At 71.6% G+C, this 115343-nt stretch carries 90 protein-coding genes and 1 riboswitch (2 of these 91 cut by a window edge); of the genes, 45 read left to right on the top strand and 45 right to left on the bottom strand.

What is annotated here, in order from left to right:
- Both ACZ60Q_RS14510 and ACZ60Q_RS14505 read right to left on the bottom strand, forming a co-directional pair.
- On the bottom strand, window positions 1-2319 hold the 5' portion of the coding sequence (locus tag ACZ60Q_RS14510; RefSeq protein WP_469633272.1) for a type I restriction endonuclease subunit R. It extends 1374 nt beyond the left edge of the window; only the first 2319 of its 3693 coding nucleotides appear in the window; it begins with the start codon at window positions 2317-2319; its stop codon lies beyond the left edge, outside the window.
- Between the two features lie 241 nt (window positions 2320-2560).
- Window positions 2561-2875: a hypothetical protein gene (locus ACZ60Q_RS14505; protein WP_469633269.1), complete on the bottom strand. Its 315-nt coding sequence runs from the start codon at window positions 2873-2875 to the stop codon at window positions 2561-2563.
- A 185-nt stretch (window positions 2876-3060) separates the two neighbouring features.
- On the opposite strand from ACZ60Q_RS14505, the gene ACZ60Q_RS14500 reads away from it, so the two are divergent.
- The 4 genes from ACZ60Q_RS14500 to ACZ60Q_RS14485 all read left to right on the top strand — a co-directional run bounded on the left by ACZ60Q_RS14500 (window position 3061) and on the right by ACZ60Q_RS14485 (window position 4955).
- A complete protein-coding gene (locus ACZ60Q_RS14500) occupies window positions 3061-3930 on the top strand; it encodes a helix-turn-helix domain-containing protein (RefSeq protein ID WP_469633266.1) in 870 nt (289 codons plus the stop codon).
- Window positions 3927-4169 carry a DUF397 domain-containing protein gene (locus ACZ60Q_RS14495; protein ID WP_469633263.1) on the top strand — a complete coding sequence of 81 codons (243 nt, stop codon included), beginning with the start codon at window positions 3927-3929 and terminating at the stop codon, window positions 4167-4169. The genes ACZ60Q_RS14500 and ACZ60Q_RS14495 overlap by 4 nt, the downstream gene beginning before the upstream one ends.
- A gap of 59 nt (window positions 4170-4228) precedes the next feature.
- Window positions 4229-4609 carry a DUF397 domain-containing protein gene (locus ACZ60Q_RS14490; RefSeq protein ID WP_469633831.1) on the top strand — a complete coding sequence of 127 codons (381 nt, stop codon included), beginning with the start codon at window positions 4229-4231 and terminating at the stop codon, window positions 4607-4609.
- Between the two features lie 124 nt (window positions 4610-4733).
- Window positions 4734-4955: a DUF397 domain-containing protein gene (locus ACZ60Q_RS14485; protein ID WP_469633261.1), complete on the top strand. Its 222-nt coding sequence runs from the start codon at window positions 4734-4736 to the stop codon at window positions 4953-4955.
- Window positions 4956-5134: 179 nt separating this feature from the next.
- Here the strand turns inward: ACZ60Q_RS14485 and ACZ60Q_RS14480 are convergent, their stop codons facing one another.
- The 5 genes from ACZ60Q_RS14480 to mnmA all read right to left on the bottom strand — a co-directional run bounded on the left by ACZ60Q_RS14480 (window position 5135) and on the right by mnmA (window position 12523).
- Window positions 5135-6367 carry a restriction endonuclease subunit S domain-containing protein gene (locus ACZ60Q_RS14480; protein WP_469633259.1) on the bottom strand — a complete coding sequence of 411 codons (1233 nt, stop codon included), beginning with the start codon at window positions 6365-6367 and terminating at the stop codon, window positions 5135-5137.
- Window positions 6357-8972: a type I restriction-modification system subunit M gene (locus tag ACZ60Q_RS14475; RefSeq protein WP_469633256.1), complete on the bottom strand. Its 2616-nt coding sequence runs from the start codon at window positions 8970-8972 to the stop codon at window positions 6357-6359. The genes ACZ60Q_RS14480 and ACZ60Q_RS14475 overlap by 11 nt, the downstream gene beginning before the upstream one ends.
- 73 nt (window positions 8973-9045) lie before the next feature.
- Window positions 9046-9795 carry an RloB family protein gene (locus ACZ60Q_RS14470; RefSeq protein ID WP_469633253.1) on the bottom strand — a complete coding sequence of 250 codons (750 nt, stop codon included), beginning with the start codon at window positions 9793-9795 and terminating at the stop codon, window positions 9046-9048.
- A gap of 158 nt (window positions 9796-9953) precedes the next feature.
- Complete coding sequence (locus tag ACZ60Q_RS14465; RefSeq protein WP_469633250.1) at window positions 9954-11225, bottom strand: AAA family ATPase; 1272 nt, start codon at window positions 11223-11225, stop codon at window positions 9954-9956.
- Window positions 11226-11386: 161 nt separating this feature from the next.
- The gene (gene mnmA, locus ACZ60Q_RS14460) at window positions 11387-12523 is read right to left on the bottom strand and encodes a tRNA 2-thiouridine(34) synthase MnmA (RefSeq protein ID WP_469633247.1); all 1137 of its coding nucleotides are present in this window, start codon (window positions 12521-12523) and stop codon (window positions 11387-11389) included.
- 61 nt (window positions 12524-12584) lie between these two features.
- Between mnmA and ACZ60Q_RS14455 the strand changes: the two genes are divergently transcribed.
- Window positions 12585-13373 carry an N-acetylmuramoyl-L-alanine amidase gene (locus tag ACZ60Q_RS14455; protein ID WP_469633244.1) on the top strand — a complete coding sequence of 263 codons (789 nt, stop codon included), beginning with the start codon at window positions 12585-12587 and terminating at the stop codon, window positions 13371-13373.
- A gap of 110 nt (window positions 13374-13483) precedes the next feature.
- Here ACZ60Q_RS14455 and ACZ60Q_RS14450 read toward each other — a convergent pair whose 3' ends face one another.
- Window positions 13484-14653 carry a cysteine desulfurase family protein gene (locus ACZ60Q_RS14450; protein ID WP_469633242.1) on the bottom strand — a complete coding sequence of 390 codons (1170 nt, stop codon included), beginning with the start codon at window positions 14651-14653 and terminating at the stop codon, window positions 13484-13486.
- Window positions 14654-15053: 400 nt separating this feature from the next.
- On the opposite strand from ACZ60Q_RS14450, the gene ACZ60Q_RS14445 reads away from it, so the two are divergent.
- A complete protein-coding gene (locus tag ACZ60Q_RS14445) occupies window positions 15054-15938 on the top strand; it encodes a DUF2268 domain-containing putative Zn-dependent protease (RefSeq protein ID WP_469633240.1) in 885 nt (294 codons plus the stop codon).
- Window positions 15939-15982: 44 nt separating this feature from the next.
- Complete coding sequence (locus ACZ60Q_RS14440; RefSeq protein ID WP_469633237.1) at window positions 15983-16804, top strand: MerR family transcriptional regulator; 822 nt, start codon at window positions 15983-15985, stop codon at window positions 16802-16804.
- 17 nt (window positions 16805-16821) lie between these two features.
- On the opposite strand, the gene ACZ60Q_RS14435 is transcribed toward ACZ60Q_RS14440, so the two are convergent.
- From ACZ60Q_RS14435 to ACZ60Q_RS14390, 10 genes are all read right to left on the bottom strand, one after another.
- Window positions 16822-17691 carry a thioesterase family protein gene (locus ACZ60Q_RS14435; RefSeq protein ID WP_469633234.1) on the bottom strand — a complete coding sequence of 290 codons (870 nt, stop codon included), beginning with the start codon at window positions 17689-17691 and terminating at the stop codon, window positions 16822-16824.
- Window positions 17692-17762: 71 nt separating this feature from the next.
- Window positions 17763-18434 carry a trimeric intracellular cation channel family protein gene (locus tag ACZ60Q_RS14430; RefSeq protein ID WP_469633232.1) on the bottom strand — a complete coding sequence of 224 codons (672 nt, stop codon included), beginning with the start codon at window positions 18432-18434 and terminating at the stop codon, window positions 17763-17765.
- Between the two features lie 29 nt (window positions 18435-18463).
- Window positions 18464-19627 carry an ABC transporter ATP-binding protein gene (locus ACZ60Q_RS14425; RefSeq protein WP_469633228.1) on the bottom strand — a complete coding sequence of 388 codons (1164 nt, stop codon included), beginning with the start codon at window positions 19625-19627 and terminating at the stop codon, window positions 18464-18466.
- Window positions 19624-20616, bottom strand: a complete 993-nt coding sequence (locus ACZ60Q_RS14420) for an ABC transporter ATP-binding protein (RefSeq protein ID WP_469633225.1) — start codon at window positions 20614-20616, stop codon at window positions 19624-19626. The genes ACZ60Q_RS14425 and ACZ60Q_RS14420 overlap by 4 nt, the downstream gene beginning before the upstream one ends.
- Window positions 20617-20622: 6 nt before the next feature.
- Entirely contained in the window at window positions 20623-21585 is a 963-nt protein-coding gene (locus ACZ60Q_RS14415) for an ABC transporter permease (protein WP_469633222.1), read from the bottom strand.
- Window position 21586: 1 nt separating this feature from the next.
- A complete protein-coding gene (locus ACZ60Q_RS14410; RefSeq protein ID WP_469633219.1) occupies window positions 21587-22591 on the bottom strand; it encodes an ABC transporter permease in 1005 nt (334 codons plus the stop codon).
- A gap of 85 nt (window positions 22592-22676) precedes the next feature.
- The gene (locus ACZ60Q_RS14405; protein ID WP_469633216.1) at window positions 22677-24347 is read right to left on the bottom strand and encodes an ABC transporter substrate-binding protein; all 1671 of its coding nucleotides are present in this window, start codon (window positions 24345-24347) and stop codon (window positions 22677-22679) included.
- 217 nt (window positions 24348-24564) lie between these two features.
- On the bottom strand, window positions 24565-25392 hold the full coding sequence (locus tag ACZ60Q_RS14400) for an enhanced serine sensitivity protein SseB C-terminal domain-containing protein (RefSeq protein ID WP_469633214.1): 828 nt from the start codon (window positions 25390-25392) through the stop codon (window positions 24565-24567).
- A 167-nt stretch (window positions 25393-25559) separates the two neighbouring features.
- Window positions 25560-26330: an enhanced serine sensitivity protein SseB gene (locus tag ACZ60Q_RS14395; RefSeq protein WP_469633212.1), complete on the bottom strand. Its 771-nt coding sequence runs from the start codon at window positions 26328-26330 to the stop codon at window positions 25560-25562.
- A 72-nt stretch (window positions 26331-26402) separates the two neighbouring features.
- Window positions 26403-27095: an AAA family ATPase gene (locus ACZ60Q_RS14390; RefSeq protein ID WP_469633209.1), complete on the bottom strand. Its 693-nt coding sequence runs from the start codon at window positions 27093-27095 to the stop codon at window positions 26403-26405.
- Window positions 27096-27270: 175 nt separating this feature from the next.
- Window positions 27271-27368, top strand: a riboswitch (glycine riboswitch).
- 173 nt (window positions 27369-27541) lie between these two features.
- Here ACZ60Q_RS14390 and gcvT point away from each other — a divergent pair.
- From gcvT to ACZ60Q_RS14370, 4 genes are all read left to right on the top strand, one after another.
- Complete coding sequence (gcvT, locus tag ACZ60Q_RS14385) at window positions 27542-28657, top strand: glycine cleavage system aminomethyltransferase GcvT (protein ID WP_469633206.1); 1116 nt, start codon at window positions 27542-27544, stop codon at window positions 28655-28657.
- Window positions 28658-28778: 121 nt separating this feature from the next.
- Window positions 28779-29156, top strand: coding sequence for a glycine cleavage system protein GcvH (gene gcvH / locus ACZ60Q_RS14380; protein ID WP_469633204.1), 378 nt, complete (start codon window positions 28779-28781; stop codon window positions 29154-29156).
- Between the two features lie 19 nt (window positions 29157-29175).
- Window positions 29176-30435 (top strand): serine hydroxymethyltransferase, encoded by a 1260-nt coding sequence (gene glyA, locus ACZ60Q_RS14375; protein WP_469633200.1) that lies wholly within the window; start codon window positions 29176-29178, stop codon window positions 30433-30435.
- 212 nt (window positions 30436-30647) lie between these two features.
- On the top strand, window positions 30648-32033 hold the full coding sequence (locus tag ACZ60Q_RS14370) for an L-serine ammonia-lyase (protein ID WP_469633199.1): 1386 nt from the start codon (window positions 30648-30650) through the stop codon (window positions 32031-32033).
- A gap of 318 nt (window positions 32034-32351) precedes the next feature.
- On the opposite strand, the gene ACZ60Q_RS14365 is transcribed toward ACZ60Q_RS14370, so the two are convergent.
- The 8 genes from ACZ60Q_RS14365 to ACZ60Q_RS14330 form a co-directional block, all read right to left on the bottom strand.
- Window positions 32352-32945, bottom strand: a complete 594-nt coding sequence (locus ACZ60Q_RS14365) for an isochorismatase family protein (RefSeq protein ID WP_469633197.1) — start codon at window positions 32943-32945, stop codon at window positions 32352-32354.
- Window positions 32946-33234: 289 nt separating this feature from the next.
- On the bottom strand, window positions 33235-35358 hold the full coding sequence (locus ACZ60Q_RS14360) for an ATP-binding protein (protein WP_469633194.1): 2124 nt from the start codon (window positions 35356-35358) through the stop codon (window positions 33235-33237).
- Window positions 35355-36059 carry a Pvc16 family protein gene (locus tag ACZ60Q_RS14355; protein ID WP_469633191.1) on the bottom strand — a complete coding sequence of 235 codons (705 nt, stop codon included), beginning with the start codon at window positions 36057-36059 and terminating at the stop codon, window positions 35355-35357. The genes ACZ60Q_RS14360 and ACZ60Q_RS14355 overlap by 4 nt, the downstream gene beginning before the upstream one ends.
- The gene (locus ACZ60Q_RS14350; RefSeq protein WP_469633188.1) at window positions 36056-39403 is read right to left on the bottom strand and encodes a hypothetical protein; all 3348 of its coding nucleotides are present in this window, start codon (window positions 39401-39403) and stop codon (window positions 36056-36058) included. The genes ACZ60Q_RS14355 and ACZ60Q_RS14350 overlap by 4 nt, the downstream gene beginning before the upstream one ends.
- A 263-nt stretch (window positions 39404-39666) precedes the next feature.
- Window positions 39667-40050, bottom strand: a complete 384-nt coding sequence (locus ACZ60Q_RS14345) for an XRE family transcriptional regulator (RefSeq protein ID WP_469633186.1) — start codon at window positions 40048-40050, stop codon at window positions 39667-39669.
- A 503-nt stretch (window positions 40051-40553) separates the two neighbouring features.
- Window positions 40554-41255: an RES domain-containing protein gene (locus ACZ60Q_RS14340; RefSeq protein ID WP_469633183.1), complete on the bottom strand. Its 702-nt coding sequence runs from the start codon at window positions 41253-41255 to the stop codon at window positions 40554-40556.
- Window positions 41256-41519: 264 nt separating this feature from the next.
- Window positions 41520-43841 carry a WD40 repeat domain-containing protein gene (locus tag ACZ60Q_RS14335; RefSeq protein WP_469633180.1) on the bottom strand — a complete coding sequence of 774 codons (2322 nt, stop codon included), beginning with the start codon at window positions 43839-43841 and terminating at the stop codon, window positions 41520-41522.
- Complete coding sequence (locus tag ACZ60Q_RS14330; RefSeq protein WP_469633177.1) at window positions 43838-45946, bottom strand: AAA family ATPase; 2109 nt, start codon at window positions 45944-45946, stop codon at window positions 43838-43840. The genes ACZ60Q_RS14335 and ACZ60Q_RS14330 overlap by 4 nt, the downstream gene beginning before the upstream one ends.
- An 18-nt stretch (window positions 45947-45964) precedes the next feature.
- On the opposite strand from ACZ60Q_RS14330, the gene ACZ60Q_RS14325 reads away from it, so the two are divergent.
- Window positions 45965-47464, top strand: a complete 1500-nt coding sequence (locus tag ACZ60Q_RS14325) for an esterase/lipase family protein (protein ID WP_469633174.1) — start codon at window positions 45965-45967, stop codon at window positions 47462-47464.
- Window positions 47465-47546: 82 nt separating this feature from the next.
- Here the strand turns inward: ACZ60Q_RS14325 and ACZ60Q_RS14320 are convergent, their stop codons facing one another.
- A complete protein-coding gene (locus ACZ60Q_RS14320) occupies window positions 47547-48284 on the bottom strand; it encodes a helix-turn-helix transcriptional regulator (protein ID WP_469633171.1) in 738 nt (245 codons plus the stop codon).
- A gap of 237 nt (window positions 48285-48521) precedes the next feature.
- On the opposite strand from ACZ60Q_RS14320, the gene ACZ60Q_RS14315 reads away from it, so the two are divergent.
- The 5 genes from ACZ60Q_RS14315 (at window position 48522) to ACZ60Q_RS14295 (ending at window position 53267) form a co-directional block, all read left to right on the top strand.
- Window positions 48522-49817 (top strand): COG1470 family protein, encoded by a 1296-nt coding sequence (locus ACZ60Q_RS14315; RefSeq protein ID WP_469633828.1) that lies wholly within the window; start codon window positions 48522-48524, stop codon window positions 49815-49817.
- 762 nt (window positions 49818-50579) lie between these two features.
- Window positions 50580-52112: a phage tail sheath family protein gene (locus ACZ60Q_RS14310; RefSeq protein ID WP_469633169.1), complete on the top strand. Its 1533-nt coding sequence runs from the start codon at window positions 50580-50582 to the stop codon at window positions 52110-52112.
- 62 nt (window positions 52113-52174) lie between these two features.
- The gene (locus ACZ60Q_RS14305) at window positions 52175-52615 is read left to right on the top strand and encodes a phage tail protein (RefSeq protein WP_366387576.1); all 441 of its coding nucleotides are present in this window, start codon (window positions 52175-52177) and stop codon (window positions 52613-52615) included.
- Window positions 52612-53112 (top strand): hypothetical protein, encoded by a 501-nt coding sequence (locus ACZ60Q_RS14300; protein ID WP_469633166.1) that lies wholly within the window; start codon window positions 52612-52614, stop codon window positions 53110-53112. Before ACZ60Q_RS14305 ends, ACZ60Q_RS14300 begins: the two co-directional genes overlap by 4 nt.
- Entirely contained in the window at window positions 53109-53267 is a 159-nt protein-coding gene (locus ACZ60Q_RS14295; protein WP_003966147.1) for a DUF6760 family protein, read from the top strand. The genes ACZ60Q_RS14300 and ACZ60Q_RS14295 overlap by 4 nt, the downstream gene beginning before the upstream one ends.
- 1218 nt (window positions 53268-54485) lie before the next feature.
- Here ACZ60Q_RS14295 and ACZ60Q_RS14290 read toward each other — a convergent pair.
- Window positions 54486-54662 carry a hypothetical protein gene (locus ACZ60Q_RS14290; protein ID WP_469633163.1) on the bottom strand — a complete coding sequence of 59 codons (177 nt, stop codon included), beginning with the start codon at window positions 54660-54662 and terminating at the stop codon, window positions 54486-54488.
- 1231 nt (window positions 54663-55893) lie between these two features.
- On the opposite strand from ACZ60Q_RS14290, the gene ACZ60Q_RS14285 reads away from it, so the two are divergent.
- The 13 genes from ACZ60Q_RS14285 (at window position 55894) to ACZ60Q_RS14225 (ending at window position 69804) form a co-directional block, all read left to right on the top strand.
- On the top strand, window positions 55894-56307 hold the full coding sequence (locus ACZ60Q_RS14285; RefSeq protein WP_469633160.1) for a hypothetical protein: 414 nt from the start codon (window positions 55894-55896) through the stop codon (window positions 56305-56307).
- A 68-nt stretch (window positions 56308-56375) separates the two neighbouring features.
- A complete protein-coding gene (locus ACZ60Q_RS14280; protein WP_469633158.1) occupies window positions 56376-56801 on the top strand; it encodes a phage tail protein in 426 nt (141 codons plus the stop codon).
- 49 nt (window positions 56802-56850) lie between these two features.
- Window positions 56851-57573 (top strand): CIS tube protein, encoded by a 723-nt coding sequence (locus ACZ60Q_RS14275; RefSeq protein ID WP_469633155.1) that lies wholly within the window; start codon window positions 56851-56853, stop codon window positions 57571-57573.
- A complete protein-coding gene (locus ACZ60Q_RS14270; protein WP_469633152.1) occupies window positions 57570-59351 on the top strand; it encodes a VgrG-related protein in 1782 nt (593 codons plus the stop codon). The genes ACZ60Q_RS14275 and ACZ60Q_RS14270 overlap by 4 nt, the downstream gene beginning before the upstream one ends.
- Window positions 59352-59456: 105 nt before the next feature.
- On the top strand, window positions 59457-59774 hold the full coding sequence (locus ACZ60Q_RS14265) for a PAAR domain-containing protein (protein ID WP_469633150.1): 318 nt from the start codon (window positions 59457-59459) through the stop codon (window positions 59772-59774).
- The gene (locus ACZ60Q_RS14260; protein ID WP_215107181.1) at window positions 59771-60220 is read left to right on the top strand and encodes a GPW/gp25 family protein; all 450 of its coding nucleotides are present in this window, start codon (window positions 59771-59773) and stop codon (window positions 60218-60220) included. The genes ACZ60Q_RS14265 and ACZ60Q_RS14260 overlap by 4 nt, the downstream gene beginning before the upstream one ends.
- Window positions 60220-62181 (top strand): putative baseplate assembly protein, encoded by a 1962-nt coding sequence (locus ACZ60Q_RS14255; protein WP_469633148.1) that lies wholly within the window; start codon window positions 60220-60222, stop codon window positions 62179-62181. The genes ACZ60Q_RS14260 and ACZ60Q_RS14255 overlap by 1 nt, the downstream gene beginning before the upstream one ends.
- A complete protein-coding gene (locus tag ACZ60Q_RS14250; RefSeq protein ID WP_469633145.1) occupies window positions 62178-62753 on the top strand; it encodes a phage tail protein I in 576 nt (191 codons plus the stop codon). The genes ACZ60Q_RS14255 and ACZ60Q_RS14250 overlap by 4 nt, the downstream gene beginning before the upstream one ends.
- Before the next feature lie 547 nt (window positions 62754-63300).
- Complete coding sequence (locus tag ACZ60Q_RS14245; protein ID WP_469633143.1) at window positions 63301-64167, top strand: NADase-type glycan-binding domain-containing protein; 867 nt, start codon at window positions 63301-63303, stop codon at window positions 64165-64167.
- A 400-nt stretch (window positions 64168-64567) separates the two neighbouring features.
- On the top strand, window positions 64568-64717 hold the full coding sequence (locus ACZ60Q_RS14240; protein WP_469633141.1) for a hypothetical protein: 150 nt from the start codon (window positions 64568-64570) through the stop codon (window positions 64715-64717).
- Window positions 64718-64743: 26 nt separating this feature from the next.
- Window positions 64744-65721 (top strand): terpene synthase family protein, encoded by a 978-nt coding sequence (locus tag ACZ60Q_RS14235; protein ID WP_469633139.1) that lies wholly within the window; start codon window positions 64744-64746, stop codon window positions 65719-65721.
- A 289-nt stretch (window positions 65722-66010) separates the two neighbouring features.
- Window positions 66011-68290, top strand: a complete 2280-nt coding sequence (locus tag ACZ60Q_RS14230) for a peptidoglycan recognition protein family protein (protein ID WP_469633136.1) — start codon at window positions 66011-66013, stop codon at window positions 68288-68290.
- Between the two features lie 41 nt (window positions 68291-68331).
- Window positions 68332-69804: a carboxylesterase/lipase family protein gene (locus tag ACZ60Q_RS14225; RefSeq protein ID WP_469633133.1), complete on the top strand. Its 1473-nt coding sequence runs from the start codon at window positions 68332-68334 to the stop codon at window positions 69802-69804.
- On the opposite strand, the gene ACZ60Q_RS14220 is transcribed toward ACZ60Q_RS14225, so the two are convergent.
- The 7 genes from ACZ60Q_RS14220 to ACZ60Q_RS14190 form a co-directional block, all read right to left on the bottom strand.
- A complete protein-coding gene (locus ACZ60Q_RS14220) occupies window positions 69801-70877 on the bottom strand; it encodes a CopD family protein (RefSeq protein ID WP_469633131.1) in 1077 nt (358 codons plus the stop codon). The genes ACZ60Q_RS14225 and ACZ60Q_RS14220 overlap by 4 nt on opposite strands.
- A 196-nt stretch (window positions 70878-71073) precedes the next feature.
- Window positions 71074-71289 carry an EF-hand domain-containing protein gene (locus ACZ60Q_RS14215; protein ID WP_469633128.1) on the bottom strand — a complete coding sequence of 72 codons (216 nt, stop codon included), beginning with the start codon at window positions 71287-71289 and terminating at the stop codon, window positions 71074-71076.
- 39 nt (window positions 71290-71328) lie between these two features.
- Window positions 71329-72186 (bottom strand): polysaccharide deacetylase family protein, encoded by an 858-nt coding sequence (locus ACZ60Q_RS14210; protein WP_469633125.1) that lies wholly within the window; start codon window positions 72184-72186, stop codon window positions 71329-71331.
- A gap of 406 nt (window positions 72187-72592) precedes the next feature.
- On the bottom strand, window positions 72593-73108 hold the full coding sequence (locus tag ACZ60Q_RS14205; protein WP_469633825.1) for an ATP-binding protein: 516 nt from the start codon (window positions 73106-73108) through the stop codon (window positions 72593-72595).
- A gap of 274 nt (window positions 73109-73382) precedes the next feature.
- Window positions 73383-74150 (bottom strand): enoyl-CoA hydratase/isomerase family protein, encoded by a 768-nt coding sequence (locus ACZ60Q_RS14200; RefSeq protein ID WP_469633122.1) that lies wholly within the window; start codon window positions 74148-74150, stop codon window positions 73383-73385.
- Window positions 74151-74243: 93 nt separating this feature from the next.
- Window positions 74244-75491: a L,D-transpeptidase gene (locus ACZ60Q_RS14195; protein ID WP_469633119.1), complete on the bottom strand. Its 1248-nt coding sequence runs from the start codon at window positions 75489-75491 to the stop codon at window positions 74244-74246.
- A gap of 219 nt (window positions 75492-75710) precedes the next feature.
- Window positions 75711-76952, bottom strand: coding sequence for a L,D-transpeptidase (locus tag ACZ60Q_RS14190; protein ID WP_469633116.1), 1242 nt, complete (start codon window positions 76950-76952; stop codon window positions 75711-75713).
- Between the two features lie 192 nt (window positions 76953-77144).
- On the opposite strand from ACZ60Q_RS14190, the gene glgX reads away from it, so the two are divergent.
- Entirely contained in the window at window positions 77145-79403 is a 2259-nt protein-coding gene (gene glgX / locus ACZ60Q_RS14185) for a glycogen debranching protein GlgX (RefSeq protein WP_469633113.1), read from the top strand.
- A 42-nt stretch (window positions 79404-79445) separates the two neighbouring features.
- On the opposite strand, the gene ACZ60Q_RS14180 is transcribed toward glgX, so the two are convergent.
- Window positions 79446-80099, bottom strand: a complete 654-nt coding sequence (locus ACZ60Q_RS14180) for a response regulator (RefSeq protein WP_469633110.1) — start codon at window positions 80097-80099, stop codon at window positions 79446-79448.
- Between the two features lie 233 nt (window positions 80100-80332).
- Here ACZ60Q_RS14180 and ACZ60Q_RS14175 point away from each other — a divergent pair, with 233 nt between their 5' ends.
- Together ACZ60Q_RS14175 and ACZ60Q_RS14170 are read left to right on the top strand one after the other, a co-directional pair.
- Entirely contained in the window at window positions 80333-82234 is a 1902-nt protein-coding gene (locus tag ACZ60Q_RS14175) for an ABC transporter ATP-binding protein (RefSeq protein ID WP_469633108.1), read from the top strand.
- On the top strand, window positions 82231-84111 hold the full coding sequence (locus ACZ60Q_RS14170) for an ABC transporter ATP-binding protein (RefSeq protein ID WP_469633105.1): 1881 nt from the start codon (window positions 82231-82233) through the stop codon (window positions 84109-84111). The genes ACZ60Q_RS14175 and ACZ60Q_RS14170 overlap by 4 nt, the downstream gene beginning before the upstream one ends.
- Before the next feature lie 61 nt (window positions 84112-84172).
- Here the strand turns inward: ACZ60Q_RS14170 and ACZ60Q_RS14165 are convergent, their stop codons facing one another.
- Entirely contained in the window at window positions 84173-85246 is a 1074-nt protein-coding gene (locus ACZ60Q_RS14165) for an FAD-dependent oxidoreductase (protein ID WP_469633102.1), read from the bottom strand.
- 123 nt (window positions 85247-85369) lie between these two features.
- Between ACZ60Q_RS14165 and ACZ60Q_RS14160 the strand changes: the two genes are divergently transcribed.
- Together ACZ60Q_RS14160 and ACZ60Q_RS14155 are read left to right on the top strand one after the other, a co-directional pair.
- Entirely contained in the window at window positions 85370-85960 is a 591-nt protein-coding gene (locus tag ACZ60Q_RS14160) for a TetR/AcrR family transcriptional regulator (protein WP_469633099.1), read from the top strand.
- A gap of 386 nt (window positions 85961-86346) precedes the next feature.
- Entirely contained in the window at window positions 86347-88392 is a 2046-nt protein-coding gene (locus ACZ60Q_RS14155) for a M4 family metallopeptidase (protein ID WP_469633096.1), read from the top strand.
- Window positions 88393-88458: 66 nt separating this feature from the next.
- On the opposite strand, the gene glgP is transcribed toward ACZ60Q_RS14155, so the two are convergent.
- On the bottom strand, window positions 88459-91128 hold the full coding sequence (glgP, locus tag ACZ60Q_RS14150; protein ID WP_469633094.1) for an alpha-glucan family phosphorylase: 2670 nt from the start codon (window positions 91126-91128) through the stop codon (window positions 88459-88461).
- Between the two features lie 685 nt (window positions 91129-91813).
- On the opposite strand from glgP, the gene ACZ60Q_RS14145 reads away from it, so the two are divergent.
- The 4 genes from ACZ60Q_RS14145 to glgB all read left to right on the top strand — a co-directional run bounded on the left by ACZ60Q_RS14145 (window position 91814) and on the right by glgB (window position 99738).
- Window positions 91814-93844 carry an alpha-1,4-glucan--maltose-1-phosphate maltosyltransferase gene (locus ACZ60Q_RS14145; protein ID WP_469633091.1) on the top strand — a complete coding sequence of 677 codons (2031 nt, stop codon included), beginning with the start codon at window positions 91814-91816 and terminating at the stop codon, window positions 93842-93844.
- On the top strand, window positions 93841-95547 hold the full coding sequence (gene treS, locus ACZ60Q_RS14140; RefSeq protein ID WP_469633089.1) for a maltose alpha-D-glucosyltransferase: 1707 nt from the start codon (window positions 93841-93843) through the stop codon (window positions 95545-95547). The genes ACZ60Q_RS14145 and treS overlap by 4 nt, the downstream gene beginning before the upstream one ends.
- 231 nt (window positions 95548-95778) lie before the next feature.
- Window positions 95779-97200 (top strand): maltokinase N-terminal cap-like domain-containing protein, encoded by a 1422-nt coding sequence (locus tag ACZ60Q_RS14135; RefSeq protein WP_469633086.1) that lies wholly within the window; start codon window positions 95779-95781, stop codon window positions 97198-97200.
- Window positions 97201-97323: 123 nt separating this feature from the next.
- A complete protein-coding gene (gene glgB / locus ACZ60Q_RS14130) occupies window positions 97324-99738 on the top strand; it encodes a 1,4-alpha-glucan branching enzyme (protein ID WP_469633084.1) in 2415 nt (804 codons plus the stop codon).
- A 145-nt stretch (window positions 99739-99883) separates the two neighbouring features.
- Here glgB and trxA read toward each other — a convergent pair whose 3' ends face one another.
- From trxA to ACZ60Q_RS14110, 4 genes are all read right to left on the bottom strand, one after another.
- Entirely contained in the window at window positions 99884-100273 is a 390-nt protein-coding gene (gene trxA, locus ACZ60Q_RS14125) for a thioredoxin (protein ID WP_469633082.1), read from the bottom strand.
- Window positions 100270-100680 carry a MerR family transcriptional regulator gene (locus ACZ60Q_RS14120; protein WP_469633080.1) on the bottom strand — a complete coding sequence of 137 codons (411 nt, stop codon included), beginning with the start codon at window positions 100678-100680 and terminating at the stop codon, window positions 100270-100272. Before ACZ60Q_RS14120 ends, trxA begins: the two co-directional genes overlap by 4 nt.
- An 85-nt stretch (window positions 100681-100765) precedes the next feature.
- Complete coding sequence (locus ACZ60Q_RS14115; RefSeq protein WP_469633078.1) at window positions 100766-102052, bottom strand: LAETG motif-containing sortase-dependent surface protein; 1287 nt, start codon at window positions 102050-102052, stop codon at window positions 100766-100768.
- Window positions 102053-102267: 215 nt separating this feature from the next.
- On the bottom strand, window positions 102268-103632 hold the full coding sequence (locus tag ACZ60Q_RS14110) for a cation:dicarboxylate symporter family transporter (protein ID WP_469633076.1): 1365 nt from the start codon (window positions 103630-103632) through the stop codon (window positions 102268-102270).
- Between the two features lie 158 nt (window positions 103633-103790).
- Here ACZ60Q_RS14110 and ACZ60Q_RS14105 point away from each other — a divergent pair, with 158 nt between their 5' ends.
- The 3 genes from ACZ60Q_RS14105 to ACZ60Q_RS14095 all read left to right on the top strand — a co-directional run bounded on the left by ACZ60Q_RS14105 (window position 103791) and on the right by ACZ60Q_RS14095 (window position 107078).
- Window positions 103791-105521: a sensor histidine kinase gene (locus ACZ60Q_RS14105; protein WP_469633073.1), complete on the top strand. Its 1731-nt coding sequence runs from the start codon at window positions 103791-103793 to the stop codon at window positions 105519-105521.
- The gene (locus tag ACZ60Q_RS14100; RefSeq protein WP_469633070.1) at window positions 105518-106192 is read left to right on the top strand and encodes a response regulator; all 675 of its coding nucleotides are present in this window, start codon (window positions 105518-105520) and stop codon (window positions 106190-106192) included. Before ACZ60Q_RS14105 ends, ACZ60Q_RS14100 begins: the two co-directional genes overlap by 4 nt.
- A gap of 181 nt (window positions 106193-106373) precedes the next feature.
- Complete coding sequence (locus tag ACZ60Q_RS14095; RefSeq protein ID WP_469633068.1) at window positions 106374-107078, top strand: XRE family transcriptional regulator; 705 nt, start codon at window positions 106374-106376, stop codon at window positions 107076-107078.
- Window positions 107079-107160: 82 nt separating this feature from the next.
- Here ACZ60Q_RS14095 and ACZ60Q_RS14090 read toward each other — a convergent pair whose 3' ends face one another.
- Window positions 107161-108186, bottom strand: a complete 1026-nt coding sequence (locus tag ACZ60Q_RS14090) for an ATP-dependent 6-phosphofructokinase (protein ID WP_469633065.1) — start codon at window positions 108184-108186, stop codon at window positions 107161-107163.
- A gap of 317 nt (window positions 108187-108503) precedes the next feature.
- Here ACZ60Q_RS14090 and pta point away from each other — a divergent pair, with 317 nt between their 5' ends.
- The 3 genes from pta to pyk all read left to right on the top strand — a co-directional run bounded on the left by pta (window position 108504) and on the right by pyk (window position 113403).
- Complete coding sequence (gene pta / locus ACZ60Q_RS14085; RefSeq protein ID WP_469633062.1) at window positions 108504-110585, top strand: phosphate acetyltransferase; 2082 nt, start codon at window positions 108504-108506, stop codon at window positions 110583-110585.
- 38 nt (window positions 110586-110623) lie between these two features.
- Window positions 110624-111844, top strand: coding sequence for an acetate kinase (locus ACZ60Q_RS14080; protein WP_469633822.1), 1221 nt, complete (start codon window positions 110624-110626; stop codon window positions 111842-111844).
- A gap of 128 nt (window positions 111845-111972) precedes the next feature.
- Window positions 111973-113403 carry a pyruvate kinase gene (pyk, locus tag ACZ60Q_RS14075; protein ID WP_469633059.1) on the top strand — a complete coding sequence of 477 codons (1431 nt, stop codon included), beginning with the start codon at window positions 111973-111975 and terminating at the stop codon, window positions 113401-113403.
- A gap of 116 nt (window positions 113404-113519) precedes the next feature.
- Here pyk and ACZ60Q_RS14070 read toward each other — a convergent pair whose 3' ends face one another.
- On the bottom strand, window positions 113520-114851 hold the full coding sequence (locus ACZ60Q_RS14070) for a hypothetical protein (RefSeq protein ID WP_469633056.1): 1332 nt from the start codon (window positions 114849-114851) through the stop codon (window positions 113520-113522).
- Window positions 114841-115343: the 3' portion of a DUF6114 domain-containing protein gene (locus ACZ60Q_RS14065; RefSeq protein WP_469633054.1), read on the bottom strand. It continues 43 nt past the right edge of the window; the window shows 503 of its 546 coding nt (coding positions 44-546); the start codon falls outside the window, past its right edge; its stop codon occupies window positions 114841-114843. The genes ACZ60Q_RS14070 and ACZ60Q_RS14065 overlap by 11 nt, the downstream gene beginning before the upstream one ends.

Raw genomic sequence — 115343 nt, 5'->3', positions numbered from 1 at the left:
GTCCTCCTCCTGGGGCGTTTCGTGCCAGACCTCGCCGTCCGCTGCCGCGGTCCCCCACCCCGGCGAGACCGTGCCGTGCGGATCGACGTCCCAGGACGGATCATCGGCAGCCGCCAGCGGATCCCCGATGCCCTCCTTGAACTGCGCGATGTGCGCGTCCTGGTGGGACTTCGTGGTCCAGCACTTCCAGTCCTCAGGATCCTCTGGTTTCCCCGGCTGGGACTTGGAGATCACCACGGCCGCATCGAGGGAGGCGAGGATGTGCCGGTGCGGCAGCAGGTTGAGCAGCTCGCGCTCCTCGTCCGTGGCATGCAGCGCGGCGAGCGGATCGTGTGCAAGGTCGGGGTCCAGCGCGTCCAGACGTTCCAGCAGCCGGTTCCGCGCCACGATCAGGGCCGTTCGGTAGCGGACGGCCGCGAGTCTGGAGACCGCGACCACTTGAGCGCCGAACCGGTCCGGGAGGGCCGACGTAGCCCAGTGGTGAAGGATGTGATCGGCCTTCGCCGCGATCACGGAAGGTGCTTCCAGGATTTCCTTCCGCCGCGCGAACTTGTCCAGCACCCGGACCCTCTGCTGCGGATCACCAGGAATCTTCTCGTCGAACTCGGCGTCCAGCGCCGCCTTCTCGATCACTTCGAGCGGCACCGCGTACGCCTCGTAGCGCACAGGTACCACGGACCCGTCCCGCTCGGCGTCACGGAGGGTGTAGGTGTCAGCGAACGCGCCGAAGATCTTCTCGGTCGTCTTCCGGCGCCTGTCGATGATCGGGGTACCGGTGAAGCCGACCAGTACAGCGTTGGGCAGCATGGCGCGCAGCCTGGCGTGCTGCCAGTGGGAGTTCCCCCGGTGTGCCTCGTCGATCAGGACGACGACGGTGTGGTGGGGGTTGGCGACCAGGTTGTGGATCCGGGCTTCGTTGCCCTTGCCGTCGGGCTCGTCCTCGTCGGTGTCCTCGGTCTCCTCGCTCTCCTCACCGAGGGACTCGGCGCTGCCGTCGTCCGCCGAGTCGTCCTTGCGCGCCTTCTGGAGCGTGATCAGCACCAGATCGGGCACATCGACGGCCAGGTACTTGCGCGCGCTCTTCACGCTCGACGCACGGTGCACCTTCTCGTCGCTGGCGATGAGGCTCCGCCGGATCTGCTTCTCCAGGTCGATCCGGTCGGTGACGACCACCACCTTGTGGCCGGCGAGGTCCGGGTTGCTTCGCAGATGCCGAACGAGAAACGCCATGGTCAGGCTCTTGCCGGAGCCCTGGGTGTGCCAGATCACCCCACCCCGCTGAGAGACGTCGCGCTCGGCCGCGACCGCCTCGCTCCGGTCCCGAAGCCGTGCCGACAGGGTCAGAACGGCCCGGAACTGCTGGTATCGGCCGATGATCTTCCCCGCACGGTTACCGTGCCCGGTCCAGGTGGTGAAGTCGCGAACGAGGGTGAACAGGTGGGCGGGGTACAGAACACCCGCCACGAGTACGTCCTGAGCGGTCAGCGGCGTGCTCTCGCTCTTGCCGACATCGGCGCGCACGTCGGCTTCCGAACGGGGCCGAACCGTTCGCCAGGGCGCGAAGTGCTCCGGGCCGGCGGTCACGGTCCCCAGCTCGGCGTGGTCACGGTCCGTACCGATGAGCACCTGCGCGTACCGTACGAACTCGGCGACGGGAGCCGCCGAACCGGCACCCGCGTAGCCGATGACCTGATCGACGGCGGCGTCCAGCGCGGCCCTGCTGTCTCTTTCGGTCAGCAGGGGGGCCTTGCCCTCGATCACCACCCAGGGCAGACCGTTGACGAACAGGACGAGGTCGGGGGTGACGGGCTCGGCGTCCTTGCGTTCCACCCGGAACTGGGAAACGGCGAGAAGATCGTTTCCTCTGGCGGCGCCTTCCGCCTGGCCCCTGCCTACGGGACCGAACTCGCCGTCCCAGTCGACCAGACGGATGTGTTCGGGATCCTCGGGAGTCCGGCCGGGGACGGTACGGGCGTTGATGCCGATCCGGAGCATGTCGGTCGCTTCGCGGTTCCCCGCCGCGCCCCGTCCGGGGAGACCCTGGCCGGGCGCGATTCCCTTGACACGCGCCAGAAGGTGATCCAACTGCGCCGGAGAGAGCCAGGTCCGGCCGTCGTCGGCGCGGGGGTCGGGGTTGAGCCGAGCCACGGCGTCACGGAACCGATCCTCGTACACGACCTGCGTGAAAGAGGTGCGCCCGGAAGCACTCGCCAGGGTCGCGGGCTCGCCGGGCGGCCCTCCCCGCACATGCTTCCACCCCATCGCGACCAGCTGGTCGATCAGGGGCTTCTCGGTCTTGTCGTACTCCGGCTGCCCCATCGCTGGTCTCCCCGCCCGCCCGTCACCGTACGTCCCACGCACTCCCCGAAAGGATGTGCGCGGAACTCTACCCGTGGGTGAGCGGGGGATAGGAATGCGGGCCAGGCGGCTTGCTCGTACGCTGACCGGCGCGGGAGGGGCGGCACGGTTGCCGAGGCCGGCGCACTTTCCGCCGAGGCCGGCCACGGCCCGTACGCGGGTCGGAAGTTACTGGCACGAGCCGATATCGCGACCCGGCGGCTCAGGAGCCGATCCAGTGCAGACTCGCCCTGACGCCGCCACCCCGCCCGAAGTACCGGAGGGCCTTCTCGGCCGACGGCAGACTCATACGAACACCCCTCCCGTACGGAACCACCTCGGCCCGATCTTCGAACGCCAGCCCCCAGGCGGCCACCCAACCGTCTTCCCTGTCACCCACTTCCTGAACGACGGCGAAGAGCCGGGGCCTGGACTCGGCCACGACCTCCGCCAGCAGGGCCGCGTACTCGTCGCGCCCCAGCGGAGGCAGCAGATCTGGCTCTGAACGGACTTCCATCGTCGGTGACACCTCGGTCATGGGTCTCTCCTCACCCGTCGCCGCATTTTTGTTAAGTCTAAATTTTCACTCAACGAAGCGCTATGCCACGTTCGGGTGACATGCGGCTGACCTCGGTCAGTCGAGTTTCGGCGTGATCACGCACCGGAGGGACGCAGGCGCTACCGTCGTTCCCGATTCATGAGCAGAGCACAGGAGGCAGAGCAGTGACCGATACGTCCAGCCCCACTGTCTGGCGGCGCTGGCTCGCCTTCGAACTCACCCGGCTGCGTCGGGAAGCCGGCCTTGAGCAGAAGGACGTTGCCAAGGCGCTGCGATGCACGGTCGCCAAGGTCTCGTACTACGAGACCGCCGACCGGCCTGTCGTGGTCAGAGATCTCGATGAAGTGCTGCTCCCCCTCTACAACGTCCGGGAGGACCGCTGGTCGGCCTACCTTCGTGCAGCCAAAGACGCACGGAAGAAGGGCTGGTGGGAGAGCCACGGCGGGCCACCCATTCCCAGTTGGTTCTCGCTCTTCGTCGGGCTGGAGCAGGGCGCTTCACAGATCCGCGCGTATGAGAGCGAAGCCGTCCCCGGCCTTCTCCAGACCCGCGCCTACACCGACGCCATCACCCGCCGCGGAACAGCAGAACGCGCAGAAGACGAGATCGAGCGTCAGATCAACCTGCGTCTGACACGGCAGAACGCCCTCAACCGCACCTCCAACCCGCTTCGCCTGTGGGCAGTGCTCAATGAAGCAGTACTCCGCCGGGTCGTCGGCAGCCCAGCTGTCATGAGGGACCAGCTCCTACACCTGGCCGAGATGGCGCGCCATCCGAAGATCACCGTCCAAGTCATCCCCTTCCTTCACGGCGCACACCCTGGCATGGCCGCAGGACCGTTCCAGATCCTTGGCTTCCCGTGGCCCACAGATCCTGGCGTGGCCTACGTTGAACACCGCGCGGGAGCCTTCTACCTCGAAGCTCCCCACGAGATCGAGGCGCATACGGTGGCCTTCGAGCTTCTGGTGGCACTCGCCCTGAGTCCGGATGAGTCAGTCAAGATGGTGCGTGACATCGCAGAGGAGTACGCATGACCACCCCCGAACTTGCTGTCCCCCAAGCTGAACTCGAATCCGCCCTGTGGCGCAAGTCCAGTTTCAGCGGAGACCAGGGTGCCTGCGTAGAGGCCGCCCCTCTGGAAGACGGCCGTGTGGCAGTACGCAACAGCAACCACCCCGGAGCGGGAACCGTGTTCTTCACTCGCACCGAGATAGAAGCCTGGCTCAAGGGCGTCAAGGCAGGCGAGTTCGACGACCTCGGGCCTCAGCAGTAGTCAAGACTCCTTCGCCTGCGGTGCGCTGAGGCCTCTACCCTCAGTAGGCCACAGTGCTGATGTCACCGTTGGGGCGACATAGGTGGACTCGCTTATCGGTGTCGGCCGCTTCGGCACAGCTACGCAGTCGGCCAACTTCCTTACATAAATGGAACTCTGCCGAACAAGCGGCGTTGAATCCGGGTGAGGCGAGAGACGTCATACGTGACATCTCCAGAGCTCTGCGAGAGGAACGAGTCTTGCCTAACCTGAAGCGGTTGAAGTCGTCCCGCTCCGAGGCATCGGCGAGCAACTGCGTGGAGGTGGCTGTGGGCGGGCAGGGCCTCGTGGCTCTGCGGGACAGCGCACGACCGTCCCTGGCCATCCCTGTGAGCGGCAGCACGTTTCATGCGCTCGTGCAGGGAGTGAAGACCGGCGGGTTCACCTCCGCTCGGGGCTGACGCCACGACAGAAGCAGGCGCAGTGTGCCGCCCTCGTTGTTTTCCTCCGTAGCGGCTGGGCCGTTCCAACCCTCGGCTCGTCTTGGCCTACGGGTCCCAGTGAGGCCACTTGAACAGCCTTCGCATGTCCGGCAACACTCGTGCCGCCGCTTGGCGCAAGCCCAGTTCCAGCGCAGACCAGGGCGCCTGCGTAGATGTTGCCTCAACACGGGACGGCCGCACAGCCGTACGCAACACCGACCACCCGGAGCCGAAACAGTCTTATTCACTCGTACCGAGATGGACACCTGGCTCCAGCAAGAGGTCAAGTCAGCCCTATCCGAATAGGGCGGAAACCGCACGCTGAGGCCTCGACTTACGATTGCGCGAAGGTGACGTAGAGAGAACGGGGCCCCTCCTGGCCACAGTAGCAAAGACCAGGTCGACTGATCTTTGCAGGTGAAGCATCAACCGCACGCTCGTCGACAGAGTCGCAATCACCAAAGAGCAGGCCACGGTTAGACGGGGGGGGTATCTTTGGGTACGTTACTCCGTTAGACGCGCACGCCCACTCAAGAGGTCCTCGACCATACCCTGCCGCACTGTTCGAAGCTTTGCGACCTGGTCACGCATCTTACTACTACGCTTTCTACTAGCCGCCATGGCGGCAACAATCTGACGCTGAGTTCCCACAGGAACATCCGGCACAAGCAGTTCCTTAACTGCGGCCTGTGCAATGTTCTTCATACTGCCACTTGTTCCAGTTGCGGCGCCTCTGATCTGCCTGCGGACATCGGGGCTCAGAAGAGCCAACTCAATGAACCCAGCCTCTGCTCGCGCGGTTACCGGGACAATACGAAGCGTCTTGTCACTAAGCATGAGTCTGGGCGCAGGGTCCAGCGCAACGCAAGCCAGACCAACCAATTGCTCGGTGTTAGCTCGCGTCATGAGCAGGTCACCCGACCGAACCTCGTAATGCGGATTGATCAGTTCAGGAGCACGTACAACCTTATTCTCTGCCCCGTGGAACCAACCAGCCTGTACCGCACTCACTTTGAGTACGCCCCACTCTGCATCTCCGGCCGGCACGTCCTCCGCCAACGGACTCCTGCCAGCGTCGATGCGATCGAGCCACTCGCCAAGCGGAACACGTCTTTTCGCTTCAGCCATCGCCCGGAACGTCACGGACTTCTCAATAATGCGCAGCTTGCGCCAAGATTGCTCCAGTGCGGCGATCCGCTGGTCGAACGCTGCGTGCGCAGCCACGATCCTCCGCTGATCGGGCAAACGAAGGTCAGGAATCTCCAACCCCCGCACGTCCGCCTGCGAAATCTTGTATTGGCCGCTTGTGCCCCGCATTACCGAATCAATCTGACGGCGGGCATCGACTGAAGTTAGCGCGATGGAGAGAAATTCGGCATCCAGCACACCCGGGTCTGGCGCCAGCCGGAAGACAAGGTCGGGCAGGAGAAGTTTGGGCCGCACATCGCCCACCGAGCATGTAACCCCTACCAACGCCTTTACGCCATTCGCGCGAGACATCAAAACGTCGCCGGACTTCACCTCATGGGCAGGCCGGGGCGTCAGCTGGTCGGGAAATCTCTTCGCCTCTGACTCAATGAAGGTGCCAGATGTGACGGCACTCAGCCGGAGAACCCCCCACTCGTCCGCAGCCGGGGGTTTCGGTTCGCAGACTGGGCTCCATCCGGTCTCGATCTTCTTGAGCAAGCTCTTCAGCGGGACCATGGAATGACCGACCTGGTCAAACTCACCGGGCATAACCAAGCTCCTTAAGCCACCCCGCCAGCTCCCCCGCCGCCCCGTCGCTCTCCGCCCCAAGCTCTTCCAGCGACACCGCGTACTTCTCGGCCCAGCGCCGGAACGCCGCCACAAGCTCGCGGCGGCCCGAGGCGACCGACGCGCCCAGGCGGCGGGTCAAGTCGCCGTCCAGTACCTCAAGGACCACCCGCTCCGCGTCGCCCTCTGTCGCCACGGCGACCTCGGCCGCCGCCCGCAGGTCCTTCAGGAAACGGTCGTCCAGCGCCTTCCGCTTCTTCTTCGCCGCCGCCAGCTCCCGCTTTCGCGCGGCCAGTACCTTTTCCAGGCGGGCGATCTCCTCCGGAGAGACCGGGGCCGTAGCCTCCGCATCACCGTCGGACGGCTCGTCGGCATCGGTATCGACGTCGTCCTCAGCGTCGGCCACCGGGGCCGGCTTCGCTTCCACCACGGCTTCCAGCGTCGCCCGGTACGCCGCGTCCGCCTCCGTCACCGCCGTATCGGCCGAGGACACCGCGTCAAGGAACTCGGGAATCAGCGCCCGAACCACCGGGTGGTCCATCGCTCGGCGGCGGTCGGCTCCGGACACTGTCGGCTTCTTCGCCGAGGTGTCGCCCTCCTCCGTGGGCGGCAGTGCTGGGTCGACGATCGCCTCGACCGAGTCGACCCAGCCCGCCAGCACCCGTTCGAAGCCGCCGGCCGCGAGCGCCTTGAGGTCGTACCTGTTCGCCGTCCACCAGTCGGCCATGATCCCGGCCGTCGTGTACTCGTCCAGAACGCCGGCCTCTCCCACCGACTTGGTGAATCCGGTCACCAGGCGGCCTCGGAGGTCCATCAGCTTCTGGTCCGCCGCAAGTTGGGCGAAGCCAGGGGCGTGCGCCGTCCACCAGGTGCCGTACGCCTCCCACAGCTTCTTCTCGCGGTCCGCCGCCAGACCCGGGATACGTCGGGCTGTCGCCTCCGGACCCTCGTCCAGGAAGTCGTAGTACTCCGGATCATCGTCCCGCTGGGCGAAGAGTTTCGTCGCGTCGACCCCGTACGCCGTGAAGAGTTGTTCCTTGCCGACGACCTCGCTCACCGGCACTCCGCCGTAGAGGTGCGCCCGTACGTCCTGAGGTTCGGCCGGTGGTGAATTGTCCACCCAGCGGCGGATGTTGAGGTTCGCCTCCGCTGCCAGCAGGTCCTTGACCTCCACGGCGCGCGAGTAGCCGGGGAGCGGCCGCCATGTCTGGAAGACGGTGACGATCTTCTCCACGTGCTCGGGGCCCAGCTCGTTCTGGTTTCGTCCCGCTGTGAAGTCGCGGTCCGCGTTGATGAACAGGACCTTCCTCTCACGCTGCCCGCGCTTGCGGCGCGGGGGCCGCAGGACCAGTACGCACGCCGGGATGCCGGTGCCGTAGAAGAGGTTCGGGCCGAGGCCGATCACCGCCTCGATGCAGTCGTCCCTCAGCAGCCCTTCGCGGATTTCCCGTTCCTTGCCGCCACGGAACAGCACGCCGTGCGGCATGACGATCGCCGCCGTGCCCCGCTGCTCCAGCACCGAGACCATGTGCTGGACGAACATCAGGTCGGCCTTCTTGGCCCCCTCCGGCGCCCAGCCCCACTTCATCCGGGTGCCGTACAGCTCATCGGCCTTGGCGACGAGATCCGCGTCGTAGTTGAGCGAGAAGGGCGGGTTCGAAAGGACCTTGGTGAAGGTGCGCAGCCTGCCGTCCGGCGTCAGGTGCAGCGGCTCGGTCAGGGTGTCACCGTGCTCCAGCTCGAACTCACGGATGCCGTGAAGCACCATGTTCATGCTGGCCATGGACCAGGAAGGGCCGTTCTTGTCCTGCCCGTTGACCCCCAACTCGTTGGGGTCGCCCCCGTGTTCCTCCACATGCTCCCGTGCCGCGATGAGCATGCCGCCGGAGCCCGCGCACGGGTCGTAGACGGTTTCCGTAGGCTTCGGATCGATCAGCCGGACCAGCATCCGGACCACCGAGCGCGGAGTGTAGAACTCACCGCCGCGCTGCCCCGCCGAGTCGGCGAACCGGCCGAGCAGATACTCGTACGCCGCTCCCAGCATGTCGGGGAACTCGAAGTCCTCGTTCCGCAGCTGGTAGAGGCTGAAGTGGCGGATGAGGGAGCGCAGTTCGGAGTTGGTGAAGCGAGGCTTCGTCCCGATGACCTCGTTGAAGGTGATGTGGGAGGTGACGCCGGCCAGCCTCCGGTTGCCTTCGGTGAGGGCGATCAGCGCCTGGTCGAGCCCCTGGCCCACCTTGTCGGTGAGGTAGCGGATTCCCGGCACGGTCGCGATCTCACCGTCCGGCGTGACCGGGTCGATCACATGCGGGCCGCTCCACCAGCGTGCCTGCGGCGGAACGTAGAAGACGCGGGTGTAGCGCTCGGGATTGTCGGCCCTCCTCCGCGCCTTCACCGGGTCGCCCGTCGAATCCAGCGCCGTCGCGTACTCACGCTTCCACTCGGGCTCGAACTCGTCCGAGGCCCGCTTGAGGAACAGCATGCCGAAGATGTAGTCGCGGTACTCCGAGGCGTCCATTCGCCCACGAAGGATGTCCGCGGCCGAGAAGAGGTGCCTTTCGAGCTCGGGCAGGGTGATTCTGGCCACGCGCCATTCCTTCGTACGACTGGGAGACCGATGGGCCCGGGCAGGCCCGAGGGAGCGGAAGTGCTACGGCAGCCTAGACGCCCCAGGCCCCTGCTGAGTAACCGTGGCTCCGGTTCGTCGCTGTCCGTGAGGGGTCCTCGACAATGCCCAGGCTCACGATCAAACGCCAGATATCGGTCGACGGATCGCGGCGCAGCGTCTCGCAGTCGTGTGCGTGCCCCGAGCGCGCCGCCCACGCGGGCGTGGACTTCGGCGGGTTGTCGCGGCTGAACCGGTTCGTCTTGGCGTTGCTCGCCTTGCACGAACCGTGCTCGCACTGACTGACCAGACGCTTCGCCCGGGACACCGCCTCTTTCAGGAGTCCTTCTTCGTCCAGAGCCGCTCGCCGGTCATCCTTGACGCTCTTGTCGTTCCTGCCGTCGAATTTCTTGAAGGCGGGATGCGCCTGCCGCAGCTTCTTCAAGATCTCCTTGTTCATACCGCTCTGACGCCCGCCGAACTCCTGGAAGTGGAGCAGCAGCCACAGCTCGAAGGACGGATGCGAGAAGCAGACCTCGGTCGAGCTCTCCGCCGCCTCCCTCAAGGCTCGCGGAATGTCATGGTGCTCGTCACGGTCGAACATGGCCCACGCGTCGTCCTCCTGAGCCTTCTCGCGCACGGCGGCCACGGCCTCCGCCGGGGTGTAGCCGTTCTTCTTGTAGACGGGCTGGATACGGAACTTCTGCCCCTCGTGCCCGCGGCCGTCCCCGAATCTGGCACTGAGGTGGTTGAGGTAGTCCGGCTCGGTGGACTCCCCCTCACAGCCCACGTACACCACACGCACCGCACGGGAATCGTCCGGCGGCGGAGTCGGAGCCGGAATCAGGGGCTGCCCTTCGCCTTTGCCACTACGGCGCTTGTTCGGCTTCCGGGTACCAGCCTCCGGCGAGTCTCCGCTCCCGTCCTGCGCCGACCGGGTCTGCTGCCCGTTGTCCCTCGTACTCACGCTGACGCCTTCGCCTCCTGCCACGACACCTCACGGGCGATCTCGCCCGCGCTGACCCGCGGGGTACCGCCGTACCGGCCCCGCAGATAGCCGCGTTCCAGGTTCTCGTCGTCCGCCGGACGGGCTGCGGTGAGTGGGTAGATCTCGGTGGCTCCCGTGCGGTCCTTCGCCGTGAGCCAGACCTGATCACGGCCCAGCGGCCGGTCCAGGACCTCGCTGCCGAGCAAAGTGGCGTCGTGCGTGGTGAAGATCAGCTGAGCGTCACGGGGATTCGCCTTCGGGTCCTGGAAGATCCGGACGACCTCGGCGGCCAGCGTGGGGTGGAGGCTCGAATCCAGCTCATCGACCAGCAGCACAGCGCCCTTGTCGAGCACGGTGAGCATCGGGCCGAGGAAGGCGAACCACGCGTGCGTGCCGAAGGACTCCTCCGTGAGGAAGTCCAGTGAGACGTCCTGGCCCTCCGTGGTGCGGTGCCGCAGCCGGATCTCCTGTGTCTCCCGGTCGATCTCGATGCCGGTGACTCCTAGGTCGGCGACCGAGAGCAGCTGCCGGATGCGCTCGGCGTAGTCACCCTTGCGACCGGGTTCGCCGAGGAGTTCCTGAGTCCACTTCGTTCGATGGACGACGTCCGCGCCCGGTGTCATCAGCCACAGGTTGTCGAGGAACCATCGGTACAGAGCCGAGAGCTGCCTATCGTTCGCCGTGGCCGCCGTAGAGAGGAACAGAGCGTCGGGCCGGGTGAAAGAGACCAGCGCGTCCCGTTGGCCGCCGAAACTGTCGCTCTCGAAGACGAACTCACCGCCTTCCGACTCAGGCCGGTCGGCCTCCCGGTCGAACCAGATCTCCCGCTGCCCGTTGGGGTAGGCATGCAGCCACTCGGCCTCCACCCGGTCGTCCGAGAGCTCGAAACCGTAGGTGAACCGGACCGGCCTTCGGCCGAGCGTGAGATCTACTTCGTAGAGGCTCGTCTCCTCGGAGCTCTCACGATCCAGTTTGAACGGCTTGCGGGGCACCCCGGGCGACTTCTGCCAGTCGGCGAACGAAGTGCGCACAGCGGCCCTCATATCTCGCAGCGCGCTGATCAGGTTGGTCTTCCCTGAGGCGTTGGCTCCGAAGACGGCGACCACGGGGAGTGCCGTCACCTGCTGGTCGTCGTGGCGCAGACCGGTGTCGCGGGCGGTGCCCTCGTTCAGGGCCGTCCCGATCAGCGACAACTCACACTCGTCACGGATCGAGCGGTGATTGGCCACCCGAAAGCGCAGGAGCACCTGTACCTCCTGACAGGACGGGGAGGAGACTGCCCCGCCGTGTGCGTCTTCGTGCGGACGGTCCGCACGGGGCAGCCTATGACGGTCGAGCGGGCTGAGCCAGCCCGGCTTGGTCATACGAGATGGCCGGGATACAGCCACCGATTGGCGGGGCCCCGGCCTCAGCCGCCCGCCGGCACCCGCTCGCGGCGGGACGTCGTGGCGATGGTGGCCGAGCCGACGACCCTGCTGCCGTCGTACAGGACGACCGCCTGGCCGGGGGCCACTCCCCGGACCGGCTCGGCGAAGGTGACGTTCAGCTCGGAGCCGCCCACCAGCTCGGCGGTGACCTCACTCTCGCCGCCGTGGGCGCGGAGCTGGGCGGTATAGGTGCCCGGGCCGGACGGGGGCGTTCCGCACCAGCGGGGCTTGATGGCGGTCAGCGAGGTCACGTCGAGGGCTTCGACGGGGCCGACGGTGACGGTGTTGTTCACCGGGGAGATGTCGAGGACGTAACGCGGCTTGCCGTCGGGGGCCGGGTGGCCGATCTTCAGGCCCTTGCGCTGGCCGATGGTGAAGCCGAACGCGCCCTCGTGGGTGCCCAGCTTCGTACCGGACTCGTCGAGGATGTCGCCCTCGGCCGGGCCGCCGAGGCGGTTCGCCAGGAAGCCCTGGGTGTCGCCGTCGGCGATGAAGCAGATGTCGTGGCTGTCGGGCTTCTTGGCGACGGCCAGGCCCCGGCGCTCGGCCTCGGCGCGGATCTCGTCCTTGGTGGTGAGGGTGTCGCCGAGCGGGAACATGGCGTGGGCGAGCTGCTTCTCGTCCAGGACGCCGAGCACATAGCTCTGGTCCTTGGCCATGTCGGAGGCGCGGTGCAGCTCCCGGCTGCCGTCCTCGGTGAGCACGACGGTGGCGTAGTGGCCGGTGCACACGGCGTCGAAGCCGAGGGCGAGGGCCTTGTCGAGCAGCGCGGCGAACTTGATCTTCTCGTTGCAGCGCAGGCAGGGGTTGGGGGTGCGCCCGGCCTCGTACTCCGCGACGAAGTCCTCGACGACGTCCTCGCGGAAGCGTTCCGCCAGGTCCCAGACGTAGAACGGGATACCGATGACGTCGGCCGCGCGGCGGGCGTCCCGGGAGTCCTCGATGGTGCAACAGCCGCGCGCCCCGGTCCGGAAGGACTGGGGATTCGCGGACAGGGCGAGGTGGACACCGGTCACGTCGTGGCCCGCCTCGGCGGCGCGGGCCGCGGCGACGGCGGAGTCCACGCCGCCCGACATCGCGGCGAGAACACGCAGGGGGCGCTGGGAAGTCTGAGTCATAGCTCCTCCAGGGTACGGGTCGCCGGGAACCGAACGCTCGCGGATATGCGTTGACGGTCACATGGGGAACAACGGGAGCACCCGGGGTGCGCGAAAGCCTTCGGAAAAGTCTTCGGGAAAGCGTGCGGGCTCGTCTTCGGGAAGGCGTGCGGGCTCGTCTTCGCGGAGGAAGCCGGCGAGCGGTGTCAGCCGCCGCGCGCTGCTGATCGGCGGCGGTGCGGTGGCGGCCGTCGGCACCGCCGCCGTGTTCGCGCGCGACGAGGTCAAGCGGCTGTGGTGGCAGGTGCCCGGGGTCGAGAAGCCCCGCAGGGCGGGCGAGCTGGACTACGCGGGGGCGAGCTGGGTGGCCGCGTCGGAGGCGAACTGGCGACGTGCGGACCGCCCCGACGACTTCCCCGTCGACCGGGTGATCATCCATGTCACCCAGGGCAGTTTCGCCAGCGCGGTGAAGGTGTTCCAGGACCCCGCCCATCAGGCGGCGACGCACTACATCGTGGGGCAGGACGGGCGGGTGGTGCAGATGATCCGCGAGCTGGACGTGGCGTACCAGGCGGGCAACCGCCCGTACAACGAGCGCGGCGTCGGCATCGAGCACGAGGGGTTCGTGGACCGGCCCAAGGACCTCACGAAGGCGATGTACGAGTCCTCGGCGCGGCTCACGGCGTCGATCTGCGCGCGGCACGGGATACCCGTCGACCGGGAGCACATCATCGGGCACGTGGAGGTGCCGGGCACCGACCACACGGACCCGGGCCCGCACTGGGACTGGGACCGGTACATGGAACTGGTCCGCCGGGCCTCCACGGCGCCCACGTCCACGCCCACACCGTCGGCGAAGGCGTCCGGGTGACGGCCGGCGCCTGACGGCTCACGAGCGTCCGGCCGGGCCCCACCGCCGGCCCGGGCCCCGCCGCACGCCGCAGATCCGGCCGCGCCCGCGCCACAGGGCCGGCCCCGCCGTCAGCTGAGCCCGGCCGTCCTCGCTCGCTCCACCGCCGGGCCGATCGCCTCGGCCAGCGCCTTCACGTCGTCGTCGGTCGAGGTGTGGCCGAGCGAGAAGCGCAGGGTGCCCCGGGCCAGGTCCGGATCGGTGCCGGTGGCGAGCAGGACGTGGCTGGGCTGGGCGATCCCGGCGGTACAGGCGGAGCCGGTGGAGCATTCGATGCCCTGGGCGTCCAGCAGCAGCAGGAGGGAATCGCCCTCGCAGCCGGGGAAGCTGAAGTGGGCGTTGGCCGGGAGGCGTCCGGACGGATCCGGGTCACCGCCGAGCACGGCGTCCGGCACGGCACGGCGCACGGCGGCCACGAGGTCGTCGCGCAGGGAGCCCACGCGCCGGGCGAACCGCTCACGCCGCTCGGCCGCCAGCCGTCCGGCGACCGCGAAGGAGGCGACTGCGGGCACGTCCAGGGTGCCGGAGCGCACGTGCCGCTCCTGGCCGCCGCCGTGCAGGACGGGTACGGGGGTGTGGTCGCGGCCCAGCAGCAGTGCGCCGATGCCGAACGGGCCGCCGATCTTGTGCCCGCTGACCGTCATCGCGGCCAGTCCGGAGCGGGCGAAGTCGACCTCCAGCTGACCGAAGGCCTGGACCGCGTCGGCGTGCATGGGGATGGAGAACTCGGCCGCCACCGCCGCCAGTTCACGGACCGGCATGATCGTGCCGATCTCGTTGTTGGCCCACATGACGGTGATCATCGCCACGTCGTCGGGGTCGCGGAGGATCGCCTCGCGCAGGTCCTCGGGGTGAACCCGGCCGAAGCGGTCGACCGGGAGATAGTCCACGGTCGCGCCCTCGTGCTCCGCGAGCCAGTCGACGGCGTCCAGGACGGCGTGGTGTTCGACGGGGCCGGCGAGGACCCGGGTACGGCGGGGGTCGGCGTCGCGGCGGGACCAGTAGAGGCCCTTCACGGCAAGATTGTCGGCCTCCGTGCCTCCGGAGGTGAACACCACCTCGCTGGGGCGTGCGCCGAGGGCGTCGGCGAGGGCTTCTCTGGACTCCTCGACGGTACGGCGGGCCCGGCGTCCGGCGGCGTGCAGTGAGGACGCGTTGCCGGTGGCGGAGAGCTGGGCGGTCATCGCCTCGATCGCTTCGGGAAGCATCGGGGTGGTCGCGGCGTGGTCGAGGTAAGCCATGGTGGGGCCGATTCTACGAGCCCGGGTGGGGCGCATGCCGGGCGCGTCACGGCCCAGCCCCGCGCACGCCCGCGCGAAGTGGGGTGGACCGGGTCGGAGGCCTGCCGGAAGCCCCGTGGAACCCGGTCCCGAATCCGGTCCGGAGCCAGTCCCGAATCCGGTCCGAATCCGGTCCGGAGCCAGGTCCGGAGCCAGTCCGGAGCCGGTCCGGAGCCAGGTCCGGAGCCGGTCCGGAGCCAGTCCGGAACGGGGAGAGCGGGAGAGCGGCTCGCGGGGCCCGTGGGGGGTGCGTCAGCCGCCGAAGTCCCAGGCGACCGCGCCGTTGCTGGTGACGAGGACGGCGGGCCCGCACCGGGAGCCGCTTGACCCTCCCGTAACAGGAGGCTCTACCGTCCCCGAGATGAAGATCATCGTCCATGACACCGCCTCCGCCCAGCTGGACCTCCTGCGCCTTCCTCGGGCCCAACGACCCGACGCCCTGGCTGAGATGCTCGCCCCGTTGCAGGAGGTGATGTCCCGGGTGGGGGTCGGGGACCTCGTCGAGACGCACCGCGCGGGCAGCGGCTTCCCGCTGGACCGGGAGGACCCACGGCTTCCGGAGGCCCTGGAGCGGATGCGAAAGGCCCGGGTGTGGCAGCGGGTCGAGGACTCCCTCGGCGCGGCACGGGAGCGGCTGAGCGCGGCGGCGCCCGGGGTGCGGACCGCCGGCACCGTGCACGTGGTCCTGGTGCTCGGCGATCCGGACGACCCGCTGATGGACCTCAACCGGGGCTACTTCGGTCTCGGCGGCATCCCGGGAGCGATCATGCTGATGATGTGGCCCACCGCGACCAGCCTCGCCAAGATCGGGCACGCCGCCGCCCACGAGCTGCACCACAACGTCCGCTACGCCAACGTGGACTGGGACCCGATGGCGGTCACGGTCGGCGAGCAGGTGGTGGCCGAAGGGCTGGCCGAGGCCTTCGTACGGGAGCTGGCGGGCGATGACGCCATGGGGCCCTGGGCGACGTCGCTGTCCGGCGCGGAGCTGGACGACGCCTGCGCGAAGGTGGCGGCCGGGATCGACGTCGCCGGAATGCCGAACCTCGCCCCCTACCTCTACGGCGACCGCACCGCGATCCGACTGGGGCAGCGGCCGGTCGGGCTGCCGGACTTCGCCGGGTACGCGGCCGGGCTGCGCTTCGCCGACGCCCACATAGCGGCCTCCGGGATGACCGCCGCCGCGAGCGTCGTCCTGCCCGCCCGCGAGGTTCTCGCGAACGCGGGTGTGCCGAGCACCGCGTGACCCGGCCCGGGGGAACCGCTCCCCGGCCGGGGGAGACTGGGCCGATGAGGAACGAGGACCGACGCCCCGGGGAGCCGCCCGCCGACGGCCTGACCGTCGGGCGGACAGCCGAGCTCGTCGGGGTCAGTGTGAAGACGCTGCACCACTGGGACACGATCGGCCTGGTGCGGCCGGGCGGGCGCACCGGGGCCGGGTACCGGGTGTACGGGGACGAGGACGTCGCCCGGCTCCACCGGGTCCTGGTCTACCGGGAGATCGGCATCCCGCTCGCCGCGATCGGGCGGCTCCTGGACGACCCGGAGGTCGACGCGCGCGAGCATCTGCACCGGCAGCGGGGGCAGCTCGTGGAGCGGATCTCCCGGCTGGAGCGGATGGTGGGTGCGGTGGACCGCATGCTGCTGGAGTCGAAGCCCGGGATCCGGCTGACGCCCGAGGAACAGGTGGAGATCTTCGGGGACGACTGGGAGCCCGCCCGGACCGAGGAGGCCGAGGAGCGCTGGGGCGGCACGGACCAGTGGGCGCAGTACGCGCGGCGGGCGGCCCGGATGAGCCACGAGGACTGGAAGGGCGTGGCGGCGGCCGCCCGGGCCCTGACCGCCGGCCTCACCACCGCGTACCGTACGGGCGTCGCTCCGGGGTCGGAGGTCGCGGACGCGCTCGCGGAGCGGCACCGCGCGCAGATCTCGACGTACTTCGACTGCACGTACGCCATGCAGGTCTGCATCGGCCGGACGTATGTCACCGATCCCGGCTACGTCGCGCACTACGACGCGATCGCGCCGGGACTCGGCGGCTGGCTGTACGAGGTCATCGCGGCCAACGCCGGGGCTCACGGCGTCGATCCGGAGTCCGCGGTCTGGGAGTGAAGGGCCGGCGAGGGGTCCTACGCGCCGCGCGGGGCCTTGGCCAGCTGGCGGGACTGGGCGACGAGACGGTCGGCGCTGTCCCAGACCTCCGCGTCCTCCTCCAGGAAGCCGCCCGCGAGGTTGCGGGTGGTGATGGAGACGCGCAGCGGGCCCGGGGCGGGGCGGCAGCGGATGTGGGTGGTCAGCTCGACGGTGGGGGTCCAGCCGGGCAGGCCCAGCTCGAACGAGGTCGGCGGCAGGGCGTCCACGGTGAGCAGCAGCGACAGCGGGTCCGGGTCACGGCCGTCGGCCAGGCCGAACCAGCCGCGCATCTCGCCCTTGCCGGACGGGGCTCCGACGGCCCAGCCGACGGTCGCCGGGTCGAGCTTGATGTCCAGACGGTCGGTGATGGCGGAGCTTCCGGGGATCTCGGGAGCGCCGTCGCTCGGGCCGAGGCAGTGGTCCCGGTCGGGCATGGCGGGCGGCCGGGCCGTCGTGCGGACGTCGTCGGGGAGCGCGTCCAGGTCGCCGTAGGTGGCCAGGACCCGGATGCGCTCGACCTCGCTGCCGTCCTCGGCGTACTGGAAGAGGGAGGCCTGGCCCGTGGAGAGGGTGCGGCCGGTGCGGACGGTCTGGGTGCGTACGACGGCGGGTCCGGGCACGGAGGCGGTGAGGTAGTGCGCCGAGACGGAGAACGGGTCGGAGTGCGGCAGGGCGTCGCCCAGCGCCCGGCCGAGCAGAGCCAGCAGATAGCCGCCGTTGACGGCGTGGATGATGGTCCAGCCCGCGGAGAGCTCGGCGTCGTAGACGCCCTCCTCGCGCAGGATGACCGCGGTGTCCCGGTCGAACTCGCTGTCGCCGATGGTTGCCCGTGCGGTCTGCGCCGCCCCAGTCGCTGCCTGTGCCATGGCACGCACGGTACAGGGACCTCGCTACTGAGCGGTAGCTTTTGGGGAGCCGGATCGCCGCGACCCGGGGCTCAGGTCGTCGCCGAGCCCTCCTCGGCGCGCGCGGAGGAGCGGTTGTACGCGCGGGGCGCGCGCCAGTGGAAGCGCAGCGCCAGCAGCCGCAGGACGAACGCGGCGATCACCGCGAGCCCGCTGGTCAGGGCGTTGAGGGTGTCGAAGCGGATACACAGGACGACCATGGTCGCCCCGACGATCGCGGGCACCGCGTACAGGTCGCGGTCCCAGCGCAGCAGGGACGGCACCTCGTTGGCCAGCACGTCGCGCAGCACACCACCGCCGACCGCGGTGGCCAGGCCCATCACCGCCGACGCGGTGAGTCCGAGGCCGTACTCGTACGCCTTGACCGTGCCGGTCACGCAGAAGAGGCCGAGCCCCGCCGCGTCGAAGACGTTGACGCCGACCTGGATGCGCTCCACGTGCGGGTGGAGGAAGTAGACCAGGCCGGCGGCGAACAGCGGGGTGATGAAGTAGCCGAGGTCGGTGAAGGCGGCGGGCGGGATCGCGCCGATCATCACATCGCGGAACAGCCCTCCGCCCAGCGCTGTCACCTCCGCGAGAACCGCGATGCCGAAGACATCGAAGTTCTTGCGGACGGCGAGCAGGGCGCCCGAGATCGCGAAGACGAAGATCCCGGCGAGATCGAGCGCATGCTGGACGGAGGGCGGGAACAGTTCGGTGAGCACCGGGCAATTGTGCCGGTGCCGGGCGCCTTCTAGGCCTTGGGGCCTTCCTCCACCTGTTGCGTGGCGTCCGCGGCGGCCTGGGCCGGTACGGTCGCGGGTTCCTTCGCGGGAGCCTCGGTTTCCGCGGTCTCCACGGCTTCGGCCGCCACCGTTTCCGTGCCGGTGACCGCCTCGATGCCCGTGGCCAGGGTCTGCTTGACCGTCCCTGCCTCGATCCCGGCCGTGAAGTGGCAGGCCACCTTGTGCCCGTCGCCGGTGTCCAGCAGCGGCGGGCGCTCCGTGGCGCACTTGGTCTCCTGCACCCACGGGCAGCGGGTGTGGAACCGGCAGCCGGTCGGCGGGTTCGCCGGGGAGGGCAGGTCGCCGTGGAGCAGGATGCGCTCGCGACGGTCCTCCACCTCGGGGTCGGGCACCGGGACGGCCGACATCAGCGCCTTGGTGTACGGGTGCCGGGGCCCCGCGTACAGCGCGTCGCTCGGGGCCTCCTCGACGAGCCCGCCGAGATACATCACCCCGATGACGTCCGAGATGTGCCGGACCACGGCGAGGTCGTGCGCGATGACCAGGTAGGTCAGGCCCAGCGACTCCTGGAGCTCCTCCAGCAGGTTGATCACCTGCGCCTGGACCGAGACGTCCAGCGCGGACACCGGCTCGTCGCAGATGATCACGTCCGGCTCCAGCACCAGCGCGCGGGCGATGCCGATGCGCTGGCGCTGGCCGCCGGAGAACTCGTGCGGGTAGCGGGACATCGCGTTGGACGGCAGGCCGACCTTGGCGAGGATGGACTCGATCTTCTTCCGGCGCTCCGCCGCGTCCTTCCCGATGCCGTGGGCGGCCATGCCCTCGGCGAGGATGGACTCGATGTTCTGCCGGGGGTTGAGGCTGCCCAGCGGGTCCTGGAAGACCATCTGGAGCCGGCGGCGGAAGGCCCGCATCTCCTCGGAGGGCAGCTTCGCCAGGTCGGTGCCGTCGAAGACGACCCCGCCCTCGGTGATGTCGTTCAGCCGCAGGACCGCGCGGCCGAGCGTCGTCTTGCCGCAGCCCGACTCACCCACCAGACCGTACGTCTGACCGGCCTCGACGCTCAGCGAGACGCCGTCGACCGCGTAGACGTGGCCCACCGTACGGTCGAAGAAGAGGCCCTTCTTCACCGGGAAGTGGACTTTGACGCCGTCCAGTTCGAGAAGGCTCATGCCGGGACCTCCGCCTTGGGCAGGACCGGGTTGACGCAGCGCACCTGGTGTCCGGCCGTGCGTGGTTCGGTCAGTTCGGGAGTGCCGGTGAGGCACTCCATCGTGTAGTGGTCGCACCGGGGTGCGAACGCGCAGCCGTCGGCCCAGGCGATCTTGTCGTTGATGGACCCGCGGATCGGGCGCAACGGCTCGCCGCGCGGCGCGTCCAGCCGCGGGATGGAGCCGAGCAGTCCGTGCGCGTACGGGTGGGTGGGGTGGGCGAACAGCTCGCGGCGGCCCGCCGATTCCACCGCCCGTCCCGCGTAGAGGACGTTGACCTCGTCGCAGAGGCCGGCGACGACGCCGAGGTCGTGCGTGATCATCAGCAGGGCGGTGCCCTCCTGATCGACCAGCTCCTTCAGGAGCTCCAGGATCTGCGCCTGGATGGTCACGTCCAGGGCGGTCGTCGGCTCGTCGGCGATCAGCAGCCGGGGGGCGCAGGCGACCGCCATGGCGATCAGCGCCCGCTGGCGCATGCCGCCGGAGAGCTGGTGCGGATACTCCTTGAGCCGCCGGTCCGGGTCGGGGATGCCGACCCGGTCGAGCAGGGACGCGGCTTCCTTGCGGGCCTTCTCGCCCCTCAGACCGCGGTGGCGCTGGAGGATCTCGGTGACCTGGATCCCGATGGGGACGACCGGGTTCAGCGAGGAGAGCGGGTCCTGGAAGATCATCGCGAGCTGACTGCCGCGCAGGTCGCGGAGCTTGCGCTCGTTCATGGTCAGCAGGTTCTGACCGTCGAACTCGGCACGGCCGCCGACGCGCACGCCCTTGCGGGGCAGCAGGCCCATCAGGGCGAGCGAGGTGACGGACTTGCCGCAGCCCGACTCGCCGACCAGGCCCACGACCTGGCCCTGGTCGACCTCGAAGGAGACACCGTCCACGGCCGTGGCGTCCTTGCGGCCGCGGGCGGTGAAGGTGACGCTGAGTTCCTCAACGGAGAGCAGTGACATGGGACTTCAGCCTCGCAACTTCGGGTCGAGGGCTTCGCGCATGGCCTCGCCGAGCAGGGTGAAGCCGAGGGCGGTGATGATGATCCCGACGGCCGGGTAGGCGGCCATCATCGGCTCGTTGTCGAAGAAGCGCTGTGCCTGGGAGAGCATCACACCCCACTCGGGAACGGCCGGGTCGGGGTTGCCGAGGCCCAGGTAGGACAGGGCCGCGGCCTCGATGATCGCGGTGGCCAGGCTCAGCGTGGCCTGGACGATCACCGGGCTCAGCGAGTTCGGCAGGATCTGCGTGAGCACGATCCGCTTGCGCCGGATGCCGACCGCCTTGGCGGCGAGCACATAGTCCGCGCCGCCCTGGACCAGCATCGAACCGCGCAGCAGGCGGGCGAATACGGGGATCTGGACGACACCCACGGCGATCATCACGGTGGTCAGCGACTGGCCGAGGACCGCCGCGATGGAGACCGCGAGGAGCAGCGAGGGAAGCGACAGCATGATGTCGGTGAACCGCATGATCACGGTGTCGACACGCTGGCCGACCTTGCCACCGAGGGTGGCGGCGGCTCCGGAGAGCACACCGACCAGCGCGCCGACGATCAGGCCGATGAGCATGGAGACGACACCGACGAGCAGCGTCTGCCGGGCCCCGACGAGCCAGCGGGAGAACATGTCGCGGCCCAGGTGGTCCAGGCCGAACCAGTTCTCGCCGCGCATGCCGACGAACTTGCCCTGGTTGGGGAAGACCTCGCTGCGCCAGATCTGCGCGGTGGGCCCGTGCGGGGCCAGCATCGGCCCGACGATGGCGACCAGGATGAACGCGCCGATGATCGCCGCGCCGATGATCGCCATCTTGCTGGACCGCATCCGGCGGAACGCCTCGCGCCACAGGCTGCTGCCGGTGACGGTCTCGGAGCTCTGTGTCAGCTCGGCGAGACGGTCGATCTTGTCGGCCTTGTTGGTCAGGATCGTCACGTCAGTGCACCCGCACTCTCGGGTCGATGATGCTGTACGCGAGGTCGACCAGCAGGTTGATCAGCACGTACACCATCGCGATGAAGAGAATGAACCCGACGAGGACCGGGTAGTCGCGGCCGTCGATCGCGGTACGGATGAAGGAGCCGATGCCGCCGAAGTCGAAGACGGACTCGGTGAGCACCGCACCGGAGAGCAGACTGCCGGTCAGCAGGCCGACCGCGGTGATCACGGGCAGCAGGGCGTTGCGCAGCACATGGCGCCCGCGCACGGTCTTCTTGTCGAGGCCCTTGGACTCGGCGGTGCGGATGTAGTCCTCGCCGAGTACCTCCAGGACGCTGGCGCGGGTCATCCGGACGATGACGGCCAGCGGGATCGAGGCCAGTGCGACGGCGGGCAGGATCAAGTGCATGATCGCGTCCCAGCTCGCGTCGAGCTCGCCGGTCAACAAGCCGTCCAGGACGGCGAATCCGGTGACGTCGGTGGCGTTGAGCCCGGTGGTGAGCCGGCCCTGGCTCGGGAACCAGCCCAGCTCCACGGAGAAGATCCCGCGCAGCAGCATGGCCAGGAAGAAGACCGGGATGCAGATGCCGAGCAGTGATCCGGAGACGGAGGCGACGTCCAGCCAGCCACCGCGGTGCCTGGCCGCCAGGTAGCCCATCGGAATGCCCACGACCACGGCGATCAGGATCGCGGCGACGCTGAGCTCCACGGTGGCCGGGAAGCGCAGGGTGAATTCGTCCCACACCGGCTGGCCGGTCTGGGTGGAGGTTCCGAGGTCGAGCTCGAAGATGCGCTTGAGGAACCGCCAGTACTGGACGTGGACCGGCTCGTCGAGCCCGAGTGCCCTGTTGATTCTCGCTACTTCGGCTTCGGTGGCCCGCTCGCCCAGGATCGCTGAGGCGGGTCCGCCGGGCAGTCGGTTCAGCCAGAGGAACAGCAGGACCGACAGGCCGAGCAGGGTGGGAATGAGCTGGAGAAGTCTTCTGACGACGAGTCGCAGCACCCCGCATGCCCCTTTCTCACGTGCGTCGATGCGGGTCCGCCCGGCCACCTGGTTGCTGTGGCCGGGCGGACCCGCTGATGTGCGATTACTTGAAGGAGACCTCGGCGAAGTTCTCCTGCGTCAGCGGAGAGACCTTCGGCGGGTTGACGTTCTTGGCGAACGCGATGGCCGGCGGCGACGACGAGATCGGCACGCCCGGGACGTACTCCGCGATCGCCTCGTTGGCCTTCTTGTAGGCCTCGGTGCGGGCGGCCGGGTCGGTGACCTTGGAAGCGGCGTTCACGGCGTCGAAGACCTGTCGGTCCTTGAAGCCCCACTGCTTGTCCGGACCGGCGAACCAGGTGCCGATGAAGTTGTAGCCGTCGTTGAAGTCACCGGTCCAGCCGAGCATGTGCAGGGCGCAGGAGCCCGCCTCGGTGGCGTCCAGGTAGTCCGGGGCCCACTTCATGGCCTTCGGCTTGACGGTGATGCCGGCCTTCTCCAGGTCGGCCTTCATCAGCTCGAACATGTCCTGCGGGGCGGGCATGTACGGGCGGGTGACCTCGGTCGGGTAGCAGAAGTCGATGGTCAGCTTCTCCGCACCGGCCTGCTTGAGGAGGTTCTTCGCCTTGGCGGTGTCGAACGGGTACGTCTTCACCTTGTCCGAGTAGCCGGCGACCGTGTCGGGCATGAACTGGGTCGCGACCTTGCCGCCCTCGGGCAGCTGGGTGTTGACGAGGTTCTCGCGGTCGATGGCGTGGGTGATCGCCTGACGGACCTCGGGCTTCTTCAGCGCCGGGTTCGCCGACTGGCTCATGCCGAGGTAGAAGATGTTGAAGACGTCACGGGTCGGGACCTCGTAACCCTCCTTCTCCAGCGTCGTCACATCGGCCGGCGCGACCAGGTCGTAGCCGTCGATGTCACCCGCCTGGAGCGCCTGGCGGCGGGTCTCCTCGGTGGAGATGGTGCGGAAGACCAGGTTCTTCACCTTGGCCTTGTCGCCCCAGTAGCCGTCGAAGCGCTCGAGGGAGACTTCCTTGTTGCCCTTGTTCCACTTCGTGATCTTGTACGGGCCGGTGCCGGCGACCGTGCCGGCCTCCTGGCTGTACTTGGGGTACGTGATCGCGTCGCCCTTGGCGGTCGCGTCCTGCTTCTCGTACTCCTTGATGGCCTTCGGCGAGTGGATCGCCAGCGCCTGGAGGGAGAATCCGCCCGGCAGGTTCGCCGAGGGCTCGTTCACCTCGATGACGGCCGTGTTGTCGTCCTTGGCGGTGCAGGACTTGTAGTTGGGCTTGGGCGCCTCGGCGTCCTCGTTCTTCGCGAACCCGCCCATGATGGTCTGCCAGTAGTAGGAGACCGCGCTGGACTGGTACGTGCCCTTCCAGTTGAACCAGTTGTCGTAGTTCGCGCAGACCGCGGCGGCGTTGAACGCCTCGCCGTCGTGGAACTTCACGCCCTGGCGCAGGTTGAACGTCCAGACCTTGCCGGCCGGGTCGCTCGACCACTTCTCGGCGAGGCCGCCGACGAGCTTGCTGCCACCGGGCTCGTGCTCCAGGAGCGCCTCGAAGGCCTGACGGGTGACGCGGAACGTCTCGCCGTCGCTCGCGAGGGCCGGGTCGAGGGAACCGGGGTCACCGGCTCCGGCGAAGACGAAGGTGTCCTTGTCGCCCCCCTTGGGGCTGTCCTCGTCCCGCTCGCTGGAACAGCCCGTGGCGATCAGAGCGACAGCGACCGCTGTCGTGATCGCCCGGACGGTCCGGGACTTGAATATGCGCATGGGTCCACCCCTGGTTCGCCATGTGGTGAGGTTTGATGGCCGCACACTACAGACGGTGCCCACCGCAAGAGAACAGTCCGGATAGCGGTGAGACCTAGTCGAGACCCGGACAGCTAACAAACCGCCCAGTTCCGGGACATCCTCACGTGGGCGGTCAACAAGCCGGACATGAAGGGGTGTTCGACGGAGGGTGACCGGACGCCCCGCTCGGCGCAGTTCAGCGGGGCTGGGGCGGGTAACCGTATCCGGGGGCCGTGAGAGGTGGCGGACCGGCGGGCGCGTGCGCCTCGCGGTCGTAGAAGGGACGGGCGTTCGCGCGCAGCCACATGCCGACCGGGTCGTACTCGTCGGACAGGGCGACGGTGGAGACGGGCAGCCCCTCGGGGACCGCGCCGACCGACTGCCGCATCATCTCGCGCACCGATTCGACGGAGGCGCGGCCGGTGTCGTAGAGGTCGAGGCCGATCGCGAGATACGGGACGCCGACCGCGGGGTGCACCCAGGCGCGGCGCAGGGAGCGGATCGCGGGGGTGCGGTGGGCGTTCCGCGTGAGCAGGGCGTAGAACTGCGGGAGTTCGATGGCGGGGTCGGAGAGCCGGAGCGGTCCGGCGGGCAGCCGGTCCAGGCCGGTGGCGATGCGCCGCAGGTCGAGCCAGGGGATGCCGACGCCGCCGCCGGGGGCGTGCGGATTGAGCCAGACGCCCCAGCGGTCGGGGAACAGGGAGCGGGCGATATCGCGTCCGGTGACCAGCTCGTGGGCCCGGTTCCAGCCGCTGGCGGAGAGCTCCTGGGCGGAGGTGACGCAGGGGGCGTAACCCAGGCCGTCGATCTCCATGTTCCCGTACTGGGCGTCCGGTGAGCCGGCCGTGCCGTGCCAGAGCAGCATCCAGACCCGGCCTTCGGCGACCGCGGCGAGCAGCGCCTCGTAGGCGTCGTAGCGCCCGGGGGTCACCTGGCGCAGCGTGTGCTCGACCTTCCCCGAGGCACTCGCCGCCGCTCGATCAGGGGAGGCTCCACCGGCCGCCGCGGTGCCTGACGCACTCACCCTGGGTTCCGCCCCTCGTCGATCCGTCGCGTTCGCGCCACCGCTCCCGGGCACACGGGAGCGACCACGCCATCAAACCAGCTTATGCGCCGATCCTGACACCGACTTGACGCCCTGGTCCGGCGGTGCCCGGTCCTGTTGCCGTCAGTGGTCCTCGCGATGGTGGATCAGTGGCCCTCGCGCCGGTAGAACGGGCGCACCTTCTCCCGCATCCACCCGCCGACGAGGTCCTCCGCCATATCCAGCAGGACCAGGTTGACCGGCCAGGGCACCTGGACCCGGCCGAGCGCGCGCCCGATGGCGTCCATGGGCGCGCTCTGTCCCGCGCCGTCCCAGGTGGCGAACTCGACGCCGACGAAGAGGACCGGTTCGCCGCCCTCGATGCTGGCCAGCGCCCGGCGTGCGGTGCTCACCACTCCGGTGGCCTCGAACTCCTCGGACACGGCGGTGAGGAAGTCGACCGGGTCGTGCTGCCAGTCCGGCTCGAACAGCCGGACCCGGCCGCCGGTGGCGGCCCCGTCCAGGGCGGTGCGGCCGGCCCGGCAGAGCTCGGCGACGGCGGGCGGCGGAAGCGGTATGCCGACCGCGCCGCCCGGATTCACGGCGATGCCCACCTGCGGGGGCAGGCCCCGGGCGAAGTCGCGGGCGGGCGCGACGGTGAAGGACATATGGCTGCCGACGCAGCTGAGGAACTGGGCCTCGGAGCTGAAGACGGGGACAAAGGCCGCACCGTCGATCTCCATCATGGGCAGGTCGAGGTCCGCGCTCGCGGGGGAGCCGCCGTTCGGCAGCGGCACCCAGACGGAGCTGCGGCCCAGCACCTCGACGAGGCGGCCGCCCGCGTCGGGGACGCCGAGCGAGGCCGTCAGCACCTCTTCGAGCTCGTTGGCGGGCCACCCCTGCTGGGGGTGTGCCGGTGCGGGTGCCGGAATGTCCACTGTCTCTGTGCCCTCTCTCCACCGCCTCGGCCGCGCCCCGGCGGCCCTCTGCTCCGGCCAGCACCTTAACCGTCAGGGGGCGGTGGAAGCCCCGGGGGCCGTGAAGGAGATCCGGCCGAGCGCTCCCGCGGCCTCGCGGTCCAGCAGCACCGCGGAGGTGCAGCCGGCCGGCAGCAGCCCCTGTTCGGTGTCGCGGAGCAGCCGGGCGACCGCGTGCCGGTGGCGGGCGAAGGCGTAGCCGGAGACCCCGCGCCCACGCTCGCGCTGCCCCTGCCGCGCCACCTCGGGCGTCACGTCGAGCAGGATCAGATGGAGGGTGCGACCCCGGCTCGCCGCGTGCCGGGCGAGCCAGCGGCGTACCCAGGTCTGGGTGCCGCAGTCGTGCACGACGACGGATTCACCGGAGCGCAGGGCGTTCCAGAGGCCGAGGTAGTGCGCCGCGCGGACCAGGGGGCGGTAGAGGGCGTAGGGCAGTAAACGGGGCAGGGCGGCGGCCCAGCTGTCGCGGGTGTTCTGGGAGTCGATGGCGCGGCCCCGCGCGGCCCGCCGGATGAGGGTCGACTTCCCGCTGCCGGGGAGTCCGGAGACCACGACGACGTCACCGGCGGCGAGATCGAGGCTGTACGGGCTCCCGCCGGTGCGCCCGCGCAGGTCGCGTACCACCGGCGCACCCTCCGTCAGCAGCTCCCGCACGGGAGCGCCGGGCTGTGCGGGCATCGCGCCGTGCGCGACCCCCGCGGTCGGTGCCGACCGGTGCAACGTCATCGCCCATCCCCCTGCCGTCGGGTCCCCACGTCTGCCTCTGAAGTGTAAAGAAAAGGCAATGCGGCACAACCGGCTTATGGGCCTGTCGTCCGCCGTCTTCACCCGGGTGGGGACCGGGCCCCCACTCTCCCCCAATGCGTGCGATGATGACCCCGCCAACTGCATACCGGCCGTTCGAATCCGCGCGGGAGAGTTCCGGCCACAGTGTGAGCCGGGCGCCGAAGGAGCAAGATCCTCCCTTGAATCTCTCAGGCCCCGTACCGCGTGGATGAGGCAGATCTGAAAAGCGAGCCGTTCCGCGGCTCCACCCAAGGTGCAAGCCGAACCCCCTGATCCGGGGCGCCTCCAGGGGCATACCCCGTCAGGGGCTATCGGCGAACCTCTCAGGTTCCGATGACAGATGGGGAGGATTCGTCCTGACGTCGTCATGCCCTGGAGCCGTATCCATGAGCACTGCCCCCCGTCTCACCGCCCTCGACGCTTCGCACCGCGCGCTCGGCGCCACCATGACCGACTTCGCGGGCTGGGACATGCCCCTGCGGTACGCCAGTGAGCGCGACGAGCACAACGCCGTCCGCACCCGGGCCGGCCTCTTCGACCTGTCGCACATGGGCGAGATCACCGTCACCGGGCCCGAGGCCGCCGCCTTCCTGAGCTACGCGCTGGTGGGCAACATCGCTACCGTCGGCAACGGCCGGGCCCGCTACACGATGATCGTCCAGGAGGACGGCGGCATCGTGGACGACCTGATCGTCTACCGCCTCGGTGGGACGGAGTACATGGTCGTCGCCAACGCGGGCAACGCCCAGATCGTGCTGGACGCGCTGACCGCCCGCGTCGGGGGCTTCGACGCCGAGGTACGTGACGACCGGGACGCCTACGCGCTGCTCGCGGTCCAGGGCCCCGAGTCGCCCGCCATCATGAAGGCCGTCACCGACGCCGACCTGGACGGGCTGAAGTACTACGCGGGCCTGCCGGGCACGGTCGCCGGGGTCCCGGCGCTCATCGCCCGCACCGGCTACACCGGCGAGGACGGCTTCGAGCTGTTCGTCGCCCCCGAGCACGCCGAGCGGCTGTGGCGGGCGCTGACCGAGGCCGGCTCCCCGTACGGCCTGATCCCCTGCGGGCTCTCCTGCCGGGACACGCTGCGTCTGGAGGCGGGCATGCCGCTGTACGGGCACGAGCTGACGACCGCGCTCACCCCGTTCGACGCGGGCCTGGGCCGGGTCGTGAAGTTCGAGAAGGAGGGCGACTTCGTCGGGCGCGCGGCCCTGACCGCCGCCGCCGAGCGCGCCGGGACCGCCCCGCCGCGCAAGCTCGTGGGCCTGATCGCCGAGGGCCGCCGGGTCCCGCGCGCGGGCTTCCCCGTCGTCGCCGACGGCAAGGTGATCGGCGAGGTCACCTCCGGCGCCCCGTCCCCGACCCTGGGCAAGCCGATCGCCATGGCCTACGTGGACGCGGCCTTCGCCGCGCCGGGCACCGAGGGCGTGGGCGTGGACATCCGCGGCACGCACGAGCCGTACGAGGTCGTCGCGCTGCCGTTCTACAAGCGCCAGAAGTGATACCCCCGGGGAACCCGGGCCTTCTCACCACGCGCAGGCGTCACGGAAGTGACGTACCTCCGTCTCACACCGTAAGACCACCGTTCATCAGCACTCCCCCGCGTACAGGAGAATTCAGGTCATGAGCAACCCCCAGCAGCTGCGGTACAGCAAGGAGCACGAGTGGCTGTCGGCCCTCGAGGACGGCGTCGCCACCATCGGCATCACGGAGTACGCGGCCAACGCGCTCGGTGACGTCGTCTTCGCGCAGCTCCCGGAGGTCGGCGACGCGGTGACCGCGGGCGAGACCTGCGGCGAACTGGAGTCGACCAAGTCCGTCAGCGATCTGTACTCGCCGGTGACCGGTGAGGTGACGGCGGCCAACCAGGACGTCGTGGACGACCCCTCGCTGGTGAACTCCGCTCCCTTCGAGGGCGGCTGGCTGTTCAAGGTGCGCGTCGCGGAGGAGCCGGCCGACCTGCTCTCCGCCGACGAGTACACCGCGTTCTCCGGCAACTGAGACCTTAAGGGACCCCCTGATGTCGCTTCTGAACTCCTCCCTCCACGAGCTGGACCCGGACGTCGCCGCCGCCGTCGACGCCGAGCTCCACCGTCAGCAGTCCACCCTCGAAATGATCGCCTCGGAGAACTTCGCTCCGGTCGCCGTCATGGAGGCGCAGGGCTCCGTCCTCACCAACAAGTACGCCGAGGGCTACCCGGGCCGCCGCTACTACGGTGGCTGTGAGCACGTCGACGTCGTCGAGCAGATCGCGATCGACCGGGTCAAGGCCCTGTTCGGGGCCGAGGCCGCGAACGTGCAGCCGCACTCCGGCGCCCAGGCGAACGCCGCCGCGATGTTCGCGCTGCTGAAGCCGGGCGACACGATCATGGGCCTGAACCTGGCCCACGGCGGTCACCTGACCCACGGCATGAAGATCAACTTCTCCGGCAAGCTCTACAACGTGGTCCCGTACCACGTCGACGAGAGCGGCACCGTGGACATGGAGGAGGTCGAGCGCCTCGCCAAGGAGTCCCAGCCGAAGCTGATCGTGGCCGGCTGGTCCGCCTACCCGCGCCAGCTGGACTTCGCCGCCTTCCGCCGCATCGCGGACGAGGTCGGCGCCTACCTGATGGTCGACATGGCGCACTTCGCGGGCCTGGTCGCGGCCGGTCTGCACCCCAACCCGGTGCCGCACGCCCACGTCGTCACCACCACCACGCACAAGACCCTCGGCGGTCCGCGCGGCGGCGTGATCCTCTCCACCCAGGAACTCGCCAAGAAGATCAACTCGGCGGTCTTCCCGGGTCAGCAGGGCGGCCCGCTGGAGCATGTGATCGCGGCCAAGGCGGTCTCGTTCAAGATCGCGGCGGGCGAGGAGTTCAAGGAGCGCCAGCAGCGCACCCTGGACGGCGCGCGGATCCTGGCCGAGCGCCTCATCCAGCCGGACGTCACCGAGGTGGGCGTCTCCGTCCTCTCCGGCGGCACCGATGTGCACCTGGTCCTGGTCGACCTGCGCAACTCGGAGCTGGACGGCCAACAGGCCGAGGACCGGCTCCACGAGCTGGGCATCACGGTCAACCGGAACGCCATCCCGAACGACCCGCGCCCCCCGATGGTCACCTCCGGCCTGCGGATCGGCACCCCGGCGCTGGCCACCCGCGGCTTCGGCACCGAGGAGTTCACCGAGGTCGCGGAGATCATCGCCGCCGCGCTCAAGCCGTCCTACGACGCGGACGACCTCAAGGCCCGCGTGTTCGCGCTGGCCGAGAAGTTCCCGCTGTACCCCGGCCTGAAGTAACACCTGGCCTGCGGTTCTGCACGTTCGGGCGGGGCACCGCGCACACTGAACAGAGTGAGCGCGGTGCCCCGACCCGTGTCCCCCGCTCCACCCTTCGCCCTCTTTACCCTCTTTGCCCCGCGGACCCCACCCCGGCCCGTTCCGCACCACCCGGCCCGTTCACGCACCACCCAGGCAGACAACGGCGTCTTCCAACCCCAAGGAGTACTCCCGTGGCCATCTCGGTCTTCGACCTCTTCTCGGTCGGCATCGGCCCGTCCAGCTCCCACACGGTGGGCCCGATGCGCGCCGCCCGGATGTTCGCGCGCCGCCTGAAGAACGAGGGCCTGCTCGCGCACACCGCCTCGATACGGGCCGAGCTGTACGGTTCCCTCGGCGCGACCGGCCACGGGCACGGCACGCCCAAGGCGGTCCTGCTCGGCCTGGAGGGCGAGTCGCCCCAGACCGTGAACGTGGAGACGGCCGACGCCCGGGTGGAGGAGATCCGCGCCGAAGGCCGGATCAATCTGCTGGGCATGCACGAGATCCCGTTCGACTTCGACGAGGACCTGGTCCTGCACCGCCGCAAGGCGCTCCCGTACCACGCCAACGGCATGACGATCCTCGCGTACGACACCGAGGGCGCATCGGTCCTGGAGAAGACGTACTACTCGGTCGGCGGCGGCTTCGTCGTCGACGAGGACGCGGTGGCCGGGGAGAACCCGATCGTCCCGGACGACACGGTCCTCAAACACCCCTTCCGCACGGGCGACGAACTGCTGCGCCTCTCCCGCGAGACCGGCCTGTCCATCTCCTCGATGATGCTGGAGAACGAGCTGGCCTGGCGCACCGAGGCGGAGATCCGCTCCGGGCTGCTGGACATCTGGCGCGTCATGCAGGCCTGCGTCTCGCGCGGTATGTCCCGCGAGGGCATCCTCCCCGGCGGCCTCAAGGTCCGCCGCCGCGCCGCGAACTCGGCCCGCCAGCTGCGTGCCGAGGGCGATCCGCAGGCCCACGCGATGGAGTGGATCACCCTGTACGCGATGGCGGTCAACGAGGAGAACGCGGCGGGCGGCCGCGTGGTCACCGCCCCCACCAACGGCGCCGCGGGCATCATCCCCGCCGTTCTGCACTACTACATGAACTTCGCGGCCGGCGGCTGCACCGAGACCGAGAAGGAGGACAGCGTCGTGCGCTTCCTCCTCGCGGCCGGTGCGATCGGCCTGCTGTTCAAGGAGAACGCCTCGATCTCCGGCGCCGAGGTCGGCTGTCAGGGCGAGGTCGGCTCCGCCTGCTCGATGGCGGCCGGCGCCCTGGCAGAGGTCCTCGGCGGCTCCCCCGAGCAGGTGGAGAACGCCGCCGAGATCGGCATGGAACACAACCTGGGCCTGACCTGCGACCCGGTCGGCGGCCTCGTCCAGATCCCCTGCATCGAGCGCAACGGCATGGCGGCGGTGAAGGCGGTCACCGCGGCGCGGATGGCGCTGCGGGGCGACGGCAGCCACAAGGTCTCCCTCGACAAGGTCATCAAGACCATGAAGGAGACCGGGGCCGACATGAGCGTCAAGTACAAGGAGACGGCTCGGGGCGGGCTCGCGGTGAACATCATCGAGTGCTGAGCGCGTAGGCCCTGAACAGCACTTTCTATCTTCCAGTGCTGTTCAGGGCTTTCCCCGCTCACATGGCGGAAGGCCCCGTCCTGATATCGGACCCCGAAGACCTCCTGATGCTCTGTGGCCCCGGCGTACGCATCATCAAGGCCTGACCGCGAGGCCGCGCCTCGACCCACCCCTCGCCCGAATCAGAGCGCTGTGCGAAAGACCTCGGGCGGTAGCCCTCCTCGGCGGCCGCGCTGCCGCTCGTCGCAAAACCGGCGGGCATCGGCGGGCATCGGCGCCAGAAGCACCCGTCCTCGGGCGCCGGACCATGCCCGGCGCCTACCCCGACACGGGGGCTTCGCCGGAGACGGCGATGCCTGCCTCGCGGAAATCGACCAGGGTGGAGGCGACGGTGTCGGGGGCGACGCCGACGGAGTGGTCCAGGCGTACGCGTGCGCGAAAGCCGGCCTTCACCGCGTCCAGCGCCGTGGCGCGCACGCAGTGGTCCGTGGCGATGCCCACCACGTCGACGTCCTCGACCCCTCGGGCGCGCAGCCAGTCCGCCAGGGGCGTGCCCTGCTCGTCGGCGCCTTCGAAGCCGCTCTTGGAGGAGCTGTGGGCGCCTTTGAAGAAGACGGCGTCGACCTTGCCGCCAGTGACGGCGGGCGCGAAGTGCGGGTGGAACTCCCCGCCCTCGTCCCCGGCCACGCAGTGCACGGGGAAGCTGTCCTTGAAGTCCGGGTTCTCCGAGAAGTGTCCTCCCGGGTCGATGTGGTGATCGCGGGTGGCCACGACGTACTGGTAGTCGCGGCCCGCGCTCCGCTCCACCAGGTCGGCGATCTTCGTCGCGATCCGCGCGCCGCCCGCCACGGGAACGCTGCCTCCTTCACAGAAGTCGTTCTGCACGTCTACGACGATCAAGCCTCGGCTCATGGACGAGCCTCCTTCACCAATGTCTCGGAACAGCGGTCACAACCGCTGCGGCCTGTCGCGGCACCGGGCACGCGGAGCGCGGTGGCATGACGACCGCGGCGGCCCTTCCGTGTTCTACCGGTCCCGGGTCACCGGTTCGTACCCGACGGCCGCTTCTCACCCGCTCGGACGCGGACGTTCACCGCAGGAACGATTCGCGAGCGCCCGGAGCCCTCGGCCGCGAGGTAGGCGGCGGTCACCGCGCAGGCCCCTGGGGTGTCCCGGCGGTCATGAGCCGCCGGGGCGCCCGCTACCGCCCCCCGCGCGCCCGCTCCTTCGCCAGCCACGGTCCGAACTCGCCCTCCAGAACCAGCCGTCCGAGCTTGCGGTACTCCTGGAGCACCGACGTGACGACCTGGTCCATGTCCAGCGGCGCCCCCGACTCGGCCGCGAGGTAGGCGGCGGTCACCGCGCAGGCCCGGATCGACCCGCCGGCCAGCTCGAAGCGGTCCGCGCAGAACTCCAGGTCGAGCGCGGCGTCGCGCGGGATCGCCGGGCCCAGGCAGCGGTCCCACAGGGCCAGGCGCTGCCGGGGGTCGGGCATCGGGAAGTCGGCGATCACGTCGAGGCGGCGGGTGAACGCCTCGTCGAGGTTGGCCCGCAGATTGGTGGTGAGCACGGCGATGCCGTCGAAGGACTCCATACGCTGGAGGAGGTAGGCCGACTCCAGGTTGGCGTGCTTGTCGTGGGAGTCCTTGACCTGGGAGCGCTTGCCGAAGATCGCGTCGGCCTCGTCGAACAGCAGGATGCCGTTGACGTCGGACGCCTCGACGAAGATCCGCTCCAGGTTCTTCTCGGTCTCCCCGATGTACTTGTCCACCACCGTGGACAGGTCCACGACGTAGAGCTCCATGCCCAGTTCGGCGGCGATCACCTCGGCGGACATGGTCTTACCCGTGCCGGACTCCCCGGCGAACAGGGCGATGACGCCCCTCCCCCGGCCGCCGCCCGGTCGCATCCGCCACTTTCCGAGCACCGTCTCGCGGTGGCGGGCGCGCAGGGCGAGTTCGCCGAGCTGTGTGCGGGTCGCCGGGGGCAGCACCAGGTCGTCCCAGCCGACCGCGGGCTCGATGCGGCGGGCGAGCCGTTCCAGGCCCGCGCCGTTCTGGGCGCGTACCGCCGTACGCAGGTCCTGCGGGGTCACCGGCCGCTGCTCGATGACGGCCAGCCGGGACGCGACGGTCGTCGCCCTGCGCAGCTGGTCGGAGTCGAGCCGGTAGGCGGCGGCGGACTCGATGAGGGCGTCGTCGGCCGACGCGTCCGCGGCGGACAGACCGACCGTCCGGCCCGCGTCGGCGAGCGCGCGCCGCCATTGGCGCCCGGCGCCGTCGGGGCCGGGGTGCGGCACGGTGACGGGCACCGGGCTCTCCGCCGTCCACAGCGGGTCCCAGTTCTTCTTCCCGTACGCGATCAGCGGCGTGGAGCCGAGCGCCGCGCACAGGGAGCCGAGCACCCGGGCCCCCTCGGGGCGTTCGGGGGCGAGCTTTTCCAGCGGGCCGAGGATCACCCCGGCACGGCCGAGGCGGGCCTCGGTCGCCAGGGCCCGTACGAGCGGGGCCGGTTCGGGGGCGGTGGCGAGCGCCGCGACGTCGACGACCAGCGGACGCCGGCCGGCCGCCGCCAGCGCCTCGACCGCGAGACCGTGCGGATCGCCGCCCCGGTCGAGCAGGTGCACCAGGCCGCTCCCCGTGCCGAGGGCCGCCGCGACCCGGGAGACCTCGGGGCGCTCGTCCGACTCCCGGGGGTGCGCGGCCTCCTGGACGAGCCCGCGCAGCCGGCCGTCGGTCTCGTCGTCGCCGAGGAGATGAGCGGTGACCCGGTCCGGTACGCGCAGGGTCCGGGAGAGCAGCGGGCGCTCGCCGTCCGTGATCTCCAGCAGCCCGCCCGCGACGAGCGGGGCGGACGGCGTGAACCGGAAGCGGCCGGGGCCGGCGGTGGGCAGCCCGCAGAGTTCCAGGGCCAGGCCGATGGTGGGACGCCGGCGGGTGAGGTCGTCGTTGAGGTAGCCGTACAGCCGCTCGAACCGGATATCGATGTCCGGGGCCATGGCGACCAGCAGGAGTTCGACGTCCAGCGGGGCGAGACCGAAACGGTCGGCCAGCCGGCCGAGCCGGCTCCCGGCCGGGGCGTCCGGCAAGGCTCCGTCCTCGTACGCCGGTACGCGCGTGAAGGCGTCGCGGTCCTCCAGGATCCGTGCCGCGCCCTCGGGGGTGAGGTACTGCCCCCGGTAGGGGTCGTCGGGGTCCGGGTCGACGGCCCGGCGTGCCGCGACGGCCTCGCGGACCCGCTGCTCGACGCGGCCGAGCCGCTCCCAGAGTTCCTCGACGCCGGTCATGGGGCCATGACCGTGGAGCTGTTGTGGTGCCAGGGTCATCGTGCCGCGTTCCCCCGCTTGCGCCGGCCGGGCGGCAACTGCCGTTCACGGGGCGCGGCGAAGCCCTGCCCGCCCGGGTCGGACGCTCCGTCGTAGCGCAGGCGCCGGCCGGGGCCGCCGTCGTCGCCGTCCAGGTGGGGTGCGGTCTTCATCACGAGTCCTTCGGTGACGGGCGGGCCCGCGGGGGTGCTCATCCCGGCCAGCGGTGCGACGACCCGCAGGTCGATCCCGGCCTTCAGCTCGCCGCCGAGCGCGGACCAGACGTCCGAGGCGGACGGTCCGCCGGCTCCCGGCCCCGCCGCCTCCAGCGCCACGGTCAGGCCGAGTTCGGCGAGGCTTCCGGTGTGCATCCGGGCGGGCAGCACGTCGGAGCGGACGAGGGCACGCAACACCTCGGAGAGCAGCCGGTGTTCGTCCTGCGGACGGTTGGTCCAGGCGGTGACCAGATAGGTCAGCTCGAACCAGCGGGGCGGGGTCCGCCAGCCGGTGACGACACCCTCCTCGTCGTGCGTCTCGGTCGTGCCGGTGCGCCGCCTGCCCGCGTCCTCGCGGATGCCGTGCAGGAAGACGCTGATGGTCGGGGCGTTGCGGCGGGCGGACCAGTCCTTCGTCGGGGCGTCGAAGACCAGGTCGACGCCGCTGTCCTCCAGTCCGGCCTCGGCCAGCAGCAGCCGCAGCCCCTCGTCGACCTCGTGGATCATCGGCGGACCACCTCGTCCGGCGGGGTGATGGTGCCGAGCACCACCAGGAAGTCCGTCTTCACCGGGCTGAACCCGGGGCCCTTCGCGATGATCGTGCGCGGCCCGGTCCGGTCCTTGGCCAGGATGAGGAGCTGGGCGATGAACGTACCGTCGCCGAGCGGCCGGGTCGGGGCGGCGGCGGCGGTGATCCCCGGCCTCCAGCTGAGGGCGACGGGCGCGCCGGGCGGGAAGTCCTTGCCCCGTACGGAGGTGACGAAGCCGGGCTTGCCGACGGCGGGCAGCGCGATGATGCGGGGCTGGAGGATGCGCAGCGGGATCCGGGAGACGTTGTCGCGGAGGCCGGCGTCGGTGCCCGTGGTGGTGAGCTGTGCGGTGATCGTCGTACGGAGGGCCTTGTCCGGCGACAGGACGACGCTGAGGACGGTGGACGCGCCGGGCGCGAGGTCGGGGAGTGTGCACGTGCCGCGGGCGCAGCCCGCGGGGAGCGGTCCGGCGGGGATGCCTCCGGGCAGTCCGAGCTTCAGCCGGAGTCCGGTGGCGAGCGCGTTCCTGCCGTTGCGGACGGTGTACGTCACCACGACCTTGCCGCCGACGTAGCCGGGGCTGGGCTGGGCCCGCACGGTGACGCCGGGTCCGGCCTCGGGGGCGGGCGGCAGCGGTGCGGGGGCCGGCGGTGGGGGCGGCGTGGTCATCGGCGGCGGGGTGGGCGCGGTCGTCGTCGGGGTCGGGGACGGCGTAGTGGGAGTGGGGGTCGGGGACGGCGTGGTGGGGGTCGGGGTCGGGGACGGCGTAGTGGGAGTGGGGGTCGGGGACGGCGTGGTGGGGGTCGGGGTCGGGGACGGCGTGGTGGGGGTCGGGGTCGGAGTGGGGGTCGGGGTCGGCACGTCCTTGACCGGGACGATCGTTCCGGTGGCGTTGTCCGTGGGGTTGGGGTCCAGGACGGCCCCGGTGACGGACCAGTTGATCCGCTGGTCGCCGGTGGTCACGCCGGTCAGCCGGGCCGTGATCGTCACGTCGGTCCCGGGCGGGACGATGCCGAGGTCGCACTGGGGCGTACCGGCGGCGCAGGTCCCGGCGTCGGTGGTCAGCTCCTCCAGCCGTACGCCGGGCGGGGCGTCGACGGTGAGCAGGGTGCCGGGCGAGGGCGAGGGGCCCCGGTTGGTGACGGTGATCGCCACCTCGGTGGACGAGCCGACCTCCACGGGGTCCCCGGTGGGCGGCGCGGTCAGCGACAGGTCGACCGACTGCTGGTAGGCGGGCTCCTTCTGCCGTCCGTTGTGCGTGTTGTCGAGGGGTGCCACATCGCCGGAAGCGATGTCGAGGACGGAGAGCTGCTCCATGGAGTTCGCGGGGAACTCCCGGCGCGAGGTGAACAGGAGCTTGCTGCCGTCGGGCGAGAAGGCCACGTCACGCGGCTGGTGGGGGCCGGTCACGGAGGTGTCGGGGATCGGCAGGTCGCAGCCGTCGGGGTTGTCCTTCTGGACGGAGGGCAGCACGACCCGGCAGCCGCCGCCGCGCAGGGGCTTGATGAGGACCCCGGCCTGATGGTTGACCCGGCCGCCGCCGTCCTTGCGGTTGAAGGCCACCTTCTTGCCGTCCGGGGAGAACGCGGGGCTGTCGTCGATGACTTCGCAGTCGCCGGGGCAGATGGTGGCGCTCAGGTCCCGCTGCCGGTCGAGGTCCTCCACCGGCACGACCCAGATGTGCTTGTTGGCGCCGTTGCCGTTGATGACCTGACTGCGGGTGAAGGCGAGGTTGACGCCGTCGGACGACCAGGTCGGCTGGGCGTCGTCGCCCGTCCGCTGGCCCTCGGGCGGCCGGATCTCGTCGAGGATCGCGCCGGTGGCGACGTCGGCGACGAGGATGCGGCTCGGACCCGCCGCGTCCCCGACGCCGCCGGGCGAGGTCCGGGTGAACGCGAGCTTGGTGCCGTCGGGCGAGAAGGTGGGGTCGGTGTCCCAGTCGTCGGGGCCGCGCCCGTCGAGCGGCAGCGGCGCCTCGTTCGTGCCGTCGGCGTCGGCCATCCAGATCCGCTCGATCCGCCCGTTGTCGCCGTCCTCGAAGCGGGTGACGACGATGCTCCGGCCGTCGGGCGTGTAGTTCTGCCGCTCGTGCCAGGGGTCGTACCCGTCGGCGGGCCTGAACAGGGGGTTCTTGGCGTGGTCCAGGTTCGTACGGGCCGCCGGGTCCTCCTTCAGGATGGTGAGGTGCAGGTCGCGCGGGTCGGAACCGTCCTGGCGGACGTCCTGGAGCGTCACGATGTACGCCGCCGACAGCGGGCCTTGCGGCTTCGCGGTGATCCGGGGGACGACGACGGTCCCGGCCGGTGCGAACCAGGTGGGCGGTCCCACCTCGCGGTTCTCGTTGACCAGTTGGTCCGGCGCCTCGTCGCCCTCGAACGCGGTCACCCGGTAGACGTGGTCGAAGTCGTCGCAGCCGCAGGTGTGGTAAGGGCTGAGGAAGACGATGTCGTTGCCGTCGGGCAGCCAGGAGGCCGAGCGGGTGCCCCATTCGGCGTGTGCTCCGGTCAGCAGCGGCCGGTCGGTCCCGATGCCCTGGGTGGCCCGCAGTTCGGTGCCGTCGTCGACGTTCGGGTCGGGGTTCGTGGTGAGGGTGTAAGCGACGAGGCCCCGGCGGGCGTCGTCGTCCACCGGGTTCCAGGACGGCTCGGTGGCGTCGCCCGCCGGTCCGTCGCTGATCCGGGTCCGCGGTCCGCCGGCGACGGCCTGCTCGAATATCTGCCATCCCCGCAGGGCGTCGCCGTCGCAGGCGTACGCGATCCTCGTGCCGTCCGGGGACCAGGTCGGGGACTCCTCGTTGTCCGGGGTGTCGCTGAGCCGGCGCAGGTCCGAACCGTCGACGCCGATCGACCACAGGTCGCGCTGGACCGTGCCGCCGGGTCCGGGCTCCGCCGAGTCGAAGACCACGGTCCGCCCGTCCGGGGAGAGTTCGGGGTGGGCCGCGTCCCGGTCGGTGGTGAGCCGGCGCACCGAACCGTCCGCGCCGCGCACGTACACCTGGGGACGGGCGCTGTCACGCAGGCTGGTGAAGACCAGGACGTTCCCGCGGGCGGAGGGGTCCTGGTCGTAGTGGGCGGGGCCGTCGCCGAACAGCGGGTCGGTGGTGTCCGTGTCGTTGGCCCGCCCCAGGCTGCGGTGCTCGGTGCCGGCGAAGGCGACGCGCCCCGCCTGGAGCGGTTCCGCGTCCGCCGCGGCGGCGACGGCCCCGGCGGCCGCGTGCGGGGCGGCGGCCGAGCCGACCAGCAGCAGCGGTGCCAACAGCACCACCGCGCCGGTCAGTCGGCCCAGCCGGGAATGCTTTGCCGGGCCAGCAGTGCCGGTCACGGCCCACCTCACAGTCTGTCGATGACTCTCCACCGGCCAGCTTCGCCCCCGCGCGGGGGCGAAGGACAGGCCGCGAGTACCCGTGACGGGGGAAGCGATCGCTGCCCTTTGCGGCGGTGGGCGCACCCATGTCCGGGGCACCGGGTCGGTGGGGGGCGGAGTCGGGCGGTGGGCGAGCGCCGGACGGGCCGTACCACGGCACCGCCGGCCGACGGAGGTCCGTCAGGCCGGCGGCGGCGTCGCTGCTCGGGTGGGCGGTGGCGTCAGAGGTCGCCCTGGAGATAGGAACGGGCGGCGGCCATCACGTCCTTGAACTGCCCGTCGGCGATGGCCTGCAGGGGTGACTCGTCCTCCAGCTGGGGGTTCATCCCGATCATCCAGGCGCGGGCGGTGTGAGGGTTCTCGCCCTCCTCGATGAGCTTGAAGATCTGGTAGGCGGTGCGCAGGCGCACTTCGGCCTCGTAGCGCGGGGCGTTGAGCGCCTTGCACCACTTGCCGACCTGCTTGGCGTCCTCGATACCGGCGACGTGCGCGGTGAGGCGCTGACTGAAGTTGTCCTGTAGGAAGCGCGCGATGTCCGCGATGCTCTTCTCCGTCGTGTCCCGGTGTGCACGGGCCTCGGCGGCGGTCTCTCGCATGGTCTGCATGGTCTCCTCGTTTCCTCTCGCTCGCTGTGAGACGTCAGCCGAGGATGCGTGCGCCGGAAGCGCCATGCCGGGAAGGGGCCTCGTGGCGCCGCCGTTCGTCAGGCATGGGCGTGGGGTCCACGCTGTGCGCGTGGACGCCCTGGCCGCTTCGGGCGCATCTTCGGGCCGGAGGAGGTGGCCGGGGTACGGGGACATGCGGATCGCCCTGCCGCCGCGATCGGGCGCGGCGTCCGGCAGGCATAAGTGACCGACAGTCCGGGTCAGCACGGCTTCCCCCCTCATGATATTGAGGAAAGGGTACCCGTTTACCTGTCACTTACTCTACAGTTTTCCCACCTTGAAAGAGTGCTAAATCCCTCCTCTTGTTGCCATGCACGCCCCTGAGCTGCATGTTTCGGGCAGGGCGTCATGGTGTTGGAGCACAGGTACGTCCGCGTGCCGCGGGGCGGGGCACCGGATAGGGGGACACGTCGCACCGCCAGTCGGCCCCACCGGGGTGCGGATCACCGGACGGTGAGGCCGTACTCGCGTGCCACTTCCTTCAGTTCGACGGACTCGGCGAGGATCGGGCGGCGTTCGGCCTCGATGTGGTCGGTGCCGCTGAGGACGGCCCAGCAGCGGCGCCCGCCGTATCCCGACCGGTAGGCGATGCCCTGGGCCAGCTGGTGTCCCTCGGCGTTGCGCTGGGCCACGGTCCAGGCGGCGATCTGCCGTGCGACCCGGCGGTCCCGTCCGTGGATGTGTTCTTCGCTCAGGGGCCCCTCGATGCCCCATGCCTCGAACTCGTGCCGCAGTTCGCGGCGGAGCACATCGCGGGTGGCGTCCGCGTCGACGTCCAGGAACCGGGCGTCGGGTGCCAGCTTCAACCGGACGAGGATGTGGGTGTCGCGCCAGCTGGACGCGAGATGGCCGAGCTTCATCCGGCCGGCCGTCACGGGCTCGTCGGCGAGGAGTTCACGCATCTTCGGCTGGACCCGGAAATGGGCCAGGGCCTCGGCGTAGCAGCCGGCCTGTTCGGACGCGCAGTAGAGCATGCCGTAGGTGAAGAGGCTGAAGCGGCCCGCCGATGAGCCCTCGATGGTCTCGGGTTCGATCCGGTTGAACTTCAGCGGATCGCTCGATTTGCCGAGCCGCCAGATGCCCCGGTCCGGGGGCCGCGCGAGCTCGACCGGGGGAACGGCGTCCGGGTCTAAGACAGCGGTCATGAGTCCTCGATAGCGATATCTGTGATGGCGTGCCCGTGGGTCCCGGCTCGCGGCTGATCATTGTGGCGTACGGACCGCGCGCTTGTCGGCCCGTCATGGCCCGTCGGTGGGCGCATCGGCGTAGCACGTCGGCGCGCGGACGGCGCACATAAGGTCGGGCTCGGGCGTGCCGGACGCGGTCGTCACCGGCCCGTTCAGGTCGGAGGCAGTCAGGTCAGCTCAGGGACGGTCAGGTCAGGGGCGCTCGGGTCGGAGACGGACAGGTCAGAGACGGTCGTGGTGGACGCGGAAGATCATGGTTCCCGCCTCTCCGGTCGCGAGGAGCACGGTGGACGGCTCCCCTTCCGGCCGCGGAGCTGTGCGGAGGGCGCTGATGGGGTGGCCCGTGACGATCTGGAGGAGCAGCCTGCCGGTCGCCGGGTCCCACAGGTGGATCCCGGTGGCCCCGGCGGCGGCGAGGACCACGCGCCCGCCGTGGACCCGGAAGGCGGTCACCGCGTGCAGCTCCCCGTCCCCGGGGGCGAACTCGGCGAGGTGGCCACCGGGCGCTTCGGGGTCCCAGAGCCTGAGCGTGCCGTTCTGTCCGGCGGTGACCAACCGGAGACCGGCCCCGCCCCGCAGGCGGGCGAAGGCCACGTCGTTGACGATGTTCTGGCCGCACCGGATCGTCGGACCGCGCTGGGCGAGTGCGGTGACGTCCCAGACGCGGAGGTTTCCGTCACTGCCGCCGGACGCGAGGAGGACGCCGTCGTCGGTACGGGTGGAGGCCAGGCAGCGGACGCTGAACCGGTGGTCGTCGAAGACGGCCACGCAGCGCTGATCGTCGAGGTCCCACAACCGCACGGCTCCGTCGGCGCTCCCGCTGGCCAGCAGGCGGGAACCGTCGCCGCCGGACAGCGCGAGGAGGGCGAGCGCGGGCGAGAAGTGCCCGCGCAGACGCGGCGGTGTCGTCGGGTCCTCGCCGGGACCGGTGGAGTGGAGCGCGATGCTGTTGTCGCTGAGGGCGGCGGCCAGCATCGGGTGGTGGTGCGGACCGGCCCAGGCGAGGGCGGTGACCGGCTCGTCGTCGATGACGAGCCACTTCTCGCCGGTGGCGATGTTCCGGACGAGCGTGGTGGTTCCCTCGGTCACCGCGAGGAGATGCGCGGGTCCGGGTGACAGCGCGCCGGCGGTGACGCGGTTCCACCCAGCCCGCCCGCGCCGGAACGTGGCTCCGCCCAGCGGCCAGTTGCGGATCGTGCGATCGGATCCGGCGGTGATGAGGCGGGTTCCGGAGCGTTCGCGCAGGGCGGTGAGGGCGGTGACCGCTTCGGCGTGTGCTCGCAGGGATTCACCGACGGGTTCCAGGCCCTCGGGCCGCCAGAGGCGGACGGTGCCGTCGGCGCCACCGGAGACGAGGGTTTCGCGGCCCTCGACGGTGACGACGGCCAGGGAGGTGACGGCGCCGCTCGTCGTCGCCCGGACGGAGCGCGTAGGGGGTTCGGACCCGGCGCTGTGCACGGAGAGGTTGCCGTCGGAGTCGCCCATGGCGTAACTCCCGGGTTCCGCCAGCGCGACCAGGGTGCGGACGGGTGCGGGGTGGCGGGAGAGGATCCGGGTGGTGAGGCCGTCGAAGGCGGCGACGGTGTCGTGCCGGGCGACGAGCAGCGGTCCGCCGTCCGGCCGTGTCGTGCCGCTCAGGAGGGCCGCCGCGGGTGCCGGCGAGGGCAGCGGGACATCGGCCGGGCACAGGGTCGCCGTGTCGAACGCGGCGAGGTGGCCATCGCTCCAGGCGGCGAGGAGCGCCGGGGCCCCGCCCTGCGGCCGGTGGAGCGTGAGCGAGGTGACCCAGGCCCCGGTGCGTCGCACGACCGGGCCGATCGGGCGGGCTCGGGAGGCGTCGAGCAACGCGACGGCGCCGTCGGTGCTTCCGGTGGCGACGATCCCCTCGGGCAGGGTCAGCAGGTGGGCGACGGCCCCTTCGTGCAGGGCGATCGGCGGTGCGGACGCGGAACCGTCGCGCCTCAGGACGCGCACGACGCCGTGGTCGTCCCCGGTGACCAGCAGCACCTGGTGGGACGCCCGTCGGTGCGGGACGGTCGACGTCAGGGAGACGACGTCGGCGTCGTTGAGGGCCCACACATGGTCCGGGCCGGCGCGGTCGCTCCACAGCGGTGTGACGGGCGAGCGGTCGAACAGCGCGCCCGGAGCGGGCGGAGCGCCCGGGGCGTCCGGCCCGGGCGAAGACGTGTCCCGTGACATCGCGGCGTGGTGCGCCAGATGCAGGCTGGCCAGCCGGGACAGGGGGCTGAGGTCGCGGGAGTAGGGCTCCAGAGCGGCCCAGGCCTGAAGCCACTGCTGCTGGGCCGGCCGGTCCCCCTCTCCCGCCAGCAGGCGGCCGAGCCCGGAACTCGACTCCCAGGGCAGCAGGGCGGGTGGTACGTGGGTGTCGTCCAGGACGCGCCCCTGGGCGGCGTGCTGGGCGAGGTGCCGTCGCAGATAGGGGTGGGGCGGGATGCTGTGGTCGTCGGGGACGAGTTCGGCGAGCGCGGCGGCCAGTTGGCGGTGGATCTCCGCGTGCCGGTCGTCGCCGGCCGGCTCCCTCATGCCGGCCCGCCCCGGTCGAGCCAGTCCGTGTCGACGTCGCGCAGGGCCTCGGCCAGTGTCTCGTGGGCGGGCCGGTAGACCCGCCGGTCGTCCTCGTGGTCGTGGGCCAGATAGCCGTTGAGCCGGCTCTTGAGCAGCTTCGCGATCATCTCGTCCCAGTCGGGCAGGGCCCGGCCGAGCAACACCCGGGCCATCTGCGGCCAGATGGTGGACCACGGGATGCCCGCTCCCCCCGCGAAGGCGGACGCGCGCAGGAGAGCGAGCGCCACCTCGGAGGGGAGCCCGTCCGCCTCGACCAGCACGAGGTCGCGCTTGAGGAGCCCTTCCGTGCCGTTGTTGAGCATCCGCTGCCACTCCGGCTGCCGGGCGACAGCGGCGGGGTTCCGCGCGGACCGGAGCTGTTCCCCGGCTATGCGCGCGTCGATGAAGGAGGGCCAGACGGCGGGTGCGACCAGTGCGGCGGCCTCCTCGGCCGACTCGCGGTGCCCGCCGCCGCCCTCGCAGATGAGGGCGTGCAGATACTCGGCGATGTCCTTCTCGCTGCCCCTGTCGTCCGTACGCAGCTCCTCGGCCGTCAGGAAGACGGCCTTCAGCGCTTCGTTGTGTCCCTGCTCCTCCTCGGGCAGTTCCCCGGACGGTTCGCTGAGCGGCCGGCTGGAGCGTACGCCGATCAGCAACCGCAGGCCGCGTCCCCGGTCGGCGAACGGTTCGCCGTCGAGCCGCGGTACCGGGACCTGGTCCAGCTGTCGCGCACAGAACTCGTTGAGCGGCGCCAGCACGTCCTCGATGATGCGCTGCCGTTCGTCCGCCTCGTCGAGGCCGTCGATGACGAGGGTGACCGCGTCGTCGCGGCCCCGGAGCGCGGCGAGGATCTGCTGGGCCGCCTCGACGACCGGGTCCTCGGTCGACCGGATCCTCCGGGGCCTCTCCCCCAGGGCTCCGAGGATGTCGTGGGCCAGCTCCGCCGCTCCCCGGTTCCGGGCCAGGACCGCCCCGGTGATGGAACCGGCCGCGGGGACGGTGCCCGGCTCGGACAGGTCGAGTGCCGTCTTGCACAGGGCGTCGTCGCGGAACGCCGGGTCGCTCAGGACGACGGCCCGGGCGAGCACGGCGGACTTGCCGCTGCCCGCGCTGCCGGTGACGAGGAGGACCCCGCGGGTGCGGGCCGGGCTGAGGAAGGCCGCGATGCCGCGGTTGATGTCCTCGCGGCCCCGGAAGTACCAGCCGGGGTCCTGGTCCTGGGTGCGCCCCGTGGCCCGGTCGAGCCAGTAGTCGCCGGCCGGCATGCCCGGCTGACGGCCGTCCGCGCCGGCCAGTTCGCGCACCCGGCGGTATCCGGGGTTGGGGATGCAGGGGGTGGGGGTGAGGACACCGCTGCCGTCGACCACCCGGTGGAGCCGGTGTCTCCTGCGCTCCGCCGGGGCCAGGCCGCGTTCGAACTCCGACATCAGCTCGACGACGCTGAGGTACGGGGTGGTGATGCCCGCGGTGGTGCGGAGCCGTTCGAGCGCGCCGCGCAGCAGGGTGGAGAACTGCCGGACCTGGACCGGCCGGTCGTGTCCGGCGGTGACGAGGACGTCGAGCCGGCAGGTGCTCCGGCGTTCGGCGCGGATGTCCTCGACCAGATCGTCGATCTCGCCGCTGATCTTTCCGGCGTAACAGGTGTTGACGATGACGAGGACGTTCCTGGCGTGGGAGTCGAGCGCCGCGGTGATGAGGTCGGTGGTGCGGACCGAGGTGTTGAGGTGGCGGCCCTTGACGGAGCCGGGCAGTTCCAGGAAGTGCGTCCTGGTGCCCGCGTAGCCGTGCCCGGTGATGAACAGGACCAGTGCCTCGCCCTCCATCTCCCGTACCCGGTTCTCCCGGAGGAAGTCCTCGACGTGCTCGCGCCGGGTGACGGCCGGGGCGGGGACGTGGCGGAATCCGTCGGAGGCGACCGGTGAGGACCACCACTCGGCGACGACGTCCAGTTGTTCGTCGATGCCCGCGGTGAAGCTCTCGTCGCCGTCGCCGTAGTCGCGTACGGCCAGCGTGAGCAGCGTCCGCTGGGACCCGTTCTGCTCGGCGACCTGATTCCGCCCCAACTCGCCCACCGTGTCGCGCATCTCTCTAGTCTTCCAGTCATGACGAAGCCGCCGCAGACGAATCCGGGCCGCAGTCCCGGCAGCACCCCCCGCTTCCTTCCGGACGTGACTCCGGCCGTCACGCACGACGCGGTCGTGATCGTCCCCGGCATCATGGGAAGCGAGCTGTACGACACCGTCACCGGAAAGGTGCTCTGGGGGCTGGCGCATCCCCAGTGGCTCGCCAAGGCCTGGCTGACCCGGGACGGCCTCGCCCCTCTGCACCTCACGCCGGAGGAACAGGCGGGGGAGCACGGGCGGATCCAGCCGCGCAGGCTCCTGCGGGCCCCCGTGTGGATCCCGTTCGTTCGGGGCATCGAGCCGTACCACAAACTGACCCGGGCGATCGAGGAGACCGTCGCCCATCCCGACGCGGTGCTGCCCTTCCCCTATGACTGGCGGCTGCCGGTCGAGGTCAACGCCCGGCTCCTCGCGGGCCGGGCGCGCAGGCATCTGGAACGGTGGCGCGGGCACCCCGCCCACACCGCGGCTCGCCGCCGGGCGCTCGACGAGCGCGAGGGGCGACTCGTCTTCGTCGCCCACTCCATGGGCGGGCTCGTCACCCAGGCGGCGCTCACCCTGGGTTTCGACGACGACCTGGCGGCGGATACCCGGGGAGTCATGACGCTGGGAACACCGTTCCAGGGCTCCGTCGTCGCGGCGAACATCCTCAACGCCGCGCAGGGCGCACCGCTGCCGCTGCCGCACCGCAGGCTGGCGGTCCTGGCCGCCGCGATGCCGGGCGTCCATGACCTGCTGCCCCGGTTCGTCTGCCTGGAGGAGGGCGACGGGGCTCGCCGGCTCGCCCCGTCGGACGTCGGCGCGCTGGGCGGGGACGAGGAACTCGCCAAGAGATCCGGGGAGTTCTTCGCACGGCTGTCCGGGCACGAGCTGCCCCACCACCGCCCGGTCGCCGGAGTCCACCAGGACACGGTGCAGTCCCTGCGGCTGGTGAACGGCGAGGTCCTGGCGTCCGAGTACTGCTTCCGCTCCCACCGGGACGGTGAGTTGAGGCGCGACGAGAACGGGGTGGCTCTGCGCTTCGGGGCCCGGGGGGACGGTACGGTCCACCGGGATTCGGCGTCCCCGAGGGGCGGGGCGGTCCCGATCGCGCTCCAGCACGGTGCGCTGGCGAGCGGCAGGGCGGCACGGCACGCGGTCGTCGACTTCCTCCTGGAGGAGGACGACCTCGGTCCGGACCAGGCCGGCGAGGGCCTCGGGCTGACCGTCCCGGACTACGTGACGCCGGGGGCGGCCTGGCCGCTCCGGATCACCGGGACCGACGACCCGTCCGGGATCGACTGCACGGTGGCCTCGGTCGACGGCCCCGTCCGCCGCCAGGTCCGTCCGTACGCGGAGGACGGCGACGCGCTGACGGCCGACGTGGAACTCCCCGAGGCCGGGCTGTACCGGGTCACGGTGGAGGCCGACCGGCTGCCCTCGCCGCTGACGCAACTGGTGTTCGCCGGCCCCGACGGCACCCGGCCGCCGGAGCGCTGACAGGGGGCCGGGCCGCCCGGAGCGGGGCCTCCCGGATCCGGGCCGGGCAGGCCTCGGCCCGGACGCGCGGCGACGGGTGCCCTCAGATCAGCCCGTGCCGCATCGCGTATCCCACCGCGTGGGCCCGGTTGCGCAGTTCGAGCCGGGTCGCCACCTCGTGCAGCACGTTCTTGACGGTGCGTTCGGAGTACGAGGTCTTCTGTGCGATCTCCGCGGTGTCGCAGCCCTCCGAGACCAGCCGGATCATCTCCGCCTCGCGCGCGGTGAGGGTGGAGAGCGTGAGCCCCCGGGGGTCGAGGACCGTCCGCTGGAGGGAGCTGACGTGGTCGAGGAGCTTGCCGAGCAGATCGCCCGGCAGCACGCCTTCGCCGTTGGCCATCGCCCGCACCAGGTGGACCAGCCGGTCCTGGTCGGCCTCGCCGCGCCGGAGGACGGCGGCGACCCCGCACTCGATCATGGTCTGGAGGGCACCCGACTCGAAGAACCCCACGACCAGTCCGGTGCGGGTGGAGGTGTTGCGCTGGAGGCGGTGCAGGAGCTGGACGGTGGGCTCGTCCATCATGTCCACCACGACCAGGGAGACCTCTGCCCGGTCCGCCTCGTCCTCCGGCAGCAGTTCTATCTCGGGCCGCACCCGCAGTTGGTGGATCATGCCGGTCTGCAGGATCAGGTCCTCCGCGTACACCGCCACGGAGACCCGGCCCGCGGGCGCTCCCGCGGAGCCGGCCGTGCGGGGATGCGCCGCGTCGGGCCTGCGGTAGTGCCCGCGCGTCGCCGTGCCGTTCGTCATGCTGTTCTTCGTGTCCGTGATCGTCGTCATCGTTCCGTGCCCGTCTTCCTCAGGTACTTCAGCCCGATATGCCTACTGGTCCTCGTGACGCCCCCGCCGGTCGGGGCATGGCCCGCGGGCTCGCGGAGGGGGCGCGGGGACACCGTGCCGAGGGGCCCGCGGGGCACCACCCCTGCCCGCTTGTTGCCCTCGCGTCTCTGCTGCCGAGCGGTGCGGGCGGCCTAACGTCGCAGAGTGACCACATCTGCCGAACTCGAAAGCCCCACGGTGACGGTGTCGCCTGGCGGTACCGCGACGACCTCCCTGACCGTGCGTAACGACGGCGACATCGTCGAGGCCTACACCCTCGAGGTGGTCGGCGACTGCGCCGCCTGGAGCACCGTCGAGCCGGCGCGTGTGTCGCTTTACCCGGGCACCTCCGAGACGGTGACCCTGACCTTCGCCCCGCCGCGCTCCCACGAGGTCCGGGCGGGTGAAACCCCCCTGGCCGTACGGGTCCTGCCCGCGGAGCGGCCCGAGTCGGTGGTGGTCCCCGAGGGCACGGTGACCGTGGAGCCCTTCCACGAGCTCCGCACGGAGCTGGAACCGCGCCGCCGCCGGGGCTGGCTGGGCGCCCGCTTCCGTACCGCGGTGCAGAACAAGGGGAACACCCCGGTCGATGTGGCCCTCACGGGCAGGCAGGCGGGGGAGGATCTGCGGCTGACCTTCACGCCGGACAAGAAGCGGCTGGAGCCGGGAGAGTCGGCGGAGGTCGGGCTGAAGGTCCGGGCCCGGCAGCTGATCTGGTTCGGCGAGCCCGTCACCTGGCCGTTCGAGGTCCGGGCGACCGAGGGCGCCGAGGAGGAGGCCGGGGACGGGCAGCCCGGTGGACCCGAGCCGCTGCCCGGGGAGTTCGCCCAGATACCGGTGCTGCCCAAGTGGCTGCTGATCGTGCTGGCGGCGCTGCTGGCCCTGCTGCTCGCGTGGTTCACCCTGGTGCGGCCCGCGGTGCGGAGCACGGCCGAGCAGGCTGGGACGGAGGCCGCGCAGAAGGAGACCGAGCGCGGCAAGGAGCAGGGGGCGACCCCGCCCGGCGGCGCGGACAACCCGGCAGGTGGCCGGGGAGAGGGAACCGGTCCGGACGGAACGGGCCCCGGTACGGGCGGTTCCGGCCCGGGTGGTTCCGGCGGAGGCGGGGGCAACGGCGGGGGTGGAACCGGAGGCGGACAGCAGGGTTCCGAGACCATCGACGTGCAGACCCGGGCGGGGGCCACGGCGGAGGGGTCCTACAAGGTTCCGGCCGGGAAGGTGTTCGGCGTCACCGACGTCGTGGTGGCGAACTTCCAGGGCGACGAGGGCATCGTGACGATCTCCTTCGGAGACAACAAGATCACGACGATCGCGCTGGAAACCTTCCGCAACCAGGACTATCACTGGGTCACCCCCATTCAGGTTCCGGAGAACGCCACCGTCACCGCTTCCGTCACCTGTGCCAAACCAGGCACTCCGGCCACCGGTACACAGGCTTCCCAGTGCCATCAGGTGCTGAATGTCAGCGGCGTGCTGAGCGATCTCGCACGATAGAAACGGCGACGCCGAGCGTTCTGCTTCGCCTGCCGACGAGACAACAGCAGAAACCCGGCTGAGAGGAAACCCGGCGTGTCGGGCGGTGGCGGATTCGCCCTCCCGGATACACCAGAGGTCTCGACCAGTTCGGTCGCCCGCGGCGGCAGCAGCATCGGAAGAATATCCGCATCCGATGGCCGCGGGCACGAATGCGCCTGCTCAGCAACGGTCCTGATGGTTCGAGGACGCTCGGCGGGTGTCCGTTCGGAGCGTCCCCATGCCCGCTTCCCCCTTCCGTCTACGACCAAAACCGCCCCCCTTCTCCGCACATTCTGGCCGAATCGCATCAGCTCGGAGCGCTTGCCCGGCGACCCCGGACGGCGATCGACCGACCGGGGTTTACCGGGAAAAAAGAGATACCAAACACATCAAGTCCCTGGCGCGGCGTTCGCCCTTCCCCCCATCCTCCTGCGGGAGCCACGGCATCGGTCCGTTTCGTAGCACGTTGTTCTCGCTCTCTTCATGTCGCCCGTTCTCTTCATGTGTCGCCCGTTCTCTTCATGTGTCGCCCGTTCTCTTCATGTCGCCCACGGAATGCGTGCCGGCTCCGTGAATACGGCGGCCGTTCCGTCCGGCCCGCCAAGGGCAGCGTTACCCGGCGTACGGGGGCCCGTAAAGGCAGCCTCATTGCCCCGCGTCCAGGACTCCGGGGCCTACTCCCCGCCCGGCCGGACGGTCAAGACTGGACAGTGATCGAGTGACCGTCCAGAAGGAGCGAGCATGCCGTCGTACCTCACCCCCGGTGTTTACGTGGAGGAGGTGCAGTCCGGAGCACGGCCCATCGAAGGTGTCGGCACCGCGGTCGCAGCCTTCGTCGGCTTCGCCGGGACGGGCCCCTTCCATCAGCCGACGCTGGTGACCAACTGGGACCAGTACGTGCAGACGTTCGGCGCCTTCACCGCCGGCACCTATCTGGCGCACGCCGTCTACGGCTTCTTCGCCAACGGCGGCGGCGCGGCCTACATCGTGCGCATCGGCGGCCCCGCGGAGGGCACGGCGCAGGCCGCGGTCGCCCAGGCCCCCGCTCCCGTCGCGCTCGGCGGGTTCCTCGTCTCCGCAAAGCCCGGCACGGGCGCGGACCTCTCCGTGGAGATCACCGACGCCGAGGGCGAGAACTCCCCGGAGGACCGTTTCCGGCTGCTGGTCCGCCAGGCCGGCAAGGTGGCCGAGACGTACGACGTCTCCACCCGCAAGAACGTCAAGGGCTACCTGGTCACCCAGGCCCGCGACTCCAAGCTGGTCCAGGTCACCGAGCAGCCCGGCGCGGCGCAGAGCCGCCCCGAGAAGCAGACCGTCGCCCTCGCCCCCGCCGCCGCGGGCGCCCCCGGCTCCGGTGTGGCACGGCTCGACGCCTCGGAGTACGTGGGCGATGCCTCCGCGCGTACCGGGTTCTCCGGCCTGGAAGCGATCGACGAGATCACGATGGTCGCCGTCCCGGACCTGATGAGCGCCTACCAGCGCGGCGACATCGACGCCGAGGGCGTCAAGACCGTGCAGCTGGCGGTCATCTCGCACTGCGAGCAGATGGGCGACCGGGTCGCCGTCCTCGACACCCCGCCGGGCATGAACGCCCAGCGTGTGCGCACCTGGCGCAACGAGGACGCCGGCTACGACTCGCGCTACGCGGCTCTCTACTACCCGTGGGTCAAGGTCTTCGACCCGGCGAGCGGACGCAACTCCCTGGTCCCGCCGAGCGGTCACGTGGCCGGCGTCTGGGCGCGCAGCGACAGCGAGCGCGGCGTCCACAAGGCCCCCGCCAACGAGGTCATCCGGGGCGCGGTGGACCTGGAGATCCGCCTCAGCAAGGGCGAGCAGGACCTCCTCAACCCGATCGGCGTGAACTGCGTACGCGCCTTCCCGGGCCGCGGCATCCGCATCTGGGGCGCGCGCACCCTCTCGTCCGACCCGGCCTGGCGCTACCTCAACGTGCGCCGCCTCTTCAACTACCTGGAGGAGTCCATCCTCCTGGGCACCCAGTGGGTGGTGTTCGAGCCGAACGACGACCGTCTCTGGTCGAGCATCCGGCGCAACGTCACCGCCTTCCTCACCGAGGAGTGGCGACGCGGTGCGCTGTTCGGCCGCACGGCCGAGGAGGCGTTCTACGTCCGGTGCGACCGGAGCAACAACCCGCAGGAGTCGATCGATCTCGGTCAGGTCGTCTGCGAGATCGGCGTGGCCCCGGTGAAGCCCGCGGAGTTCGTGATCTTCCGTCTCTCGCAGTTCTCCGACAGCACCAGCCTCGTCGACGAGTGACCCTCGCGGTCCTCCCCCACCCCTTCACTTTCACCATCGATCGGAACAGGTGACACAGAGTCATGGCAGAGGGCGACGCTCTTTCCACCCACGTATTCGGCGTACAGCTCGGCGGCTATCTCGTGGAGTCCATCCAGGAGATCAGCGGCCTGACCGTCGAGGAAGAAGTCGTCGAGGTCCGTCAGGTGACCGCCGAGGGCAAGCAGATCATCCGCAAGCAGCCGGGCGCCCGACAGGCCGGCGAGGTGACGATCACCCGCGGGCTCGACCAGAGCAGCGAGTTCACCACCTGGATCAAGGAGACCCTCAACAACGGGGCCGTCGACACCGCGCGGCAGAACCTCACGATCGAGATCAAGGACTCGACCGGTGCGACCGTCCGCCGCATCCAGCTGATGCAGGGCTGGGCCTCCAAGTGGGAGGGCCCCTCCCTCAAGGCCGGCGAGTCCAGCGCCGCGACCGAGACGGTGACCATCACCTTCGAGGAGATCGTGGTCGAATGAGGCGCCGGACCGTTACGCCGGGCAGCGGCCTCGAAGAGGTCCTGGACCGCCTCGCCACGGCGCCCGCCGCACGCGAGGAGGCCGCCACGCCCGCTCCCGCCCGCCCCCGGGAACGGGAACGGGAGACGTTGCAGACGGAGTTCACCTTCGAGCTGCCGCGCGGCTACGTCGACGACGAGGGCCAGGTGCACCGCAGCGGCACCATGCGGCTCGCGACGGCCCGGGACGAGCTCCGCCCGCAGATCGATCTGCGGGTGAAGGAGAACCCGGCGTACCTGTCCGTGGTGCTGCTGAGCCAGGTGATCACCCAGCTCGGCGCGGTCACCGATGTACACGTCGGAATCGTCGAGCGGATGTACGCGACCGACGTGGCGTTCCTCCAGGACTTCTACCGCCGGATCAACAGCGAGGGCCACACGCATGCCGCGGTGACCTGCCCGCTGTGCCACGGGTCGTTCGAGGTGGACCTCTCGGGTGGGCGCCTGGGGGAATCGTGACGTACGCGCTTCCCCGGCTGCGGGAGGAGATCGCGTACGTCGCCTACCACTTCCATTGGCAGCGTGAGGACATTCTCGACCTCACCCACGGCGAGCGTCAGCAGTGGGTGCGGGAGATAGCGCGGATCAACACCCGCGTCAACGAAGGCGGGTGATCGTGTGGGGCTCGGGGACTGGCTGCGCCGGGCGGACCGGCAGCGCTCCGGCACACCCTCGCGAGAGGGCGGCGGGCACGCCGAGGTGTCCGCCGTACCCACTCCCGGCCCGGACTCCGGCCCCGCAGCCGCTTCGGCTTCCGGTTCCTCGGCGGCTTCTGGTTCCCCGGCTGCTTCCGGCGGTGACTGGGACGGTGGCTGGCGACGGGTGGCCCCGCCGTCGGTGACCGTTGCCCGGTCCTCGATCGGCGTGAGCGACGGGCTGCGGTTCCGGTCGCGGCTGGCCTCCTGGCAGAACCCGGCCCTCGGCGGCGAACTCGGCCACTCCGTGCTGCCGTCGGCCCCGGTCGGCCTCATCCACGGCGTCGCCCGACCGGGCCGCGCACGGACCGCCTCCCCCGGCGGACCGCTGCTGCTGCGCGCGGTCCGTCCCCCGGACGCCGACGAGCCCACCGCTCCCCCGACCAACCTGCCGCCCGCCTCGGTGAACCGGGCGTCGGGCAAGGGCAGCAGGACGAACGACGGTACGGGGACGGGGAAGCCGAGCCCTGGATCGCCGAAGGTCCAGCGGTCGGGCGCGGCGCGTACCCCGGCCCCCTCCAACACCACCGCCCCGCCACGGCCGTCCGCGTCCTCCGGTGCGCGCACTCCCGCCGCCGTACGTCCGCGGCGGATCGCCCCGCCGCTGATCGTCGCCCGGCGGCCGGCGATGCCGCTGCGGCAGATCGCCGGGCTCGTGCCCCGCACGCCCACCGTCTCTTCCGCCTCCTCCGGTCCCTCCGCATCCTCCGTTCCCTCCTCATCGGCCGCGCCGACCGCACCGGCTGCGGCCCCCGACGTCCAGCGGGCGGTGTCCGAGCGGCGGAGCGGTCCGGACCGTACGGTTCCGGAGGGCGACGCCCCGTCCCCCGACCGTGTCTCCGGCCGGCCCGCCGCCGATGTGGTCCGCCCGGCCCTGGGCAAACCTCTGCGCGAGTTGCCCGCCGGAGCCAGGCCGGCCGGTGCCGAAGGACCGGCGGGCGTCGTTCCGTCCGCGCCCGCGACGGCCCACCCGGCGGCGGAGATGCCGGTGCTCCAACGCCAGGCATCGGACCCGCCGAGCCCGTCGAGTCCTCCGGCCACGACTCCCGCCACACCCGCGCCCCGCTCGACCGGCTCGACCGGCTCGACCGGCTCGACCGGCTCGACAAAGGCAGCGGCGCCCGCACCTGCACGTCACTACCAGCCGTCGTCGCCGGAGACCCGGTCCCGTACACCCCAGTCACCCCGGTCGCCCCAGGGCGCCCAGCCGTCCGGTTCGTCGGCGCCCTCGGGGCCCTCCCCTTCGGTGCGGCCGGCACCGCGGGCCGACACCACCGGCGGCGCGCGGGCCCGGGCGCGGGGCGGGATCGGCACGCCGCTTCCCTCGCTGCCGCCTACGGCCAGGCTCGGCGGCGACGCGCCTCTGCTCGGTGACCGCGCGCCCACCGGGCCGCGGCCGGATCCGGGTCGGCCCCAGGGTTCCGGGCCCGCTGTTCCGGCCCACGCTCCGATACCACCGGGCGCGCCCTCCGCGATGCCGGTGCGGTCGGTCCCCGTCCCGCCGGCCGTACCCACCGCCGTACCCGTAGTGCCCTCGGGGCCCCCCGTTCCGTCGCCCGGAAGCGCGGCCGTCCAGCGCGCGGCGGACCCCGCCCGTACCCGGACAGGTCCGGCCTCCGCCGCTTCCCCGACGCCCGTACGCGTCCGGCCGATCGCTCGGGGCCGTACGGCCCAGAGCCCCGGCGGTCCGACGACATCACCCACGGTCCAGCGGTCACGGACGCTGCTCTCCGGCCGCGACCTGACGGTGAACACCGGTTCCGCCGAGGGGTTTTCGGCGCCTGTGAGGACGGCGGCGGGCGGCAGCACCGCGCGCCCGGTCGTGGCGGCGACCTGGCGGCGCGACGTGCGGCAGCCGGGCACCGGTACTCCGTCACCGGACCCTGCCGACGGGCGGACCGGTGGCGGGCCCGGCGCCGGCCCCCAGCAGCCGGCGTCCTCCGGTACGGCTCCGGGGACCCTGGTCCAGCGCTCGGCGACCGCGCCGCCCGCGCCCCGGGGCGGCACCGCCTTCACTGACCCGGCCCCGGGTGCCGCGCGCCCAAGCGCCGGACCCACCGCCCGGGGCGGCGGGAGCGAACCGGGTCGCGCGCCGGGGACCACGGCTGCCCCCGCCGGGCGCGGTCCGTCCGCCCGTGGCGTACTTCAGCGACTCGTACGACGATCCGAGCGGGCCACAACGCCCTCGCCCACACCGCCCGGCACGCCCACCCCGCGTCAGCCTTCCGGGCCTGCGGCCCGCCGGACTCCGCAACAGGTTTCCGCACGGCACGCCGCCCCGTCCTCGGGCCAGGCCACTGCCTCTGCCACTGCCTCTCGCCCCACCCCCGGCCCTGCCCCCGCCCCCGGCCCTGTCCCTGTTGTTCAGCGCGCCGCACCGCTCCCGCACGCCCTGCCCTCCCGGCCGGGGATGCCGTCAGCCGCGTCGACGCCTCCGGCATCCGCAGCGCCCCACGCCCCCGCCACGCGCCCCGTTCCCGTCGTCCGGCCGCATCCGCCCGCGGCGGCGCGTCCGGAAGCCGCCGTACCGGTGCAGCGGCAGGCCATGCCGGTGGCACCCGACGGCGCCGGTCCACCGGCCGCCGGCCCTGCCCCCGCGGGCGGCTCCGCCGCCGGCGTATCGCCTGCCCTCTCCGTACGGGTGCCGCCCCGCGCGCCCGTGCGGACCGCCGGAGCGGGCCACCCGGAGAGCAGGGCACAGGCGGTCCGGCGTGCGGCGGCGAACGCCGGGATCACCGGGGTTCCCGTGCAGGCCGCCCCGCCCAGGCCCGCCGCCGGGACGACGGGGGCGGCCACCGGTTCCGACGACGCTTCCGACGCCCCTGCGGCGAACCGGCTGAGCGGAACGGAGATCGAGGAACTGGCCCGCCGGCTCCTCGACCCGGTGAGCCGGCTCATCCGCGCCGATCTCCGCCGGGGCCGGGAACGCAGCGGGCGGCTGCACGACGGCCGCCGCTGACGGCACGTCACGCCCCGGCCCACCCCCGCACGCCCCGTACGAGAGACAGCAGAGAAGACGAGAGACGCATGACGGACAACATCTTCGCGACGAGCGTGTTCTTCAAGCTCGCGATCGGCGGCAGCGACCTGGGCGCGTTCCACACCTGCTCCGGCCTGGGCGCCGAGGTGGAGATGGAGACGTACGCCGAGGGCGGCAACAACGGATTCACCTGGCAGCTGCCGGGGCGGATCACCTGGACGAACATCACGCTGACCCGCCCGGTGACCGCCGACACCCTCAAGATCGCACGCTGGCTGAACGAGACGATCCAGCGGGTCGAGCCCAAGGACGGCGAGATCGTGGCGCTACGCCCCGACCTCAGCCCGATCATCAGCTGGCAGGTGCACGGCATCGTGCCGGTGCGCTGGCAGGGGCCCTCCTTCGATCCGGCCAACTCCCAGGCGGCGATCGAGACGCTGGAGATCGCACACGAGGGGCTGGAGCCCTCCTGACCGGCGGCAGCGCATCCGACAGGACCAGGACGAAGGAAGGAGGAACGCAATGTCACCCGCTCTCCGCGCGAGCCGCGCTCGCGCCCAGCTGACCATCATGGAACCGCCGTCGGCCGTCGGCGCCAAGCCCGGCGGGACGCTCGCCCGCCTCACGTTGCAGTTCAACCCCGCGAGGCTGTCGCTGAGCAAGAGCACCGAGTGGCGGCGCACTCCGTCCCGGATGGCCGGGCAGTCCGCGCTGCCCGAGTTCGTCGGCAGCGGGCCCCGGGCCCTGTCGCTGGAGGTCTTCCTGGACGCCACCGCCACGCACGACAACTCCGTGGAGAAGGCGGTGGAGCAGTTGATGACCGCGTGTGTCCCCACGCCCACGAGCCTGGCCCGCAAGACGCCCGCCAGCCCCTGGGTGCGCTTCGACTGGGGGACGTCCAAGACGACCTCGTTCGACGGGGTGCTCTCCAACCTCTCGGTCTCCTACACCCTGTTCGACGTCGACGGGAAGCCGCTGCGCGCCACCTGCTCCCTGTCGATCGAGGAGGCGAGCGTCGGCCCGGCCGGCCAGAACCCCACCTCGGGTGCGAAGGAGGCGCGGCGCACCCACCGGGTGGTGGCCGGGGACAGCCTGCCGCTGCTGGCCTGGCGGGAGTACGGCGACGCCACCGCCTGGCGGACCATCGCACACGCCAACGACATCGACGACCCCATGCAGTTGACCCCCGGCAGGGAACTCCTCGTGCCCGGACGGGAAGACCACCTGGCGGAGGAGACCCGATGAGCGGCAAGGAGTCCCCCGGCCGCTCCTTCGCCGCCGACCCGATCGTCGAGGCGCCCGCCGAGCTGCCCGCCGCCTGGGCCACCCAGTTGGTGAGCTGCGTCGTCGACGAGAACGTGGGCCTGCCGGACACCGCCGTTCTGATGTACCGGGATCCCGACCACACCTTCCTCGCCAAGACCGGCATCGGCATGGGCACCCCGCTGAAGATCTCGGTGGTCACCGTGCAGGACCGGGCGCGCGAGCGGCTGTTCACCGGGGAGGTCACCGCGGTCGAGCTGGACACCGACACCACCGGATCGTTCACCGTGGTGCGGGCGTTCTCCAAGGCGCACCGCCTCCAGCGCGGCCGGAAGGTCATGGCGTACCGGAACATGAAGACGGCGGACATCGTCCGCAAGGTCGCCGCCGGCGCGGGTCTGGCCTGCGGGCGGATCGAGGCCGCGCCCATCACGTACAAGCAGGTGACCCAGCCGAACGTGTCGGACTGGGAGTTCCTCCAGCACCTCGCGGCCGAGAGCGGGGCCACCGTGCGGGTGGACGACAAGGGCCGGCTCCAGTTCACCAAGCCGGACCCCGCCTCCTCGGCCCCCTCGCCCACGACCTCCGCCACGCGCGACCCGATGGTCCTGGAGTACGGGAACAACCTGCTGGCCCTGCGTGCGGTGCTGACCGGCGCCGACGGGGCGGACAGCGTCGAGGTGCGCGGCTGGAACGTCGAGACCAAGACCCGGCTGGTGGCCCGGCAGCAGTCCGTACGCAGCGACACCGTCACCCCGGGGATGAGCCCGTCGACGGCGGCCAAGATGTTCGGGTCGGGCTCCCGGACGACGATCGCCGACACCCCGTACCGCACCCAGGCGGAGACCCGTGCCGTGGCCGGTGCGCTCGCCGCCTCGGTCAGCGCCGGCTTCGGGGAGGTCGAGGCGGTCGCCTACGGGAACCCGCAGCTGCGAGCGGGCATGCCGGTGGCCCTCGGCAACGTGGGACCCGCCTTCTCCGGCCGCTACACCGCAACCGCCGCGCACCACGTCCTCGAACCGGACACCGGCTACCGCACGACGGTGATCGTGAGTGCCTCGCCGGACCGGTCGCTCTCGGGGCTGGCCTCCGGCGGCAACGCCCCCGCGCGCGGCCCGCGCATGCCGGGCCTGGCGATCGGGGTGGTGACCGACATCCGTGAGGAGGGCAGGGGCCAGCGCGGCTGGGTACGGCTGAAGTTCCCGTGGCTCGACGACATGTACGTCACCGACTGGGTCCGTACGGTGCAGTGGGGTGGCCAGGGCGGCGGCGGGGTGTTCAGCCCCGAGGTCAACGACGAGGTGCTGGTCGGGTTCGAGCAGGGACTGCTGGACAGTCCGTACGTGCTCGGCGGTCTCTACAACGGGGTGGACAAGCCCTCGCCGCACGACGTCCCGCTGGTCGACCCGACGAGCGGGAAGGTCAACCGCCGCTCCCTGGTGTCACGTTCGGGCAACCGACTGGAGCTGCTCGACGCCCCGCGCGGCCCGTCCGGGGTCCGTATCGCCAGCGGTGACAAGCGGCTCGACGTGATGCTCGACGAGAAGAAGGGCGAGATCACACTGACGGTGAAGGCCCGCGGCGGCACCCGGGAACTCAGCTCGGTGACGCTGTCCGCGTCGGGCATCACGCTCGACGCGGGGGCCACGGGCGACGTGAACATCAAGGGCCGCTCGGTGACCGTCAACGGCAGGACGGGGGTCACGGTCGACGGCGGGCTGCTCGCGGTCCTCAAGGCCAAGCTCATCAGGATCAACTGACCGCCCGACCGACCACCCGACCGCCCCTCGGTCCGCCCGTACACCCGCCCGCCCATGACGCCCGATTTCCCCGAAGTCCCTTTCACCTCTAGGAGAACCCCGGCCATGCCCCCCGCAGCCCGCACGGGCGACAGCACCGCCCATGGCGGTCTCATCGGCACCCCGCCCCCGGGTGCGGTGGCCGTGGCCACCGTGTTCATCGGCGGCCGGCCCGCGGCCGTCACCGGGAGCCTCCACGTCTGCGTCGTCCCTCCGCACGCGGCGCTCGGGCCGGGCAACGTGATCATGCCCGACCCGGCCGCCGCGCTCACCGGCCAGGTGCTGATCGGCGGGCTGCCCGCCGCCCGGATGCGGGACAGGACCAGCTGCGGGGCGCCCATCATCAGCGGTGCGCTGAACGTCCTGATCGGGGGCCCGATGTGAGCGGCGGCGGATTCATCGGGCGCGGCTGGGGCTTCCCCCTGCGGGTCGGGCCTACCGGCGGGATCGCGCTGGTCGAGCGGGACCGCGAGATCGAGGAGGCGATCGGCCTGATCCTCGGCACCGCGCCGGGCGAGCGGCCGATGCGACCGGAGTTCGGCTGCGGCATCCACGACTACGTGTTCGCGCCCGGCGACGGGGCGACGGCCGGACGGATCGCGCAGGAGGTCCGCACCTCGCTGGAGCGGTGGGAGCCGCGCATCGAGGTGACGGACGTGGTGATCGCGTTCGACGCCATCGAGGAGGGCACGCTCTACATCGACGTGCACTACACCGTGCGGGCCACCAACGACCTGCGCAACCTCGTCTTTCCCTTCTACACGATCCCGTCGTCGGAGGGCTCTTCCGAGGGCTCGTCCGGGACCGCTCGGGAAGCGGGAGTGCGCTGATGGCCCTGCCTTCGCCCAATCTGGACGACCGACGTTTCCAGCAACTCGTCGACGAGGCCAAGCGGTACGTCCAGCAGCGCTCCCCCGAGTGGACCGACCACAACGTGTCGGACCCCGGGGTCACGCTGATCGAGACGTTCGCCTACCTGGTCGACCAGTTGCTGTACCGGCTGAACCGGGTGCCGGACAAGAACTACGCGGCCTTCCTCGACCTGCTGGGCGTCACCCTGTTCCCGCCGGCCGTGGCGCGGGCCGAGATCGACTTCTGGCTGTCCGCGCCGCAGCCGGAGACCGTGCACCTCCTCGCGGGCACCGAGGTCGCCACCGCGCGCGGGGAGGCCGAGGAGCCGGTGGTGTTCTCCACCTCCGAGGACCTGCCGATCGTGCCGAGTTCGCTGGTCCGGCTGGTCACCGCCCCGGTGTCGGGCGAGCAGACGGACCGGACCGGACCGCTCGGCGCGGGCAAGGACATCCCGTGCTTCCAGGCCCGGCCGGAGCCCGGCGACGCCCTGCTGTTCGGGCTGCCCACAGCCGTGCCCCGGTGCATTGTCGCCGTCCGCCTCGACAGCCGGGTGGAGGGCGTGGGCGTCGACCCGCGTCAGCCGCCGCTGGTGTGGGAGGCGTGGGACGGAGCCCGCTGGGTGACGTGTGCGACCGGCACCGACAGCACCGGCGGGCTGAACAGGCCCGGCGAGGTCGTCGTGTTCGTCCCCGCCGGGCACACCGCGTCCGTCGTGGCGGGGACCCGGGCGGGATGGCTGCGCTGCCGGGTCACCGCTCCGGAGCCGGGCCAGCCGTTCTACTCGGAGTCGCCGACGATCCGCGAGGCCGAGGTGTTCACGGTCGGCGGCACGGCGGCCGCGGAGCATGCGGAGACCGTCCTCGACGTGCCCCTCGGGACGTCCGAGGGCGTCGCCGGGCAGCGGTTCTCGGTGAGCCGGGCACCGTTGCTGCTGGACGGGGAGCCGCCGGTCGTCCAGGTGTCGACGGACGAGGGCTGGCAGGTGTGGACCCCGGTCGAGCACTTCGGCGCGTCCCGGCCCGGCGACCGGCACGTGCGGATCGACGCCGTCGCCGGGGAGTTCGCGTTCCCGCCGGAGGTGCGGGAGCCGGACGGCACGATGCGCGCGTACGGAGCGGTGCCGGAGAAGGGCGCCCAGCTCCGCGTTCCGCGCTACCGGACGGGCGGCGGCGCGGCGGGCAACGTCGCCCGGGGCGCCATCTCCGTACTGCGCAGTTCGGTGCCGTACGTCGCGGGAGTGAACAACCGTGAAGCGGCGACCGGCGGGGTCGACGGGGAGAGTGTGGAGAACGCGAAGGTGCGCGCGCCCAACATCCTGCGGGTGCAGGAGCGGGCGGTGACGGCCGAGGACTACGAGGTCATCGCCCGGGAGGCCGCGCCGTCGCTGCGCCGGGTCCGGTGCCTGCCGGCCGTGGCGGGCGAGGCCGGTGCGGTACGGGTGCTGGTGGTGCCCGACGCGGTCGCCGACGAGGACGGCCGGCTGCGGTTCGAGCAGCTGATCCCCTCCGACCCGGTGCTCGCGGCGGTCACCGAGCGGCTCGACGAACGGCGGCTGGTCGGCACCCGGCTGGTCGTGGAACCGCCCGCCTACCAGGGCGTCACCGTCGTCGCCCGGCTGGTGGCCGCGCCCGGCGATGTGGACCGGGTCCGGGCGGAGGCGCTGGAGGCGCTGTTCCGGCACATCGACCCCCTGCGGGGCGGGGCGGACGGCCGGGGATGGCCGTTCGGCAGGCCCGTGCAGTACGGGGAGGTCTTCGCCGTGCTCCAGAGCGTGGAGGGGGCCGGCCTGGTGGAGGACGTCCGGTTGTTCCCGGCGGACCCGATCACCGGGCGGCGCGGGGCGGCGGTGGACCGTGTCGACGTGGCTCCGGGAGCCCTGGTCTTCTCGCACCAGCACCAGGTGGTGGTCACCGCGAACGCGGCCGGTGAGGGCGTATGACGCGGGCCGCGGTTCCCGGGCTGCCCAGCCGGTACCCGATCGGCGAACTGCTGCCCGCCCTGTACGCGGACGACGACCTGGCCCAGCGGTTCACGGCGGGCCTGGACACGGTGCTGGCCCCGGTCCTGTCCACCCTGGACAACCTGCCCGCCTACTTCGACCCGTCACTGGCCCCGGCCGACTTCCTGCCCTGGCTGGCGTCGTGGGTGGGCGTCGAGGCCGATCCGGCGTGGCCGGTCGAGCTGCGCCGGGCGGTCGTCGCGCGCGCTGTGGAGCTGCACCGGTGGCGTGGCACGCGGCGGGGTCTCATCGAACGGCTGCGGCTCTGCTGCGGTGTGCACGCGGACGTCCGGGACGGCGGGGGCGCCACCTGGTCGGCCGAGCCCGGCGCGGCTCTCCCGCCGCCGCCGACCGGTGAACTGCTCGTCCGGGTCTGGCCGGTACGCGAGGGCGTCGCGGTGGACCCCCGCCGCGTCCTGGACGTCGCCGCCGCCTCGTGCCCCGTCCACCTCACCTGCCGGGTGGAGGTCCTGCCGGGCCCGCCCGGAGAGCCCGAACAGACAGGAAACTGACGTGATGCGTTCGTGCCCGGCATGCGGTACGGCCAACGGCGGGAGTGACGACTTCTGCGGCAACTGCGGCGGCTACCTGGGCTGGTCCTCCCAGCCCGCGCGGCCGACGCGAGCGGCGGCTCCGGAACCGGAGCCCGATCCGCAGCCCGAACCGGAGCCCGAGCCGGCGGCGGTGAAAGCAGAGGCGCCGGTGGCGAAGCCGGAGCCGACCGGGCCGCCGACGCCCCCCGCAGCGGACCCGGGTCCGCCCGCACCGGCACCCGCGCCTGCCTCCGTCCCTTCACCTTCACCTTCACCTTCGGAGCCGTCCGTCCCACCGGCGCGGCCCGCACCCGACGCCCCGGAGCAGCGGCCACCGCGCCCCGGTCCCGCGTCCCCGGAACGCCCCGAGCCACCCGCTCGGCCCGCCCCCGCGCGCCCCGAGCAGCCGCCGATACCGCCCCGGGCCGCTCCCGCGCCGGCGAAGCCCCCCGCTGCCGCTCCCGTACCGCCGGGGCCCACCGCGCCTCCGGCGAGTCCCGTACCGGCGCCGCCGCCGCTACCTCCGGTGCGGCCCGCTCCCGCTCCCGTACGCCCCGGAATCCCGGCGTCCGCAGCGGCGTCCGGGAGTGCGTCCCTGGCGGACGAGGAGGTCGAACCGATCGGGGCGGTGCGGCCGGCCAAGCCCGCGGCCCGGCGGCCCGTCGTGCGGCCGGTGGAGGCGGACGAGACGCCGGACGGTCCGCCCTGCCCGGCCTGCGGCACGCCGAACCTGCCCGGGCGCCAGTTCTGCCGACGGTGCGCCGCTCCGCTCCGGGTCCGGGAACAGCCCGCCGCCCTGTCGTGGTGGCGCACCGTGTGGCCGTTCCGCCGCCGGGTGCGCGGGGGTTCGGGCCGGGCGCTGCGGCGGACGCTCCTGGTCCTGGTCGTGGCCGGGCTGCTGGTCGCGGGGTTCCTGCTCCTCCCGTTCGGGCGCTATGTCTTCGAGGACGTCCGGGACAAGCTCGGCGGCACGGCGGAGATCAGCCCCACCGGGGTGACCGCCAGCGCCTCGGCTCCCGGTCACCCGGCGAGCTCGGCGATCGACGGCCTGACGGACAGGTACTGGGGCGCTCCCGCGCTCGGCGCGTCGCTGACCTCCTCGTTCAAGACGCCGTTCCGGCTGGTCGGCGTCGTGGTGTACACCGGTGTGTCGAAGGAGCCGCAGGAGTTCCGGCGGGGCGCGCGGCCGACCCGGGCGGAGCTGATCGTCACCACGAAGGACGACAAGGTGCACAAGAAGACCGTGACCTTGAACGACAAGCCCGGCAAGCAGACGGTACGGACGGGCATCAGCGACGTCGTCTCCGTCCGCTTGGTGCTGCGGGAGGCGACCGGCCAGGGCGAGGGCCGGCCGATCGCGGTCGGCGAGGTCGAGTTCTTCAAGCGCACCTGACGGAAGGCCCCCGCCGCACCCGTCCGGCGCTCCCGGCGGGGGCCGCCGCCCGGTTCAGCGCTCCGGCACGAACCGCCGGCCGTCCCGTCGGCGTCGGCCGTCGGGGCCGGATTCGCCGGGGCCGGATTCGCCGGGGCCGGGTTCGCCGGGGCCGCGCCCCGTCCCGGTCGGGGTGACCGGCCGACGCAGACGTCCCAGCATGACGTTCAGCCCCAGACTTCCCTCAACTACCCATAGCCGCTCAGCAGTTCCAGCCGATGGAACAATTTCGGTCACCTATGGCTTCCCCCCGCCCTCCACTCGGGGTTGACTGAGGCTCACGCATGGTGACGCGACCGCCCTCGCCGACTCGCCGACCGCGCTCCGGAGCCACGGCCCCGGTGGAGGAGAGAGGACAGCGATGACCGGCCCACCTCGTACGGTCATCCCTTGGCCAGGACTCGCGGATGCCCTGCGGCTGCCCTCCGACGAGTGCGCGACCATGCGCGATCATCGGGAACGCGCGGCGTGCGTCGCCCATCCGTATCCATTCGACGAGGGGCAGCAATGAGCCAGATCACGTTACCGCTGTTTCACATGCCGTTCGAGAGTGTCGGGTGCCATCCGGGCCTGGCCGAAACCCGTAAGGCCGCCTGGGAATGGGCCGGATCCGAAGGTCTCGATCTGTCCGCACCGGCCCGGAAGAAGATGATCCGGACCCGCCCGGAACTATGGATATCCCTCATCTTCCCGCAGGCCACGCAGGATCATCTCGACCTCTTCTGTCAATGGCTCTTCTGGGCCTTCCTCGTGGACGACGAGTTCGACGACGGCCCGGCCGGACGCGATCCGCTGATGTGCGAGAACGCGATCACCCGCCTGGTGGACGTCTTCGACGGGGCCGCGCCGAACGGGCCCATGGAGCGGGCGCTCGCCGGGCTGCGGGACCGCACCTGCCGCGGGCGGTCGCCGCAGTGGAACCGGCAGTTCCGGCGGGATATCGCCGCCTGGCTGTGGACCTACTACGCCGAGACCGTCGAGCGGGCCGCCGGACAGGTGCCGAGCCGGGCCGAATTCGCCAAGCACCGGCGGGATTCGGTCGCCATGCAGCCCTTTCTCTGCCTGCACGAGATCACCGCCGGAATCGACCTCCCGGATTCCGCCCGGAGTCTGCCCGCCTATATCGCCCTGCGGAACGCGGTCACCGATCATTCCGGCCTCTGCAACGACATCTGCTCCTTCGAGAAGGAAGCCGCTCTCGGGTACGAGCACAACGCCGTACGGCTGATTCAGCGCGACCGGCGATCCACCCTCCAGGAAGCGGTCGACGAGGCCGGTATCCAACTGGCCCGGATAGCCGAGCGGGTGCAGCGGGCGGAAAAGGAACTGATCGAGGAAATCGAGGCGGCGGGCATCGGCGGCCCGACCCGGGCGGCCCTGGAGCGCTGCGTCCAGGACTACCGGGGACTCGTACGGGGCGACTTCGACTACCACGCGCGCGCCGAGCGCTACACCCGCCCGGATCTGGTCGAGCCGGACGAACGGGACTCGCTGTCCCAGTACTTCGCCGCCTGAACCCTCCGCCCGGACGACGACCGCTCCGCGTGGCACGGGGCCCGGGAATCGCCTTCCCGGACCCCGGCCGGGAGGCGGTTCCGGGGCCGCCGTGACCCCTGGACGTTTCCTGTCGGACCAGGGCAGGGTGAGGCGTGGCCCGGTCCGCCCCCATGGAAGACTGGGGCCCGCAAGCGTGTCCCGGGGCGCTCCAACGGCCGGGCCGACAGAGGAGTCGTGCCCCCGGTCAGCGACTGACCGGCCGGGAATGCCCTGCCTTCCAGCCAGCGTCGTCCCCGGGGAATCACCTATGAGAGCACAGCGAAGAGTTTGGGCCACGGCCGCCGTCACGACGGCGGCCGTGGCGGGTGTCCTGGTGTTCCAGGGCGTGACCGGCACCTCCGACGCCGACCGCGACGGGCGGGCGGCGGACGCCAAGTCCGCCCCGGTGAAGGCCGATGTGCACAGGACCGCGCTGAAGACCTCGCCCGACGGCGGCTCCGCGTCGCTCGCGCGGCGCGACACCGAACCGTTCAGTCTGCTCGGCGTCACCTGGACCGATCCCGCCGCCGAGGTCACGGGCCTCGTCGAGGCCCGTACCCGGTCCGCCGCCACCGGTGGGTGGACCGGCTGGCTGCCCCTGGACACCGAGATCGACGGGCGCACCGAGACCGGCCGGCCCGGCGTCCGCGGCACCACCGAACCCCGCTGGGTCGGCCCCTCCAACGGCGTCGAGGTCCGCGTCCGCGCCGGGGACGGCGCCCGGGCCGGACTGCCCGGGGGCCTGCGGCTCGACATGGTCGATCCGGGCGGCGACACCACACCGCTCGCCGCCGAACCGGCCGCGTTCAGCATCGAGGAGACCCCCTCCGAGGAGCCCGCGCCCGGCGGGGAACCGCCGGTCACCTCGCCCACGGAGCCGGCCGCGGAGCCCACGGACGAGCCGTCGTCCACCCCGACCACCGAGACCCCGGCGCCGCCGAGCCCGAGCACCGAACCCCCCACGCCGTCCGGGTCGCCGACGACGCCCACCACCTCACCGTCGCCGACGCTGTCGCCCGCCCCGCCGTCCACCGTTCCGCAGCCGCCGATCGTCTCCCGGACGGCCTGGAAGGCGGACGAGTCGCTCAGCCTCGAGGCGCCCGACTACCTGGACCAGGTCAGGGCCGTCTTCGTCCACCACACGGCGCAGACGAACGCGTACTCCTGCGCCGACTCGGCGGCCATCGTGCGCGGTCTGCACACGTACCACGTGACGTCGAACGGCTGGAAGGACCTCGGTTACAACTTCATCGTCGACAAGTGCGGCACGGTCTTCGAGGGCCGCACGGGCGGTGTGGACCGGCCCGTGATGGGGGCGCACACCTACGGGTTCAACCGGGACACCACCGGCATCGCCGTGATCGGCATGTACACCGACACCAAGGCCGCGACCGCCGCGACCACCTCGGTCGCCCGCGTCGCCGCGTGGAAGCTCGGCCAGTACCAGGCCGACCCGGCCGGTTCGGTCCAGCTCACCGCCGGGGCGAACGGCAACAACATGGACCACCAGAAGTTCGCCGCCGGCAAGCAGTACGCCTTCCCGCGGATCTCCGGGCACCGGGACGGGTTCGCCACCGAGTGCCCCGGCCTCTCCCTCTACCAGCAGTTGCCCGCCGTCCGTTCCCTGGCCGCGGGCCCCGTCACCGGTCTCACCATCGCCTCGGTGACCGGGGCGAGCGCCTCCGGCTCCACGTACTACACCCGGTCGAAGATCACCGTCGGCTGGAAGGCGACCACGCCGGCCTCCTTCGTCAAGGGTTACGAACTGCTCGTCGGCGGGAAGCCGGTGGCCACCGTCGAGGGCGACGTCACCTCGGCCCCGGCCACCCTCGCCGCCGGCAAGCACTCCGTGCAGGTCCGGGCCACCCACCAGTCGGGGAAGACCTCCCTGTCCCCGGTCGCCACCGTGGTCGCCGACACCGCACCGCCGGTCTTCTCCACCAAGCCGGCCCTCACCCTGCGCACCGGCACGGTGAACTCCACCTCCGTCCCGCTCACCCTGAAGTGGAAGGCCACCGACGCCGCCTCCCTCAAGGAGGTCCGGCTGACCGCCCCCGTCGCCAGGACGTACGGCCCGACCACGGTCAGCGCCTCGCACACCGCGAAGCCCGCCAAGGCGACCGCCTGGAAGATGACGGCGTACGACCGCGCGGGCAACACGGCCGCCGCCCCGGTGTCCGGGACCCCGGTGATCCTCAAGGAGTCCGCCGCCAAGAAGGGCGGCAAGTGGACCACCAAGTCCTCCGGCAACTACCTGGGCGGCAAGTCGTACTCCAGCAGCACCAAGGGCGCCAGTCTGACCTGGACGTTCACCGGCCGGTCGGCCGCCTGGGTGGTGTCGCGGGCCGCCACTTCGGGGCAGGCATACGTCTACGTCGACGGGAAGAAGGCCGCCACGGTGGACCTGAAGTCCTCCACCACGAAGTACCGGCAGGCGATCTGGACGAAGTCCTGGTCCTCCAGCGCCAAGCACACGGTCAAGATCGTGGTCGTCGGCACCAAGGGTCGGCCGGCCCTGACCACGGACGGGCTGGTCCACCTGAAGTAGCCGCCCGGACCACCGCACCACGAGAGGGGTTGGCACACACCGTGTCCGACATCGTGGCGGGGACTCCCCCGCAGGTGAGAACCGTGCACGGCACCGTGCGCGGTGCGGTGGAGCGGGGCGTCGCGGTCTTCCGCGGCATCCCGTACGCGGCTGGGCCGGTGGGCGCGCGGAGGTTCCGCGCGCCCGGGCCGCCCGAGCCGTGGACGGGGGTGCGCGAGAGCGTGGCGTACGGTCCGACGGCCCCCAAGCGGCCCTACGCCCCGCCGCTGGACCGGCTGCTGCCGGATCCGGCGGTGCCGGGCGAGGACTGCCTGAACCTCAACGTGTGGACGCCGTCGCCGGAGCCGGGGGCCGGGCTGCCGGTGCTCGTGTGGATCCACGGAGGTTCGCTGCTGCACGGCTCCTCGGCGGTGCCGGTGTACGACGGGTCCGCGTTCGCCCGGGACGGGGTGGTCCTCGTCTCGGTCAACTACCGCCTGGGCATCGAGGGCTTCGGCGTCTTCCCGGACGCGCCCGCCAACCGGGGGCTCCTGGACCAGCTGGCCGCCCTGGAGTGGGTGCGCGACAACATCGCAGCGTTCGGCGGCGATCCGGACCGGGTGACCGTGGCCGGGGAGTCGGCTGGGGCGGTCAGCATCGCCGCCCTGCTGGCCTCGCCCCGGTCGGCGGGACTGCTGCGGCGGGCGGTGCTCCAGAGCGGGGCGCCCGCCGCGCTGACGCCCGCCGCCGCGCGCGGGACGACCGAGCTGATCGCGAAACGGCTCGGGGTGCCCGCGACGGCCGCCGCACTGGCCGCCGTGGACCCCGAGGCGCTGCTCACCGCGCAGACCGAGGTCACCAGCGGCGGGAACCCGCTGACCGGCCGCAGCTCCTTCCAACTGGTCGTGGACGGCGAACTGCTGCCCCACGACCCCGTGGAGGCGCTGCACGCGGGCGCGTCCGCCGGGATCGACCTGTTGCTGGGGACGAACACCGAGGAGTACCGGCTCTGGTTCGTGCCCGGCGGCCTGACCGAGAGGATCAGCGAGCTGCGGCTCCGCCTCGCCCGGCTGAAGTTCAAGGTGCCGAACGCCACCGCCCGCACCTACCGCGCCAACCGCCCGGGCGCCTCCCCCGGGGAGATCCTCGGCGCGCTCGCGACGGACCTGCTGCTGCGGGTGCCGATCAACCGGCTGGCCGACGCCCGGACGCACGCGCCGGGTGCCACGTACGTCTACGAGTTCGGCTGGCCCACCCCCGTACAGCGGCTGGGTGCCTGTCACGCCCTGGAGCTGGGTTTCGTCTTCGACACGCTCGCCCACCCCGACACGATGGCCCTGACCGGCCCGGACGCCCCGCAGGAGCTGGCGGACGCGATGCACCGGGCGTGGGTGGACTTCGCGACGGGCGGTGACCCGGGGTGGCCGTCCTGGGACGCGCGGCGGCCCGTGACGGTCTTCGGCCCGGGCGCACCGGAGCTGGTCCTGGCCCCGCGCGACGACGAGTTGCGCGGCTGGAAGCCGTACCGGAGCTAAGGCCGCAGGGAGATCCAGTGCGGGTCGGGGACCACGGTGAGGAGTGCCGAGACCACCACGACCAGGCCCAGCACGACCTGTTCGCGGCGGGCCGGCCGGAGTGCGACCGACGGGTCGGCGTCCCGGAGCATCCGCCGCCGGGCCGCCACCGCCAGCACGCTGACCACGGCCATCAGCGCCAGCTTGACCAGCAGGGTGCGCCCGTAGGCGGAGGTGAACACGACGTCCAGCGGCAGCCGGCGCAGGGCCGACGCCGTGCCGGTGGCGGCGAGGGCGACGTACAGCCAGATCGCCAGGCGTGCGTACCGGCCGAGCAGTGCGCGGGCCGCGACGGGTGCGCCCCGCCAGAGCCACATGGTGCGCAGGACGTACAGCAGACCGCCGGTCCACAGCGAGGCGGCGGTCAGATGGACGACGGTGAGGGCGGCGCCGAACTCGGGGCTGTACGCCTCCGGGTGCGCGCGCAGGGCCTCCGCGCCGATGACGAGGGCGAGCGGGGCCAGCGCGAGGGCCGGGCGTCTGCTCGCGGCGCAGAAGGCGGCGATGACGAGGCCGTTGGCGATGAGGAGGAGCAGGCCGCCCTCGCGGGTGCCGTAGGTCTCGGTGATCCCGAGATCGCTGACGGCGGCGAGCCGGACGATCTGCCCGGCGGCGGCCGCCGCCCCGGCGAGCGAGGCGTACACCGCCCAGCTCCGTACGGCGGTGCGGGGGCGGCCCCGGACGGGCCGGATGAGCTGCGGGGCGAGGAGTTCGCCCAGGTGGAGGGCGAGCGCGGCGAACAGGACGGTGCGGAGCACGGTGGTGATCCCCGCGCCGGGTATCCGGAGCTCCCCGGTGCCGCGTGCCACGAGGCCGGGGCCCAGCAGGGCCACGAGGAGCGCGAGGGCGCCCGCGGCGCAGAACAGGAGTGGGGTGGTCCAGGAGCGTCCGGCCGGCCGCCCCGACGGTCCCGGTCTCCCGGGTGTCCCGCCGGCGAAGGGCGCCTCGCCCGTCGGCGCCGGTACGGCCGCCACCACCGCGGGCAGGCCGGGGCCGGTCGGCGCGGCCGGGTCGGCGGGGGGTCGGGAGAACATCACGGCCCGATCCTCGTCGGTGGACAGTCGGTGGACATAGACACGGCACGCCGCGCGCGGTGGGCGGGACCGGGACCGCTGGAAGGGGCCCGGAAGACACCCGGGAGGCACCCGGAGGGCACCCGGAAAGGGGCCCTGCCGGCGTATCCGGCGGCGGCCGGACCCCGATGGGCGCGGGACCGGCCGCCGCGGCGGATCAGGCCTTGTTCTGCGAGGCCCAGAACTCGTCGAAGGTGAGCAGGCCGTCACCGTTGACGTCGTGGGCGTTGATGATCGCCTGCGCCACCGTCTCGGTGACGAAGGGGTCGCCCAGCTGGGCCATCGCGCTCTTGTACTCGTTGGCCGTGATGAGCCCGTCGCCGTCTCTGTCGAACCGCTCGAATGCCGTCCGCGCCGACTCGATGTCCGCCACTGTTCCGCCCCTTCGTGATGCCGAATGTCAGGGGTCAGATTATCGGGCCGCTCGGGTGGCATCGGCGGCCGGTAGGCCCAGCAGCTCCGTGACCGTCACCGCGCGCAGCCCGCGACGGCCGATCTCGGCGAGAAGCAGCGGCAGCGCGTCGACGGTGACCGGGCGACCGAGACTCAGCTCCACCACCGAACCGTTGCGCAGCTCCCCCGCGACCTTCCGGGTGACGGCGGCGACGCGGGTGGCCGTGTGGTCGAGCGACTCCAGGTCGCAGCCGAGGACATGGGGGTAGCCGGCCCGCTGCGCGAGGCGCTGGAGGAGCGGGGAGACGTACGCGGTGGGCGAGGGGCGGAACCAGGTGCCGATGGACCCGGTGAGCCGGCGCAGCCGCCGGGCGCAGACGGCGATCTCCTCGTACACCGCGTGTTCGTCCAGGGACGCGAGGTCGAGGTGGTGCTCGGTGTGGTTGCCAATCTCGTGGCCCCCGTCGAGGATCCGGCGGGCCAGGCCGGGGTGTTCGGCGAGCCAGGTGCCGACCGCGAGCACCGTGACGCGCGCCCCGGCCTGTTCGCACCGGGCGAGTGCGGTGCGAGCGAGGTCCGGGTCGCCCCGGCCGTCGAAGGTGAGGGCTACGCGGGGCCGGTCGCGGGGACCGTGCGTGATCCGGAAGGGCATCCCGGGGAAGCGGTGCGGGGCGGCGGCCGGGGAGCCGGCGGGGCCGGAGGGGGCGGAGGCTTCGGGGGCGGGGGCCTTGTCGGGAGCGCGGGTGACGGCCGCGGGTCCGGCGGCTCCGCCCGCCCCGTCGCTCCGTGCGCACCCCGCGGCGAGGGCGGCGGCCCATGCCCCGGCCCCGGCGCCCAGCGCGCCCCGCCGGCCCATCGGGGCCCTGTGTCCGTGCATGCCCGACCACCTCGCGTTCCACGGGTTCCACTGAATCCGCTGATTCCCGGGACACAGTAGAGGCACGACGGGCGAAATAGGATGATTGAGCAATTCATCAGATGATCAATGAATCATTCGAGCATCGCCATAAAGATGCATGGAATGCCAGGCGAGTGATCGAGCACACCTGCGATTCAACCAGCCAATGACCGTTTGTTCCGCACATATCCCAACAAGTCGCTTTGGCGCCGGGGTCGCCCATCTGCCATAGTCGGAGCCACGACCCCCATTGACCCGGGCACAGGTCGTCGCAAGCGGCCGTGGACACACCCCCCATTTCACGGCCCCCGACAGAAGCCCCCGCAGCGCCCCACCACGGCCGACCGGGGGCTTCTGCGTATCCGGCGCGACAACGGCGGGGCCCTCAGCGGTCGGAGATGCGCATCTCGAACCAGGTGATCTTGCCGCGCGGCAGCAGATCCACACCCCAGCGGTCGGAGAGCTTGTCGACGAGGAAGATCCCGCGGCCACTGACATCCATCTCACGCACCGGCATCAGACACGGCAGTCCGCGCGAGGGGTCGCGCACCTCGATCCGGATCCAGCCCCGGCGGCGGACCATCCGCAACCCGAAGGCCCGGGCCCCGGTGTGACGCACCGCGTTCCCCACGAGCTCCGAGACGAGGAGCACCGCGTACTCGGCGGTCTGGGGCGAGAGGGCCCACTGGCGGAGCACGACGCAGGAAGTGATGCGCCGGGCCGTCGCCGCCGACTCCGGGCGGGACGGCAGCCGGACCTCCCCCTCGGTCGGATTTCCGAACAACTCCAGTACCTTGAACGCCTGTTCGTCATCCGTGGTCGACGTCCAGCGTGCCGCGGTCGCGCTGCTGCGCGGTCGCGGCTGATCCACACCCTCCAAGCCCGCCATGCCCACCATCATGGCCGCACGCATCGCCATCCGGGGCCGTTCCGGCGGAATCCGCACCCCGGAACAACCCATTCCACGGAAGGCTTTTGGCATATGCCTCTGGCAGAACAACTCCCCGAACGGCCTCGCTGAGCTGCGGCGACGCCCTGCCCGAGGAGGACCGTCCGGCCGGAGGCGGTACCGGGCCTTAAGGCTGCCTCAAGACCCGAACAATCCGCTCTGACGGATGAACTCCCCGCGCGGGACCGTCCGACCCGACTACCGGGCCACCCGTTCCGACTACCGGTCAGCGGAATACGGCCTTGCCCGGACCCTCCTCGACGAAGCTGCGCATGCCCCGCTCGCGGTCCTCGGTGGCGAACAGACCGGAGAACCAGTTCCGCTCGATGGTGAGCCCGGTGTCGAGGTCCGTCTCCAGCCCGGCGTCCACCGACTCCTTGGCCGCGCGCAGCGCCAGCGCGGGCCCCTTGGCCAGCTTGGCGGCCCAGGCGTGCGCCTGCTCGTAGACCTCGGCGGCCGGGACCACCCGGTCGACCAGCCCCAGCGTCAGGGCCTCCTCCGCCTTGACCGTGCGGCCGGTGAAGATGAGGTCCTTGGCCCGGGAGGGGCCGATCAGCCGGGCGAGCCGCTGGGTGCCGCCCGCGCCCGGGATCAGTCCGAGGAGGATCTCCGGCTGGCCGAGCCTGGCGTTGTCCGCGACGATCCGGAAGTCGGCGCAGAGCGCCAGCTCACAGCCGCCACCGAGCGCGTAGCCGGTGACGGCGGCGACGACCGGCTTGGGGATGCGGGCGACGGCGGTGAAGGCGTCCTGAAGGCCCTTGGACCTCAGGACCATCGCCGTGTGGTCCATCGCCCGCATCTCCTTGATGTCCGCGCCCGCCGCGAACACCTTCTCGCCGCCGTAGAGGATCACGGACCGCACGTCCTCGCGCCGCGCCGCCTCCTCGGCCAGCTCCCGCAGCCGGTCCTGGATCGCCACGTCCAGGGCGTTCATGGGCGGCCGGTCCAGGAGGATCGTGCCGACGCCGTCGCGTACTTCGAGGGTCACAGTCATGCAGGCAGGTTAACGGCTGCTAACGCCGGGGGGCCCGGTGCTGTCGGTCACAGCACCGGGCCCGCCGGTTCGATCGGGGAGCGGAGGGAAGTGCTACTTCTTCCACTCCTCCCAGTCCATGTTCCAGCCGTTGAGGCCGTTGTCCGGCTGGATCGTCTTGTCGTGGGAGTTCTTCACGATGACCACGTCGCCGATCAGCGACTTGTCGTAGAACCAGGCCCCCGGCGTCTGGTTGTCGTAGCCGCCGCGCACATCCCGCAGACCGACGCAGCCGTGGCTGGTGTTGCTGTTGCCGAAGATGGAGGACGCGCCCCAGTAGTTGCCGTGCAGGAAGGTGCCCGACGTGGACAGCCGCATGGCGTGCGGCACGTCCTTGATGTCGTACTCGCCGCCGAAGCCGACGGTGTCGCCGTTCATCCGGGTCACCTTGAGCTTCTCGCTGATGACCATCTGACCGTTGTACGTGGTCGTCGCCGGGGCGCCCGCGGAGATCGGGATGTCCTTGATCTGCTTGCCGTCGCGGACCACCTTCATCCGCTTCGCGCTCGCGTCGACGGTGGAAACCTGGCTGCGGCCGATGGTGAACGTCACCTTCTTGGCCTGCTTGCCGTAGACACCCGGCCGGCCCTCGACACCGTCGAGGTCGAGGTCGACGGTCACCTTGGTGCCCGCCGCCCAGTACTTCTCCGGGCGGAAGTCGAGACGGTCGTTCCCGAACCAGTGGCCCTCGATCTCGACGGCCGGTTCGGCCGTCACCCTGATCGCCCGCTCCACCGCGTCCGGGTCGGTGATGCCCCGGGTGAAGTTGATGGAGACCGGCATGCCGACCCCGACGGTGGAGCCGTCCTCCGGCGTGTACTGCCCGATGAACGTGTTCGCCGGGACGAGTGTGGTGAAGGTGGTGTCCTTCGCCGACTCACGTCCCTCCGCGTCCTTCGCCACCGCGTGCACCGCGTACTTCGTGGAGGCGGCGAGGTGCCGCTCGGGCGTCCAGCTCGCGCCGTCGGCCGCGATCTCACCCTCGACCTCGTCGCCCTTGGGGTCGGAGACCTTCACCGTGGCCAGCTTGCCCCGCACGGCACCGATCTTCAGCGCACCGCTGGTCGCCACGGACTCCGCGCCGTCCTTGGGCGCGATGGTCACCACCGCCTGCGAGGCGGTCGTGTCCTCCTTCTTCGCGCTGCCCGCGGGCCCCTTCCTGTCCCCCGCGCCGGCGTCGCCGCCACCGCACGCCGTCACCAGCAACAGCAGTGCTCCCAGAACCAGGGCCAGAAGCCCCGGCCCGCCGCGCCGCTTCCCGCCAGCACCGGCCGATGCCCCCGATATCGGCTGCCCGTTCACTGTGGTCGTCTCCCCTCGCACGGCCCGGCTCCCGCCGTGGCCCGCACCCCCGCGCGCCGAACATGCGCGCCGCCGCTAGATAATCACATCGGGAGCGGGGTGAACTCCCTCCGGAATGTCACCGTTCCGTCCCAAGTGATCCGGGGAGCTGTGCAGGTGGCGCGGGGTGCTGGGGCGGAGCGGCGGGGGTGCGGGGCGAGACGCGTCCGGGCCCGGGGGTCAGCGCAGGGCGGAGCCGGCCTTCCACTTCTTCCAGCCGAGGTTCCAGCCGCTGAGCCCGTTGTCCGGTGCGACCTTCTTGTCCTTGGAGTTGACCACCTCGACCACGTCGCCGATCAGGGTCCGGTCGAAGAACCAGCCACCGGGCGTGGAGCCGCTGCCGCCCTTGGCGTCGCGCAGCCCGACGCAGCCGTGGCTGACGTTCTCCGCGCCGAAGACGGAATCGTCGGCCCAGTAGTTGCCGTGCAGGAAGGTGCCGGACTCGGTGAGCCGGATCGCGTGCGGAACGTCCTTGATGTCGTACTCGCCCTTGCCCTTCTTGTCCGTGAAGCCGACCGTGGCCCCGTTCATCCGGGTCACCTCGTGCATCTCGGTGACCACCATCCTCCCGTTGTACGTGGTCGTCTTCGGGGCTCCCGCGGTGATCGGGACCGTCTCCACGAGCTCTCCGTCCCGGCGCACCTCCATGGTCTTCTCCTCCGCGTCGACCCGGGAGACCTGAGAGCGGCCGACCGTGAAGACGACGGTCTTGTCCTGGCCGCCGTAGACCCCCGGGGCGCCCTCGACGTCGCGCAGCTTGATGTCGACGGTGACCTCGGTGCCGGGCTTCCAGTACGCCTGGGGACGGAAGTCGAGCCGGTCCTTGCCGAACCAGTGGCCGGAGACCTCCACCACCGGATCGGACGTCACCCGGATGGCCTTCTCCACCGCGGCCCGGTCGGCGATCGGGCGGTTGAAGGAGAAGGAGACGATCATGCCGGTGCCCACGGTGGACCGGGTCTCCGGTTTGAAGTACCCGATGAAACGGTGCTCGGGGACGAGCGTGGTGAACGTGGCGTGCCGGGCGGAGCGGCGGCCCTCCCCGTCCACGGCCACCGCGTCGATGCTGTACTTCGCGGCGAGGGCGAGCCGCCCCGCGGCGGGCCCCGGCTTCCAGGACCTCCCGTCATCGCTGACGCGCCCGGCCACCGTCTGCTGCCGCGCGTCCTCGATCCGCATGACCTTCACGCTCTCCAGCCGCCCGTCGGGGACCTTCACCGCGATGCGGGTCTCCTCCTCGACGTCCTTCGCCCCGTCCTCGGGGAAGACGCTGATCGCGTCATCGGAGAATCGCGCCTTGCCGTTGAACACGGCCTCCCGGACGTCGGTGCAGCCGGTCAGAAGGGCCAGCACGGTCAGCAGTCCTGCCCATGTCAGCACGGCGGCCGAGCCGGCCCGTGCGCTCTTCGCTGTGTGGTTCACGCTCCCCCAACGACCAGGGCCGGTCGGGGGAAACGTGAGTGCGGGCCGTCCGGTGGGCAGAACAGAGGGGAGGACCAGTACCTGGCGTCGCCCGGTGGACAGCAGTTCGACGCCAGGCCCCGGAGGGCCGCGGCCGGGACGCCGCGTGCCCCTCCTCCGGTGCCCGTCCCACGAGCCGCGGGAGGCGACACGGTGTCCAGCGCAGCCGAGCAGGAGGCAGTACAGGATCCGGACGCGGTGGCCGGCGCCCGGGCGGAGGCCGCGGAGGCGCACCGCGCGGAGGGATCCCGGGCGGGGGCACCGTCCCCCGCCGTCCGGCCCGGGTCCCCGATGCCGCTGGGGGCCCGCTTCCGGGTCGGCCCGGACGGGGTGGCGGGCACCAACTTCGCCCTGTGGGCGGGCGGGGCCGAGGCGGTCGAGCTGTGCCTGTTCGACGAGCGGGGCACGGAGACCCGCTGCCCGTTGACCGAGCTGACCCACGAGATCTGGCACGGCTTCGTCCCCGGAGTACGGCCCGGTCAGCGTTACGGCTACCGGGTGCACGGCCGCTGGGACCCGTGGACGGGGGCCCGCTGGAACGCGGCGAAGCTGCTGCTGGACCCGTACGCCCGCGCGGTCGACGGGACCTTCACCCTGCCGCCCGAGGTCTACGGGCACGTACGGGACTGGCCGGACCAGCAGGTGGCCGACACCGTGCGGGACGACCGGGACTCGGCGCCCTTCGTGCCCAAGGGCGTCGTCGTCCGCGACGACGACGACTGGGTGGAGGACCGCCGCCCCAAGACCCCGTGGGCGGACTCCGTGATCTACGAGCTGCACGTGCGCGGCTTCACCAAGCTGCACCCAGACGTCCCGCCCGAGCTGCGCGGCACGTACGCGGGTCTCGCGCACCCGGCCGCGATTGAGCACCTGACCCGGCTCGGGGTGAGCGCCGTCGAACTGCTCCCGGTGCACCAGTTCGCCCACGAGGACCACCTGCTGCGGCGCGGGCTGCGCAACCACTGGGGCTACAACTCCATCGGCTACTTCGCCCCGCACGCCGGCTACTCCGCCTCCGGGACGGCGGGCGGGCAGGTCGGCGAGTTCAAGCGGATGGTGCACGCGCTGCACCGGGCCGGGATCGAGGTGATCCTCGACGTCGTCTACAACCACACCGCGGAGGCCGGCGAGCTGGGCCCGACGCTGTCGCTGCGCGGCATCGACAACCGGGGCTACTACCGCCTGCGGGAGGACCCGCGCCGCTACGCCGACTACACGGGCTGCGGCAACACCCCGCACGTGGTGCAGCCCCAGGTGCTGCGGCTCATCACCGACTCGCTGCGCTACTGGGTCACCGAGATGGGCGTCGACGGCTTCCGCTTCGACCTGGCGGCGGCGCTGGCCCGCTCGACGCACGACGTCGACATGCTCTCCCCGTTCCTCGCGGTGATCGCCCAGGACCCGGTGCTGCGCCGGGTCAAGCTCATCGCCGAGCCGTGGGACATCGGCATCGGCGGCTATCAGGTGGGTGCCTTCCCTCCCCTGTGGACCGAGTGGAACGACCGCTACCGGAACGCGGTGCGCGACTTCTGGCGGGGCGCGCTCCCCGACGTACGGGATCTCGGCTACCGGCTGACCGGCTCCAGCGACCTGTACGCCTGGGGCGGCCGACGCCCGTACGCCTCGGTCAACTTCGTCACCGCGCACGACGGCTTCACCCTGCGCGACCTGGTGAGCTACGAGCAGAAGCACAACGAGGCCAACGGGGAGGGCAACCGGGACGGGACGAGCGACAACCGGGCGTGGAACTGCGGGGCGGAGGGTGAGAGCGACGACCCGGGGATCAACGCGCTGCGCCGCCGTCAGCTCCGCAACCTGCTGACCACCCTGCTGCTCTCCACCGGGGTGCCGATGCTGGTGGCGGGCGATGAGATGGGCCGGACACAGGGCGGCAACAACAACGCCTACTGCCAGGACAACGAGACCGGCTGGCTGGACTGGTCGCTCCTCGGGGAGCCCGCGTGGCGGGAGCTGACCGAGCTGACGGCCCGGGTGCTGACGCTGCGCCGGACCCATCCGGTGCTGCGGCGCCGCGCGTTCTTCTCCGGCCGGGCGCAGGCCCCGGACGGGCTGCGGGATCTGGCGTGGTTCGCCCGGGACGGCCGGGAGATGACGGAGGGCCACTGGTACGCCCCCGCCGCCACGCTCGGCCTCTATCTCTCCGGGCGGGACATCCCGGGGCGGGACGCGCGGGGCGAGCCGGTCACCGACGACAGCTTCCTGGCGGTGCTGCACGCGGGCGCGGAGCCGACGGCCTTCGTCCTGCCGGGAGCGCCGTGGGCGAACGCGTACGAACTGGTCCTGGACACCTCGAGGGAGGAGCAGGCCGAAGCTCCCGGCACGGTCCTGGACGGCGGTACGGAGATGACGGTGCCGGCCCGCTCGGTGCTGCTGCTGCGGGTGACGGCCTGAGAGGAGGGAGTGAGGGAGGGAGTGAGGGAGTAGGGACCCGGATCAGCCGAGGATGCCCCGGCCGTAGCCGACGGCGACGGCCGCGGCCCGGTCCTTGGCGCCCAGCTTGGCGAAGATGTGGGTGAGGTGGGTCTTCACGGTCGCCTCGCTGATGAACAGCTCGGCGGCGATCTCCCGGTTGGTGGTGCCCCGTGCCACCAGGGTCAGCACCTCGCGCTCGCGGGCCGACAGGGAGGTCTCGGCGGGCCCGGCGGCGGGGGCGCGGACCCGGGTCATCAGCCGGGAGGCGACAGCGGGCGACAGGACGCTTCGCCCGTCGGCGGCGGCCCGGACGGCCGCGAACAGTTCCTCGCGCGGGGCGTCCTTGAGGAGGTAGCCGGTCGCGCCCGCCTCGATCGCGGGCAGGGTGTCGGAGTCGGTGTCGTACGTGGTCAGCACCAGGACCTGGGAGCGCGCACCGCGCCGGGTCAGCTCCGCGATGGCCGCCACTCCCCCGCCGCCGGCCATCCGCAGGTCCATCAGGACGACGTCGGGGTCGAGGCGCTCGACGACCGTGAGGGCGTCCACGCCGTTCGCCGCCTCGCCGAGGACCTCGAATCCGGGGGCGGCGGCGAACATGCCCCGCAGTCCGTCCCGGACGACCGGGTGGTCGTCGACGACGACGAGGCTGATGGCACGGGCGGCGGTCTCGGTCATGACGGCACCGTACGGGAGCTCACGGCTGCCTGACCAGCGGCCGCCTCGGCGCTGTTCACGGGCGTCCGACCAGGGGGACTCCCGCCGATACCGCCGTGCCGCCGCCCGGTTCTGGCTCCTGATCGGCCGCTCCCGCGACGCGCTCCGCGGGGCCGGCCGTGTCCATCGGGGTTTCCGCCGGGGCGGGTAATTGGCAGGACCGATGTCAGTGGTGAAACGTAAAGTCGCCGCTGATGCCCAAAAAGCCTGCAGAGCGCACGGACCGGTCCGCCGTGCGCTCCCTCCTGCGCCTGTGGCCCTATGTCCGACCCGTGCGGGCGCGCCTGTTCACGGCCGCCTCCGTGGCGATCCTGGCGTCCTGCCTGGGGCTGGTGATCCCCCTGGTCCTGAAGTGGATGGTGGACGGCCCCGTCGCCGACCGCGATCCGGGCGGGGTGTGGCTGGGGGCGCTGTACCTGCTGCTGCTGGGCATCGCGGAGGCGCTGCTGTTCGGGCTCCGGCGGTGGCTGGTGGCGCGTCCGCTGGCCGGGGTCGAGGCGTCGATGCGGGCGGATCTCTACCGCCATCTGCAACGGCTGCCGGTCGCGTTCCACGACCGCTGGGCTTCGGGCCAGCTGCTGTCGCGCGGGACGACGGACCTGACGCTGCTGCGGATGTTCCTGGCGTTCCCACTGACCTTCCTGGTCGTCAACGCGACCACGATCCTGGTCGGGTTCGTCCTCCTGTTCGCCCAGGACTGGACGCTCGGTCTGGTGCTGCTGGTGCCCGCGGTGCCGCTGATGATCCTGTGCTCCCTGTTCGAGACGAAGTACTCGGTGGTCGCGCGCCGGGCCCAGGACCAGGTCGGCGACCTCACCACGGTCCTCGAGGAGAGCGTGCTGGGCATCCGCATCGTCAAGGGCTTCGGCCGGCACCGCAGCCAGGCGCGGGCGTTCCGGGCGTTGTCGCACCGGTTGCGCACCACGGAGCTGGGCAAGGCCCGGCTGCTCGCCGGGATCTGGGCGCTGATCACCGCCATCCCGGAGCTGGCGATCGGCGCGGCGCTGGTGCTCGGCACCATCGAGGTGGCGGAGGGGACGCTGTCCGCGGGCACGCTGGTGGCGTTCCTGTCCACGGCGCTCGCCCTGCGCTGGCCGGTGGAGTCGATCGGCTTCCTGCTGGCGATCAGTCAGGAGTCGGCGACCGCGACCGACCGGTATTTCGAGGTGATGGACGTGGCGGAGGAACCCGGGGCCGCACCGGCCCGGGAGGGCGCGTCGGCCACCGCCCCCGGCATGGTGTTCGAGGGCGTCGAGTTCCGCTACCCGGACGCGGATCCGGGCTCGCCGCCGGTCCTCGCCGGGATCGATCTGCACATCCGGCCCGGTGAGACGCTGGCCCTGGTCGGGGGTACGGGGTCGGGCAAGACGACGCTCACCGCTCTGGTGCCCCGGCTGCACGAGGTGACCGGCGGGCGGATCACCCTGGACGGCGAGGACATCGCCACGATGGAGCGTTCGCGGCTGCGGGAGCTGGTCTCGGTGGCGTTCGAGGAACCGACGCTGTTCTCCGCGACGGTCGGCGAGAACGTGACGATGGGCGCGGCGGACGCGGACGGGAAGCGGGTGCGCCGGGCGCTGTCGGTGGCCCAGGCGGACTTCGTGCACGAGCTGCCGCTGGGGTTGGACACCGAGGTCGGCGAGCAGGGCCTGAGCCTGTCCGGCGGCCAGCGTCAGCGCCTCGCGCTGGCCCGCGCCGTGGTCGGGGAGCCGCGCTTCCTGGTGCTGGACGACCCGCTCTCCGCGCTGGATGTCCACACGGAGACGCTGGTGGAGGCCGCGCTGCGGCAGGTCCTGGAGCGGACGACCGCGGTGGTCGTGGCGCACCGCCCCTCCACCGTGATGCTGGCCGACCGGGTGGCGCTGCTGTCCGGGGGCCGGATCGCCGCGGTCGGCACACATCAGGAGCTGCTGCGCGACAACCCGGAGTACGCCTGGCTGATGTCGGGCGCGGGCAGCGCGCCCGCCGCACCGTGCCCCGCCGCACCGGTGGACGAGCCGGCCGCACCGGTGGACGAGCCGGCCGCACCGCGCCCCGCCACTTCGGTGAGCGCCCCCGTCCAGCAGGTCCCCGCCGAGGAGGGCAGTGCCCGATGACCACGACCACCGACGACGCCTCGCTCCCGGCCGCCGACGACGACGGCCCGCCGAAGAGCCGGGTCGCACCCGCGCCCGGGCGCGCCGACGACCCGTTCGACCGGGACGACCTGCCCGCGCCCCCCGGGGCGACCAGGGCGCTGCTGTTCTCGCTGCTGGCCCCGATGCGCGGCCGGGTCGCGGTGTCGGCGCTGCTCCTGCTGGTCCAGCAGATCGCGATGCAGGCGGGCCCGTTGCTGGTGGCGTACGCCATCGACAGCGGGGTTCCGGCGTTCCGGGACCACGACTACGGGCCGCTGATGGCGGTCGCGGTCGGCTACGCGGTGTGTTCCGTCGCCGCCGGCGTCCTCCAGTACGGCTTCATCCGGGCCGCCGCGCGGATCAACCAGGACGTGCTGCTCGATCTGCGCGGCCGGATCTTCCGGCACGCGCAGGCGCTCAGCGTCGACTTCCACGAGCGTTACACCTCGGGCCGGCTGATCTCGCGCTCCACGACGGATGTGGAGTCGTTGCGGGAGCTGCTGAGCGAGGGGCTCCAGGAACTGATCGGCGTGGTCCTGTCGTTCGTGTCGATCGCGTTGGTGCTGCTCTGGCTGGACCCGGGGATCGGTGCGATCGCCACGTTCTCCTTCGTACCGCTGTATCTGATGGTCCGCATGTACCGGCGGCGGGCGTCCGTCGCGTTCGCGGCGCGGTCGACGGCGATCGCGGCGGTGATCGTGAAGTTCGCGGAGACGATGAACGGCATCCGTCCGGTCCAGGCGTTCCGCCGCGAGCGGAGCAACGACACCGTCTTCACCGCGCTGAACACCCGCCACGAGCGGGCGAACGGCGACGCGATACTGGAGATGGCCCGCTATGTCATCGGTTCGCGGCTGATCGCGAACACGGCGGTGGCCGGGATGGTGCTGTGGGGCGGCTACCGGGTGGCGGACGGAACGCTGGCGCTCGGGGTGCTGGCGGCGGCGGTGCTGTATCTGCGCCGGCTGTACGACCCGATCGACCGGCTGGGCATGTTCCTCAACTCCTACGAGTCGGCGGCCGCTTCGCTGACGAAGATCGCCGGCCTGCTGGCCCAGACGCCGAACGTCCCGGAGACCGCCCGGCCGAAGGAGCTGCCTCCGCGCCCGGGCGGGCTCCCCGGCCGGGAGGTCACGTTCGACGGGGTGCGGTTCGCCTACCGTACGGGTGGCGAGGTGCTGCCCACCTTCGACCTGCGCATCCCGGCGGGCCGGACGGTGGCGGTCGTCGGGTCGACGGGCGCGGGCAAGTCGACTCTGGCCAAGCTGCTGGCCCGCTTCTACGACCCGACCGAGGGCCGGGTCCTGCTGGACGGCACCGACCTGCGCGACCTGGACACCGCCGAGCTGCGCCGGGGCGTGGTGATGGTGACGCAGGAGGCGTTCCTCTTCTCCGGGACGGTCGCGGAGAACATCGCGATCGGCCGCCCGGACGCCACCCGCGAGGAGATCGAGCAGGCCGCGAAGGCGATCGGCGCGCACGACTTCATCGCGGCCCTGCCGGACGGCTACGACACGGACGTGCGCAAACGGGGTGGGCGCATCTCGGCGGGGCAGCGGCAGTTGGTGGCGTTCGCCCGGGCCCTGCTGGCGGACCCGGCGGTGCTGATCCTGGACGAGGCGACCAGCTCGCTGGATGTCCCCGGGGAGCGGGCCGTGCAGCGGGCCATGGACACGGTGCTGCACGGCCGTACGGCGGTGGTGATCGCCCACCGGCTCTCCACGGTGGAGATCGCGGACCGGGTGCTGGTGATGGAGCACGGCCGGATCGTGGAGGACGGCGCACCCGCCGAACTGATCGGCGGGACGGGCCGGTTCGCGGGACTGCACCGGGCGTGGAAGGACAGTCTGGCCTGAGCGGGGGCGAGGGGGCGAGAAGCGGCGGGCGAGGAGCGGCGGGCGGCCGGATTCCCCGCCCTCACCCCGGCGACAGCCGCAGCGCCGCGTCCCGCAGCCGGATGCGTTCCGTGCTCATGAAGCGGTGCAGGGTCCGCGAGCCGAAGGCCGTCCGCTGGGCGCTGCGGCGGCGTTCGCGGTCATAGGCGCGCAGAGCCCCCGCGATGCCGGCGGGGCCCGGGGGCGCGGCGGCCAGCGCACGGCTCAGGGCGTCCGCGTCCAGGATCGCGGTACAGGCGCCCTGGCCGAGGTTGGGTGTCATGGCGTGGGCCGCGTCGCCGACCAGGGCGACGGGGGCGGGAGGGGAGGCGGGCCGGGCGCCGGTGGAGACGAAGGAGGGCAGCGCGGGGTGGAGGTGCCGCATCTCGTAGCGGATCCAGGTGGCCGGGTCGGTGGCGTCCAGGATCCGCGGGATCGGGTCGTGCCAGCCGGCGAAGGAGGCGCGCAGTTCCTCGGCGGTGGTGGCCTCGGGCACGGTGGCGTACCAGTTGGTCCGGCCCGGTTCGACCGGGGTCATTCCGAAGAAGCGGCCGCTGCCCCAGGTCTCGCCGTGCAGCGGGCTCTCGAAGCCGGCGATGCCGATCCAGGCGACGGTGCCGATCCGGCGCGGTCCGGCGCGGTCGCCGAAGCGGGCGGTGCGTACGGCGCTGCGGATACCGTCGGCGCCGACCACCAGGTCCTGCCCGGCGGCGATGGCGTCCACGTCGGTGACCCGCTCGCCGAGCCGGAGCGGTACGTCCCCGAAGGCATCCAGGCCCCTGAGCAGGGCGTCGAGCAAGTACGTCCGGGAGATGAGGAGTTCTGGGCGGCCCGCCTTGCGCTCGATGCGCTCCAGCGGGAGCCGCGCGATCGAGGTCCCGTCCGGGGTGCGGATGTGCGCGTCGCGGTAGGGGACCGCGTGCTCGCGCAGCGCGTCGCCCACACCGAGGCGGTCGAGCGCGGACTGCGCCGTGGGGTGGATGCCGAAGGCCGCGCCGTACCGCTCCAGCCCGGTGCGGCGCTCCAGCACCGTGACCGTCCACCCCGCGCGGCGGAGTCCGATCGCGGTCGCCAGACCGCCGATGCCCGCGCCGACCACGATCGCCGTTCCTGCCATGTCGCGCTCCCGATCTCGGTTCGGACCGTACAGAGAACCACCACAACCGTGGTACCACGGCTGGGGTAGCATCGGCAACGGCAGGGACGGGAGAAGCCGCCGTACGGGAGCGAGGGAGCGCGCGTGAACGCGGACCGGCGGGACCGACTGCGGGACGCGGCCGTCGAGGTGCTGGCCCGGGACGGCGGGCGCGGGCTGACCCACCGGGCCGTGGACCGGGCCGCCGAGGTGCCGCCGGGCACCACCAAGAACTACTTCCCGACCCGCGACGCCGTGCTCCGCGCGGTGGCGGAGCGCTGCCTGGAGCGGTACCTCGCACTCGCCGGGGGGCTTCTCGCCGGTCCGGGGCCTACGGACCGCGAGAGTCTGGCGGCCCTCTTCCGCTCGCTCCTGGAGAACGTCGCGGGGCCGGGCCGCTCCCGGCTGCTGGCGGTGCTGGAGCTCCAGGCCGAGGCGGCCCGGCGCCCCTGGCTGTCCGGCATCCTCGACCCGATGGCGAGCGGGGACTTCGCGGGCTTCGAGCTGGCCCAGCGCGCCGCCGGGCTGCCCGTCACCCCGCAGCGGGCCGCCGTCGTCACCCTCGCGCTGCACGCGGCGATCCCGCATCTGCTGACGAACGGGCCCGGCACGCTCGCGGCGGCGGGGCTGGACGACGTGGACCGCTTCGTGCGCGACCTGCTGGACGCGGTGTACCCGCCCGGGAAGACCGCCTGAGCACCACGGCCCACCCCGCGCCGGCATCCTGACGGACCGGCGCATTCCGGCATGCGAATCTGGCCAGAACGCGACGCTGTCTCATCAGGCGGTCACCCCACCCCTCCCCGCCCGCGCCGCCACGGCACCCGCCGCGCACGAAACCTGTGACCACCCTGTGAACGCCGGGCCTCGCAACGCCCGGTAACACTGCGGCAATGATCGACGAAACGTCCGCTCAACGAACATGACCTTTCCGGCAACGAACGAAAATCGGCCAACTTGTTGACGCGGTCCTGACAGGTGCGGTCATCTGCTGACACTCTTCACCCCGTTCTGCGCACCGCCTGCACCGTCCGGACGGCCCGTCCAGCGCCGCCGGTACCCCCCTCGCAGAAGGAGTCCGCGTGAGATCCACGCCCAGCCGTCGCGCCACCGCGACCGGCGCGCTGATAGCCGCAGCAGCCCTGATAGCCGTCGCCGTTCCGTCCGGCGCCGCGACCGCCACCTCCGCCCCCGCCTCGGCCCCGCTCGGCGGCATCACCGCCGGCACGAAGGCCGACCCGGGCGCCCTGCCCGCCAAGCTCTCCCCCGCCCAGCGCGCCGAGCTGCTCAGCGAGGCGAACGCCACCAAGGCGGCCACCGCCAGGGAACTCGGCCTCGGTTCCACGGAGAAGCTCGTGGTCCGCGATGTCGTCCAGGACCGCGACGGCACGACGCACACCCGCTACGAGCGCACCCTGGGCGGGCTTCCCGTCCTCGGCGGGGACCTCGTGGTCAAGGCGTCCGCGGCCGGGGCGACCGAGGGCGTCAGCAAGGCGTCGAAGGCGACCGGCGCGCAGCTGAAGGCCCTCGGCCTCACCGCCGACGTGGCCCCGGCCGCCGCCGAGAAGCAGGCGCTCGGCGCGGCGAAGGCCGAGGGCTCGAAGGCGAAGAAGGCGAGCGAGGCCCCGCGCAAGGTGGTGTGGCTGGGCAGCGGCTCCCCGCAGCTCGCGTACGAGACCGTGGTCGGCGGGCTCCAGCACGACGGCACCCCGAACGAGCTGCACGTGGTCACGGACGCCGCCTCCGGCGAGAAGCTCTACGCGTGGCAGGCCGTCCACAACGGCACCGGCAACACGCAGTACAACGGCCAGGTCACCCTGGGCACCGCGCCCTCGTACACCCTGACCGACACCACGCGCGGCAACCACAAGACGTACAACCTGAACCGGGGCAGCTCCGGCACCGGCACGCTGTTCTCCGGCCCGGACGACGTCTGGGGCGACGGCACTCCGCAGAACGCCGAGACGGCCGGCGCGGACGCCCACTACGGCGCGGCCGAGACGTGGGACTACTACAAGAACGTGCACGGCCGCTCCGGTATCCGCGGTGACGGCGTCGGCGCGTACTCCCGCGTCCACTACGGCAACAACTACGTCAACGCGTTCTGGCAGGACAGCTGCTTCTGCATGACGTACGGCGACGGCAGCGGCAACGTCAAGCCGCTGACCTCCCTGGACGTGGCCGCCCACGAGATGACGCACGGTCTGACCTCGGTCACGGCGGGGCTGGTCTACAGCGGCGAGTCCGGCGGCCTCAACGAGGCCACCTCCGACATCTTCGCCGCGGGTGTGGAGTTCTACTCCAACACCGCCCAGGACCCGGGCGACTACCTGGTCGGCGAGAAGATCGACATCAACGGCAACGGCACCCCGCTGCGCTACATGGACAAGCCCTCCAAGGACGGCGCGTCCAAGGACGCCTGGTACTCGGGCATCGGCAACATCGACGTCCACTACTCCTCGGGCCCGGCGAACCACTGGTTCTACCTGCTGTCCGAGGGCAGCGGCGCCAAGACCGTCAACGGCGTCACCTACGACTCGCCGACCTCCGACGGGCTCCCGGTGACCGGCATCGGCCGGGACAAGGCGCTGCAGATCTGGTTCAAGGCGCTCACCACCAAGTTCACCTCGACGACCAACTACGCCGCTGCCCGCACCGGCACGCTCGCGGTCGCCGGTGAGCTGTACGGGGCCACCAGCCCCGAGTACGCGGCCGTGGCCCACGCCTGGGCCGGCATCAACGTGGGCGCCCGCCCCGGCGGCGGCAACCCCGACCCGGGCGGCAAGGTGTTCGAGAACACCACCGCGGTGACCATCCCGGACGCCGGTGCGGCCGTCACCAGCTCGGTCACCGTCTCCGGTGTGACCGGCAACGCGCCGAGCACCCTCAAGGCGGACGTGAACATCACGCACACCTGGCGCGGTGACCTGGTCGTCGACCTGGTGGCCCCGGACGGCACGGCCTACCGGCTGAAGAACTCCTCCTCCGGCGACTCCGCGGACAACGTGGTGGAGACCTACACGGTCAACGCCTCGTCCGAGGTGGCAGACGGCGTCTGGAAGCTGAGGGTCCAGGACGTCGCACGGTCGGACACCGGACGGATCAACAGCGTCAAGCTCACCTTCTGACCCCACGGGATCACACCCGAACGGCCCGGAGGGAATTCCCCTTCCGGGCCGTTCGCCGTGGCGCGCTCAGCGCAGCAGCACGCCCGCGCCCTCTCCCGCCGCCTCGGCCGGCAGCGCGACCAGGCCCAGTTCGGCGCCGGTGGCCAGCAGCGGATGGGCGGGCAGGACGCGCACGGTGTAGCCGTACGGTCCCGTCCGGTCCAGCGCGAGCGGCCCCTCGTACAGCCAGCGGTCCTCCAGGTCCTGGCCGCCGGCCGGCTTCAGCGGGAAGATCTGGGCGTCCGCGATGGCGTCGCCCGCATCGACCCGGCCCGCGACCACCTGGACCTCCACGTCGTCCGGGTCCAGGCCGCCGAGCGCGATCCGCGCCCGCAGCGCCAGGGTGGCGCCGAGCTCCGCCGAGCCGCCCCCAGCGGTCTCGGTCACCGACTCCACATGGTCGACGGAGACCCCGCGCCAGGCGGCCCGGACCTTGGCCTTCCACTGGGCGAGATCCCGTGCGGCCCCGGCGTCCAGGGCCCGCAGGGAGTGCGCGGCGGGGGCGTACAGACGCTCCACGTACTCGCGCACCATCCGCCCCGCGAGCACGCGCGGTCCCAGGTTCACCAGGGTGGAGCGGACCATCTCGATCCACCGGACGGGCAGGCCCCCGGCCCCCCGGTCGTAGAAGCGCGGGGCGACCCGGTCCTCGATCAGGGCGTACAGGGCGTTCGCCTCCAGCTCGTCGCGGCGGTCCTCGTCGCCCGCCGAGCCGTCGGCGGTGGGGATCTCCCAGCCGAAGTCCGGGTCGAACCACTCGTCCCACCAGCCGTCGCGGACGGACAGGTTGAGGCAGCCGTTCAGCGCCGCCTTCATCCCGCTCGTGCCGCACGCCTCCAGCGGGCGCAGCGGGTTGTTGAGCCAGACGTCGCAGCCCGGGTAGAGCTTCTGGGCCATGCCCATCCCGTAGTCCGGGAGGAAGACGATGCGGTGGCGGACCCCCGCCTCGTCCGCGAACCGCACCAGCTCCTGCACCAGCCGCTTGCCGCCGTCGTCGGCGGGGTGCGCCTTGCCCGCGACGACGATCTGGATCGGGCGGTCCGGGTGCAGCAGCAGCGCCCGCAGCCGGTCGCGGTCGCGCAGCATCAGCGTGAGCCGCTTGTACGAGGGGACGCGCCGGGCGAAGCCGATCGTCAGGACGTCCGGGTCGAGGACGCCGTCGATCCAGCCCAGCTCGGCGGTGCCCGCGCCGCGTCGACGCCAGGAGGCGTACAGCCTGCGGCGGACCTCGGTGACCAACTGGCCGCGCAGCTCCCGGCGCAGCTCCCAGAGCTCCTGGTCACCGATGCCGGTCACCGCGTCCCAGCGGCGCGGGGTGCCGCTCCGCGAGGAGGCCCCGTCCTCCACCGGGCCACCCGCCAGCACCTGGTGGGCACGGCCCTCGCCGATCCGGCCCGCGCCGAGCCGGAACACCTCGGGGGCGACCCAGGTCGGTGCGTGGACCCCGTTGGTGACGGAGGTGATCGGCACCTCGGCGGGGTCGAAGCCCGGCCAGAGCCCGGAGAACATCTCCCGGCTGACGGCCCCGTGCAGGGTGGAGACGCCGTTGGCGCGCTGGGCGAGCCGGAGGCCCATCACCGCCATGTTGAACAGCTCCGGCTCACCGCCGGGGTAGGTCTCGGTGCCGAGCCGCAGGATCTTCTCGACACCGACGCCGGGCAGTTCGCCGTCGTCACCGAAGTGGCGGGCGACGAGTCCCCGGTCGAAACGGTCCATGCCGGCGGGCACCGGGGTGTGGGTGGTGAAGACGGTCCCGGCCCGGACCACTTCCAGGGCGGCCTCGAAGTCGAGCCCGGTGGGGATCAGTTCACGGATGCGCTCCAGACCGAGGAAGCCGGCGTGGCCCTCGTTGGTGTGGAACACCTCCGGCTCCGGAGTGCCGGTCAGCCGGCACCAGGTGCGCACCGCGCGCACCCCGCCGATGCCGAGCAGCATCTCCTGGAGCAGCCGGTGGTCGCTGCCCCCGCCGTACAGCCGGTCGGTGACGTCGCGTTCGCCCGGGGCGTTCTCCTCGACGTCGGAGTCGAGCAGGAGCAGCGGCACCCGGCCGACCCGGGCCAGCCAGACACAGGCGTGCAGCGAGCGTCCGCCGGGCAGGGCGAGCACCACCCGGGCGGGGGTGCCGTCGGCCTCGCGGACCAGGTCGAGCGGGAGTTCGTTGGGGTCGAGGACGGGATAGTGCTCCTGCTGCCAGCCCTCGCGCGAGAGCGTCTGACGGAAGTAGCCGTGCCGGTAGAGCAGGCCGACTCCGATGAGCGGGACGCCGAGGTCGCTGGCGGCCTTGAGGTGGTCGCCGGCCAGGATGCCGAGGCCGCCGCTGTACTGGGGCAGCGCCGCGGTGACGCCGAACTCGGGTGAGAAGTAGGCGACGGCGGAGGGCAGTTCCGCTCCGGCGGCCCGCTGCTCCTGGTACCAGCGGGGGCCGTTCAGATACTCGGCCAGGTCGGCGGAGGCCTCGGCGAGGCGGCCGAGGTACTCCTCGTCCCCGGCCAGTTCGGTGAGCCGCCCGGCGGACAGCGAGCCGAGCAGGCGTACGGGGTCGGCTTCCGCGGTCCGCCGGCCCTCGGGGTCGGCGGACCGGAAGAGCTCACGGGTCTCGGTATGCCACGACCAGCGCAGGTTGTGCGCGAGGTCGTGGAGAGGTCGCAGGGGTTCGGGGAGGACAGGACGCACGGTGAATCGACGAATGGCCTTCACGTACTCCACCTTTACAGGGGACTCGCGCATCCGGGCGGACGCACCACGGTGTGCGTCCTTTCCGTCACCCCTGAAGGTAGCGGCCGTCAGTGGCGGCCCGCCATTGGCGCGCGGACGGCGCGCGAGGTCCCGGCGCGGCCGGTACACGCCTCCCCACAGGGGCACCTCGCGCCCCGCCGGTGATCTCCCGTCACTCCGCTCACCTGGGAGTTCGGCCGATTCCGTCCCGTACGCGGCCTTGTGGACCTCCCTGCCGCAGGGAAGGCTGCCGGGTGGCGCCACAGGGCGGGTATCCGGAACCCGTGGGGCGCTTCGGGCTTCCCTCGCCCGCCGGGGGCGTACGCGCCGCGTGCGGCGGGGCCCGGGCGGTCGGCTACGACCGAGTGGTCGCCGCAGCGCCGGATCTCCCACCCGCGGACGCGGGAAGGGCTTCCCCGGTAGACGGCACGACCCGGCCCGCACACGCTCTCCATGCATCCCGAAACGTGCGCGAAACCCCCGCGACCCACCCATTCGAGTGCCATTCGAGTGAACGCGGACAGGAGCGGCCATGCCCACAGCCCGTCAGCGGACAGCTGAGCGGCTACAAAGGACAGATCCCCGTCTTCGCGGCACGCGCGGTCGGCCTTCCGCGCCCGTGCCGTCCCCCGTGCACGCCGAGCTCCTCCAGCCCTCAGGTGATTCCATGATCGGTCGTATTCCCGTCCTGGACGTCCGTCCTCTCGTCGACTGCGGCAGACGGGCGGCGAAGGCCGTCACCGGTGAGACCTTCCAGGTCAGCGCCACCGTCTTCCGCGAAGGACATGACGCGGTGGCCGCCAATGTCGTGCTGCGCGATCCGAGTGGACGGGTCGGGCCGTGGACCCCGATGCGCGAGCTGGCCCCGGGGACGGACCGGTGGGGAGCCGACGTCACTCCGGCCTCCGAGGGCCGCTGGACGTACACGGTGGAGGCCTGGAGCGATCCGGTCACCACATGGCGGCACCACGCCGCGATCAAGATCCCGGCGGGCATCGACACGGACCTGGTGCTGGCGGAGGGCGCGGCGCTGCTGGAGCGGGCCGCGGCGGGCGTCCCGAAGAAGCACGGCCGGGAGGCGGTGCTGGCCGCGGTGGACGCGCTGCGCGACACGGCCCACCCGCCGGCCGCCCGGCCGGCCGCGGCGCTGACCCCGGCCGTCGACGCGGTCCTCGCCCGGTATCCGCTGCGCGAACTGGTCACCCGCTCCAAGCCGCTGGCGGTGCGGGTGGAGCGCGAGCGGGCGCTGTTCGGTTCGTGGTACGAGCTGTTCCCACGCTCGGAGGGGGCGCGGCGGGAGCCGGTGGCTCCCGCCGGCGACTCGCCCGCCACCTCGCCGGACGCGGTGACCCGGCTGGTCAGCGGCACCTTCCGGACGGCCGCCGAGCGGCTGCCGGCGGTCGCCGCCATGGGGTTCGACGTCGTGTACCTGCCCCCGATCCACCCGATCGGGACGACGCACCGCAAGGGCCCGGACAACAGCCTGACGCCCGGGGAGCACGACCCGGGCGTGCCGTGGGCGATCGGTTCGCCGGACGGCGGGCACGACGCGGTCCACCCCGAGCTGGGCACGCTGGAGGACTTCGACCACTTCGTCTCGGTGGCCCGCAATCTGCGGATGGAGATCGCGCTGGATTTCGCGCTCCAGTGCTCGCCCGACCACCCGTGGGTCAAGGAGCACCCGGACTGGTTCCACCACCGCCCCGACGGTTCGATCGCGTACGCCGAGAACCCGCCGAAGAAGTACCAGGACATCTATCCGATCGCCTTCGACAAGGACATGCGCGGTCTGGTGGCGGAGACGGTACGCATCCTGCGCTTCTGGATGGGCCACGGGGTGCGGATCTTCCGGGTCGACAACCCGCACACCAAGCCGGTGGTCTTCTGGGAGAAGGTCATCGAGGAGGTCAACGGCGCCGACCCCGACGTCATCTTCCTGGCGGAGGCGTTCACCCGCCCGGCGATGATGCACACCCTGGGCGTGATCGGCTTCCAGCAGTCGTACACGTACTTCACCTGGCGCACCACCAAGCGGGAGCTGACCGAGTACGTCACGGAGCTGTCCGGCGAGGCCGCCTTCTCCATGCGGCCCAACTTCTTCGTGAACACCCCCGACATCCTTCCCGGCCATCTCCAGGAGGGCGGCCGCCCGGCCTTCGAGGCACGGGCGGTCCTGGCCGCGACGCTCTCCCCGTCCTGGGGCGTGTACGCGGGATTCGAGCTGTGCGAGAACACTCCGGCCAAGCCGGGGAGCGAGGAGTACCTGCACTCGGAGAAGTACGAACTGCGCCCGAGGGACTGGGAGTCGGCCGAACGCGAGGGGCGCACGCTGACCCCCTTGATCACCTCGCTGAACCGGATCCGCCGGCGTAACCCCGCTCTGCGGCAGCTGCGCGACGTCCACTTCCACCACACCGACAACGAAGCGCTGATCGCCTACAGCAAGCGCTCCGGAGCGAACACCGTTCTGGTGGTCGTGAACCTCGACCCGCACCACACCCAGGAGGCCACGGTCTCGTTGGACATGGAGCGGCTCGGCCTCTCATGGCACGAGCGCGTACCGGTGCGCGACGAGCTCACCGGCGATACCTACCACTGGGGCAGGACCTTCTACGTGTGCCTGGAACCGGGCATCACGCCCGCGCACGTCGCCGTCCTGCGACCGTCCCCGCCGACCGGAGGGTCACCCACACCATGATCGTCAATGAGCCTGTCCACGACACGTTCGAGGACACTCCCGCCAAGGACCGCGATCCCGACTGGTTCAAGCGCGCCGTCTTCTACGAGGTGCTCGTCCGGTCCTTCCAGGACTCCAACGGAGACGGAATCGGCGACCTCAAGGGCATCACCGCCAAGCTGGACTATCTCCAGTGGCTCGGCGTCGACTGTCTCTGGCTGCCGCCGTTCTTCAAGTCGCCGCTGCGCGACGGGGGCTACGACGTCTCCGACTACACCGCCGTCCTGCCGGAGTTCGGCGATCTCGCCGACTTCGTCGAGTTCGTGGACGCCTCGCACCAGCGGGGCATGCGCGTCATCATCGACTTCGTCATGAACCACACGAGCGATCAGCACGAGTGGTTCCAGCAGTCCCGCACCGACCCGGACGGGCCGTACGGCGACTACTACGTCTGGGCGGACGACGACAAGCAGTTCCAGGACGCCCGGATCATCTTCGTCGACACCGAGACGTCCAACTGGACCTTCGACCCGGTGCGCCAGCAGTACTACTGGCACCGTTTCTTCTCGCACCAGCCGGACCTCAACTACGAGAACCCGGCGGTGCAGGAGGAGATCCTCGCGGCCCTGCGCTTCTGGCTGGACCTGGGCATCGACGGCTTCCGGGTCGACGCGGTGCCCTACCTCTACCAGCGCGAGGGCACCAACTGCGAGAACCTCCCCGAGACCCATCACTTCCTCAAGCGGGTCCGCAAGGAGATCGACGCCAACTACCCGGACACCGTGCTCCTGGCCGAGGCCAACCAGTGGCCGGAGGACGTCGTCGACTACTTCGGCGACTACGAGCAGGGCGGGGACGAGTGCCACATGGCGTTCCACTTCCCCGTGATGCCGCGGATCTTCATGGCGGTGCGCCGCGAGAGCCGCTACCCGGTCTCCGAGATCCTGGCCAAGACCCCGGCGATCCCGAAGAACTGCCAGTGGGGCATCTTCCTGCGCAACCACGACGAGCTCACCCTCGAAATGGTCACGGACGAAGAGCGCGACTACATGTACGCGGAGTACGCCAAGGACCCGCGGATGCGCGCCAACATCGGCATCCGCCGGCGCCTGGCCCCGCTGCTGGACAACGACCGCAACCAGATCGAGCTGTTCACCGCCCTGCTGCTGTCGCTGCCCGGCTCCCCGATCCTCTACTACGGGGACGAGATCGGGATGGGCGACAACATCTGGCTGGGCGACCGGGACGCGGTGCGCACCCCGATGCAGTGGACGCCCGACCGCAACGCCGGTTTCTCCTCCAGCGATCCGGGGCGGCTCTACCTCCCCACGATCATGGACCCGGTCTACGGGTACCAGGTCACCAACGTCGAGGCGTCGATGGCCTCGCCGTCCTCGCTGCTGCACTGGACCCGCCGGATGATCGAGATCCGGAAGCAGAATCCGGCCTTCGGTCTCGGCGAGTACACCGAACTCCCCTCCTCCAACCCGGCGGTGCTGGCGTTCACCCGCGAGTACAAGGACGATCTCGTCCTGTGCGTGCACAACTTCTCGCGGTTCGCGCAGCCGACGGAGCTGGACCTGCGGTCGTTCGACGGACGTCATCCGGTGGAACTGATCGGCGGGGTACGCTTCCCGGCCATCGGCCAGTGGCCCTACCTGCTGACCCTTGCGGGACACGGCTTCTACTGGTTCCGGCTGCGCAAGGACGCACCGCCGGCCTGAGCTCCGCCCGCCCCGTGCGGGACGGTTTCCACCATCCCGCACGGGGCGCCCCGACCCCGATGAAAGGCCTTGGGCCTTCACGGTTCCGGCGCTTTCGGTCTTCACCGTTCCGCCGTTCGAGTCCGTAAGGACCCTCCTCTCCCGACACGTCCCGCACAGCCGGACAGCCATTGCCGCAATCCGGGACACTCTTCGCATCCTGTGGTGTGCCCGGGGAAAGGACGCGATGCCATGTCGGAGACTGCATCCACTCACGTCGCCCTGGCGAAGAGCACGAGGAACAACGCAACGGCCGGAGTCACGACGGACGGGGGTCTGCTCCCGTCGCTCGCCCCGCTGCTCCACGCCTGGCTGCCCCGGCAGCGGTGGTTCGCCGGCAAGGGCCGGCCGGTCACCGGCTTCTCCCTGGTCTCGGCCACCGAGATGCTGCCGCTGAACGGCACGGCGGGCCCGGGGCTGCTGCATCTGCTGCTGCGGGTCGAGCAGCCCTCCCACCAGGCCGGCCCGGCCGAGGACTGCTACCAACTGCTCCTCGGTGCGAGAACGTCACCGCCGCCGCTCCTCGTGGGCGCCCTGATCGGCCGGGTGGAGTGGGGCCCGCTCGCCGGACGGACCGTCTACGACGCGCTGTACGACCCGCGGCTGGCCGATCTGCTGCTGGAACGCTTCCGCCGCCCCGGGAGCCTCGGCCCGCTGCGCTTCGAGCGGACCGCCGCGATCCCGGCCGGTCTCACGCCCCGGGTACTGGACGCCGAACAGTCCAACTCCTCGCTCGTCTACGGAGACGCGTTCATCCTGAAGATCTTCCGGCGCGTCTTCCCGGGCACCAACCCGGACCTGGAACTGCCGCTCGCCCTCAGCGGCGCGGGGTGCGAGCGGGTACCGGCCCCGGTGGCCTGGTTCGAGGCGCCAGGACCCGAACCGCTCACCCTCGGCGTCCTCCAGCCCTTCCTGCGCGACGCGCGCGACGGCTGGCAGCTCGCGCTGGCCTCGCTCGCCGCGGGCGGCGACTTCCTGCCGGAGGCGCGGGCGCTGGGCCGGGCCACCGCCGAGGTGCACACCGCGCTCGCCGCCGCGCTGCCGACCCCGGCACTGCGCGGCACCCAGACCCGGCAGCTCGTCTCCCGGATGACCCAGCGGCTGGAGGCCGCCGCCCAGGCGGTCCCGGCGCTCGTACCGCACGTCCCCGGACTGCTCGCCGCGTTCGAGGCGGTGACGGACCTCGGGGTCCGGGGCAGCGGCTGCGCCCAGCAGCGGGTGCATGGCGATCTCCACCTCGGGCAGACGCTGCGCTCCGCCGACGGCTTCTGGTCGCTGATCGACTTCGAGGGCGAACCGGCCCGCCCGCTGCGCGAGCGCCGCCTGCCCGCGCCCCCGGTCCGCGATGTCGCGGGCATGCTGCGGTCCTTCGACTACGCGGCCCGCTCGCACCGCCCGTGGAACCCGGAGTGGGCGGCCCGCTGCCGTGCCGCCTACTGCGAGGGCTACGCGCAGGCGTCGGGCGGCGACCCGCGCGGCGAACCGGAGCTGCTGCGCGCCCATGAGACCGACAAGGCCGTGTACGAGGTGCTGTACGAGGCCCGGCACCGCCCCGAATGGCTGCCGGTTCCGATGGCGGCCATCCAGCGGCTGGCCCGGTCCGCCGCGGCCTGAACCGGCCCCTTCCCGCCCCCGCCACCCCTCTCTCCCGCCCCCCTCCAGCACCGCTTCTCCCCTTGACCGCTCCTCCCCCTCGCCCCTTGCTTCTCCCCTTCACCCTTCGAGGAGGCAGTCCCTGTGACCGCCCGCAAGCCGTCCCGCAAGGCATCCCGCAAGACAGCCGAAGTCCCCGTCGAGTTCCCCGCCGAGGCGCCCGTCGACGCCGCTGCCGCAGCCGCGGTGGACGTGGCGGCCGCACCGACGCCGGAGCCGGCGCCCGCCACGGGGGCCGCGACCGCGACCGCCGAGCGCGCCCGGCCCCGGCGCGCCGACGCGGGCCCCCCGCGCCCCCGGCAGGCCGGGGACGGCCAGGGCGCCCGCCCCGCACCGGCCCTGGACGGCCCGGACCGCGGCCGGCTGCTGGCCGGTGACCACCACGCGCCGCACGACGTGCTCGGCGCGCACCCGGTCCCCGGCGGGGTGCTGCTACGGGCGCTGCGACCGTTCGCGCGGTCCGTCACGGTGCTGGCGACCGGGCTGCGGGCCGAGCTGCACGACGACGGCGACGGCTTCTTCTCCGGCGTGCTGCCGGTTCCGGAGGCCCCCGCGTACCGCCTCGAAGTGGCGTACGACGACAGCACCATCGAGGTGGAGGACCCGTACCGCTTCCTGCCCGCGATCGGCGAGCTCGATCTGCACCTGATCGGCGAGGGCCGTCACGAGGAGCTGTGGCGGGCGCTCGGTGCGGAGCCGATGGTCCACCAGAAGGTGGCCGGGACCCGGTTCACCCTCTGGGCGCCGAACGCGCGCGGTGTACGGGTCACCGGTGACTTCAGCTACTGGGACGGCACGGGCCTCCCGATGCGTTCGCTCGGCTCGACCGGGGTATGGGAGCTGTTCCTGCCCGGGGTCGGCGAGGGCGCGCTGTACAAGTACGAGATCTGCCGCCCGGACGGTTCGCACACGGTACGGGCCGACCCGATGGCCCGGCGCGCCGAGGTGCCGCCCGCGACCGCCTCGGTCGTCACCGCCTCGCACCACGCGTGGCAGGACGCGGACTGGATGGCCCACCGGGGCGACCGGCCGGTCCACGAGGCCCCGTTCTCGGTGTACGAGGTTCATCTCGCGTCCTGGCGGCCGGGCCTGACCTATCGTCAACTCGCCGAGCAGCTCCCGGCCTACGTCAAGGAGCTGGGCTTCACGCACGTCGAGCTGATGCCGGTGTCCGAGCATCCCTTCGGCGGTTCCTGGGGCTATCAGGTCACCGGGTTCTACGCGCCGACCTCGCGGATGGGGACCCCGGACGACTTCCGCTTCCTGGTGGACGCGCTGCACCGGGCGGGCATCGGCGTGATCATGGACTGGGTTCCGGCACACTTCCCGCGCGACGACTGGGCGCTGGCCGAGTTCGACGGACGCCCGCTCTACGAGCACTCCGACCCGCGGCGCGCGGCGCACCCGGACTGGGGAACGCTGGAGTTCGACTACGGCCGCACGGAGGTCCGCAACTTCCTGGTCGCCAACGCGACGTACTGGTGCGAGGAGTTCCACATCGACGGGCTCCGGGTCGACGCGGTGGCCTCGATGCTCTACCTCGACTACTCCCGCGAGGACGGCCAGTGGTCGCCGAACGAGTTCGGCGGCCGGGAGAACCTGGACGCGGTCGCCTTCCTCCAGGAGATGAACGCGACGGTCTACCGCCGCAACCCCGGTGTCGTCACCATCGCCGAGGAGTCCACCGCCTGGGACGGCGTCACCCGGCCCACCGACGGCGGGGGCCTGGGCTTCGGGCTGAAGTGGAACATGGGCTGGATGCACGACTCGCTCCAGTACATCGCCAAGGAGCCGGTCCACCGCAAGTACCACCACAACGAGATGACGTTCTCGATGGTGTACGCGTACAGCGAGAACTACGTGCTGCCGATCTCGCACGACGAGGTGGTGCACGGCAAGCAGGCGCTGGTGTCGAAGATGCCCGGCGACTGGTGGCAGCAGCGCGCCGACCACCGCGCCTATCTGGGCTTCATGTGGGCCCACCCCGGCAAGCAACTCCTCTTCATGGGCCAGGAGTTCGCCCAGGGAGCGGAATGGTCCGAGGGGCACGGACCGGACTGGTGGCTGCTGGACCCCTCCTACGGGGCGTCCGGCGACCACCGCGGGGTGCGGACCCTGGTCGGCGACCTGAACGCGGTGTACGGGGCGGTGCCCGCGCTGTGGCAGCGCGACACCGTCCCGGAGGGGTTCAGCTGGGTGGACGGCGGCGCGGCCGAGGACAACGTGTTCGCGTTCCTTCGGTATGACGCGGACGGCTCCCCGCTGCTCTCGGTCTCCCACTTCTCCCCGGCGGTCCGGAGCGACTACCGCCTCGGGGTGCCGGAGACCGGCACCGAGGGCTGGGTGGAGGTCCTGAACACCGACGCCGCCCGTTACGGCGGCGGCGATGTGCGGAACGAGGAGCGGCTGAAGGCGGAGGCGGTGCCCGCGCACGGCCGCCCGTGCAGCATCTCGCTCACGCTGCCGCCGCTGTCGACGGTGTGGTTCCGCCCGGCGTAGCCCGTACGGGGAGGAACACCCGGGGCCCGTACCGCGTCGATGACGACGTGGTGCGGGCCCCTCCCCCGTCCACCGGGGGTCAGTGACCGGCGGCGATCACCTCGACGAGGCTCGGCCAGGACTCGGGCCGGAACCCCTGTGACGGTCAGATACGCCCTTCACCGAAGGTGTCGAGGTCGGGGCGGTCGAGGTCGGTGGCCGGGGCGAGGACGTCCGCCAACTCCTGGAGCAGCTTCCGCTTGGGCCGGGCGCCGACCATCGACTTGACCGGCTCGCCCGCCCGGAAGACCATCAGCGTGGGTGTCGCCAGCACGCCGTACCGGACGCCGATCCCGGGTTCACGGTCGACGTCGAGCTGGACGATCCTGATCCGATCGGCCTCCTGGCGGGCGATCTCGCCCAGCACCGGGGCGAGTTGACGGCAGGGGCCGCACCAGTCGGCGGTGAACTGGACCAGCACGGGCAGGGCGGATTCCAGCACCTGCGCCTCGAAGGTCTCCTCGGTGACGTCGATGACGCCTTCGGTCCGGATCATGGGTGTCCTCCCAGTTCGCAGCGGGGCGCCGGGCCACCGGGCAGGGCGGCCGACGCCTCCAGTTCGGCTCGGACCAGCTGTGTGCCGACCTCGGCGCGCACCGACGTGAGCTGACCGATCAACGCGTCCAGTTCGTCGAGCTTGCGCCGGTAGCCGGCGAGCGAGGCGGGACAGGAGTCCCCGGCCGGGTGGCCGGCGCGCAGGCAGTCGACGAAGGGCCTGGTCTCCTCCAGGTCGAACCCGAAGTCCTGCAGGATCCGGATCTGCTGGAGGAGACGCAGGTCGCCCTCGTCGTAGCTGCGGTAGCCGTTCTGCGCGCGCCGCGCGGGCAGCAGTCCGCGCGACTCGTAGTAGCGGAGCGTCCGCGTCGTCGTCCCGGCCGCTCTCGCCAGCTCCCCGATTCGCATGGGACGAACGTATTCCTTGACGTCGACGTCAACGCAAGGGCGACGGCGCGGCGCGCCGGCCCGAAAACGGGCCGGGACCATGTCGTCAGTTGGCGCGGGCCGCCGACCGTCGGCGCACCGCCCAGATGATGCCGCCGCCCGCGGCGACCGCCGCGGCCGCCATGCCGGCGATCGGCATGGTGGAGTCCGAGCCGGTCGCGGCGAGGTTGCCGCCGCCGGTCGTCTGCGGGGTCGCGCCGCCGGTCGCCGAGCCGCCCGTGTCGGCGGAGCCGCCGGCGGCGCCGGTGCCGCCCGTGGAACCGGTGGAACCGGTGGAACCGGTGGACGAGGAGCCGCCCGTGGAGCCGGTGGAACCGCTGCCGCCCGTGGAGCCGGGGGTGCCGGATTCCTTGCCGGTGTCGATCACGATCCGCGCGGTGTCATTGGCCGCGTTCCGGTCGAAGGGGCGCCCCTGCCCGCTGAAGGAGACCTCGCCGGTGGTGCGGCCGACCGCCTTGTCGATGCGCAGGACGATGGGGTAGCTCTCGCCGCCGTCCACATCCACCCAGGACTGCGAGGTCCCGCAGCGGTAGTGCGTCTTGGTGACCGCCTCGCAGTATCCGTGCGCCTTGACGACGGACGTGCCCTTCGGGACGCGGATGTCGACGGTGGTCACGCTCTCGCCGCCGTTGCCCTGCACACGGGCGGGGCCCTTGTTGACGAACTTCACCGTCGCGGTGACCTTGTCGCCGGCCTCGCCCTTCAGCTCGGCGCCGGTCAGCGCGAAGTCGGCGGTGTTGGCGACGGTCACGTCGGCCTCGGCGAAGGGCTCGGGGTGGTTCTTCACGTCGGCGTCGGTGGCCGGGCCCTTCTCCACGAGCGTGAGCGGGTCGCCGGTGCCCGGCACCGGTTCGGTGGAGCCGCCGTCGCCCGTGTCGGGTTCGTGGACGCCGATCGACACCCGCAGGTCGTCGCGGAACGCGGAGTCGAGCGCCTTGAGCGAGACGGGCTTCTGCGTGCCGTAGACGACGCCCGGCTTCAGCGGCTGCTCGACGCGGCAGGAGGCGACGTTCGTCTCGGGCATCTCGTCGTAGGAGGTGAGGGTGTAGTAGGTGCAGTTCTTGTGCGTCTCGTCCGCTTTCAGGCCCGGCGACACGGCGTACGTCACCCAGAGCGCGGGCACCTCCGCCGTCCCCTTGTTGAGGAAGGTGAGCGGAGTCGAGAACGAACTTCCGGGCTGAACCCCCTTGACCGGCCGCATCGTTCCGACGCCGAGATCCGGCTCCGATTCGTCGGCGAGCGCCGGCACGGCGCCCAGCGCCACCAGCGCGGCGGCGGCTACGGCGGCGGTCCCGCCGCGCAGGGTACGGCTGCGGGAAGGGGGGATACGCATGGAAGTCCTTCGGTCGTGGGGCTCGTTGAGCGGACTGCGGTCCTTCACCTCTCAAGACCGGTGCCGGACACGGAGGGTTGTGCCGCCGGAACGGTCGTGACAGAACACGGACACAAGGGATCGATACCGGCCACGAACGCCAGGACACCCGTACCGGGGGTACGGGTGTCCTTGGGTGGGGGGTGCCGCGGTGGCTGTGGGGCCGGTGGCGCGGGTCAGACCTTGGCGGGCTCCCCGGCCGCGTCCCGCTGCTCGGGGACCTCGCCGGAGCCGCCCGCCGGGGCGTGGTCGTCGACGAGGGTCTTCTCGTCGAACGGGACCCGGCCGGCCAGCACCTCGTTCACCCGGTCCTTGTCGATCTCCTTGGTCCAGTGGCCGACCAGCACCGTGGCGACCGCGTTGCCCGCGAAGTTGGTCAGGGCGCGGGCCTCGCTCATGAAGCGGTCGATGCCGACGATCAGGCCGACGCCGTCGACGAGCTCGGGGCGGTGGGACTGGAGTCCGCCGGCCAGGGTCGCCAGGCCCGCGCCGGTCACGCCCGCCGCGCCCTTCGAGGCGATGACCATGAAGATCAGCAGCGAGATCTGCTCGCTCGCACTGAGCGGGTCGCCCATGGCGTTGGCGATGAACAGCGAGGACATCGTGAGGTAGATCGCGGTGCCGTCGAGGTTGAAGGAGTAGCCGGTCGGCACGGTGATGCCGACGACGGGCTTGCTGACGCCCAGGTGCTCCATCTTTGCGATCAGCCGCGGCAGGGCCGATTCGGAGGAGGAGGTGGACAGGATGAGCAGGAACTCGCGGCCCAGGTACTTCAGCAGCGAGAACAGGTTCACCCCGGCGACCAGGCGCAGGATCGCACCGAGCACCACGAAGACGAACAGCGCGCAGGTGACGTAGAAGCCGATCATGATGATCGCCAGGGACTTCAGGGCGTCGAGGCCGGTCTCGCCGACCACCGCGGCGATCGCGCCGAACGCGCCGACCGGGGCGGCCCACATGATCATGGCGAGGACGCGGAAGACGAGGCGCTGGATGTGGGTGATGCCGCGGATGATCGGCTCGCCGGTCGAGCCCATCGCCTGGAGCGCGAAGCCCGCGAGCAGCGCGACGAGCAGGGTCTGGAGGACCTCGCCCGCGGTGAAGGCGGAGACGATCGTGGTCGGGATGATGCCGAGCAGGAAGTCCACGGTGGACTCGCTCGCGCCCGACGCCTGCGCCTCACCTGCGGCCCGCGCCTGCTCGGTGATCTGGAGGGTGGAGCCGGGCTCCAGGACGTTGCCGACCAGCAGGCCGATGGCGAGGGCCACGGTCGACATGACCAGGAAGTAGCCCAGCGCCAGACCGCCGACCGCGCCGACCTTGGCGGCCTTGCGCACCGAGCCGACGCCCAGGACGATCGTGCAGAAGATGATCGGCGAGATCATCATCTTGATCAGGTTCACGAAGCCGGCGCCGATGGGCTTCAGCTCGACGGCCACCCCGGGGGCCGCGAAGCCCACCAGGATGCCGAGCGCCACGGCGGCGATCACGGCGATGTACAGGTAGTGGGTGCGGTCCCGTTGTTTGGCTGCCACAGCCATCGTGGGGCTCCTCGGCTCGGTGGGCTTGCGCCCCCGTCCCTGGGGGCTTCGGCGACTATCCACCGCCTTGTGACCCCGGTCACCCTTGCGTTCATATCGTTCACGGTCACTTTTCGGCCACCCGGAGCAAGTCCGGCGGGCGAGGCAGACTGTGGGGTATGCGCCTCCCCCGTACCCTCCCCCGAAGCCTGGCGGGCCAGCTGTTCGCCATGCAGGTCGTGCTCATCGCGGCGGTGGTGGCGGGGTGCGCCGTCTTCGCGTACGTCTCGGGCAGCGCGCAGGCCGAGGATACGGCCGCCCGGCAGGTGCGGGTGGCGGCGTTGGCGGTGGCCGATTCCCCCTCCGTACGGGAGGCCATCCGCACCCCGGACCCGTCCGCCGCACTCCAGCCGTACGCGGAGCGGGTGCGCGAGGACACCGGGATCGCCTTCATCACGATCATGGACACCGAACGGGTCCGCTGGACGCATCCGGACACGGCTCGGATCGGGGACACCTTCCTCGGGAACACCGCGAAGGCCCTGCGCGGGCAGACCTTCACCGAGACGTACACCGGCACGCTGGGCCCCTCGATCCGGGTGGTGACCCCGATCCGCGACAACGGGCGGATCGTCGGCCTGGTCAGCGCGGGCATCACCGTGGACCGGGTCTCCTCGCAGGTACGGGACCAGCTCGGCGCGCTCGCGCTGGCGGCGGGCGGGGCGCTGACACTCGGCGGCATCGGCACCTACGTGATCAACGCCCGGCTGCGGCGGCACACCCACGGGATGAACGCGGCCGAGCTGAGCCGGCTGCACGACTACCACCAGGCCACCCTGCACGCGGTGCGCGAGGGGCTGCTGATGCTGGACGGGCGGCGGCGGATCGCGCTGATCAACGATGCCGGGCGGGAGCTGCTGGGCCTGGCGCCGGACGCGGAGGCGGTCGGCCGTACGGTCGACGAGCTGGCCCTGCCCGCGCCGCTGACCGGGGCGCTGCTGGCGTCCAAGGCCCGGGTGGACGAGCTGCACCTGACGGCGGAGCGGATCGTCGTGGTCAACACCCGTCCGGTGGTGGGCGGTGAGCGGCGCGGCACGGTGGTGACCCTGCGGGACCACACCGAATTGCAGGCGCTCTCCGGTGAGCTGGACTCCGAGCGCGGATTCACGCAGGCGCTGCGCTCCCAGGCCCACGAGGCGGCGAACCGGCTGCACACCGTGGTGTCGCTGATCGAGCTGGGCCGGGTGGAGGAGGCGGTGGACTTCGCGACGGCGGAGCTGGAGCTGGCCCAGGTGCTGACCGACCGGGTGGTGGGGGCGGTGGAGGAGCCGGTGCTGGCGGCGCTGCTGCTCGGCAAGGCGGCCCAGTCGAACGAGCGCGGCGTGGAGTTGGTGCTCGCGGACGACAGCCTGATCGACGACGGGGCGCTGCCGCCCTCGCTGGCCCAGCGCGATCTGGTGACGATCCTGGGCAATCTGATCGACAACGCGGTGGAAGCGGCTTCGGACGGCGCCGACGACGGCTCCGGGACGGTGCCCGCGCCCCGGTCGCCCGGGGGTCCGGCGGGGCGGGCCCGGGTCACCGTGACCGCGCTCGCGGACGAGCGGGGGCTGCTGCTGCGGGTCGCGGACACCGGGGCGGGCATCGGCCCGGAGGCGGCGGACGAGGTGTTCCGGCGCGGCTGGTCGACGCACGGGGCGGGGCGCGGGCTCGGTCTGGCGCTGGTGCGACAGGCGGCCCACCGCAACGGGGGCACGGTGGAGCTGGACGCGGGTCCGGACGGCGGCGCGCGGTTCACCGTACGGCTGCCGCTTCCGGCCCGCACGGCGACAGGTTCGCGGCCCGCGCCCGAGCCCGGGGCCGAGTCCACGTCCGGGGCCGCGCCCGCGCACAAGGAGGTCACGGCATGATCCGGGTACTGGTGGTGGAGGACGATCCGGTGGCCGCCGACGCCCACCAGATGTACGTGGAGCGGGTGGAGGGCTTCACGGTGACGGCGGTGGCGCACACCCGGGCGGCGGCGGTGCGGGCGCTGGAACGCACGCCGGTGGATCTGCTGCTGCTCGACCTCTATCTGCCGGACGGGCACGGACTGGGACTGCTGCGCTCGCTGCGCGCCTCCGGCCACGGGGCGGACGTGATCGCGGTGACCTCGGCGCGGGATCTCGCGGTGGTGCGGGAGGGAGTGTCGCTCGGCGTCGTGCAGTACGTGCTGAAGCCGTTCACGTACCCCACACTGCGGGACCGGCTGGTGCGGTACGCGGAGTTCCGGGGCGCCGCCGGGGAGGCGAGCGGGCAGGAGGAGGTGGACCGGGCGCTGGGCGCGCTGCGGGTCGCGCATCCGGCCACCCTGCCCAAGGGGCTCAGCGGGCCGACGCTGGAGGCCGTGACCCGGGTGCTGAAGGAGTCACCGGAGGGGGTGACGGCGGCCGCCGCCGGGGAGCGGCTGGGCATCTCGCGGATCACGGCCCGGCGGTACCTGGAGCACCTCGTGACCGTAGGCAGCGCCACGCGGCGTCCGCATTACGGGCAGGTCGGCCGACCTGAACTGCATTACCGCTGGCTGGTCTCGGGGCGCTGACCGACCGGCGCCGAAATGGCCGACAAGCGCTTGCCGACGATTTTCACGGTGGTGGTGCGCCGCCGCGGAGAAGCAAAAGAAAGCGCTGGTGGGGCGGTACTCGCGTACCGCCCGCCCGGTTCGCGGCTGGAGGTTCCTACGAAGCGTGATCTGTGGGGAACGTACCGTAGCCAAGCCGGAAATGGACTTCTACGGTGGGCCCGTGCACCCCACCCCGCCATTCAACGCCCCCGCCGCGCGCCGTCTCCGCGAGGCTCTGGGGATGGCTCCCGGCCATGTCGCCTACGGGCTCGCCGCCCAGTACGGACTCCGGATCAGCGCAGAGACCGTCATCGCCTGGGAACGCGGCCTCGCGACGCCCGGGGAGCGCGAGCTGACCGCCCTCGCCGGCGTCCTCTGGTGCGCCCCCGGGGAACTGCTCGCGGCCGCCACCACCCTGCGCGAGCACCGGATGACCCACGATCTGAGCGTGGACGACCTGGCCCGCCGGCTGGGGATGACCGGCGCCTCGTACCTGCGGATGGAGGAGTCGGGGCGGTGGCGGGGCAACGAGAAACAGTCGGCGGCGCTGCGCCGGGCGCTGGACCTGACGGCGGCGCAGTTCCTGACGGCGACCGGCCGCGACGAGGAGCTGGCGGAGCTCCTGAGCAGCGCGGTCACCACACGCTGGCAGGCGTACGTCCGCCCGGTCGCCAAGATCGTCCCGCTGGACCGGGCGCTGATCCAGGACGTGCTGGAACAACTGCACGCCGACTACCAGGCCCTGATGGTCTCCACGCTGAGCTGGAGCGGCACGGGCCAGGAACGCTCCGGGTCGACGGGCGACGCGGGCCGGGCGTTCCTGTCCCGGGTGGTGGACCAGTTCTGGCGGACCGCCGGGGTGTGACCCCGCCCGGGCCGCCCGGGCGGCCCGGGCGGCCCGTGCGGTTGCGGATCACCCGTCCGGGAAACCGTCCGGGGAGCCGGACCTAGAAGACCTGCTCGGCCTCGTACATCCGCTCGGCGGGCACCCTCTTCAGCTGGGTGACGGCCTCGGCGAGCGGGACCATGGCGATGTCGTTGCCGCGCAGGGCGGTCATCCGGCCGAAGTCGCCGCGGTGCACGGCCTCCACGGCGTTCCAGCCGAAGCGGGTGGCGAGCACCCGGTCGTACGCGGTCGGTGTGCCGCCACGCTGGACATGGCCGAGAATGACCGGCCTGGCCTCCTTGCCGAGCCGGGTCTCCAGCTCGATGGCCAGGCGGTTGCCGATGCCCTGGAAGCGCTCGTGGCCGTACTGGTCGATCTCGCCCTTGGCGTACGGCATGGAGCCCTCCGCCGGGTGCGCACCCTCGGCGACGCAGATGACGGCGAACTTCTTGCCGCGCGCGAACCGCTCCTCGACCATCTTGACCAGGTCGTCGACCTGGAAGGGGCGCTCGGGCAGGCAGATGCCGTGGGCGCCGCCGGCCATGCCGGACTCCAGCGCGATCCACCCCGCGTGCCGGCCCATGACCTCGACGACCATCACGCGCTGGTGGGACTCGGCGGTGGTCTTGAGACGGTCTATGGCCTCGGTCGCGACACCCACCGCCGTGTCGAACCCGAAGGTCCGGTCGGTGCAGGAGATGTCGTTGTCGATGGTCTTCGGGACACCGACGACCGGCATGCCGGCGTCGGAGAGCATGCGGGCCGCGGTGAGCGTGCCCTCGCCGCCGATCGGGATGAGCGCGTCGATGCCGTAACGGCGGGACAGCTCCTCGCAGTTCTCGGCGGCCTCGCGCAGCCGGTCGCGCTCCAGGCGGGCCGAGCCGAGGATGGTGCCGCCGCGGGCGAGGATGCCGCTGACCGCGTTGAGGTCGAGGGGGCGGAAGTGGCCGTCGAGCAGCCCCTTGAAGCCGTCCTCGAAGCCGATGACCTCGTCGCCGTGGCCGACCACGGCCCGGTGGACGACCGACCGGATCACTGCGTTCAGGCCGGGGCAGTCGCCGCCCGCGGTGAGAATTCCGATGCGCATCGAGGTGTGTCTCCTGCTCGCTAGTCGCGCTTTTCCGGGAGGCCGACCGTGGCGGCCCCCGTGCCCTGAACCAGGACGATTGTCCCACGTCCGGCACCGACCCCGCGCTCTCGGCCGGGCCTGGGGCCGGAAACGGGTAGGAGGAGTCCGAAGGCCGTATACCTCCGGCGGGCGGTATAGCGGCCCCCGCAGGTATCGTCAAGAGGCAATGCAGGCCAATGCCGCACCCGGCGGATCACCGGGCGGGCACGGGGGTATCACCGCACGTCCGGACGCCCGCGGGTCGCGGCATCGAACACAAGGACGGGAGAGCACGCGTGGCGCGCAGCGTGTACGTGACCGGGATCGACCGGGGTGACGGCCGTCAGGTCGTCGAGCTGGGAGTCATGGAGCTCCTGACGCGTCAGGTGGACCGGGTCGGTGTCTTCCGTCCGCTGGTCCACGACGGACCCGACCGGCTCTACGAGCTGCTCCGGGCCCGCTACCGGCTCTCCCAGAGCCCGGCCTCCGTATACGGCCTGGACTACCACGAGGCCTCCGCCGTGCAGGCGGAGAAGGGCACGGACGAGCTGGTCTCCCGGCTCGTCGAGCGTTTCCACCAGGTGGCCCGCGAGTACGAGGTGGTCCTGGTCCTGGGCAGTGACTTCGCCGCCACCCAGCTCCCCGACGAGCTGGCGCTGAACGCCCGGCTGGCCAACGAGTTCGGGGCCTCGGTGATCGCGGTGGTCGGCGGCAAGGGGCAGAACGCGGAGTCCGTCCGCGCCGAGACCCGTAACGCCTACCGCGCCTACGCGGGACTGGGCTGCGACGTGCTGGCCATGGTGGTGAACCGGGTCGCCGCCGAGGACCGCGAGAGCATCGCGGAGCGGCTCGCGGCCCGGCTGCCGGTGCCCGTCTCCGTCCTGCCGGACGATCCGGCGCTCTCGGCGCCCACGGTCGCCCAGATCACCGCGGCGCTGAACGGCACGGTGCTGCTCGGCGACGACTCGGGGCTCGCGCGCGACGCGCTGGACTTCGTGTTCGGCGGGGCCATGCTGCCGAACCTGCTGAACGCGCTGACACCCGGCTGCCTGGTGGTCACCCCCGGGGACCGGGCGGATCTGGTGGTGGGTTCGCTGGCCGCGCACAGCGCGGGCACCCCGCCCATCGCGGGCGTGCTGCTGACCCTGGACGAGCGCCCCGGCGAGGAGATACTCACGCTGGCCGCCCGGCTCGCACCGGGGACCCCGGTCGTGTCGGTGGCCGGCGGATCCTTCCCCACCGCCGGCGAACTCTTCTCCCTCGAAGGCAAGTTGAACGCGGCGACGCCCCGGAAGGCGGAGACGGCCCTCGGCCTGTTCGAGCGCCATGTCGACACGGGCGCCCTCCTCGACCGGATCTCGGTGGCCCGCAGCGGACGGGTCACGCCGATGATGTTCGAGCACGAGCTGCTGGAGCAGGCCCGCGCCGACCGCAAGCGCGTGGTGCTGCCGGAGGGCACCGAGGAGCGGGTGCTGCGCGCCGCCGACGTGCTGCTGCGCCGGGACGTCTGCGACCTCACGCTGCTCGGCGACGTGGACGTGATCCGCAAGAAGGCCGCCGACCTCGGCATCGACCTCGCGGACACCCAGCTGATCGACCCGCACACCTCGGAGCTGCGGGGCGTCTTCGCCGAGCGGTACGCCGAACTGCGCGCGCACCGCGGAGTGACGGTGGAGCTGGCCGTCGACGTGGTGGCGGACGTGAACTACTTCGGCACGCTGATGGTGCGGGAGGGGCTTGCCGACGGGATGGTGTCCGGGTCGGTGCACTCCACGGCGGCCACCATCCGCCCGGCGTTCGAGATCATCAAGACGAAGCCGGACGCCAGAATCGTGTCGTCCGTCTTCTTCATGTGCCTGGCCGACAAGGTCCTCGTGTACGGCGACTGCGCGGTCAACCCGGACCCGAACGCGGAACAGCTCGCGGACATCGCGGTGCAGTCGGCGGTGACGGCGGCCCGGTTCGGCGTGGAGCCCCGGATCGCGATGCTGTCGTACTCCACCGGGACCTCCGGCTCCGGAGCGGACGTCGACAAGGTGCGCGAGGCCACCGAGCGGGTGCGGGCGGAGCGGCCCGAGCTGCGGGTGGAGGGGCCGATCCAGTACGACGCGGCGGTCGAGCCGTCCGTCGCGGCGACGAAACTGCCCGGGTCGGAGGTGGCCGGGCAGGCCACCGTGCTGATCTTCCCCGACCTGAACACCGGCAACAACACCTACAAGGCCGTGCAGCGCTCGGCGGGGGCGGTGGCGGTCGGTCCGGTGCTCCAGGGACTGCGCAAGCCCGTCAACGACCTGTCGCGCGGCGCGCTCGTCCAGGACATCGTCAACACCGTGGCGATCACGGCGATCCAGGCACAGGGCGAGGAGCGCCCCGCATGACGACCTCCGGCCCCGACCACGAAAGCACGGCAGCCCCTGTGGAACCTCAGCGCGTCCTCGTCCTCAACTCCGGCTCCTCGTCGGTGAAGTACCAGCTCCTCGACATGCGCGACCGCTCCCGGCTCGCCTCGGGCCTGGTCGAGCGGATCGGCGAGGAGACCTCACGCCTGGTGCACACCCCGCTGACCGGCGGCGGCGCCGGGCCCCGTGAGCGTACGGGCCGGATCGCGGACCACGCCGCGGCGCTCAGGGCCGCGGCCGAGGAGCTGGCGGCGGACGGCCTCGGGCTCGACTCCCCCGAACTCGCCGCGATCGGACACCGGGTGGTGCACGGCGGGCTGAGGTTCAGCGCCCCGACCGTGATCACCGACGAGGTGCTGGAAGAGATCGAGCGCCTCGTCCCGGTCGCGCCGCTGCACAACCCGGCGAACATCACGGGCATCGTCACGGCGCGGGCACTGCGGCCGGACCTGCCGCAGGTCGCGGTCTTCGACACGGCGTTCCACACGACGATGCCGGAGGCGGCAGCACGGTACGCGATCGACGTGGAGACCGCCGACGCGCACCGCATCCGCCGCTACGGCTTCCACGGCACCTCGCACGCGTACGTCTCCCGCAGGACGGCCGAGCTGCTGGGCCGGGCGCCGAAGGACGTGAACGTCATCGTGCTGCACCTGGGCAACGGGGCGTCCGCGTCGGCGGTCGAGGGCGGGCGGTGCGTGGACACCTCCATGGGGCTGACGCCCTTGGAGGGTCTCGTGATGGGTACGCGCTCCGGGGACATCGATCCGGCGGTCACCTTCCACCTGGAGCGGGTGGCGGGCATGTCGACCGACGACATCGACGTCCTGCTCAACAAGAAGAGCGGGCTGGTCGGTCTGTGCGGCGACAACGACATGCGGGTGATCCGCCGCCGGATCGACGAGGGCGACGAGCGGGCCGCGCTGGCCTTCGACATCTACATCCACCGGCTGAAGAAGTACATCGGCGCCTATACGGCGGTGCTCGGCCGGGTGGACGCGGTGGCGTTCACGGCGGGGGTCGGGGAGAACGCGGCTCCGGTGCGGGAAGCTGCCATCGCGGGCCTGGAGGAGCTGGGCATGGCGGTGGACGCCTCGCTCAACGCCGTACGGTCCGCGGAGCCGCGGTTGATCTCGCCGGAGTACGCCCGGGTGGCGGTCGCCGTGGTGCCGACGGACGAGGAGCTGGAGATCGCCGACCAGACGTTCGCGCTCGTCGAGGGGCCCGGTTCGCCCTGATCCGGAACCTCGGGCGGCGTCCCGATCCGGGACCTCGGACCGGTCGACAACTGAGCGCCCCCGCGCCCCTTTGTATCTTCCACCAGCCGGAATATTCCGCAGTGAAACAAACCGATAGGATCCGCCTCATGCGCCGTTCCAAAATCGTCTGCACCCTCGGTCCCGCCGTCGACTCCCACGAGCAGCTCGTCGCTCTGATCGAGGCCGGCATGAGCGTGGCCCGTTTCAACTTCAGTCACGGTACCCACGAGGAACACCAGGGCCGTTACGACCGTGTCCGCAAGGCGGCCGCCGAGACCGGCCGCGCGGTGGGCGTGCTCGCCGACCTCCAGGGCCCGAAGATCCGGCTGGCGAAGTTCGCCGAGGGCCCGGTCGAGCTGGTCCGCGGGGACGAGTTCACCATCACCTCCGAGGACGTCCCCGGCGACAAGTCGATCTGCGGCACGACCTACAAGGGTCTGCCCGGCGACGTCGTCAAGGGCGACCCGATCCTGATCAACGACGGCAACGTCGAGCTGAAGGTCGTGGCGGTCGAGGGCCCCCGGGTGAGGACCATCGTCATCGAGGGCGGTGTCATCTCCGACCACAAGGGCATCAACCTCCCCGGCGCGGCGGTCAACGTCCCGGCCCTGTCCGGGAAGGACGTCGAGGACCTGCGCTTCGCGCTGCGGATGGGCTGCGACCTGGTCGCCCTCTCCTTCGTCCGGGACGCCGACGACGTCAAGGACGTCCACAAGGTGATGGACGAGGAGGGCCGCCGGGTCCCCGTCATCGCCAAGGTGGAGAAGCCGCAGGCGGTCGAGCACATGGAGGGCGTCGTCATGGCGTTCGACGGTGTGATGGTGGCCCGCGGCGACCTGGCCGTCGAGTACCCGCTGGAGAAGGTCCCGATGGTGCAGAAGCGCCTGGTGGAGCTGTGCCGGCGCAACGCCAAGCCGGTGATCGTGGCGACCCAGATGATGGAGTCGATGATCACCAACTCGCGCCCGACCCGCGCCGAGGCGTCCGACGTCGCCAACGCGATCCTGGACGGCGCGGACGCGGTCATGCTGTCCGCCGAATCCTCGGTGGGCGCTTACCCGATCGAGACGGTCAAGACGATGGCGAAGATCGTCGTCGCCGCGGAGGAGGAGCTGCTCTCCAAGGGCCTCCAGCCGCTGGTCCCCGGCAAGAAGCCCCGTACGCAGGGCGGTTCGGTGGCCCGCGCGGCCTGCGAGATCGCGGACTTCCTGGACGGCAAGGCCCTGGTCGCCTTCACCCAGTCCGGCGACACCGCCCGCCGCCTCTCCCGTTACCGCACGGCCCAGCCGATCCTGGCCTTCACCACGGACGAGGCCACCCGCAACCAGCTCGCGCTGAGCTGGGGCGTCGAGTCGCACGTCGTCCCGCACGCGGACAACACCGACGCGATGGTCGATCTGGTCGACGCGGAGCTGCTGAAGCTGAACCGCTACAACGACGGCGACACGATGATCATCACCGCCGGCTCGCCCCCCGGCATCCCCGGCACCACCAACATGGTCCGGGTGCACCACCTGGGCGGCGGCGAGCGGGACTGACCGCACCCCGCACCTCAACGGCTGTGGGCCGTACTCCTCATCAGGAGTGCGGCCCACAGTCGTTGAGGTGCGGCTCCCGGACGGGGTCGGGGACGGGGTCGGGCTGCCAGTTTTTTCTAGAGGACCGATGAAGATCTTGGGTTCTGGCCCTGGCCGCCGTCGAAGAAGTTCTCCAGTCCCGGAACGGTGAGCGTGCCGCCGAACTGGCCGGCCTGAACCACCCTCACCTCGGTGAAGAAGGCGAAGGGGATGTTCAGCGGCGGCGGGGTCCCGGGGCTGAAGGTGATCGGGATGAGACCGAAGAGGTTGCCCTTCAGCTCCTCCGTGTACATCGTCACCTCGCCGTCACGGATCGTCGACGTCGAACCGGGCCGCGACTTCACATGGCCCGTCGTGCCCATCGGACCGACGGTCAGCTGGTGCAGGTCCTTGATGTCGATGGAGTCGGCGGTGAACTTCAGCACCTTCTTGAGGGTGCCGTCCGCCTTCTTCACCTCGACGATGCCGTGGTAGTCCAGGCCGTTGAGGGTGAGCAGCGTCGACTCCAGGGTCCACGGGTCGGACGGGACCAGCGGGATGCCGGGCTCCAGTTCGGCCTTGGCGAGCGCGTCCGGGTCGGGCACGGGGCACGGGAAGCGGGGCTTGGCGCCGTCCGGGATGTCCTCGTCCTTCCTGGGGTCGAGTCCCTTGACGTCCTCGTCGAGCTCCTCGACGTCCTTGCCCGCCTTCTCGGCCGCCTCGCGGAGGGCGTCGGCCGTCCTGTCGGACGTCTCCTTCGCCTTGTCCGCGGCGCTCCCGGCCGGGGCTCTCGGCTCGTCGGACGGCTTCGGGGCCCCGGTCGTGGGGCTCGGGGACGAACTCGTCGGCTCCTCGGCCTTCTTGCCGGGCCCGTCGAAGAGGTCCTTGAGCGCGTCACCGGCGCCGAGCGGGTCCAGCGGGTTCTTCGACTTCGTGGGCGTCGGAGTCGCGGAGGGCGCCTCTGTGGGCGTCTCCCCGGCGGACTGCGCCGACGTGTCCGCGCTCGCGTCGGGCTTCGCCCCGGAGGTGGAACCGCCGGCCGACGGCGTGGGCGTGGGCGTGGCGGTGGTGTCGTCGCCGGGCTTCGCGTCCCTCTCTGCCTCGTCCTTCGCCGTGGCCGACGGGGACGGGGACGGGGACGGGGTGGCCTTCGGCGACCCGGACCCGCTCGGCTCGTCGGACCGGGTGACACAGGGGCCCGGCGCGAACGGGATGTCGCCGCGTTCGTCGGCCAGGGCCAGCTTGGGTGTCAGCCCCATGCCCACGAACACCGCCGTCGGCATCGCGGCGAGCGCCAGCGCCTTCTTTCCGCTGGGCAGGTGGAGCTTGGCCAGCAGCGACTTCCTGGGGGCCGCGTGACGGGGGCCCCTGCGCTCGCGGAGGTTGTTGCCGGGGTAGACGTTCGTCCACTGACCGTCCTCACCCCGCACGGCGCCTCCCGTCGTCGGCGTCGGCTGCCGGATCGTACCCGGAGCGCTGCCGCGGCACGGCCGCGGCGCCGTGCGACTCGCCCTCGGAGCGCCCCTCGTAAGGGTGCTCGGCGAGCGGAGCCTCGCCGGCGCCCTTCGGATCGCCCGGGGCCCAGGAAATGGACAGGGCTCCGCCGACGAGGGCGAGGACGAATCCGACGACGAAGCCGCCGATGTTGGCGACAGGGAGGGAGATCAGCGCGAGCAGGATGGCGGCAACACCCGCGAAGACCCGCACGATGCCGTGGTACCACATCGTCAGACCGAGCGTGATCAGCAGGACCCCGATGATCAGGGATCCGGCACCGGCCGTGGTGGACATGGCCAGCGTCATGTTGCCGAGCGTCATGCTGGCGTACGGGAAGTAGGCGATGGGAATCCCACCGGCCATGGTGAACAGTCCGGCCCAGAAAGGCCGGTGACCCCGCCAGGCGCGGAAGCGTCTTTGAAGGA

The sequence above is a fragment of the Streptomyces sp. NPDC104313 genome, from assembly GCF_055583985.1.
This window is presented reverse-complemented; position numbering and strand designations above follow the sequence as displayed.

Coding starts and splice junctions, on each gene's coding strand:
- ACZ60Q_RS14265 (WP_469633150.1), top strand. CDS start 59,457: ATGCCCCCCGCAGCCCGCACGGGCGACAGCACCGCCCATGGCGGTCTC.
- ACZ60Q_RS14095 (WP_469633068.1), top strand. CDS start 106,374: ATGGACTTCTACGGTGGGCCCGTGCACCCCACCCCGCCATTCAACGCC.
- ACZ60Q_RS14305 (WP_366387576.1), top strand. CDS start 52,175: ATGGCAGAGGGCGACGCTCTTTCCACCCACGTATTCGGCGTACAGCTC.
- ACZ60Q_RS14455 (WP_469633244.1), top strand. CDS start 12,585: ATGGGGAACAACGGGAGCACCCGGGGTGCGCGAAAGCCTTCGGAAAAG.
- pyk (WP_469633059.1), top strand. CDS start 111,973: ATGCGCCGTTCCAAAATCGTCTGCACCCTCGGTCCCGCCGTCGACTCC.
- gcvH (WP_469633204.1), top strand. CDS start 28,779: ATGAGCAACCCCCAGCAGCTGCGGTACAGCAAGGAGCACGAGTGGCTG.
- ACZ60Q_RS14345 (WP_469633186.1), bottom strand. CDS start 40,050: ATGCAGACCATGCGAGAGACCGCCGCCGAGGCCCGTGCACACCGGGAC.
- ACZ60Q_RS14495 (WP_469633263.1), top strand. CDS start 3,927: ATGACCACCCCCGAACTTGCTGTCCCCCAAGCTGAACTCGAATCCGCC.
- ACZ60Q_RS14505 (WP_469633269.1), bottom strand. CDS start 2,875: ATGACCGAGGTGTCACCGACGATGGAAGTCCGTTCAGAGCCAGATCTG.
- ACZ60Q_RS14405 (WP_469633216.1), bottom strand. CDS start 24,347: ATGCGCATATTCAAGTCCCGGACCGTCCGGGCGATCACGACAGCGGTC.
- ACZ60Q_RS14120 (WP_469633080.1), bottom strand. CDS start 100,680: ATGCGAATCGGGGAGCTGGCGAGAGCGGCCGGGACGACGACGCGGACG.
- ACZ60Q_RS14240 (WP_469633141.1), top strand. CDS start 64,568: ATGACCGGCCCACCTCGTACGGTCATCCCTTGGCCAGGACTCGCGGAT.
- ACZ60Q_RS14285 (WP_469633160.1), top strand. CDS start 55,894: ATGCCGGTGGCACCCGACGGCGCCGGTCCACCGGCCGCCGGCCCTGCC.
- trxA (WP_469633082.1), bottom strand. CDS start 100,273: ATGATCCGGACCGAAGGCGTCATCGACGTCACCGAGGAGACCTTCGAG.
- ACZ60Q_RS14145 (WP_469633091.1), top strand. CDS start 91,814: ATGATCGGTCGTATTCCCGTCCTGGACGTCCGTCCTCTCGTCGACTGC.
- ACZ60Q_RS14170 (WP_469633105.1), top strand. CDS start 82,231: ATGACCACGACCACCGACGACGCCTCGCTCCCGGCCGCCGACGACGAC.
- ACZ60Q_RS14365 (WP_469633197.1), bottom strand. CDS start 32,945: ATGAGCCGAGGCTTGATCGTCGTAGACGTGCAGAACGACTTCTGTGAA.
- ACZ60Q_RS14255 (WP_469633148.1), top strand. CDS start 60,220: ATGGCCCTGCCTTCGCCCAATCTGGACGACCGACGTTTCCAGCAACTC.
- ACZ60Q_RS14090 (WP_469633065.1), bottom strand. CDS start 108,186: ATGCGCATCGGAATTCTCACCGCGGGCGGCGACTGCCCCGGCCTGAAC.
- ACZ60Q_RS14230 (WP_469633136.1), top strand. CDS start 66,011: ATGAGAGCACAGCGAAGAGTTTGGGCCACGGCCGCCGTCACGACGGCG.
- ACZ60Q_RS14445 (WP_469633240.1), top strand. CDS start 15,054: ATGAAGATCATCGTCCATGACACCGCCTCCGCCCAGCTGGACCTCCTG.
- ACZ60Q_RS14425 (WP_469633228.1), bottom strand. CDS start 19,627: ATGAGCCTTCTCGAACTGGACGGCGTCAAAGTCCACTTCCCGGTGAAG.
- ACZ60Q_RS14175 (WP_469633108.1), top strand. CDS start 80,333: ATGCCCAAAAAGCCTGCAGAGCGCACGGACCGGTCCGCCGTGCGCTCC.
- ACZ60Q_RS14325 (WP_469633174.1), top strand. CDS start 45,965: ATGACGAAGCCGCCGCAGACGAATCCGGGCCGCAGTCCCGGCAGCACC.
- ACZ60Q_RS14210 (WP_469633125.1), bottom strand. CDS start 72,186: ATGCACGGACACAGGGCCCCGATGGGCCGGCGGGGCGCGCTGGGCGCC.
- ACZ60Q_RS14300 (WP_469633166.1), top strand. CDS start 52,612: ATGAGGCGCCGGACCGTTACGCCGGGCAGCGGCCTCGAAGAGGTCCTG.
- treS (WP_469633089.1), top strand. CDS start 93,841: ATGATCGTCAATGAGCCTGTCCACGACACGTTCGAGGACACTCCCGCC.
- ACZ60Q_RS14485 (WP_469633261.1), top strand. CDS start 4,734: ATGTCCGGCAACACTCGTGCCGCCGCTTGGCGCAAGCCCAGTTCCAGC.
- ACZ60Q_RS14390 (WP_469633209.1), bottom strand. CDS start 27,095: ATGACGTTGCACCGGTCGGCACCGACCGCGGGGGTCGCGCACGGCGCG.
- gcvT (WP_469633206.1), top strand. CDS start 27,542: ATGAGCACTGCCCCCCGTCTCACCGCCCTCGACGCTTCGCACCGCGCG.
- ACZ60Q_RS14450 (WP_469633242.1), bottom strand. CDS start 14,653: ATGGCTTACCTCGACCACGCCGCGACCACCCCGATGCTTCCCGAAGCG.
- ACZ60Q_RS14235 (WP_469633139.1), top strand. CDS start 64,744: ATGCCGTTCGAGAGTGTCGGGTGCCATCCGGGCCTGGCCGAAACCCGT.
- ACZ60Q_RS14435 (WP_469633234.1), bottom strand. CDS start 17,691: ATGGCACAGGCAGCGACTGGGGCGGCGCAGACCGCACGGGCAACCATC.
- ACZ60Q_RS14115 (WP_469633078.1), bottom strand. CDS start 102,052: ATGCGTATCCCCCCTTCCCGCAGCCGTACCCTGCGCGGCGGGACCGCC.
- ACZ60Q_RS14440 (WP_469633237.1), top strand. CDS start 15,983: ATGAGGAACGAGGACCGACGCCCCGGGGAGCCGCCCGCCGACGGCCTG.
- ACZ60Q_RS14480 (WP_469633259.1), bottom strand. CDS start 6,367: ATGCCCGGTGAGTTTGACCAGGTCGGTCATTCCATGGTCCCGCTGAAG.
- ACZ60Q_RS14340 (WP_469633183.1), bottom strand. CDS start 41,255: ATGACCGCTGTCTTAGACCCGGACGCCGTTCCCCCGGTCGAGCTCGCG.
- ACZ60Q_RS14200 (WP_469633122.1), bottom strand. CDS start 74,150: ATGACTGTGACCCTCGAAGTACGCGACGGCGTCGGCACGATCCTCCTG.
- ACZ60Q_RS14320 (WP_469633171.1), bottom strand. CDS start 48,284: ATGACGACGATCACGGACACGAAGAACAGCATGACGAACGGCACGGCG.
- ACZ60Q_RS14280 (WP_469633158.1), top strand. CDS start 56,376: ATGACGGACAACATCTTCGCGACGAGCGTGTTCTTCAAGCTCGCGATC.
- ACZ60Q_RS14275 (WP_469633155.1), top strand. CDS start 56,851: ATGTCACCCGCTCTCCGCGCGAGCCGCGCTCGCGCCCAGCTGACCATC.
- ACZ60Q_RS14355 (WP_469633191.1), bottom strand. CDS start 36,059: ATGATCCACGAGGTCGACGAGGGGCTGCGGCTGCTGCTGGCCGAGGCC.
- ACZ60Q_RS14100 (WP_469633070.1), top strand. CDS start 105,518: ATGATCCGGGTACTGGTGGTGGAGGACGATCCGGTGGCCGCCGACGCC.
- ACZ60Q_RS14205 (WP_469633825.1), bottom strand. CDS start 73,108: ATGATGGTGGGCATGGCGGGCTTGGAGGGTGTGGATCAGCCGCGACCG.
- ACZ60Q_RS14360 (WP_469633194.1), bottom strand. CDS start 35,358: ATGACCCTGGCACCACAACAGCTCCACGGTCATGGCCCCATGACCGGC.
- ACZ60Q_RS14335 (WP_469633180.1), bottom strand. CDS start 43,841: ATGAGGGAGCCGGCCGGCGACGACCGGCACGCGGAGATCCACCGCCAA.
- ACZ60Q_RS14330 (WP_469633177.1), bottom strand. CDS start 45,946: ATGCGCGACACGGTGGGCGAGTTGGGGCGGAATCAGGTCGCCGAGCAG.
- ACZ60Q_RS14490 (WP_469633831.1), top strand. CDS start 4,229: ATGTCACCGTTGGGGCGACATAGGTGGACTCGCTTATCGGTGTCGGCC.
- ACZ60Q_RS14220 (WP_469633131.1), bottom strand. CDS start 70,877: ATGTTCTCCCGACCCCCCGCCGACCCGGCCGCGCCGACCGGCCCCGGC.
- ACZ60Q_RS14180 (WP_469633110.1), bottom strand. CDS start 80,099: ATGACCGAGACCGCCGCCCGTGCCATCAGCCTCGTCGTCGTCGACGAC.
- ACZ60Q_RS14270 (WP_469633152.1), top strand. CDS start 57,570: ATGAGCGGCAAGGAGTCCCCCGGCCGCTCCTTCGCCGCCGACCCGATC.
- glyA (WP_469633200.1), top strand. CDS start 29,176: ATGTCGCTTCTGAACTCCTCCCTCCACGAGCTGGACCCGGACGTCGCC.
- ACZ60Q_RS14420 (WP_469633225.1), bottom strand. CDS start 20,616: ATGTCACTGCTCTCCGTTGAGGAACTCAGCGTCACCTTCACCGCCCGC.
- ACZ60Q_RS14110 (WP_469633076.1), bottom strand. CDS start 103,632: ATGGCTGTGGCAGCCAAACAACGGGACCGCACCCACTACCTGTACATC.
- mnmA (WP_469633247.1), bottom strand. CDS start 12,523: ATGACTCAGACTTCCCAGCGCCCCCTGCGTGTTCTCGCCGCGATGTCG.
- ACZ60Q_RS14135 (WP_469633086.1), top strand. CDS start 95,779: ATGTCGGAGACTGCATCCACTCACGTCGCCCTGGCGAAGAGCACGAGG.
- ACZ60Q_RS14105 (WP_469633073.1), top strand. CDS start 103,791: ATGCGCCTCCCCCGTACCCTCCCCCGAAGCCTGGCGGGCCAGCTGTTC.
- ACZ60Q_RS14310 (WP_469633169.1), top strand. CDS start 50,580: ATGCCGTCGTACCTCACCCCCGGTGTTTACGTGGAGGAGGTGCAGTCC.
- ACZ60Q_RS14250 (WP_469633145.1), top strand. CDS start 62,178: ATGACGCGGGCCGCGGTTCCCGGGCTGCCCAGCCGGTACCCGATCGGC.
- ACZ60Q_RS14165 (WP_469633102.1), bottom strand. CDS start 85,246: ATGGCAGGAACGGCGATCGTGGTCGGCGCGGGCATCGGCGGTCTGGCG.